The sequence below is a fragment of the Amycolatopsis thailandensis genome (assembly GCF_002234405.1).
Taxonomy (GTDB): Bacteria; Actinomycetota; Actinomycetes; order Mycobacteriales; family Pseudonocardiaceae; genus Amycolatopsis; species Amycolatopsis thailandensis.
On the sequence record NZ_NMQT01000124.1, the window covers coordinates 1 to 112608 of the forward strand.

The following is a 112608-nucleotide window of genomic DNA, read 5'->3' on the forward strand; positions in this document are numbered from 1 at the left end:
AAAAAAAAAAAAAATACAAGAAAAGTAGTATAAAAATAACAATCACAATAAAGAAAAAACATAATACAAGATAAAATCAATTGACAAAAATTAAAAAATGTACATAAATAATAAAAAGAATTAGAAGATGAATAAAAAAAAAGAGAAATGAATGAATGAATTTTTTTTTTTTCAAGAAGGAGGCCTTCACGGACCTGTGTGACGGGACCGCTTGGTCTCGCCGCCCGCACTCCTGTCGGCGCTTGGGGGTTGCGAAAGCCACTTTCGCAACCCCCAACGTTGCGAAAGTGGCTTTCGCAACACCTCCGGTACCCGCTGATCGACGGCGCTCGGGGCACCGTTCACTCACCGGCAAGACGTCCTTGAATCACCCCCGATCACACGTGCGCGGGAGTGTCCACAAGGGACGAAAGTAATTCCCGCACCCGCCGGTCCATGTCGTCACGCAACGGCCGGATGCCGATGACGCCCTCGGTTTCCGGATCGGGGACGATCCACTCGATGTACCGCGTCCCCTCGGCGATCGGATAGGTCTTGCAGCCCATGGTGATCACGATGTCGGCCGCCTCGACGTCCGCGTAAGTGACCTGGCTCGGCACCTCCGCCGAAATGTCGACGGCCCATTCCGCCAGCGCCCCGGCCACCAGCGGGTTGACCTGCTCCGCCGGGTCGCAGCCCGCGGACCGCACGGTCACCCTGCCGAATCCGTGATGCTTCAGCAGGGCGGCCGCCATCTGCGACCGGCTCGCGTTGTGCACGCACACGAACAGGATTTCCGTCATTGCGCCGCCCGTTCTCCTCGGTGATGTGTTCCGTTACCGAGGCTACCCGTGAAGACCTCATCCTTCGCGGGTGAAAAAGAGGCGCGCAATCGAGGAGAACTTCACCATTTCGTTCCACTCGCATCCACGGAGATGAGCATGGTTTATAGGCGCTGGCACACTTTTCCGGTGCCCGTGAAAACAGGTGGGGGTTATCGATGACCGAGATCCGGCTCAGCGGCGCCGTGATGGCGCATCCCAGACGCAGGGAAGCGGCGGAAGAACTCGCGCGCCTCGACCCCGCCGGCGCGTTGCGCGTGGTGCTGGACCCCGAGCCGGACGGGCCGCCGACGGCGTTGCGGACGGCGCGCCTGGCTTGGAGCAGTGTTCCTGCCGACGCCACGCACTTCCTCGTACTGCAGGACGACGTCGAGCTCGCGGACGGTTTCTTCGAGCACGCGCGGAAAGCGGCCGAGCGACTGCCCGACGATGCCGTCGCCTTCTACGCCAACTGGAACTCCCGTAACGGCGCGGCCGTTCGGATGGCCGCCGCGGCCGGTGCGTCGTGGGCGACCGCGGTCAACGAATACGCGCCTTGTGTCGCCATGATGCTGCCCGCCGCGGTCGCCCGCGGTTACACGCCCTATTCCGACGCGCATACCGACGGCTGGCCGTGCGACGTGATCATGTTCCGGTATCTGAAGTCCATCGGGGTGCCGATCCGCATCGCGGTACCGAACACCGTCCAGCATTCCGGACTGCCCAGTGTCGCCGGCAACGACGCGCACGGACTCCGGCGTTCTTCCTGTTTCTCAGCGGTCGCGCCGTCTTCGGTCGACGGTGTGATCGCCGAGCCCGAGGTCATTCCCTTCCACAAGCATGTCACGTCGGAATGCGCGGTGCGCGGCGACGGGTATTGGGACTACCTCGGCACAGAACGGCTCCTGCGGCGATCGGGGATTTCGCCGCAGGAGTGCAGAACCGGATTCGAGCGAGGCGAAGATCTTTCCGAGGGCGCCTGGCAGACCTGGCTGACGGCGTTCGCGATGGGACTGTCCTCTGTGGACGCGGTTGAGAGTGAGGCGCTGGCTCTCGCGCTCGCGAGCGTCGGACCCGGCGGGCTCTGCGACCAGTTGACCGCGTCCGAGATCGAGTCGATCACGGCTTCACACAACGAAGTCGCGGTCAAGGCCTTCGCGGCGGGACGGGCGCGAGCGTCCCGTCCCCGGCGCTCACGGGCGGGAAGCGGTCTCCAGGTCGCGATCATCGGTCCCGGTGGCACACTCGCCGAGTATCTCGCCGGATTGCTGGCCGAATTCGGCCACGAGATCGTCGGCGGCGAAAGTCCTTCCGCTTCGACGAGGATCGTCCATCTCGGCGACGAAACCGATCCGGGCGACGTCTTCTGCGCCATCGTCGACACCGGCGCGCGTGAGCACGTCCTGCGGTTCGCGACGCCGATCGGCCCGCACGCCCCGGCCGATTCCCTGGTGGCGCACTGGATCCGGCTCGCGTGGACGCGGAAGACCCTGCCGGTCGACCCGGATCGCGTCCACCAGTTCACCGACGTGCGGGACATGGCGAGCGCGATCGACGCGGTGCTCACCGGGGTGCCGGTCTCGCCGGTGTACGACATCGCGACGGCCACGCTCACCGGGAACGAACTGGCGAAGGTCGTGTGCGCCGCGGTTCGCGCCGTGCCGACGGAAGCGGTCACCGAACCGTCGGAGACGCCCGTGCTGAAACCCGGGCCCGCCGCGGCGGAACTGGGCTGGACCGCGACCATCCCGGCCGACGAAGCCGTCCGGACCTTCGGGAAATGGCTGGCCTACGACACGGAATGGGACCGATGAGGATCCTCGTGGCGGGTCCGGTCCCGGAGGCCAGCGACTACGGCAACGGCGTCACCGCGCGCCGCTGGGCACGGCTGTTCCGCGACCTCGGCCACGACGTCCGGGTGGTCCAGGACTACGACGGCGGCACCTATGACCTGCTCGTCGCGCTGCATGCCCGCAAGAGCGAGGCCGCGATCCGGGCCTTCGGCGCCGCCTGCCCGGACGCGCCGATCGTGATCGCGCTGACCGGCACCGACCTCTACCCGGACCTGGTCGCCGGCGGGGTCGACCTGACCCTGCTCGAAAGCGCGAAACGCGTCGTCGTCCTCCAGCCGGAAGGAGTCGCGCAGGTCCCGCCCGGACTACGCGGCCGTACCAGGGTGATCACCCAGTCCATGCCGGCCATCTCCGGCGAGGCACCGGCGGTGGACCGGTTCGAGATCGCCTTCCTGGCGCACGCCCGACCGGTCAAGGATCCGCTGCGGCTGAGCGAGGCGGTGCGGCTGCTGCCGCCGTCGTCCCGGATCACCGTGACGCACGTCGGCGGCGTTCGCGAGGACGACATCGGCGACCGGCTGCGTGCCGAGTCGGCGGAGAACCCGCGCTATTCGTGGCTCGGCCCGCTGCCGCGGCCCGAAGCGCTCGCCGTACTCGCCCGCAGCCGTCTGCTGGTGCTCACGTCCCTGCACGAGGGCGGGGCGAACGTCGTCACCGAGGCGCTCGCCGCCGGCGTCCCGATCATCTCCACCCGCATCCCCGGCTCGGTCGGGCTGCTCGGCGCGGATTACGCGGGCTATTTCCCGGTCGGTGACACGGAAGCACTGGCCGCCGTGCTCGACGCCGCCGAACACGACCGCGCGGGGCTTTACACGCAGTTGCGGCGGCAGTGCGCCGCCCGCCGCGCTTCGGTGGATCCGGAGCGTGAAACCGAGGCCTGGGAGCGACTGCTCGCCGAAGCGGTCCCCGCGAAGGCCGGATACGAAGGAGTGCGATGAAACTCAGGAAGAGCGTTCCGAAGGTCGGTGGCGGCGGGGTGCACCGGGAGTTCACCGCCGAGCAGACCTACGCGCGGATCGAACCGCATCTGCGGCGCGCCGGGGTCACCCGGGTCGCGGAGATCACTTGGCTCGACCGGGTCGGCATCCCGGTCTACAACGCCATCGCGCCGCGCTCCAACGACATCATCTCGGTGTACAACGGCAAGGGCCTGACGAACATGGACGCCAGGACGTCCGCGGCGATGGAGGCGATCGAGCGGTTCTCCGCCGCCCTTCCGGTACGGCCACAGGTCATCGCCTCCTACGAGGAGCTGGTCGCGGAAGGCCGCACGGTGCTGGATCCGCGCGAGAACAACGCCGAGCTTTCCGCGCACTACCGCGACGACCTCCCGATCTCGTGGGTCGAGGCGTACGACCTGATCAACGAAGAGTCGATCCTGATCCCGCAGGCGTCCGCCGTCTACGGGCTGAAGTTCCACGAACCTCCTTGCTACAAGGTGCTTTCCACCAACGGGCTGGCATCCGGCAACAGCGTCGAAGAGGCCATCTGCCACGCGCTGACCGAATTGATCGAACGCGATTCGATGACCAACGCCGAACTCGTGAGCAGTCAGCTGGCCCAGGTGCTGGAGAAGGGTATCTTCGTCGATCCGCAGCCCGAGCACGTCACGTCCTATCTGCGGGAACTGCATCCGCACGTGGACCTGGAAACGCTGCCGCCGCTGGCGAAGTCCCTCGTGGCCAAGTTCCACGACGCCGGGCTGAAGATGCGGATCGTGCACATCACCTCGGATCTGGAGATCCCGAGTTTCCTCGCCGCCACCTCCGAAGACCTCGGCCCGACGACGTCGCAGGGCCACGGCGGGTTCGGCACGCATCCCGACGCGAACGTCGCGCTCATCCGCGCCATCACCGAATGCGCGCAGGGCCGCGCCGTCGACATCCAGGCGATGCGCGAGGACATCCGGCTCCCGACCGAGAACGTGTCCAAGTACCAGAACCACGTCCAGCGGTCGGCGACGATCGACAAGGGCGCGTGGGCCTGGCAGCCGATGCGCAAACAGGTCGCGTTCGACGAGATCCCGTCGTGGACCACCGACGACGTGATGACCGACATCAAGCTGATCCTGGACCGGATCCGCGCCGCCGGGATCGAACGCGCGCTCGCCGTCGACCTCTCCCCGCCGGGGATCCCGGTCAGTGTCGTGCGGGTGATCGTGCCGAGGCTCGAATCGTGGGCCGTCGACCACTGCAAGATCGGTCCGCGCGGCGCGACGGTCTGGAACGACACGCTGCTGGAACTCTCCGCCCGCATCCGGGCCGCCGAACTTTCCAAGCCCGCCTAGGAGATCGTCATGCGCGCAGTGGTTTTCATCGGCCCGAGCATCGACCGGGAAGCGGCGTCGGCCGAACTCGACGTCGAGTTCCTGCCGCCGGTCAAACGAGGCGACCTCGCCGAACTGCTGGCCCGGCCGGAGCCGCCGGAGGCCATCGGCATCGTCGACGGCCGTTTCTTGCAGAGCCTGTGCATCTCGCCGAAGGAGGTGCTCGAAGCGATGGACCGCGGTGTCACGATGTTCGGTTCGTCGAGCATGGGCGCCTTGCGCGCGGCGGAATGCTCTCCGTTCGGCATGGTCGGCGTCGGCAAGATCTACGAGGAGTACTTCTCCGGGCGGATCGACGCCGACGACGAGGTCGCCGTCACCTACGACGAAGAGAACCTTTCGGCGCTGTCCGAACCGATGGTCAACATGCGGTTCGCCATCGCCGCCGGGATCGAGGAAGGCGCCTTCGCCCCGGAAACGGGGGAGCGGTTCCTCGCGATCGCCAAGGAACTGTACTTCCCGCAGCGCGTCACCCGGACCGTGCTGATGTTGCTGCGGCGAGAGATCCCGGAGGACGAGCACGCCAGGATCGCCGCCTTCTTCGACGGCGGCGCCCCGGACACGAAACGCGAGGACGCCATCCTGCTGCTCGCGGCGATGCGTGACTTTCTGGACCCCGCCGGGCAACCGCAGATCAAATCCGTCGAACACCGAGGTGCGCTGTGACCGACTCCATCGACCCGTCGCTCGCCCCGCTGGCCGGGTTCAGCCCCGAACAGCTCGAACGCTTCCTGGAGGCCGTGCGGACGTCGTCCGACGGTGTCCAGGGCACGCTGGAGTCCTTGACCATGACGATCATGACATCGATCGAATGACTTCCGCGCCGCTGACGGAGGAGGACGTCACCCAGGCGAAGGTGGGCATCTTCTCCAAGGAGTACCGGGCGAGCACGATCGGCTTCGCGTCCGTGATGTTCCTCGAAGGGTTCGCCGCGCTGGCGCTGGTCACCACCCTTCCGGTGGCGGTCGGCCAGCTCGACGGACTGGCCGTGTACGCGCTGGCGCTGGGCGGGTTCGTCACGATGAGCCTGTTCGGTAGCGTGCTGGCGGGCGAGGTCGCCGACAAACGGGGTCCCCGGCTGCTGCTGGTGCTCGGGCTGGGCCTGTTCCTGGCCGGGCTGCTGCTCGCCGGGACCGCGACGACGGTGTGGCAGCTGATCGCCGGGCGCTGCGTGCAGGGGTTCGCGAGCAGTGTCGTGGTGGTCGGCCTCAACGTCACCATCGCGCAGTCGTATCCGTCGAAGCTGCGGCCGAAGGCGCTCTCGCTGATGAGCACCTGCTGGATCGTGCCGTCGATGATCGGCCCGGCGATCGCCGGGACGGTCACCGAGCTGCTGTCGTGGCGGTGGGTGTTCTTCGGGCTCGCCATCCTGGTTTCGGTCGCCTCGCTGATCCCGCTCGGGTTCCTGCGGCGGCTCAGCCCGGTGGCCGAGCAAGAGCGGTCGACGCCGCCGGGGCTCGTCCGGGCCGCGGCCATCGTCGCGGTGGCCGCCGGGATCCTGCACTTCGGCGCGTCGGGGCTGGACCTCCTGCACGTCCTGTTCGCGCTCGCGGGCGTGATCGCGCTGGTGATCAGTGTGCCCCGGCTGCTGCCCGCGGGGACGTTGCGCGCGGCCAAAGGTATTCCCGCGGCGATCCTGCTGCGTGGCCTGGCGTCCGGTATCTATTTCGCGCTGGAGTCCTACATCCCGCTGATGCTGATCAACCAGCGGCAGATCTCGGTCACCGCCGCGGGGGTCTCGTTCACCGGTGCCACGCTGCTGTGGGCGGGCGCCGCCTGGCTGCAGGGCCATCCGTGGTCCGAGGTGCCCCGGCACAAACTGGTGCTGCTCGGCTCCGCGGTGATCGCCGGGTCCAGCCTGATCGCGATCTTCGGTGTACTCGGCATCGCGCCGCCGATGACCGCGAGCGTCGCGCTGATCGTCGCCGGCTTCGGGATGGGGCTGGTGCTGCCCAGTCTCACCGTCCTCGCGTTCGACCACTGCCCGCCGGAGGACCAGGGCCGCTACTCGGCCGCCATGCAGGTGTCCCAGGGGCTCGGCAGCGTCGTGATGATCGGCGCGGCGGGCGCGCTGTTCAACGTCGGTACCGCCGCCGGCTACTCCGGCGGCCTCGTCTACGGGGTGGTTTTCACCTTCGTGGCACTTATCGCGCTCCCAGCGTGTCTTTTGGCGCTGAGGACCCGCATCTAGGAGGCACTCGTGCAGAAGGATCTCGCGGTCATCGGCCTGGGGTATGTGGGGCTGCCGTTGGCCAGGGAAGCCATCCGTGCCGGGCTCACCGTCGCCGGGCTGGACCAGAACGAGCGCGTCGTCGCGGCGCTCAACACCGGACTGTCGCATGTGGACGACATCCCGGACGCCGACGTCGCGACGATGGTGGAGGCGGGTTTCGCCGCCACCACCGACGAAAGCGTACTGGCCTCGGCCGACGTCATCGTGATCTGCGTACCGACACCACTGGCGTCCGACGGCGGGCCGGACCTCGGCGCGGTGAAGGCCGCGGCCGAGGCGGTCAGCCGTCAGCTGAAGCCGGGAACGCTGGTGGTACTGGAATCGACCACCTATCCCGGGACCACCGAAGAGGTCGTCGCCCCGATCCTGGAGTGGTCGGGACTCCGCGCGGGGGAGGACTTCTGCCTGGCGTTCTCCCCGGAGCGGGTCGACCCCGGCAACGCGGTCTACGGCATCCGTAACACCCCGAAGGTCGTCGGCGGGCTGACCCCGTCGTGCGCGGACTCGGTGGCCCGGTTCTACGGCCGGTTCGTCGACGACGTCGTGCCCGCCAAGGGAACGCGCGAGGCCGAGATGGCGAAGCTGCTGGAGAACACCTACCGGCACGTGAACATCGCGCTGATGAACGAGATGGCGGTGTTCTGCCACGAACTCGGCATCGACCTGTGGGACGTCATCTCGTGCGCCGCCACGAAACCGTTCGGGTTCCAGTCGTTCCGGCCGGGGCCGGGCGTCGGCGGGCATTGCATCCCGATCGACCCGAACTACCTGTCGTACAAGGTGCGCACCCTCGGCTACCCGTTCCGGTTCGTCGAACTGGCGCAGGAGATCAACTCGCGGATGCCGCGGTACGTCGTCGAACGGGCGCAGGCCATGCTCAACGAATCCGGCCGGGCGTTGCGCGGTTCGCGGGTGCTCCTGCTCGGCGTGACCTACAAACCGGACATCGCCGATCAGCGCGAGTCGCCCGCGCAGCCGGTCGCGGCGCGGCTGCTGTCCTTGGGGGCCGACGTCGTCTACCACGATCCGCACGTCACGGACTGGCGCGTGCACGGGGACCGGATTCCGAGGGTGACCGAGCTGGCGGCGGGACTCGCGTCGGCGGATCTGACGATCCTGCTGCAGAAGCACGCCGCCTACGACGTCGACGCCCTCGCGGACTGTGCCCGGCTTCTGCTGGACACCAGGGGCGCCGTGCCGCACGACGCGCACGTCGTCGCGCTGTAGGGCCCGCCGCGTCCGGCTCAGAGCACGAGCCGGACGCGGTAGGCCTTCAGCCAGTCGTTGAGCTGCAACGTGGTCTCCAGCGCGGGCCGGGTCAGCCGTCCCTCGGGGAATTCGTCGGTCAGCAACGGCGAAAGCGGCTCGTTCTTCGCGCCGATCAGCTTCCGCAGGCGGTCGCGCAGGATCCGGTCGTAGGAATCGTCCTCGATGGAAGGATACGGCGTCTTGGCGCGGCTCAGCACCTCGGCGGGAAGCAGATCCTTGCCGACGGCGCGCAACAGGCTCTTCTCTCGGCGGTCGAAGTTCTTCATCGACCACGGGACGTTGAAGGTGTATTCCACCAGCCGGTGATCGGTGAACGGCACCCGCACCTCCAGCCCGGCCGCCATGCTCATCCGGTCCTTGCGGTCGAACAGCACCTGCGCGTGCCGGGTCAGCCCGAGGTAGGTCACCTCGCGCATCCTGGCTTCCAGCGCATCCTCACCGGCCACAGTGGACAGCTCGGCGACGGCGGAGTCATGGCTGTCGCGTTCGTACTCGCGCAGCCCGAGTTTCGTCATCAGATCCGGCGCGAAGAGCAGATCGAGCCCTTCGTGCCGGCTTCGTCCTGAATGGACCCACGGGAAGGTGCCCGACCAGACGGCGTCAGGCTTGCGGTACCAGCGATAACCGCCGAAGACCTCGTCGCCGCATTCGCCGGACAACGCGACCGTCGACCGCTCCCGGACCATCCGGAACAGCTCGTGCAGCGACGCGTGTTCGTCGCCTTTGGCGATCGGAAGGTCGTACGCGGTCAGGACGGCCGCTTTCACCGAGGGAGCGAGAAGATCGACGGTGCTGTGCAGGATCTCCTCGTACCGCGCGCCGACGTGGTCGGCGACCAGCCGCGCGTGCACGTGGTCGAGGTTGTCGCCCGGCTGGTCGGTGACCTTGACCGAATAGGACCGGACGTCGGAGGTCCCGGCCGCGAGCGCGGTCAGCGTGCTGGAATCGAGCCCGCCCGACAGCAGCGTGCACAGCGGCACGTCCGCGACCAGCTGGCGAGTGACGGTGTCCTCCAGCAGTTCCCGCACCCTGGCGACCGTGGTGGTGAGGTCGTCGGGATGTTCCCCGGCCTGCAGCGACCAGTATTTCCGCAGGTCAAGTCCATCGCGGCGGACTCGCAGCGTATGCCCCGGCGGCAGCTCGCGCATCCCGCGGAAGACCGCGTGCCCGGGGTTCTTCGCCACCGAGAGCAGATCCCGCAGGCCGTCCGTGTCGAGAACGCGTTCGGCGAGTGGGTTGGCGAGGATCGCCTTGGGCTCCGAACCGAAGAGGACGCCGTCCGGGGTGGGGTAGTAGAAGAGCGGCTTGACGCCCATGCGGTCGCGGACCAGCAGCAGCTCGTCGCCGTCCCAGATCGCGAACGCGTACATCCCGTTGAGCCGGTCGACGAACGCGTCACCCCATTCGAGGTAGGCGCGCAGGACGACCTCGGTGTCGCTGCGGGTGTCGAACCGGTGGCCGCGGGCGGTGAGTTCCGTGCGCAGTTCCCGGAAGTTGTAGACCTCGCCGCTGTAGGTGAGCGCGGTCGTGCCCGCCGTCATCGGCTGGCGGCCGCCGTCGAGGTCGATGATGGAAAGCCGCCGGTGACCCAGCGCCGCGTGCGCGGAGAGCCAGATCCCGCCGGCGTCGGGCCCCCGCTTCGCCATGGTGTCCGTCATCGCCTCGACCGTGTCGCGTTCCCGCGTCAGATCCCGCCCGAAATCCACCCAACCGGTGATGCCGCACATCTCTCCAGCCTCGCACCGGGACGGCGGCCCCGGAGACTCCCGTATTGCCGGACCGATCAGGAATCGAGAAGCGCCGGATGCCGGTCTCACCTAGCGTGATCGCCATGGATATCAGCATTCACGGGAGTTTTCTTCCTCAGAACGACCCTGAGGCCGCGCTGGCCTTCTACCGCGACCTCCTGGGTTTCGAGGTGCGTAACGACGTCGGTTACGACGGGATGCGCTGGCTCACGGTCGGCCCGCCCGGGCAGCCGGTGTCGATCGTGCTGCACCCGCCCGCCGTCGATCCGGGCATCACCGAGGACGAACGCCGGGTCATCGGCGAGATGATGGCCAAGGGCACCTACGCGGGCATCCTGTTTTCCTCGGACGACCTCGATGGCTTGTTCAAGCACCTCGCGGAGGCGGGCGCGGAGGTCATCCAGGAGCCGACCGACCAGCCGTACGGCCTGCGCGACGGCGCCGTCCGTGACCCGGCGGGGAACCTGATCCGTATCCAGCAGCGCGTCTGAGGGCCGCATCTTCCTTGCGAACATGTGCCGTATCGAGGCGGCCGTGTCGCGAAAGCCACGTTCGAGACACCACATGTCCCCGAAGTGGCTTTCGCGACACCACCGACTCGCGCGAGTCGTGCCTCTGCCTGCTGCTGTACTTCCCTGCTGTACAGGCAGCAAAAAAGCCCTTCCCGATTCCCTGGGAAGGGCTTTTGATCTGTTGTGGAGCTGAGGGGAATCGAACCCCTGACCTTCTCGATGCGAACGAGACGCGCTACCAACTGCGCTACAGCCCCTGGTGAATCCTGCCCCGTTGTTTGGAGCTCCATGAGCCTATCAGTGGCTCATGGAGCCCCGAAACGCGGGGGTCACTCTCCGGCGGCCCGGCGGAAAGGCCTGGTGCCGGGCTCGTCGAGCTCGTGGAAGGCCGGATCCTCGTCGTCGAGGTCGACGACGACGGCTTGGCGCCGAAGGCGGGACATCGGGGACGGCTTGCGCTCCACGACGGCCGGGCGTTCGGTGGCGACGACCTCGACGTCCTCGTGGGATTCGGAGTCTTCGTCATCGGCGACCGAGCGGCGCGGGGCGCGGGTGCTGTTGAAACGGGCCTGGCGGCGTTGCCGGATCTCGTTCTCGATGCGGACCTGGCGGCGCAGGTACACGAGGTAGCCGATGAGGACGGCGTCGACGACACCGTTGGCCCACCAGACCGTCGGGGTCAGGAAGCCGGCGACGACCGCGGTGGTGACCACCAGGACGAGGAGCGCGATGACGATCCGCTGGCGGAACGCGTACTTGGCGCGCGCGGCGATGTCCGCGGCTTCGGGATCGAAGCCACCACGGCCCGGCCGGTAGCCGGTGCCTTGGCGTTCCCTTTCGGTGTGGGACGCGCGCGAGGGCTGGGGTAGTGGTTCGGCTTCCGGTTGCTCGTCTTCTAGGTCGGCATCGAGTTCCGCCTCGAGCTCGGCCAGATCGTCTTCTACCGACGGTTCCGTGTTCTCCGCCATGGCGAACTCCTCCGGTCCCTCTTGGCGTGTGCTCCCGCTCCGCACGACCCGCGCCGCCATGGCCGAGTCCGTCGTCCGCGCGACCTGCTGGCGCTTGCGGGCGACCATGGGCACGAGAACGACGAGCCATGCCGCTGCGAGCGCGACGATGATCACCGAACTGGGCATCTCCCGTCACCTCCCCCGATCCACTGCTGTAGTCACGCTAGCCACAACAGTCACACACGCCGCGCAGACTCGCCGGTTTCGATCACGGAAAATGCATCACCAAATTAGGTGAATCTCACAGGTTGTGGTAACGCGGTCACCGGAACGGCCCGGTGACGGGGTCAAACGCGCTCCGCGAGGCCCTTCGCGACGAGCCTGGAGACCAGTCCGTCACCGGTCTCCTCCTTGGTGATCGCGTAGCAGAAATGGTCCCGCCAGCCGCCCGCGACGTCGAGGTAGCGCTCGAAAAGTCCCTCTTGCCGGTAGCCCGCTTTGCCGAGAACTCGCAGGCTGGGGTTGTTTTCGGGGCGGACGGTCGCCTCGAGGCGGTGCAGTCCGCCGAAGTCGAAGACGTGGTCGGTGACCAGCGCGACGGCGCCGGTCGCGACGCCGCCGCGGACGATGTCCGATGACACCCAGTAGCCGATCCAGGCGGACCGGAGCGATGCCCGGATGATGTTACCCACAGTGATCTGCCCGGCGAAGCGTCCGTCCACCGTGATGGTGAACGGGAGGCACTGGCCGCGCCGGGCGAGGCCGCGCAGAGCCAGCCACTGGGACGGCCACGACCAGTACGCGTTGCGATCCGGCCACGGTCCGATGCCGGTCGGTTCCCACATCTCCAGGTGCTCCCGGTCCCGCAGCCGGACGCGGCTCCACTCGCCGGCGTCCCGTAGCCGGACCGGCCGGACGGCGAGGATCCCGGCGGGCACCCTGAGCGGACCCAGCTTCGCGGGCCAGCCCGGATGCCGGGTCTCGATCGGATACGCGACGCCGGAAATCGGTGCGCCCATTACGCCCGCTGGGCAAGGAAGGTCACCTTGACCTGCTCGCCCGCGGCGACCTCGGTGAGGTCTTCGTCGATGTTGATCAGGCAGTTCGCCTCGGCGAGCGACGCGAGCAGATGCGCGCCGGAGGTGCCGAGCGGTTGCACCAGGTACTCGCCGTTGCCCTCGTCGCGCAGCAGCTGCCCGCGCAGGAAGCCTTTGCGTCCCTTGGTCGAGGTGATCGGGGAGAGCAGCCGCGCGCCGACGATCCGGCGGTGCGGGTTGCGGGTGCCGCGCGCGGCGCGGATCAGCGGGCGGACCAGGACCTCGAACACCACCAGCGCGCTCATCGGGTTGCCGGGGATCAGGAACGTCGGCACCGAATCTGGGCCGAGCCTGCCGAAGCCCTGCACCGAACCGGGGTGCATGGCGACGCGGGTCATGTCGATGTGGCCGAGGTCGGACAGCGCCGCGTGCACCTCGTCGCCCGCGCTTCCGCCGGCGCCGCCCGCGACGACGACGATCTCCGACATCAGCAGGCGGCCTTCGACGATCTCCCGCAACCGTTTCGGGTCGCCGGGGACGATGCCGACGCGGCTCACCTCGGCGCCCGCGTCCCGCGCGGCCGCGGACAACGCGTACGAGTTGACGTCGTAGACCTGCCCGACCGACGGGGTGCGGTCGATGTCGACCAGTTCGTCGCCGACGGACACGATCGAAACCCGCGGCCGCGGGTAGACCAGTACCTTCGCCCGGCCGACGGCGGCGAGCAGGCCGACCTGGGCCGAGCCGATGGTGTCGCCCTTGCGCACGGCGACGTCGCCGATCTGCACGTCCTCGCCGGTCCGGCGCACGTAGCCCGCCGACGGCACCGACTTGTGCACGGTGACCTTGGCCTGGTGACCGTCGGTGTAGGCGGTCGGAACGACGGCGTCGGCGAGCGTGGGCAGCGGCGCGCCGGTGTCGACCCGCACGGCCTGGCCCGGCTGGAGCCGCCGCGGCTGGCGTGAACCGGCGGCGATCTCGCCGACCACCGGCAGCTGCACCGGCTCCTGGCCCGCGGTGCGGACGTCGACGCTTCGCACCGCGTAGCCGTCGACGGCGGCCTGGTCGAAACCGGGCAGCGCGTGTTCGGCGACGACCTCTTCGGCGCACAGGAGGCCTTGGGCCTCGGAGATGGCGACCCGGACCGGGCGCGGGCGTACCGCGGCGTCCAGGGTCAGCGCGATCTGATCCTCGACGGAACGGAACTGTCCCGCGTCTTCGGTCTCAGCCGCTTCGGCGATGGGCTCCGTCATGACTGGGGGATCTCGATCCGTTCGTTCGACCAGGCGCGCGGTGAAGGCCCGTCGGTGAACTGAAGTTCACCACCGTTACCAGGAGTGATGCGGTCCGAAGCCGTGGAAATCGCCCGATCGGGCAAGTCCCCCGTGGTCCGTGCCGCCGGGGTGGTCGCTGCGCCTGTCATAGGCGTGAAGCCTAACCTGACCACGTGTGCGAGCCCGGCAATGAACACCTGAGCAAGGCGGAGTGGCGTTCTCGGATAACCGCCGAACGGCGTTCACAGGTGACGGAACAGCGGGCCAGGGAGGCCGTCGCGCTGGCCGCCTCGGCCGCTCGGCTGCCGGGCGAGGTCGTGTGCGCGTACGTACCGTTCGGGACGGAACCGGGTTCGACGTCACTCCTTGATCAACTTCTGGACCAGGGCAAACGGGTACTGCTGCCGATCGTCCCGGACGAGCCGGGACCGCTCGGGTGGGCGGTCTACGAAGGCTCGTCGAGCCTCGGCCCGGGCAGGCTGCGCGGGCTGCTCGAACCGACCGGCCGCCGGCTCGGTCCCGACACGCTGGGGACGGCCGATCTGGTGCTGATCCCCGCGCTCGCCGTCGACGACGAAGGTGTCCGGCTCGGCAGGGGCGCCGGGTACTACGACCGGTCGCTCTCCTTCGCCGCGCCGGGCGCCGCGCTGATCGCCGTCGTCCGGGACGCCGAACTCGTCCGTGAATTGCCTTCGGAACCGCATGACGTCCGCATGACCGGGGTACTGACCCCGGACCAGGGGGTCTCCCCGCGACCGGTAATACCTGGATAAGCAGGAGTGCTGACCCCGGACCAGGGTGCCGCCCCATGACCGGTAATACCTGGATAAGCAGGAGTGCTGACCCCAGACCAGGGTGCCGCCCCACGACCGGTAATACACTGACGCCCCGACGCAGTGGTTCAGAAAGGGCACAATGAGCTCTGACGCGCACCTGTCCGATCGATTCGCCGAAACGCTGTCGAAAATGCGTTCCGCGGGGGCCCACGCCATGGAGCTGGCGGCCCTGCGAAGGCGGCTCGAGCAGCTGTCCGAACCCGGCGCCGGTGAATTGCCGGGAAACGAACTCGAACCTCTCGATGACATCAGCAGGCTCGTGGATCTGCCCGAGCCGGACGACGCGGAAGCGCGCCGGGTCCTGGACCGCACGGCCGTGCTCAAGCTCAACGGCGGGCTCGGCACGAGCATGGGGCTCACCGGGCCGAAATCGCTGCTGGAAATCAAACCGGGGAAGACCTTCCTCGACGTCATCGCGATGCAGGTGCTCTCGACCCGCGCGAAGTACAAGGCGCGCCTTCCGCTGATCCTGATGAATTCGGCGGGTACCCGCGAACCTTCGCTGGAGTCGCTGAAGAAGTATCCCGATCTCGCCGACGACGTGATCCCCGCCGACTTCCTGCAGGGACGCGAACCGAAGATCACGGCCGACGGCAAGCCCGCCGAATGGCCCGCGAACCCGGAACTCGAATGGTGCCCGCCGGGACACGGCGACATCTACGTCGCGCTCGCGGTGAGCGGGATGCTCGAAACGCTGCTGGCGGAAGGCATCCGCTGGTGCTTCGTGTCCAACGCCGACAACCTCGGCGCGCTGCCGGACGCGCGGATCGCCGCGTGGCTCGCGAGCGAGGACATCCCGTTCGCGATGGAGACCGTGCTCGGCACCGCGGCCGACCGCAAGGGCGGGCACCTCGCGCGGCGCGCCGGCCGGATCGTCCTGCGTGAATCCGCGCAGGTGCCCGACGGCGACGATTCGTTCGGCGACGTCGCCAAGTGGCGTTTCTTCAACACCAACAACATCTGGTTCGACCTCGAACGGCTGAAATCCCTCCAGGACGCCGATCCGGCCGCGCCGCTGCTGCCGCTGATCGTGAACCGGAAGACCGTCGATCCGGCCGACGCGGCCAGCACGCCGGTGATCCAGCTCGAAACGGCGATGGGCGCGGCCATCGGATCCGTCGAGGGCGCGCGGGCCATCGAGATCCCGCGGACCCGGTTCGCGCCGGTCAAGACCACCGACGACCTGCTCGTCGTCAGGTCCGACGCGTACGTGCTCGACGACAGCGGGGAGATGATCCCGGAGTTCACCACCACCCCGCCGGTCGTCTCGCTGAGCAAGGAGTTCTACAAGCTCCTGCCGGACTTCGACGCGCGTATCCCTTCCGCGCCTTCGCTCAAGGAATGCACGAGCCTCGAAGTGGACGGCGACGTCACCTTCGGGAAGAACGTCGTCGCCCGCGGCGATGTGAAGATCACCGGGCCGAAGACCATCCCGGACGGCGAAGTTCTCTAGCCTCGCTGGGCGATGAACACGTACTCGCGTCCTGGACGGTCTGGAGCATCCCGGACGTCCAGGACGCGAAAACCGTGCTCCGCCAGCAAGGCCTCCAGGTCTTCGCGCTCGCGGAACCAGAGTTTCGAGTCCGAGGTGACGATCTCGCCGTCGGCGAACCGGTAGCTGTACCGGAACGAAACGAACGGAAGGTCCACCTCGGTGACCTCGCGCCACTGCTCGACCTCACCGACGCCGGGGACGTCGATGACGTCGTGCGCGGTGTCGGCGGACCAGTCCTCCCAGACGCGGCGGCCCGGACGCCGGATCTCGAACACCAGGTGACCACCCGGCTTCAGTGCCGTGCGGACGCCTTCGAGGGTCCGGCGCCATTCGTCATCGGTGAGGAAGACCTGGGCCACGTTCCCGGTCATCACGGCGAGATCGGCGCCCGCCTCGCCCACCGCCTTCGCGTCACCGTGGATCCAGGTGATCTTCCCTTCCGGGTCCTTGGCCTTCGCGATCTCCAGTGACGCCTCGGCCGGATCGACCCCCACCACCTCGATCCCGCGTTCGGCCAGGAGAACGGCCAGGCAGCCGGTGCCGCAGCCGACGTCGAGCACTCTCCCCGCCCCGAGTTCGCCGATGATCGCGAGGTAGTGGTCCAGATCGTCGCGAGCGCCGTCGAAGGCGTCGTAGATCGGTGCCAGCCGGGCGTGGGCGAAGAGCGCGTCAGGCATTCGGCGACGATAGCTCCGGGACCCGTTCGGGAGCCACGGATTTACGGTCGCGCCGCCAGGCCCGCTCGCCCAGCAGTGCCAGGAACGCGGGCAGCAGCACGCCGCGGACCAGCGTGGCGTCGATCAGGACGGCGACCGCCATCCCGACACCCATCATCTTGTACTCGATCGCGCTCAACGTGATGAAGACGCTGAACACGCCGACCATGATCACGGCCGCGCCACTGACCACCCCCGCGCTGGTGCCGGTGCCGCGGACGATCGCGGTGACGGCTCCGTCGGCCCGGCGTTCACGGATCCGGCTGAGGATGAAGATGTGGTAGTCCATGCTCAGCCCGAGCAACAGGACGAACATGAACATCGGCAGCCAGCCGACCACCCCGCCGTACGGGGTGAATCCCAGCAGGGAAGCGAAATGGCCGTCCTGGAAGATCCAGGTGAGCACGCCGTAGGCCGCGCCGATCGACAGCAGGTTCAGCAGGATCGACACGAGCGCCACCGCCACGGACCGGAAGGCCAGCAGCAGCAACACGAGCGCCGCCAGCAGGACGAAACCGACGACCAGCGGCATCCGGTCGATCACCCGGTCGGCGAAGTCGCGGGCGTTCGCCGTCCGGCCCGACACCGCGAACTCGACGCCGTCCACCTCGCCGATCGTCGCGGGCAGTACCTCGGTGCGCAGTTTCGCCAGCGCGGCATCGGCTTCCGCGTCCCGGCCCGCGCCCGACAGCGGGACCCGGACGACCACCGCCTCGTCGACGTTCGCGACCGCGACGGGTTTGTTCAGCACGCCGCCGGTTTCCCCGATCCTTCGTTCGAGATCGGTGATCGCCGAGCGCAGTGCCGGGCTGTCGACCGGGCCGCCGTCCTCGGCCGTCAGCACCACCGTCGCGGGGTAGACGACGCCTGGGAAGGCTTCCTGGGTGCGGACGGCGGAGTCGATGGTCGCCATCGATCGAGGCAGGCTCTCCGCCGGTGTCGGATCCTGTAGATGCATGCCGAGCGCGGGCAAGGTGAGCAGGATCAGCGACGCGGTCGCGAGCCCGCCCCACAACGACGGCCGCCGGGTGACGGCGCGGGCGATCGCGGACCAGAAGCGCGAGTTCTCCGCGGTGGTGCGCCGCTTGCCCAGCCAAGGAATCCGGCCGCGATCGACCTTGTCGCCCAGCAAGGACAGCAGCGCGGGCAGCACGGTGACCGCGCCGAGCACGGCCAGGCCCACCACGAACGCCGTACTGATCGCGAGCCCCGTGAAGTTGTCGAGCCCGGTCAACACCAGCCCGCTCACACACAGGACGACCGTCACGCCCGAGACGACCACGACGTGCCCGGACGTCCCCGACGCGATCAGGATCGCGTCGTCGATCGAATGCCCCCGCGCACGCTCTTCTCGTTGCCGCCTCAGGAAGAACAGCGAATAGTCGACGCCGACCGCCATCCCGATGAGCAGCGTGATCACCGTCGTCGCGCCGTTGATCGGGGTGAGGTCGTCGACGACGGAGAGGAAACCGAACGTCGCCGCGACACTCGTTCCGGCCAGCAGCAACGGGACCGACGCCGCGACCAGCGCCCCGAAGACGATCAGCAGGATCACCAGTGTCATCGGCAGCGAAAGGAGCTCCGACCGTTTGACGTCTTCCCGGATGCCTTTGTCGACCACGGTCGACAGGCTGAGGTCCCCGGACAGACCCAACCGGACGGACGGATGCCGGGCGGCGACCCCGTCGACCTGCGCGGAAGCGGTCTCGAAGTTCGGCCGGATGTCCTTGTCCCCGCCCGCGATCGAGAAGCCGACGAGACCGGACACGCCGTCGGCCGAGATCCGGTCCGCGCCGTCGGGGGCCAGCGGCGAGCGGACGTCGGCGACGGAACCGGAGCGGGTGAGCGTGGTGATCAGGTCGTCGGTCGCCCGCCGGAGTTCTTCGTTCGAGGTGAACGGTGCCGAGCCGGCGTTCTTCGGTTGGACGAGGACGTTCTCGCGTAAGGGGTCGAAGGTGTTCTGGGCGTTCAAAGCCGTCTGCGCGCGACCGGATTCGCCGGGATCGGTGCTCCGCCGGCTTTCGCCGTCCAGCAGGGCACCCGACAGCAGGGCGACGACCACGAGGGCGACCCAGCAGACGAGAGTGAGCGCGCGATGCCGGAGGGACCAGGCGGCGAGCTTTTCGGGCAGCATGAACTACAGTCCTTTACGTGAAGGAGTGAGATGCCTCGGGCGAGGTTTTTGCTTCTTCTTTCCTGGGCCGTCGAGTTGCCGCTCGGCGGCCCAGGGTCCTTTCACCGGGTGGTCAGTCGACCTCCTTGAGGATCCGCTCGACCGAGCCCACGCTCTTCTGGAGATCCGCGAGGCGGCCGTCGAGTTCGGTGAGTTTGCGTTCGGTCTCTTCCTGCGCCTGGACGGCTTTTTCGGCGAGCCTGCGGTATTCCTGTTCCCGCGCGAGCGCGCCCTTGGCCCGGATGGTCGCGCCGAACTGCCACACGACCACCGTGATCACCACGGTGAGGAACACGAAGATGCCGATCAGTCCGGCGACTTCCTGCCATTGATGCCACTTCACGGTCGTTCCCCCTCATCGCCCGCCGACGGCGTGGTCAGTGTCGGTGCCGCGGCGGCGATGGCGTCCGGGCTCAGTTCGATCAGGAACGGTTTCACCTCGTAGAACTTCATCGCTTTCCCGTCCTCCGACAGCTCCAGGGTGGCCGACACGAGCCCGGCCGCCTCCAGTTTGCGCAGGTGGAGCTGCAACAGCGCCCGGCTGATGCCGAGCTCTCGCGCCAGCTGACTCACGTACGCGCGCTCCTCGCGGAGCGCCGCGACGATCCGCAGCCGATGCGGATTCGCCAATGCCCCCAGCAGCCGCAGCAGCTCGTCGCCGGACGGTCCGGTGGCGCTCATGGCAGGCTCCCGCACATGCCAAAGAAATCTAGCAGGTGCTGGCTCGATCTACCAGGTGCTCCATCCAGGCGTTCGGTTCCGTGTAGACGCCGACGTCCAGCGCCGAGGAGGCGAGCACCGGCGCGATCCCGCCGGGAACGGCCGTGAGGCCGTCCTGGAGTTCGACGCCGGTCCACGCCTTCCACTGGGCGAACGTGCCCGTGACCGTCATCGCGAACGGCGCCACTTTCACGAACCGGGCACCGAGCCGCTCGTGCGTGCGCAGCCAGGGATCCTCGGGCAGCCCGTCCGGGCGACGGCGCGCGACGTAGTCCTCAAAGGACAGTCCAGGTTCGTTCTCCTTCCCGGCCGGGCGGACCGGCACGACGAGGTTGCGCATCCCTGTTTCCGAGGCGCGCTTTTTCAACGCTTCCAACGCTTTTGTGGCCAGGCCGCCACCGCGGCGGCCTGGCGCGACCATCACTTCGAGGGCGATCAGCGTATTCGTCTCACGGGCGCTCATCAGATCTTCGGCGGCCCAGATCAGGGCGGCGTCCCAGCCGTGGTCCGGCAGTTCCGGGCGTTCGGCCGTCGGGAATCCGACCGGGACGGCGGCCACTCTCGCCACCGGGACGCCGTCTTCCAGCAGCACGAGGAAGTATTCCGGCCAGCGGGCGGCCAGGTGGGACGACTTCGCCAGCAGGCCCGCCAGGCCGTGCTGGAGGAATTCGCCGCCGACACCGCCGAGGCCGAGCGCGGGCTCACGCAGCTCAGGCCGGGTGGCCAGGTCTTCGATCACGATCATGTCCTCAGTAGACCCGAGGACACGCGATTCTCACGAGGTGGTTTTCACGATGGTCTAGCGAACCGGCAGCGCGCGGCGCCTTCCGGTGAGACCGGTGGTGTTGAGGTTGGCTCGCTCACCGGCCGAATGTCCGTCGAGATAGCCGCTTCCGGACAGCCGCCTCGGCGGTGCCGAGCGCAAGTCGCCGTATTGCTCATCGTACGCCTGTTTGACCATCGCCGTCCGGTCCTGGATCACCAGTTCGGCGGAGCGATGACCCGCCGCCGTGGTGTGGGTGCGGGCAGCGGTGTCTTCGCTGTTGCGGAGCCTTTCGTAGACGGCGCCGGAGAATCCGTGCAGCCAGGTGCGCCGGTACGCGGCCAGCGATTCGCCCGCGAACACCCGGTTCTCCGGGCGGACCCTGGTCAGCTGGGTGGTCGCTTGCAGCAGCAGGCTGGTGTACAGCAGTTCCGTGCGCTCCAGATCGGACCGGAAGCCGAACACGGTCACCGCGGTGACCGACTGGCCGAGCCGGTGCAGCAGGGCCCGGCAGCGCAGCGGATGCGCGATGTTCGTGAGCAGTCCCGCCTTGTCCCGGCTGTACGGGTTTTCGAGCGGGATCATGACCTGGGTGATCTCGTCGGCGGTCGCCCCGGAGGCGGCCAGCAGCGCCTGGTCGATGCCGTACCTGGCGATCAGTTCGGCGGCCTTGGTGTTGTACGACTCGGCTTCGGCCTCGGTGACCGCCGGGTCCTCCGCCTTCGCGAGGAGTTTCCGGACGCGCGCGAGCAGCGTGTCATGGTCGGGCATGGCCCTCCTTCCTGATTGGGTTGGAGCGGGTCAATCTAGGAGAGAGGTCCGACAATATTCGGACGGGAAGTTCGGATCCGGCAAGGGGGCGGTATGGCGGTCGACGTTTCGGTGGTCGGTTCCGGGCCGAACGGCCTCGCGGCGGCGGTGCTGCTGGTCAGGGCGGGCCTGTCGGTCGAAGTGCACGAGGCGGCGGACGAGATCGGCGGTGGGACGCGCACGGCCCCGCTGTTCGACGACGACGTCCGGCACGACATCTGCGCGACCGGGCATCCACTGGCCGCGGCGTCTCCCTTCTTCCGCTGGTTCGATCTCGCCGGGCACGGAGTCGACCTCCTGCGGCCGGAGGTCGCGTACGCGCACCCGATCGACGGTAGCCGCGCCGGACTCGCCTATGAAGATCTCGACCGGACCTGTGATGCCCTTGGTACGGACGGTCCCCGGTGGCGCCGCCTGCTGGGGCCGCTGGCCGCGAACAGTCGCGAGCTGGCCGATCTCCTGCTCAGCGACTTCCGTCATCCGCCACGGGACCCGCGCGCCGCCGCGCTTCTCCCCGCCCGGACGGCGCTGCTCGCTTCCGGGCTGGAACGCCGTCTGTTCAACGGTCCGGAAGCGCCCGCGCTCCTTTCCGGTGTCTCCGCGCACGTGATGAGCCGTCAACCTTCGCTCGCCGCGGCCGGCGCGACCCTCCTGCTCGGCCACCTCGCGCATTCGACCGGCTGGCCGATCGCCCGCGGCGGCAGCCAGCGCATCACCGAGGCGCTCGCCGCCGATCTCCGCGCGCACGGCGGGCGGATCCACACCGGCAGCCGGATCACGGATCTGCGGTGCTTGGCGGGTTCGCGAACGGTGGTCCTCGATCTCGCGCCGCGCGGTTTCCTCGACATCGCGCGGGATCTGATGCCGCCGCGATATCGGAAGGCGCTGGAGTCCTATCGCTACGGGCCCGGCGTGGCGAAGGTGGACTTCCTGGTGTCCGAACCGGTTCCGTGGGCGGTCCCGGAGGTCGGCAAGGCGGGCACCGTCCATCTCGGAGGCACGCGGGACGAGGTGTACGCCGCGGAGAACGCCGTCGTGCGCGGGGAGACTCCGGAAGACCGATTCGTGCTCGTGTCCGATCCGATGGTGCTCGACCCCTCCCGCGGGCTGCCGGGCAAACGGCCGGTGTGGGCATACTGCCATGTGCGGCACGGGGATCCGCGAGACGTCACCGAGCTCGTCCGGCGGAGGATCGAACGGTTCGCGCCCGGGTTCTCCGACACGATCCTGGCGAGTCGCTGCCTCACCGCGCCGGAGCTGGAGGCCTACAACGCGAACTATCCCGGAGGGGACGTCGCCGCCGGCGCGGTCGATCTGCGCCAGGTGCTCGGAAGGCCTGTCACGCGCTGGAATCCGCATCGCACCCCGCTCGGCGGTGTCTTCCTGTGCTCGGCCGCGACGGCGCCGGGACCCGGTGTGCACGGAATGGGCGGCTGGTATGCCGCGAAATCCGTGCTTGGGAAAGACTTCGATCGCGTTATTCAAGAATTCCGGGGCCGTACGAGCCCTGTTTCGTAGGCGACCACCACGGCCTGGGCCCGGCTGGAAATACCGAGTTTCGTCATCAACCGGTTCAGATGCGTCTTCACGGTGGCCTCGCTGACCAGCAGGCTCCGCGCGATGTCGGAATTCGGCACGCCGGTGCCGACGTAGCGCAGCACCTCGAGTTCGCGTTCGGTCAGTCCGGTGAGGGCGGGCGGGGCCGCCGGTTTCTCCGGCGGGCCCTGGGTGAAGGCCTCGACCAGCCGCCGGGTGATGGTCGGCCCGAACAGCATGTCGCCGCGCGCGACGGCGTGGATCCCGGCGATCAGCGTCTCCGGCGGGCAGTCCTTGAGCAGGAAGCCCGCCGCTCCCGCGCGCAACGCGGTGTAGACGTATTCGTCGAGGTCGAACACCGTCAGCATGAGCACGTTCGGCTTCTCCGGACCGGCCTGCGCGAGGATCCGCTCGGTCGCCTTGACCCCGTCGAGCCCGGGCAGCCGGATGTCCATCAAGATCACGTCGGGACGCAGGTCGAGGGCTTTCTCGACGGCTTCGAGCCCGTTTCGCGCTTCGCCCGCGACGTGCACGTCGGGAACGGCGTCGAGCAGAGCGACGAAGCCCGCCCGTACGAGATCCTGGTCGTCGACCACCAGCACACTGGTCACCGGGCTCGCTCCTGCGGAAGATAGGGAAGGGTCAGTTCGATCGCGAAACCACCGGATTCTGCCGGTCCCATTTCGATCGAACCACCGTACATTCTCGCCCGTTCGCGCATTCCGATGAGGCCTTGTCCGGCCGGATCGGACGGTGGTGTGTCTTCGGGAGCGGAATTGCGGACGCTCAGCACGAGCGCCGCCTCGCCGTATTCGAGGACGAGCTCCACACTCGCCTTGTCCGCGTGTTTCAGTACGTTCGTAAGCGCTTCCTGCGCGATTCGGTAGGTGCACAGTTGCTGTCCCGGCGGAAGCCGTCGCGGTTCGCCGACGGTCCGCGCCTTCACGGTGAGGCCGGCTTCGCGCACGCGGGCGACCAGCGCGGGCAAATCGGCGAGACCGGGCTGAGGGCGGTACTCGTATGTTTCACGTTGCGGTGGGCGCAACACCCCGAGCAGCCGCCGCAGTTCGTCGAGCGCTTCGGTCGTGGTGCCGGTGATCGTGTCCAGCGCGGTGCGCGCGGTGCCGGGGGAGGACTCGAAGACGTATCGCGCGAGGTTCGCCTGCACCGCGATCACCGAGATGTGGTGGGAAACGACGTCGTGCAGCTCGTGCGCGATGCGGATGCGCTCCTCGACGACGGCCTGTTCCGCTTCGAGCCGGATCTCGCGCTCCGCGCGGACGGCGCGTTCCACCAGCCGGTCCGCGCGCAGGAAACCGAGCCGTCCGACGATGATCGTGCCCACGCACTGCGCGATCAGGCGTGTCGTGTCGGCCACGAACGACGGCACTTCCCCGAGGACGAGCCCTGCCTCGAACAGCACGACCCACGCGATGGTCGGTGCCACGGCCTTCGCGGGCGGATAGCGCGCCCACACCGTGTACGCCGCGATGAAGGCCGAGGGCTCGCCCAAGGTGGCCCGGTAACCCAAGGCGGTGTACACGGTCATGATCGAGACCGACGTGAGCAGGACCGCGATCGGATAGCGGCGGCGCACCAGCAGCGGGAGCGCGACGAGCACCGCGAGGGCGACGCCTTCGGCCTCGACCGGATCGCCGAACGCGCCGCCGCGGGGTGCCGCGCCCAGTGCCAGGAGAGTGGCCGAGGCCGCCGTGATCAGAAAATCGATGAGCGCCGGCCGTGCACGGAGGAGCTGAAAGGGCTGAGCGAGGGACGGCACTTCCGAAAGTTACCGCCGGAGCGTCGGACCGCCCAATTCCTGCAACTTTCGCGGTATTCGACCGGCGATATACCGCGAAGGTTTACCTCGCCTTCCGACTCGCGGTGATTCCGCTCGATGATCCGTCCGGATAACGTCGGGGCAGGATGGATATTCCATTCCCCAACTCGGCGAAGAGGTCGCCCTCCTCCGGGTAAGAGGGCCTTCGGGAGGGGATATCCGGAGCGGGTCGCCTCTTCGCCGAGCCTCAGCTCAGATAAGCGTCCAGCGTGACGGCCAGCGCGCTTTCCGGTGACGGCGCGAAGCTCGCACCAGCCAATCCGCCCCAGAGCCACAGCTGGGCGAGACCGTGCAGCGACGCCCACAGTGAGGACGCGAGCAGCCGCGGATCGGTCGCGGGATGCCAGTCTCCGTCCTGGAGCGCGCCTACGAGCGAGGCGAAGAAGTCGAAGACCGCGCTGCTCACCCGCGTGAGTTCGGTGTCGTCCGGATCGATGAGATCGCGGCGGAACATCAGCTCGAACATCGCCGGATTGGTCAGCGCGAAGTCGAGATAGCCGTGGCAGGCCGCGATGAGCCGCTCGCGCGGCGTCCCGTCCGGCAGGCCGGTGCCGCGATCGAGCAGTTCGGTGTAGCCGCGGGTGGCGACCGCCGAGAGCAGGGCCGCGCGCCCGGAGAAATGCCGCAGCGGCGCGCCGTGCGAGACGCCGGCCGCCTTGGCGATCCCGCGCAGCGTCACCGCGCCGACGCCCTCTTCGGCCAGCAGGTTCGCCGCGGTGTCGATCAGGCGGGTTCGGGCGCCCACGACCGGGTCTCCTCGAGGACGGGCAGCAGGTCGGGGCGCTTCGGCAGGAAGCCGTCGCCCGGCTGGCGGCCGCTGAGCCGGTTGCGGAACCGGCTGGCCGCGACCGGGAGGACTTCCCGGGTCAGCCAGCGCAGGTCCGCGCGCAGGCCGGGGCGTCCCGCCGAACCGGGGAGCGGGGCGAGCCAGGCCGGGTCGTGGGTGACGCCGAGCTTGCCGAGCACGTGCCCGGCCAGGCGCCGGTGCCCTTGTTCGGACAGGTGCAGCCGATCCGGGCCGAAGTAGCGGGAATCGTGCGCGGCGTCGTCCGGCCAGAGGTCGACGAGCGTCGCGCCGTAGCTGACGGACGCTTCGCGGACGGCGTCGTTCAGCGCGACGATGCGCGGGCGCATGCGGTGACCCATCGGCATGCGGTGGGAGATGTCGCTGAGGGTGAAGGTGACGACGTCCGGCGCGATCTCGGTGCAGGCGCGGATGGTGGCGTCGACGCGGCGGGCGACCGTGTGCGCGTCCCAGCCGCGGCTCATCACGTCGTTGCCGCCGCCGAACAGCGCGATCAGATCCGGCCGCAACCCGCTCGCCGCCGGGGTCTGCTCGGCGTGGATCTGGTCGAGCCTGCGCCCGCGGACCGCGAGATTGGCGTAACGGAAACCCGGCTCTTCCTCGGCGAGGCGTGCCGCGACGAAGTCGGCCCAGCCGCGGTAGAAGCCGCCCGACGGATGCGGATCGGCCAGCCCTTCGGCGCAGCTGTCGCCGAGCGCGACGAAACGTTGGTAGCCCATCCAGATCTCCGTAACCGCGAGTTCACCTTGTAGACACTGTCTATCAAACTCACGTAGACGCTGTCTACTTCGGGGGAGCGGGGGACCTTTGCTATCGCCCGAGCCGGGCGCGGTGGGTGAACGCGAGAGCACGCCGCGGGTCTCCGTCCGGGAGCACCCGGCACAGCGCGTCGATGATCTCCAGGTCGTCCGCGCCGCAAGGGGTCTCCCAGTACGACCACAGCGCCGCCGCGTCCCCGCTGCCGAGCGCGACCCGCCGGACCGACGCGGTGACCGACTCGCGCTCCTCGCGGATGGCAGGCGACTCCGATTCGGCCAGCAGCGGCCCGCGGAACGCGTTCGCGGCACCGGCGACGTCGCCCCGTTTGAGCGCCGCGCGGACCCGCAGGAAGTCGGCGTCCACCTCGGCGGAGAGCCGGTACGGCCGGGTCCGCACGATGTCCGATCCGAGCTGCGTCCGCAGCCGGTGGATCTCCGCGCGCACCGTCACCGGGTTGCCGCTCTCGCCGTAGAGCAGCAAAGCCAGCCGTTCCGCCGAGAGACCACCGGGATACAGGGCGAGCAGGGTGAGGATTTCCGCGTGCCGCAGCGTGAACGGCACCTCGCGACCGTCCACTGTGGTCGATGGTGGGCCGTCGGTGAGGAACTCCAGCGCGAGCCGCGGCCGCCTCGACGGACCCCGGCTCCGCAGGCGCAGCAGATAGCCCTCGTTCAACGGCTCCACCGTCCCGAGCCGGCCGTCGGGCAGGGTGACCGCGCCGCCACCGGGCCGGATGTCCACGGTGGCGGGAAGATCGCCGCAGGATTCGGCCGCCAGCACGCGCCCCTTCGCCGAAAGCAAGGCGCCGGGAGTGCCGCGCAACGCTTCCAGATGAGACATGTTGGCGATCCGCAACCGCTCGTCGAGCAGCGCGAGCCGGGCCCGCAGCTGGCCTTCGGCGAGCTGCGCTGCCGCCGTGACCAGCGCGAGCATCGCCGGATGGACCGTCCGCAGCGGGCCGCTGACGTCGATCGACCCGAGCAGCGCGCCGGTCTCCGGGTCTCGCACGGGCGCCGCGGCGCAGGTCCAGCCGTGGTAGGTCCGCACGAGATGCTCGGCGGAGTAGATCTGCACCGGTTCCCCGGTGGCGAGCGTGGTGCCCATCGCGTTCGTGCCGATGACGTCCTCGCTCCAGCGCGTCCCCTCGGCGAGCATCACGCCGTCCGCGCGCCGCAGCACCCCGGCCGCGCCTTCGCGCCACAGGATGTGCCCGGCCGCATCGGTCACGATCATCATGTGCTCGGCGTCGTCGGCGATGCTCACCAGCGTCTGCCGCAGGATCGGCAGCACCGGCGCCAGCGGATGCTCGTCCCGCAGCCCGCTCACTTCGCCCGGGTCGTAGACCAGCGGGGCGACGCCCGTGTCCGGGTCGACCCGCGCGGCGAGCGAGCGGTTCCACGACGCCGACACGATCGACCTGGGGGAACGCGGCGCGGGAACACCGGAGAGGACGGCTTCGCGGACGTCCTTCAGCAGCCGCGCGTACGCCTGAGGGTCACGCGGCGACGCTTCACCTCCGGGCAGCTCCGCCACGTTTTCGAGGATAGGTGACCGGGCTCACTACGTTGCAACGTGCGTGCAACCTCACCCGGCCTACCTTCGCCGCCATCCGCCACCCCTAGCGATGAGGCAGGAAAGATGGCCAAGTACGCGGCACCGAACACCGAAGGCAGCGTCGTCAGCTACGAGTCGCGCTACGACCACTACATCGGCGGCGAGTACGTACCGCCCGCGAGCGGTCAGTACTTCGAGAATCCGACCCCGGTGACCGGGCAGGCGTTCACCGAGATCGCCCGCGGTACCGCCGCCGACGTCGACCGCGCGCTCGACGCGGCCGAAGGCGCGGCCGCGGCCTGGGGCCGGACGTCGGTGGACGAACGGTCGAACGTGCTGCTCAGGATCGCCGACCGGATGGAACAGAACCTCGAAGCGATCGCCGTCGCCGAATCGTGGGAGAACGGCAAACCGGTCCGCGAGACCCTCGCCGCCGACATCCCACTGGCGATCGACCACTTCCGCTACTTCGCCGGCGCCCTGCGCGCCCAGGAGGGCGGCATCTCCCAGATCGACGACAACACCGTCGCCTACCACTTCCACGAGCCGCTCGGCGTCGTCGGTCAGATCATCCCGTGGAACTTCCCGCTGCTGATGGCGGTCTGGAAGCTCGCGCCCGCGCTCGCCGCGGGCAACGCGATCGTGCTCAAACCGGCCGAGCAGACCCCGGCGTCGATCCACCTGCTGATGTCGCTCATCGGCGACCTGATCCCGCCGGGCGTGCTGAACATCGTCAACGGGTTCGGGGTCGAGGCGGGCAAGCCGCTCGCGTCGAGCAACCGCGTGCGAAAGGTCGCGTTCACCGGCGAGACCACCACCGGGCGGCTGATCCTGCAGTACGCCAGCGAGAACATCATCCCGGTCACCGTCGAACTCGGCGGCAAGAGCCCGAACATCTTCTTCGACGACGTCGCCGCGGCCAACGACGCCTTCTACGACAAGGCACAGGAGGGCTTCGCGCTCTTCGCGCTGAACCAGGGCGAGGTCTGCACCTGCCCGTCCCGGGCGCTGATCCAGTCCGGTATCTACGACCGGTTCCTCGGCGACGCCGTCGAGCGCGTCAAGAAGATCAAGCAGGGGCACCCGCTCGACACCGAGACGCAGATCGGCGCGCAGGCCTCCAACGACCAGCTGGAGAAGATCCTCTCCTACATCGACATCGGTCAGAAGGAAGGCGCGAAGGTCCTCACCGGCGGCGAGCGCAGCGACCTCGGCGGCGAACTCTCCGGCGGGTACTACGTGCAGCCGACGGTCTTCGAGGGCGACAACAAGATGCGGATCTTCCAGGAGGAGATCTTCGGCCCGGTGGTCTCGGTGGCGAAGTTCGACGACTACGCCGATGCGCTGAAGATCGCCAACGACACGCTGTACGGCCTCGGCGCCGGTGTCTGGTCGCGCGACGGCAACACCGCCTACCGGGCGGGCCGCGACATCCAAGCGGGCCGGGTGTGGGTCAACAACTACCACGCGTACCCGGCGCACGCGGCCTTCGGCGGGTACAAGGCCTCCGGGATCGGGCGCGAGAACCACAAGATGATGCTGGATCACTACCAGCAGACCAAGAACATGCTGGTGTCCTATTCGGACAGTGCGCTCGGGTTCTTCTGATGACCGAGCGGGTCGGCCTGACACCGGCCGCCGCGGATCTCTTGCGGCGGTTGGTGTCGCTCCACGGGCCGGTGATGTTCCATCAGTCCGGCGGATGCTGTGACGGAAGCGCGCCGATGTGTTACCCGGCGGGCGAATTCCGCACCGGGGCGTCCGACGTCCGTCTCGGCGACCTGGTCGTCGAGGGGATCGAGGACGTCCCGGTGTGGATGTCCGGGCCGCAGTTCGAGTACTGGAAGCACACGCACCTGACCATCGACGTCGTCCCGGGGAGGGGAAGCGGATTCTCCTTGGAGGCACCCGAAGGAGTCCGCTTCCTGGTCCGCTCCCGGTTGTTCAGCGACGAGGAATCGGCGGAGCTGAACGGCCCAGCAACGCGATGAGCCGGTCGCCGGGCGCGGCGTCCGGAGGTGTCTCGACAGCGTGGTCGAAGGCGCCACCGGGCCCGCGCACCGGCATCGCGTCGGGGTAGCGGCTCGCCACGCGGAACGCGGCCGTCGCGAGTTCGTCGTCCCAGACGTGCTCGCGGCCGAGGGCGGCGTCGAGGTCCCAGCCGTGGGTGAGGTTGTCGACGAACAGCACGGCCAAGGCGTTCTTCCCGGGAAGCGGGCCGAAGGTCCCGAAGTCGAAGGTCTTCTCCAGGGCCTGGGCGTCGAAAGCCGCGAGGAACTCGGCGGAACTCTCGGCGTAGGACTGGGCGAGGTCGGCGTCCGTCGTCGGCCGGGTCCGCCTGGGCCGGTCGGACGCCTGTGCGGCGCGGTGTTCGTTGTTGTCGATCAGGTGTTTCACGATGTCCCGGACGGCCCACTCGGCGCAGGGGGTCGAGCGGTCCCAGTCGTCCGTGCCGATCCCGGCGATCGTCTCGCCCGTCGCCTGATGTGCCCTTGTCGTCAACGCGAGGAAGTCCATGCCCGGAACATATACGAACGGTCGTGCTATTTTCTAGAGTGTGAGCACACTCGAAGTGAACGAGGTCTTCGTCGGCCGTCCGACCGTGCTGGGGACGAAGCGCGACGTCGCGGTGTACAGCGCGATCTCGAAGTCGCGGGTCGGCGCGCCCTTCCTGGAACTCGGCGAAATCAACCTGGCCGGGGACGATCAGGCGGACCGCACCGTCCACGGCGGGGTCGACAAAGCGGTTTACGTCTATCCGGCCGCGCACTACGCGGCCTGGTCCGAGCAGGGGTTCGAAGCGGCCGCCGGCGATTTCGGGGAGAACCTGTCGGTCGGCGGCACGGACGAGTTCGAGGTACGGGTCGGCGACGTCTGGACCTGGGGAGACGCGCTGGTCCAGGTCTCGCAGCCGCGGACGCCGTGTTTCAAGCTCGCGATGAAGACCGGCCGCAAGGACGTCATCCCGGCGATGATCGATTCCGGCCGCAGCGGCTGGTACCTGCGGGTGCTCAGGGCCGGTCGGGTCCCGACGTCGGGGCGCATGACGCTGGAAGAACGCGATCCGGCGAATCCGACGATCGCCGAGGTGTACGTCGCGTCGTTCACCAACGTCGCTCGACTGGACGAAGACCGCCGGGCCGCGTACTGGGCGCTGCTGGACCGGGTGCTCGCGACGCCGACGCTTTCCCGGCAGTACCGTGACGGCCTGGAATCGGCGAAACGGCGGAAAGAGGAACGGAATGCCGGTTGACGGCCGGGTGGCCCGCGGCGACGCGACGAGGCGGATCGTGCTCCGGCGCGCCGTCGACATCGCGTCGGTCGAAGGGCTCGACGGGTTGTCGCTCGGCAGGCTCGCCACCGAATTGGAACTGAGCAAATCCGGGGTGTTCGCCCTGTTCGGTTCCAAGGAGGAACTGCAGCTCGCGACGGTCGAGACGGCGAGCGCGATCTTCGCGGAGAACGTCGTCGAGCCGACGCTGAAGGTCGAGCCGGGAATCGCCCGGCTGCGCGCGCTGTGCGCGAACTGGCTGGACTATTCGGAACGCCGGGTGTTCCCCGGTGGCTGTTTCTTCTTCAACACCGGTGCCGAATTCGACGCGCGGACCGGCCGGGTCCACGACGCGGTCGCGAAGGTGAGCCGGGCTTTCGCCCAGTTCATCCGCTCCACCGCCGTCGAAGCGCGGAAGCTGGGACACCTCCGCGCGTCCGTCGACGTGGAGCGGCTCGCCTTCGAACTGCACGCCCTCGGCCGGGCCGCGAACGCCGATTCGGTGATGTTCGGCGGCACGGAGCCCTACGCGCTGGCCCGTGCCGCCATCACCGAACGTCTCGACTACTGCCAGTCGACCTGAGTGGACCGGTAGAAGTCGATGCCCTGCTGAACCCAGCGCGGGCTCTGCTTCGCCAGCCGGAGCCGGTAGGCGTCCCAGGTCCGGGAATCCTTCGGCGACCAGCCGATCTCGGCGTAACCCGGCAGCCTCGGGAACGCCATGAACTCGATGTGCTCACTGGTCACGAGCGTTTCCGACCACAGCGGCGCCTCGACGCCGATGACGTTCTGTTCCGTCACGCCCTGCAAGTACGTGGCCGGATCCCAGTCGTAGCCGGTCTTGACCTCGATCAGCCCGGCCCAGCTCAGGCCGAGCGGGGTCTGCGGGTGGTACTTCATGTCCATGTAGGCCTTGTTGGCGGGCGACATGAGGATCTTGTTGCCCCGGGCGGCGGCCGCGGCGACGTTCGCGTCCGTACCGGTCGTGCCCCAGAACTGCGGGACGGCCGAAACCGGCGGATTGGTCTTGGCGATGTCGTGCCAGCCGGTGATCTGCTTGCCGTACTTCGCGACGATCGGCTGCACCTTCTTGGCGAAGGTCTGGTAATCCTCCGGAGTGGTCGCGTGTGCCTCGTCGCCGCCGATGTTGAGGTACTTGCCGGGGGTGAGCGCCGCCAGTTCGCGGAGGACGTCGTCGACGAAGGTGTAGGTGATGTCCTTGTTGATGCACAGCGAGCTATAGCCGACCTCGATGTCCGTGCGAGCCGGGATCGGCTTGCCGTCGCAGTTCAGTTCGGCGTACGAGTGCTGGGCCGCGTTGGTGTGTCCCGGCATGTCGATCTCGGGGACGACCGTGATGTGCCGCGAAGCCGCGTAGGCGACGAGATCCTTGTACTGCTCTTGCGTGTAGTACCCGCCGGGGCCGCCGCCGACGGCGGTCAGCCCGCCAACGGTCGCCAGCTTCGGCCAGCTCTTGATCTCGATCCGCCAGCCCTGGTCGTCGCTCAGGTGCAGGTGGAGGGTGTTGATCTTGTACTGCGCGATCTGGTCGATGTAGAGCTTGACCTGCGCCGGCGTGAAGAAGTGCCGGGCGACGTCGAGCATCGCGCTGCGGTAGCCGAAGCGCGGGTAGTCGAGCACGGTTCCGCCCGAGACCACCCACGAGCGCTTCTGGACGGTGGTCGCCTCGATCGCCGACGGGAGCAGCTGGCGCAGCGTCTGGACGCCGGAGAACAGGCCCTTGTCGGTTTTGGCCCGCAAGCTCACACCGGAGGACGACACCTTGAGCTGGTAGCCCTCGGTGCCGACGCGGTCGCTCGCGTGGCCGGTTTCGAGCGAGATGGCGGGGCCGCCGCCGCGGTGGCCGGTGACGACGGGCAGCCGGTAGCCGGTGGCGGGCCGGAGCAGCCCGGCCAGGTATTCGCCGACTTGTCTGCCGTCGCGGTCGGTGCGGATGACGGTCGCGGGGTTGAGCCGGAAGTTCGCGCGGGGGTCGGCTTTGGCTTCGACAGGCGCGGGGATGACGTCGGTGACGGTCCGTTCGGCCTTGGTGTGCTGAGCCGCGCTCGCCGTCGCGGGCAGGCCGAACGTCACGAGACTCAGGACGGCCACGCCGAGCACGGTTGTGGACAGGCGTTTACTCATGGAGCACCTCCGGTCGGGGAACTGGAGACTCTCTGCTCATAGAGGTATAGACCAATAGGGCAAAGGGGACAACACCCGATCGGACCAGTGACACGTACCGGTCATTGGTTCACCCGCCACGCAGAACCGCTTTCAGGGCATCGAGAACACTCGCGTCTTCGATCGTCGACGGCACCGGCTCGTCGCGGCCGTCGGCGATGCCGCGCATGGTCTTGCGCAGGATCTTCCCGGACCGCGTCTTCGGCAGCGCGTCCACAATGGACACGTCACGGAACGCGGCGACCGGCCCGATGTCGCGCCGCACCAGGGCGACCAATTCGGCCTTGAGCGTTTCCGCGTCGGCGTCGACGCCCGATTTCAGCACCACGAAACCACGTGGGAGCTGCCCCTTGAGCTGGTCCCGGACGCCGATCACCGCGCATTCGGCGACGGCGGCGTGGGAGGCCAGGACCGCTTCCATCGAACCGGTCGAAAGCCGGTGGCCCGCGACGTTGATGACGTCGTCGGTGCGGCCCATGACGAACAGGTAGCCGTCTTCGTCGACGTAACCGGAGTCACCCGTCAGGTAGTGGCCGTCGTACCGCGAAAGATACGCCTCGCGATACCGCTCGTCGTCCTGCCACAGCGTCGGCAACGATCCCGGCGGAAGCGGCAGCTTGATCGCGATGGCGCCCTCCCGGCCGGCGGGGAGCGGGTCGCCCGCCTGGTCCAGGATCCGCACGTTCCAGCCCGGGACCGGTTTCGTGGCGGACCCGGGTTTGACCGGCATCGGCTCCAGGCCGCGCGGATTCGCCGCGATCGGCCAGCCGGTCTCGGTCTGCCACCAGTGGTCGATCACCGGGACGCCGAGCTTCTCGTGCGCCCAGTGATAGGTCTCCGGATCGAGTCGCTCACCCGCCATGAACAACGTCTGAAACTCGCTGAGCTGGTATTTTTCGATTTCGGTCGCGTCCGGATCGACCTTCTTGATCGCGCGCAACGCCGTCGGGGCGGTGAACAGCGCCTTCACCCCGTGGTCGGCGATGACGCGCCAGAACGCGCCCGCGTCGGGCGTCCCGACAGGCTTGCCCTCGTACATGACACTCGTGGCTCCGATGAGGAGCGGCGCGTAGACGATGTAGGAATGGCCGACGACCCAGCCGACGTCGGAAGCCGTCCACCACACGTCACCGGGCCGGACGTCGTAGATCGCGCTCATCGACCAGGCCAGCGCGACCGCGTGCCCGCCGGTATCGCGTACGACGCCCTTCGGCTTCCCCGTGGTGCCGGAGGTGTACAGGATGTAGAGCGGATCGGTCGCCGCGACCGGCACCGGATCGGCGGGGGAGGCTTTCGCGACCAGCTCGGCCCAGTCCGCGTCGCGCTCACCCAATTCGGCGAGTGAGCGTTCACGCTGCAGCACCACCACCTTGTCCGGCTGATGGACGGTGCCCGCGAGCGCCTCGTCGATGATCGGCTTGTACTCGACGACCCGCGTCGGTTCGATCCCGCACGACGCGGCCACGATGACCTTGGGTTTCGCGTCCTCGATCCGCGCCGCGAGCTCTTTCGGGGCGAACCCGCCGAAGACCACCGAGTGCACCGCGCCGAGCCGGGCGCACGCGAGCATCGCGATCGCGGCCTCGGGGACCATCGGCATGTACACGATGACGCGGTCGCCCTTCCCGACACCGAGAGCGGCGAGCGCGCCCGCGAAGCGCGCGACGTCGTCCAGCAGTTCCGCGTAGGTGAACCGGCGTACCGAATCGGTGACGGGAGAATCCCAGATCAGCGCGGTCTGCTCGCCGCGACCGTCCCGCACGTGCCTGTCGAGCGCGTTGAAAGACGTGTTCAATTCCCCGTCCGGGAACCAGCGGAAGAAGGGCGCCTTCGCCGCGTCGAGGGCCTTCGTCGGCGGCCGGGTCCAGTCGATCGCCCGGGCCGCTTCGAGCCAGAAACCTTCGGGGTCTTCAAGGCTTCGCTGGTACGTCTCGGCGTACATCGAATGCTCCTTCGCGCTCGGGTACCGGACCATCATGGACTTCCGGCCGAGCTCATGCCCGGTGGTAACAGCCGTGACAACCCGGCAACCCCGCGCGGGCATGGAGCGTCCTAAGCTGAACTAGGAAAAAACCGCCGGAAACGGCCTCGACAAGCTAGGGGAGCAGGGTCCATGGGACTAGCGAGCGCGCTGCTGTCGTTCGCGCACAGCCTGTTCGGACCGGGGATCTGGCCCGGGGACTGGGTGTGGGCGACGAGCACCGCGGGAGCGCTGGTCGCGCTGCTGCCCGCGCTGGGAGCGATGGTCGTCGCGATCGTCCGCAAGGGCACCGGCAACCGCTACGACGTGGTGACCCTGTCCGTCTTCGGCGGGATCGGCGTCGTCGCGGTCTTCCTGCTGCCGTGGTTGCTGGCCACCGGTGTTTCGCAGACCTACCAGGAAGCCGCCTCGTCGAAGTCGGGCGGGCAATCCGGCTTCTCCGGCAGTGACCTGGCCGCCTTCAACACCGACTACAGCCCGCTGATCGGTAAGCAGAGCGAGTACCTCGGACGCGGCCAGAACGTGTACGAGGTCCTGTTCTATCCGAGCGGGATGCAGCTGAGTTACATCTTCTATCTGATCCTGCTGGTCGGCCTGCCCGCGCTGTCCCTGCTGTTCGTCATGCTCCAGGCGCGGACAGCGTTCCGCCGCGGCCCGAAGTGGCCTTCGCGGTTCTTCTGGATCCCGTTCGTGCTGATGGTGCTGGCGAGTGTCGGCATGGGCGCGAACACCGCCGTGCACTTCTGGCTCGGCTTCCTGCCGCTCAGCGTGCTGGGCTTGATCCCGGTCGCGCTGGTCGGCCCGCCGCCGTGGTCGGTGATCAACCGGCCGGACCCGCAGCCCCGGCAGAAGATCGAGCCGTACCGCCCGGAGCCGCCCGCCCCGAAGCCGCAGCAGCAGCTGCCGCCCCCGCCGCAGAAGCAGTACCCGGCGACCGCGCTGGCGCAGGCACCCGAACCTCCCGCGCTGGCCGCCGTGCCAGGCCCGGTCCCGGCGCCCCCGGGCTCCCGCAACTCGGGCGGCAGCCGCTACAAGCGTGTCCGGCGGCTCGGCCACGGCGGCTTCGGCACCGTCTGGGAAGCGATCGACACTCAGCTCAACCGCACGGTCGCGCTGAAGATCGCGCACGCGCCGGACCGCGACACCGAAGAGCGCATGCAGCGTGAGGCCAGGGCACTGGCCGTGGTGAACCACCCCAACTGCGTCAAGGTGTACGACCTCGTCGAGGAGCCCGACGGGCTCGCGCTGGTCATGGAGTACCTCGAAGGGCGCTCGCTGGCGGAGATCGTCGACTCGCAGGGCCCGCTCGACGACATCGCCGCCGGACGGCTCTGGTCGACCATGGCGGGCGCGCTCGCCGCGGCGCACGAGAAGGGTGTGCTGCACCGCGACCTGAAGCCGTCGAACATCATCCTCGACCGCAACGGGCTCGCCCACCTGATCGACTTCGGCATCGCCCGCAGCCAGGGCGACTCGAAGATGACCGCGACCGGGATGATGATCGGCACGCCGGACTTCGTCGCCCCCGAGCAGGCGATGGGCTCACAGGCGAGCCCGGCGTCGGACGCGTGGCAGCTCGCGGCGACGGTCAGCTACGCGCTGTCGGGTCAGCCTCCGCGCGGCACCAGGGAGACCCCGATGGCCGCGCTGATGGCCGCCGCCCGCGCCGAACCGGTCTCGAAGCTGCCGAACCGCAGCGCGCACGCCCGGATCCTCATCGCGTCGCTCGACCAGGAGCCGCGCCGTCGCCCGACGCTCACCGCCGTACGGCGCGACGTCGAGGGCTGGCTCGCGCGGGCGGGCAAGTCGCCGGACGGCCCGGTGACCCAGATCGTGCCACGCCGCGGTCCGCAGCAGCCGCAGCCCCACCAGCAGCCGCAGCCCCAGCGTCACCCGCGCTGACCTGCGAAAAGAGAGCAAGGGACCTTTGCTGTCGTTAGTTAGTGCGCTAACGAACGCCAGCAAAGGTCCCTTGCTCTCTCTCAGTCGATGACGACCCAGGTCCCGTCGCGCCACGCCATGGTGAACGTCTTGGGCTCGGCCGCCATCATCGCGATCTGCGGCGAGATCGCGGACGGCGGGACGACGACCTTGTCCGCCCCCTTGCTCTGCACCTTCGCCGGGTCGACGCGGGTGGCCTTCAGCTTCTTGAAGTCGTCCTCCGAGAGCATCCCGAACTGCATCGGGGTGAGGCTCCGGCACTCCTTCATCCCGCCGTCGAACGCGGGCGCGGTGATCCGGCAAACGGTGTCGAGATCCTTTTTGCCCAGCGCGTGGTGATACTCCTCCATCACGCTCGCCGCCCCGGCCGGGCTGTGCGCCGCCGCGCCGCCAGTGGACGGCTTGGTCACCTCGGAGACGGTCGCCGCGGTCGCCGAAGGACGCGAAGAAGCGCTGGGCTGCGTCGAGCTGCTGACCGGTGCTTCCGAGGTGCTCGGAACGGCCGAAGTCTGCGGCGACGCGGTGCCCGGCGTCTGCTCCTCGCAGCCCGCGATCAAGAACAACGCCGTGGCCGCGCAGGCCGCTCCGAGCGGTCGGATCGTCATGATGCCCCCTGTCGAGCTGCTGTTGACCAGGGAAGAGTAACAATCATCGCCCAAGTGTCACACTTGAATCGGGAAATTCAGTGTTCCCCGGTGATCAGCGCCAGCATCGACACCGACAGGATCAGCTGGGCGGACACGCAGGTACGTGGCATCGCTTCCTTCTTCTTGCCGATGAAGTCGACCTGCACGACCTGGCCGTTGCCCAGCTGGACACTCAGGGCACAGGTCTCCTCGGTTTGCTCGAACCTGGCTTTCAGCGTGCCGAACTGGCCGTTCCGCACCTCCGCGCCCGCTTTCGGCGGCACGGCTTCGAGACCGCCGGTGCCATTCGTGTACATTCCGACGGCCTTCGCGTAGGGAACTTCGTGAGTGCAGGTCGGCCCCAGTGGGCCTTCGCCCTTCTGCGCGCCTTCGCGGCCCGCGTTGACCCCGGCGTAGTTCGCGTGGGTGAACTTGACGACCTCGCAGACGTCCAGGTTCTTCAGCGCCTCGGCCGACGGCTCCTGAACAGTGCTCGGCGCCGGTTTGCCTCCGGCGAGCGGAACGAACTTCTTCAGCAGGACCTCGGCGACCTTCTTCGCCAGCTCACAATGCTCGGCGCGAGTGCCCGCTTCGTCGCTGGTGACGTCATAGGCGTCGACAGCGATCGAGGCGTAGGCGCGGACGTCCATGTTCACCGAGCAGAACGTCGCCGGTTCCGGATCGAAGGCATAGGTCCGGCCCTTGATCCCGGCGATCTCCACCGGCTCCATCACCGGCGAATCCTGCGTGATCCAGCCGTACGGGTGATAGGCGTGCACCTGCGCGCCCTTGTTGTTCGGGAACACGAACTGGCAGCCGCTGAGCGAGCTCTTGGTGCTCACGAGACCGAGCGGCTGGAGGTCCGGTTTGACCGACTCCATCCAGTCGCAGCCCTCTTCGCTCTGCTTCACGGGCAGGGCCAGCGGCTGGTCGAGCACCTGATCGCTGAACCCCGACCCATCGGCGGGTGGTTTGTATTGCGGGTACTTCGCATCGCTCGCACCCGGAGCGGAGCCTGCGCGGAAGGCCTTTCCGTCGACGGCGCTGGAGCACCCGGTGAGCAGAACGGCAATGGCCACGAAATACGGCCAACGAGACATGATGACCCCCAGTAGTCCTCAATTCGGACGGGAGTCTAAGTCGCTTTCCGCTGTTTCGCCGGGTCTTGGGTCACTTCCAGGACGGAAGCCACAGTTCGGCGTTCCAATGGTCGTTGGTGATCGCGTTGCCGTTGAGAATCGGCCACAACCACGCGAAGTTGGCCACGACGAGCCCCACGTAGAGGGCGACGACGACCAGGCCGGTGCCGCGCCGTTCGAATCCGCGTTTCGCGCTGCCGAGGATCTGCCCGAGGATCAGCGTCAACCCGAGAGCCAGGAACGGCGCCAGCGGCGTCGCGTAGAAGTAGTACATCTGGCGGTCGAGGTTGGTGAACCAGGGCAGGTAACCGGCGAGGTAGCCGACGAGCACGGCGGCGTAGCGCCAGTCCGCGCGGAAGAACGACCGCCACGCGCTCCAGCCGAGCATCGGCAGGGCGAGCCACCACATCGCCGGTGTGCCGATCAGCATGGTCGCCCGCACGCAGGTCGACTCGCCGCAGCCGGTCGCCTCGGTGCCGCCCGCGTACGCGTAGAGCATCGGCCGCAGCCCCATCGGCCACGTCCACGGCTTCGACTCCCACGGATGCGGTTTGTCTTTGGGCGTCACCAGGTTGGCGTGGAAGTCCAGCACGTTCATCGAGTAATTGCCCAGCGATCGCAACGCGGGCGGCATCCAGGACCAGAAACCGGGATCGATTTCCTTGATCGCGACCAGATTGCGGTCGGTCGCGGTCTCGCTCGCGAACCAGGCCCAGTAGCAGGCGAGGTACACCAGGATCGGGATGACGACGATCGCCCACAGCGCGGGCAGCACGTCGCGGCGCAGCGTGCCGACCCAAGGCCGTTGCACCCCGGCGGCGCGGCGCGCGGCCACGTCGAAGAAGACGGTGAGCAGGCCGAACGCGGCGATGTAGTACAGCGCCGACCACTTGACGCCGAAGGTCAGCCCGATCATCAGACCGCCGGCGAACCGCCACCACCGGAAACCCAGCTTCGGGCCGAACCGGGACTCCTCGATCCAGCCTTCGCGGACGGCCACGGCGAGCCGTTGCCGGACCTGGTCGCGGTCGGCCAGCACGCAGGCGAACGCGGCGAGCACGAACAACGCGATGAAGATGTCGAGCATGCCCATGCGTGACTGCAAGTGCAGGACGCCGTCGCTGATCACCAGGATCCCGGCGACCGCGCCGAGCAGTGTCGACCGGGTGAGCCGCCGGGCGATCCGGATGGTGAGGAACACGATCAGCGTGCCCGCCAGCGCCGGCATGATCCGCCAGCCCCAGGCGTTGTAGCCGAACAGCCACTCGCCGATCGCGATGAGATGCTTCGCCAGAGGCGGGTGCACGATCAGTTCGTAGCCGTAGTTGTCTTCGTAACCGCCGTTGCGCAGCATCTGCCACGCCTGCGGGACGTAGTGCTTCTCGTCGAAGACAGGGGTGCCCTTGTCCGTGGGCGTCCCCAGATTCTGGATCCGGACGATGCCGCCGACCAGCGTCAGCACCAGCGTGACGACCCAGCCGCGCAAGCGGTCGGTCGGCATGCCGCGGCCGAGGAGGGTGGCCTCCCGGTCGTTCGGTGGCCGGAGCGCGTCGACCGGATCCGGCCGCACGCTCTCGTTGTCCCGGGTCAGCAGTGCGGTCACGGGGCATGATCCTACGGGCGGAAGAGTGAACTCGGTGTCCGGATGTGCGAACCGGTTAACCTTCGGGAATGACCGAAGGACGCCTCGTGCTGGCAGCCACCCCGCTCGGAGACGTCCGCGACGCTTCGCCGCGCCTGTCCGAAGCCCTCGCGACAGCCGACGTGATCGCCGCCGAGGACACCCGGCGCCTGCGTTCCCTCACCGCCGCCCTCGACGTTTCGCCGGTCGGGCGCGTCGTCAGTTTCTACGAGGACGTCGAGACGGCCCGCCTGCCGAAACTCCTCGAATCGCTCCGATCCGGCGAAACGGTGGTCCTCGTGACCGACGCGGGGATGCCGAGCGTCTCGGACCCCGGATTCCGCCTGGTGGCGGCCTGTGTCGAGGCGGACGTGCCGGTGACCTGCCTCCCCGGCCCGTCCGCGGTGACCACGGCGCTGGCGCTGTCCGGGCTGCCTTGTGACCGTTTCTGTTTCGAAGGATTCGCCCCGCGCAAACCCGGTGAACGCGCGAAATGGCTCGGTTCGCTGAAGGACGAGCCCCGGACGGCCGTGTTCTTCGAATCTCCGCACCGCCTCGCGAGCACGCTCGCCGATGCCGCCGACGTCCTGGGTGCCGATCGTCGCGCCGCCGTCTGCCGCGAGCTGACCAAAACGTACGAAGAGGTCAAACGCGGGAATCTGCCGGATCTGGCGGCTTGGGCCGCGGAAGGGGTCAAGGGCGAGATCACGGTCGTCCTGGCCGGTGCGCCGCCGCGTTCGGTGAGTGTCGCGGACCTGGTTGCGGAAGTCTCGTCGCGCGTCGAGGCCGGCGAACGCCTCAAGTCGGCCGCCGCCGAAGTCGCCGAGGCCGCGGGGGTCTCGAAAAAGGAGCTTTACGACGCCGTTCTCGCGTCGCGTAAGAGCTAGGACAGCAAGGCCGCCGCGGCCGCGTGTGCCTTCGCGGCATCGGGCTCGGCGCCGGTGATGACGTCGGTGTAGATGAAGGACTCGCCGATCCGCACCAGCAGGTAGGCCAGATCCTCGACCGGCAGGGGTGGTGTGAGCCGTCCGGCCGCGACCTCTTCGTCCAGGAACTCGCGCATCTTCGCGATCGCGCGGCTCTGCACCACGCTGGCCTTCGTCGTCAGGATCCGCAACGCCCGCTCGGGCTCGTTGCGCAGGAACTCCCGGAACGGTTTCGAGTCGTTCACGGTCCGGACGAAGGTGCCGACGAGTTCCGCGATCCCCTCCGCGCCGCGTCCGAGCTTGCCGGATGCCCGCGCCTCGAAGACCTCCACGGTCATCGACCACAGGATCTCGCCGAGCAGCTGATCCCGGCCGCCGACCCAGCGGTGCAGCGTGGCCCTGCTGATCCCGAGCTCACCCGCGAGATCGCCCATGTCCACCCGGCGCCCGTCCAGGAACCAGGAGCGCGCGACCGTGAACGCGCGCAGGGCGTCCGGGCGCGGCGAAGTCAACTGGCGTTCGAGTGCTGTTTCGATGAGTGAAACATATCACGCGACGTCTCACAGATGAGACATATGCAAGAATGTCTTACCTCTCGACGAGGAGGATGCGGATGCGCGCAGTACAGGTGACCGAATTCGGCGGACCCGAGGTGCTCAACCTCGTCGACCTGCCCGATCCCGTTCCCGGACCGGGTCAGCTGCTGGTGGAGGTCGACCGGATCGGCATCAACTACGCCGACACGCACCAGGCCGAGAACTCCTATCTCGCGCCCAGCAAACTCCCGCTCGTGCCCGGCGGCGAGGTCGTCGGCCGCACCGCGGACGGCAAGCGTGTCGTTTCGCTGCTCAACGGCGGTGGCGGCTACGCCGAGCGCGCGGTGGCAGATGGGGTCACCAGCTTCGACGTGCCCGACGGCGTCGACGATCTGACCGCGCTCTCCTTCATCGTCCAGGGCACCACCGCCGCGCTCCTGCTGCGCAAGAGCGCCCACCTCGAACCGGGCGAATCCGTCGTCGTGCACGCGGCGGGGGGCGGGGTCGGCTCCATCGCCGTCCAGCTCGCCAAGGCTTGGGGTGCCGGCCGGGTCATCGCGACCGCCAGCAGCGACGAAAAGCGTGCCCTCGCCCTCGAACTCGGCGCCGACATCGCCATCGATTCGCGCGCCGAGAACATGACCGACGCGCTTCGCGAGGCGAACGGCGGCAAACGCGTCGACATCGTGCTCGACATGACCGGCGGCACCGTCACCGACCAGAGCGTCGTGGCGCTCGCGCCGTTCGGCCGCCTCGCGTTCTACGGCATGGCCAGCCGGAAGTCGCCGAAGCCGATCGAAGCCCGCAACCTTCTCGGGCACAGCACCACCGTGGCCGGGATGTGGCTGCCGCACGCCTTCAAACTCCCCGGAAACGTTTTCGGCCGCACGCTCGACGAGCTTTTCGAACTGGCACTCGCCGGTCAGGTCCGCGCCGTCGCCGGCGGCGAGTACGCGCTTTCCGACGCGCGCGCCGCCCACGAGGCCCTGCGCTCGCGCGGCACGATGGGCAAGCTCCTGCTGGATCCCAGCAAGTAGCTCAGCCGAGGAGGCGCTCCAGCGGAGCGGACTTGTGCAGGCATTCCTGCCATTCCGCTTCGCTGTCGGAGTCGGCGGTGATCCCGCCGCCGACGCCCAGCGCGATCTCGCCATCGTGGATTTCGAAAGTTCTGATCGCGACGTTCAGTTCCAGCCCGGCGATCGGCGACGCGAGGCCGATCGCCCCCGTGTAGACGCCACGTCCCGTGGACTCCAGCTCGGCGATCAGATCCAGCGCCCGGACCTTCGGCGCACCCGTCACCGAACCCGGCGGGAACGTGGCCGCGAGCAGGGCCGCGTCGTCGATCCCGTCGGCGAGTGATCCCTCCACAGTGGACTCCAGGTGCCAGACCCCGGGCGCGGGCCGGACCGCGAGCAGTTCGGGGACACTCACACTGCCGGTGGCGCACACCCGGCCGAGGTCGTTGCGGACGAGGTCGGTGATCATCACGTTCTCGGCGACGTCCTTGGTGGATTCCCGCAGCCGCCGCGCGAGATGATCGTCGGCCGCGTCCCGACGTGGCAGCGTGCCCTTGATCGGGGTCGACCGGACGTGGCGCCCGTGCCGGGAAAGGAAAAGCTCGGGGGAGAACGACACGACCGAGCCCCAGTCGCCGCTGAGGAACGCCGCTCGGCGGGCCCGTAGGCGACGAGCGCCTTCGGCGAAGAGCGCGATCGGATCGCCTTCGAATCCGCCCCTGAAACGAGCGCAGATGTTCGCTTGGAACAGCTCGCCGGCTTCGATCGCGTGCACGCACGCCTTGACCGCATCGTAGTGCTCCGACGGAAGCGGTCGCGACAGCGGGCCGGAACTCCACGTCGCCGCCGCGGGTAGCTCGGCGAGCGCGGATTCCACCGAGGACATTTCGTCGACCGGATCCGGGTCGCCGTCGGCGACCAGGGCTTCGAACCACCACGAACCTTCGGAGTCGAGTCGCAGCACCCGGTCGACCCAGCCCCAGACGGCCGGGGGAAGCGCGCCGGAACGGCCTGATGGATCGGTCAGGTCGTAACTCAGGTAACCGAACCATCCGCCCCCGACGGCGCCGGGCACGGCGTCACGAACGGCAGGCATCCGAGTCGGAATCGCGAAGGCCTCGGTGACGTCGCTGACAGGAGCCAGGGAAGCGCTCAGCGCGATGACCGCGCGCGAAGAAAACCAGTCTCCGCAAAGCGCCGCCGGTGGCGCGAGCCCGAGCGCCTCGGCGCGTACTCCAAGCGCCGTCAGCGCCCGCTCGGGCCCGACGTCCGTCCGCAGCCTCCGGCACATCAACCGCACGCGACATTGTCTCCGCCCGGGTGGGCGGAAAAGCAACCGCGCCCGGCGGAAAGTGAGATCCGCGACCACGCGGTGACATAGTGCACACCCGTCGTCACGGAGCGAGCGCTACAGAAGCACGTCCGAGAGCTTGAACGGATAGACGACGGCGTCTTGGGCGATCGGACCGTCCACACCGGGCAGGCCGGTACCGAAACCGTGCTGGTGCAAGCCCAGCCGCGAGTGGAACCACCCTGGCCGTCCCGGGATTTCGTTGTGCCGGACCAACCACAGCACCACTTCGCTGTCCGCCCACTTGTCCGGGTGCAGGCGGTCCGTCCAGCAGTCGAGCCCCGCATAGATCAGGACGCGTTCGACGCGGGCCGCGTTCCGGACGTGTTTGATCCACGCCTTGATGAACCGGTCGTCGACGCTGGGCGCCTCCACTTCGAGTGCGGGCGCGAGAGAGCCGGGTGCGAAGGCGCCGAGCGCGCTCGCCGTCCGCACGAAATGGTCCGCCTGGTCGTGGACGGCGCCGGGGCGCGCGTAATGCCGTGCGCCGGTGTGAATGCCGACATGCTGCGCACCGGCCAGATTGCGTTCCGCGGCGGCGTCCCGCCAGTTGGTGTTCTCGCTGACCGTGACCGAGGCGAACCGGATGGCGGCGCCACGTACCGCGGCCCAGTCCGTCACCGTCTCACGGTGGGACAGGGTGACGCCGTGCTCACCTTCCGGATCGATCAAACTCACCTGTCCTCGAATTCGCCCCAGTACGCCCGAAAGGTCACCTTACGTCCGCAGAGCGGCCGCGAGGTGACCTTTCGGTTCAGCGTGTCTCAGGCGTTTTCGCGCTGGAAGGTCCGTGAGCCCCACCAGATGGCCAGGACCGCCATGACCAGCACCACGACGCTCCCGGTGAACAGCGCGTCCATCGAGAAGTCACCGCGGAAACTGTTCCGCTCGACGTCCACCACGTGCCGGAACGGATTGATCCGGGAAATCGTGTACAGCCAATCCGGTGCCGAGCCCGCGGTGATCGGGATCAGGATTCCGGACAGCAGCAGCAACGGCATGAGAACCGCGTTGAGCAAAGCCGGGAAGGCGTCCTCGCTCTTGAGCGTCAGCGCCAGCGCGTACGAACACGACGCCAGCGTGATCGACAGAAGGAAGACGATCACGAGGCTGAGCACGACGCCGCCGAACGGCGCGTTCAGGTCGAAGACCAGATACGCCAGCGCGATGATGAGCAACGCCTGGACAACGGTCTGCAAAGCGTTGGCGAGCACCTTGCCCAGCAACAGCGCTACGCGGCTCACCGGCGTGACCCGCATCCGCTCGACCACGCCCGAGCGGAATTCCGCCAGAAGGCCGAAGCCGACGAACGAACTGCCGAACAACGCGAGCTGCGCGACGATCGCCGGGGTGAAGATCATCCAGCCGTCCACATCGGACATGCCTTGCGCGTTGAGTGACTTCACCAGAAGCGGGCCGAAGAAGAACAAGTACAGCAACGGCTGCATGATGCCGATCGCCAGCCACGTCGGATTGCGCAACGCCGCGAGCATGTCCCGGCGGAAGATCAACCAAGTGTCATGCAACATGCGTGGCCTCCTTTTCCGGAGCGCCGTCGACCGGCGCGCCCTCTTCGGCGTCGCGCAGGCTTCGGCCCGTCAGGGTCAGGAAGACGTCGTCGAGCGTCGGCCGGTGCACCTGCATGGACGCCATCGCGATGCCTCGCGCGTCCAGCGCCCGTAACAATTCGGGCATCGCGGTGTCCCCGCGCGGCACGCGGAAACGCACCGTGCCCTCGATGACGGTCATCTCGTGGGCGCCTTCGAGGCGGCCCGCGACTTCAGCGGTCTCCGCCGCCGAGTCCGATGAGACCCCGATGACCACACTGTCACCGGAAACCCTCGCCTTCAGCGAATCCGGTGTGCCTTCGGCGACGATCTTGCCGTCGTCGATGACGATCAGCCGGTCGGAGAGCGCGTCGGCCTCGTCGAGGTAGTGCGTGGTCAAGAAGACCGTGACCCCCTGCTCGTCACGCAGCCTGCGGATGTGGTCCCACAGGTTCGCCCGGCTCTGCGGGTCGAGCCCCGTCGACGGCTCGTCGAGGAAGACGAGTCCGGGCGAGTGGATCAGTCCGAGTGCGATGTCGAGCCGTCGGCGCTGCCCTCCTGACAGGGTCGCGGTCGTCCGCTGGTCGAGCCCGGCCAGGTCCAGCTGCTCGGCGAGGACGGCCCCGCGCGCGAGCGCGTCCGCCTTGCTCATCCGGTACAGCCGCCCCTGGAACTCGATCTCCTCGACGACCTTGCTGGCCGGCGCGGTGCCGCCGCCCTGGGCGACGTAGCCGATTCGCCGGCGCACCCCCAGTGGGTCGGCGAGCAGGTCGCAACCGCCGACCGTCGCTTCGCCCGCGGTGGGCTTGAGAAGCGTTGTCAGCATGCGCAGGGTCGTGGTCTTCCCCGCGCCGTTCGGCCCCAGGAAGCCGACCAGTTCCCCGGCCGACACGTCGAGGTCGACGCCCTTGACGGCGTGGACCTCGCCCCCATTGCGGCCCTTGCGGCGGAAGCGCCGCTCAAGGCCGCGTGCCTTGATCATGTCTACCCCTTTCCGATGTCCGACTATTCAAACTTGACTAGTCGGCTGGACGCACTGTGCCCTAGGAGTCGTGCCGTAGTCAAATTTGATTACTTGGGCGGTGCGCCGAACACGTTTTCGTCGTCGCCCTCGCCGGCCATCACGTACTCGCCTGCTTCCAGGCGGCCGATCAGATCCCTCATCCAGGACACGTTCGCGTCCGCGTGCACGCTCCACAAGCGGTACAGCTCGCTCACGTGCGGCGGCTTGCCCAGATCGACGGCGTGTTCACGGGCGTAATGGGTCGATTGGGCGTGCGCTTCCATATTCGCCAGCTGCTGTTTCAGCAGAGCCAGCACCTGCGGGCGGGGCAGGGTCGGCATGAACGTGATCGCCGCCGACAGTGAGTACCCGGTCGCGTCGTCGCTCGACAACGCCCTGCCGAGCTGCACGACGAATTCGGTTTCGCCGTCTTCGGTCAGCCTGTACGCGGTCCTGTCGGGTCCGCCGCCGGCTTCGACGTCCTCGACCTGCTCCAGGAGGCCGTCGGCCGTCATCTTCTTCAGCGCGTGATAGATCGAACCCGGCTGGACGTTGCCCCACTTGTCGGCCGCCCACGAGAGAAGCTCGCGCCGGACCTGGTAGCCGTGTGCCTTCCCGTACATGCGCACGACACCCAGCACCAGCAGACGCGTGGCGGACACCGAGGCCTCCGATCCTCTCCCGGACAACAATGCCTTGGACGACGTCCGTAGGCTAAACAAGCATGAGCACCCCAGTGTTGACTGCGGTGGCCTGGCCCTACGCCAACGGCCCCCGCCACATCGGCCACGTGTCCGGATTCGGCGTCCCGTCCGACGTCTTCTCCCGCTACCAGCGAATGGCCGGCAACCGGGTGCTCATGGTGTCCGGAACCGACGAACACGGCACCCCGATCACCGTCCAGGCCGACAACGAAGGGCTCACCTCCCAGCAGACGGCCGACAAGTACACCCGTCAGATCGGCCAGGACCTGCAGGGACTCGGCCTCACCTACGATCTGTTCACCCGCACCACCACGGGTAACCACGCCGAGGTGACGCAGCAGATCTTCCTCGCGCTGCACCGCAACGGCTATGTCGTTCCCAAGACGACCCGAGGCGCCATCAGCCCCTCGACCGGCCGCACCCTGCCCGACCGCTACATCGAGGGCACCTGCCCGATCTGCGGTTACGACGGCGCGCGCGGCGACCAGTGCGACAACTGCGGCAATCAGCTCGACGCCGCGGAGCTGATCAACCCGAAGTCCCGGATCAACGGCGAAACGCCGAAGTTCGTCGAGACCGAGCACTACTTCCTCGATCTGAGCGCGTTCGTCGAGACCTTGGGCAAGTGGCTGTCCAGCAAGACCGACTGGCGCCCGAACGTCCTCAACTTCACGAAGAACCTGATCGACGACATGCGGCCGCGGCCGATCACCCGTGACCTCGACTGGGGCGTGAAGATCCCGCTGGACGGCTGGCGCGACCAGCCGCTCAAGCGCTTCTACGTCTGGTTCGACGCCGTCATCGGCTACTTCTCGGCGAGCGTCGAATGGGCGCGCCGATCCGGTAACCCGGACGCCTGGCAGGAGTGGTGGAGCAACCCGGACGCCCGCTCCTACTACTTCATGGGCAAGGACAACATCACCTTCCACGCTCAGATCTGGCCCGCCCTGCTGTTCGGTCACAACGGCGAGGGCGACCGAGGCGGCGTGCCCGGCAAGTACGGCAAGCTGCACCTGCCCGACGAGATCGTTTCCAGCGAGTTCCTCACCATGAGCGGCTCGAAGTTCTCGACGTCGCGCGGAACGGTCATCTACGTCCACGACTTCCTGCGCGAGTTCGGCCCGGACACCCTGCGGTACTTCATCTCGGTCGCGGGTCCCGAAACCCAGGACACCGACTTCACCTGGGACGAGTTCGTCCGCCGGACCAACTTCGAGCTGGCCAACGAGTGGGGCAACCTCGTCAACCGGTCCGTCTCCATGGCGCACAAGAACGTCGGCGCCATTCCTCGTCCCGACGCCCCCACGGCCGCCGACGAGGAGCTCAAGGAGCTTTCCCGCAAGGCGTTCGACACCGCCGGCGCCCACCTGCAGCGGTCCCGCTTCAAGGCGGCCGCGAGCGAGGCCATGCGTGTCGTCACCGCCGCGAACCGGTACCTCTCGGACCAGGAGCCCTGGAAGCTCAAGGACGACCCCGCCCGCCGCGACAGTGTCCTGCACACCGCCCTGCAGGTCGTGTCGGACGCCAACACGCTGCTGACGCCCTTCCTGCCCCACTCGGCGCAGAAGGTGCACGAGGCGCTCGGCGGCACCGGCGTCTGGGCGGCCCAGCCCGAACTGCGGGAAGTCGAGGACCTCGACATCCCCGGCCGGATCAACCCCATCATCACCGGGGATTACCAAACCGAGCAGGCGCGCTGGAAGTCCGTGCCGATCGAGGTCGGCAAGCCGCTGGAGAAGCCGACCCCGCTGTTCGCCAAGCTGGACCCGGAACTCGGCGAGACCGGTCCCGAATGGGCCCCGATCTCGAAATGATCAGCTGATGGGTGCGGAGAAGAAGGAACTGCCGCCGATCCCGGACCGCCTTCCGGTTTCGGTGGTGGACGCGCACACCCACCTCGACGCGTGCGGCGCGGTCACCGCGGCTGACGTGACAGCCATGGTCGATCGCGCCGAACGCGCCGGTGTCTCGCGGGTGATCACGGTCGCGGACGATCTCGCGGCCGCTCGCTGGGCCGCGCAAGCGTCCACTTGGGACCGGCGGGTCTGGGCCGCTGTCGCGATCCATCCCACGCGTACAAAGGATTTCGGCGAGGACGAGAAATCCGAAGTGGAGAGTCTCGCGAAGGAGTCCAGAGTGGTCGCTGTCGGCGAGACCGGCCTCGACTACTACTGGGACTACTCGCCCCACGACGCCCAGCAGGACGCCTTCCGGTGGCACATCGATCTCGCGAAACGGATCGGGAAGCCACTGATGATCCATGATCGAGACGCTCACGAGGACGTTTTGCGGATCCTCGAAGAAGAAGGCGCGCCCGAACAGGTCGTCTTCCACTGTTTCTCGGGAGACGAGGTCGTCGCTCGCCGCTGTGTCGACGCGGGATACGTACTTTCTTTCGCCGGGACGGTCAGTTTCCGCAACGCCCGCGGGCTCCACGAGGCGGCGCGGATCGTTCCGGCGGACCAGTACCTCGTCGAAACGGACGCGCCGTTCCTGACCCCGCATCCGTTCCGTGGACGGCCGAACGAGCCCTACTGCGCCGCTTATACGGTTCGTCATCTCGCCTCGCTCAGGGGCGAGGCGGTGCACGAGGTGGCCGAAGCGGTGCGAGTGACCGCTGAGCGGGTCTTTCGTTTGCCGACAGTCACCGCCCGTTGAACGGATTGCGACATTAGTGATCAACAATGGTCCACCCTGATGAGTGACCAACGTCACGACACTCCGGGGGGTGTTTGCGCAACCCGGCGAGGTTCGTTACTGTCCCGTGATCGTGCCGGTCGGTACCCGCTCATGCGGTTTCCGGCTGTTACGCCCACAGTCACGTCAGTGCACGTCGGGGAAGCGGAACCGGGAGCGGTACGGCCTGGAACCGTGACGATGGCGCTGACTGCGGGTGTCGGACTTCTAGAGGTGTGCCGAAGTGCGCATCGAGACGAAGGACGTAGTGGAGCGGTAGTCGAGCTCCTCGACGTCTTGGGAAAGGGAACGACCCAGTGACTGGTAGCAGTAGGCAGGATGGCTCGCGCCTCGGCGCAGAGACGAACACCTTCGCTTCCGCCGGTTCGGTTGCCGTGCTCGACCGCGACACTCAGTACGGCGAGCTGGACTACTCCGACGATCCGCGCATCACGCACCAGGACGTCCTCGCCGCGCTCGGCCCCGACGCCGACGCCCTGATGGCCGAGATCGACGTCGACGTCGACGAACTGATCCGCCTCATCAGCGCTGAGACCACCATGCTCCCGCCGATCGTCATCCCGGACGAGGTGGCCGAAGAGCGCACCGCGGGCGCGCCGATGAAGGTCGCGACCAAGGACGAGGTCATCTCGAGCGCGACCCGCGTCTGGAAGAAGCGGTTCCTCAAGGGAACCGTCATGGCGGTGCTGCTCACCCTCGGTGGCGGCGGCGCGGCCGCGATGGCGATGAACAAGAGCGTCACGCTCGACATCGACGGCAAGCAGCAGACCGTCCACAGCTTCGGTGACACGGTCGGCGAGGTCCTCGAGGACGCCGGCCTTTCGGTCGGCGCGCACGACTCGCTCTCGCCCTCGCCGCAGGCCGAGGTGGGCGACGGCGGCGTCATCAAGCTGGAGCGCGGCCGCAAACTGAACCTGATCGTCGACGGCGCACCGCAGCAGGAGTCCTGGGTCCGCGCGACCAACCTCAGCGAGGCCCTGAACCAGCTCGGCCGTTCCGATCTCGCGAAGTCCGGCACCTGGACCTCGATGCCGCAGAACGGCGAGCTCCCGCTCGAGGGAACCACCGTCGAGGTCAAGACCCTCAAGAACGTCACCGTCTTCGACGGCGCGAACGAACCGCACAAGGTTCAGACCAACTCGGTCACCACCAAGGAATTCCTCGGTGAGCTCCGGATGACCCTCGGCCCGGACGACGAGGCCGTCGGTGGCCTCGACGTCAAGCTGGTCGACGGCGCCGAGGTCCACATCAGCCGGACCGGCGTCACCATGGTCAAGCAGAACGAGGAAATCGCTCCGCCCGAGCAGAAGGTCGACGACCCGGAGCTCGAAAAGGGCAAGACCAAGGTCGAGGACCCGGGCACCCCGGGCCAGAAGACCGTGACCTACAAGGTCACCAAGCGCAACGGCAAAGAGGTCGGCCGCGAGAAGGTCTCGGAAGAGGTCATCACCGAGGCCAAGCCCAAGATCGTCAAGGTCGGTACGAAGAAGCCCGCCGACCCGGTCATCGGTGACGCCGGTGCCTGGGACCGCATCGCGCAGTGCGAGTCGACCGGCAACTGGGCCGCCAACACCGGCAACGGCTACTACGGTGGCCTGCAGTTCAACAAGAGCACCTGGGATGCCTACGGTGGCGATCAGTACGCCGCGTACCCGCACCAGGCCAGCAAGGCCCAGCAGATCGCCGTCGCCGAGAAGGTTCGCGACAGCCGTGGCGGCTACGGCGCTTGGCCGCACTGCGGCAAGAAGGCCTGACGCCGGCTAAGTCCTCCTTTCCTGAAGGTCATCGTGTGGGTTCCGCCCGCAAGGTGGCCTTCAGGCCGTTAAGGGCTTCTGCGGCGGCACAGCGTTTTCGGCTCTCGGTTTCGACAGCCGTGTCCACCAGCGTGTGGGTCGTATACGGGCCACGTTCTGGGAGCGTTCGGTCGCAGCGCCCTCTCGTACGCCACTGTGGCCGCGGTGGGGGCTTGGATAGCTCTTCGGCCGTACCGGGGTGGGCTTGGGGTTGTGTTCGGGTCTCTTGACCGGCTCAGGGGGCTGAGACTGCCCGGTGCCTCGTTCAGGGGCCTGCCGAGGCAAGGGGACATCCGGTTCACTTTCCGCGAGATCGACGATCTCCGTGAAGGCGTCACCGCGTCTCTCGGCCGGTGTGCGGTCGTCGGCTTCCCCGTTCGGAGCTGGATACGCCCGCGGCACCATGAGCGCGTTCAGGCGGGCGCCTGTCTCCGGATCGAGGTTGCCGCGCATGTCCCAACGGCCGGTTCGTTTCTGCCGTAACCAGAATTCGCTTCGTTCGCGTTTCGGGGCGGGATCCTCCGTGGTGCTCCCGTCCGGGTCGAGAAGCGCGAGCAGGTCTGTTCCGGCCACTGTGATGTCGCGAGGTCTCGCGACGCTGGCGAGATCGACCAGATCCTTCTCGGCCTCGGATCGCGCGCTCGCGGTGACGTGGTCGGGCAGCTTCTTCAGGACAGTGACGATCCGGTCGATGCCGGCTTCGGCCAGTACGCCCGTAGCGGCTGTGACTCCGGTCAGAGGCGCGACGGGTTGAGTCGATGTGCCGTCGCGCGCACGTCTCGAGTTGAGCGCCAGAGCACGACCGGTCACCTTCTGAGCCTCCGCTCTGGGGACCCGGGCCACATGTTCGTAGAAGACGGCGATCGAGTTGAATCCGTAAAGCTCCCGGACACCACGTGACTCGATCTCGGCCAGGATCTGGCCGACTTCGGCGGCGAGGCGCCGCCCTTCGCATAGCCGTGACTGCAACTCGTCGAGGAGCAGATCGGCGTCACCTTCCGGCAGATTGAGCGGGAAGGCCTTGGGGGTGTTTGTGCTGGTCATCCCTCGATTGTCGGGCCATAGTCGAACGAATGCACGGTATCGATCGGGTGGATGATCATTACGCTCCGGCAGACCGAAATTGCGCCCATCACCCTGAAGTGGAACGCGGGCAGATAGAAACCGTCGGACGGGTGGTGGGGGCGAGTCGCGGCCGCCAGTCGCGGCTCGCGGGGGCTGGTTACGATCGTCGGGTGACTGAACTGCTCGGGCCTGCGGAGATCAGGGCGCTGGCGGCCGAGCTGGACGTGCGTCCGACCAAGAAGCTCGGCCAGAATTTCGTGCACGATCCCAACACGGTGCGCCGCATCGTCGACCTTTCCGGGGTCGGCGAAGGCGACGTCGTGCTGGAAGTCGGGCCGGGCCTCGGCTCGTTGACCCTCGGGCTGCTCGCGACCGGAGCCGAGGTCGTCGCGGTCGAAATCGACCCCGTGCTGGCCGGACGACTGCCGAACACCGCGGCCGAACGGGGAGGCGCCGAGAGGCTGACGGTCGTCGGGGCGGACGCTCTGCGGATCACGGCGGCCGACCTGCCTGCGCGGCCGACCGCGCTCGTCGCGAACCTGCCGTACAACGTCGCCGTTCCCGTCGTGCTTCACCTGCTCGCCGAGCTGCCATCGCTGACCAGTGGACTCGTAATGGTCCAGACCGAGGTCGCGGACCGAATGGCGGCCGGGCCGGGGAGCCGGACTTACGGCGTCCCCAGCGTCAAGCTCGCGTGGTACGGCAAGGCGCGCAAGGTCGCGGCGGTGCCCCGCGCGGTCTTCTGGCCCGTTCCGAACGTGGACTCCGCGCTGGTCGCTTTCGAGCGGGGCGACGTGGTGTCGTCCGTGGAGCGGAAACAGTTGTTCGCGGTGGTCGATGCCGCCTTCTCGCAGCGTCGGAAGACTTTGCGCGCGGCGTTGGCGTCATGGGCGGGTTCCGCCGAACGCGCGGGCGAGTTGCTCGAGAAGGCGGGTATCGACCCCAAGACCCGCGGGGAGCAGCTGGACGTCCACCAGTTCGCCCGGATCGCCGCCGCGGCCGGCTGACCACCTGTCGCAGGTGTGACCGGTACCGCGCCGAACGCGGTCCGGTCGATGTCAGCAAGACTGCGTAAATCCTCTCCTGGATCTACTTGATCCAGAGCTGTCTTCGCAGGCAGCGGCCTCGCCATAGCACGAATGCATCTGGTGCTGTCTCAAAATATGGATAGCCGATCCTGTATCGTGGACGCGACCAGACGTGTGATCTGCGACTACGTGCTTGCTTTCATCCAGTGGGATCGGTTTTACTCAGTGAGCCATCCCGAGCGACTGAGAGACCTGGCTCGCCGAAGTCGCAGCAACCACCCTCCACGGGGCAGGTGCTACCGCCAGGACCGATGGAGGCTGTGCCTAATGAACAGGGTCACCCACCCGCTCCTGCTGACCAGGCGACGTGTAGTCGACGAAGGTCGCCGCACGGTAAGTGCGTGTCGACGCTCCACCGTTACTGCCTGAGTCTTTCTCCCTTACCTCTGAATCCCGTCCGTTCCGGACGGTCACTCGGTGACGGTCGGCGCGCTCGAAAGAAGCGGCGCCCCATTTGCATGGAGCCTTTCGTGATCACTGTCGAAAACCTGTCCAAATCCTTTCCCCTCAACGGAAATCCCGTCGTCGCCCTGCGCGATGTGAGCGTGGACATCCAGGCGGGCTCGCTGTTCGGAGTCGTCGGTCCGGCCGGTTCCGGCAAGTCGACCCTCGCTCGTTGCATCGGACTCCAGGAGCGCCCCGACCGTGGTGTCGTCCGCCTCGACGGCCTCAACACCGGGACCCTCGACGGACGCCGTCTGCGCGAAATCCGCCGCCAGGTCGGTGTCGTGAGCACCAAACCGGAGTTGCTTGCCGAACGCACCATCGCCGGCAACATCGCGTCGCCGCTCGAGCAGCTCGGCCTCGACGGGCCGCAGCGTCGCAACCGGGTCGGAAACCTGCTCGACCTGGTCGGACTCACGCCGCGGGCCGGGCAGCGGCCGGGCGAACTGTCCGAGGGGCAGCTGCGTCGAGTGGCCATCGCCAAGGCGCTGGCCGCCGGGCCGTCCGTGCTCCTGGCCGACGACCCCACCTCGGGTGTGCAGCCCGAGGAGTCCGGCGCGGTCCTGACCGTGCTCGACCGGGCACGTGCCGAGCTCGGGGTCACCGTGCTGCTCACCACTCCCGACGCCGGGGTCGTCCGTCGTGTCTGCGACGACGTCGCGGTCCTCGAAGCCGGGGCGATCATCGAACGCGGATCCGTGCTCGACCTGGTCTCCGACCCGAACAGCCGGACCGCGCAGGCGCTGCTGCCCTCGATCGAGACCGGCCGGGCGCAAGCCTCGAAGTACGACCGCGCCGTGGACGTCGTGCTCGTCGGATTCGCTTCGGTCGGCGCGCTGCTTCCCGAGGCCGCCGGTCGCTTCGACGTCGAACTCGCCACCATCGGGGGCGGCCTGACCCGGATCGGCGACACGCCGGTGGGCCGGTTCCGTCTCGGTGTGCGCGGTGAGCGCGCGGACGCCGCCCTCGCGTGGATCGCCGAACGCGGCGGCCACGTGACCCACCCGGTCCGCGGACCGCAGGGCGTCGCTGCCTGATTTCTCCACGAACGGGCCGCTCAGGACGAAATCCGTCCGGGGCGGCCCGTCGGTGTCTGACTCGTCCTGTTCTCTTTTCTCCTGGTGACTGCACAAGTGGAGCGGCCACGTAGGCTTGAGTCGTGCTCGCCGTCGTACCGCCCCCAGTAACCGTCAGGGTTCCCGCCAAGGTCAACCTGCACCTGTCGGTCGGTGACGTACGCCCGGACGGCTACCACGAGCTGGTGACCGTGTTCCAGGCGCTTTCCCTGACCGACGAGGTGACCGTCGCGGTCACCGAGGACCCCGGCGTCGAGGTTTATGGCGAAGGTGAAGGTGTCGTACCGACCGGCGCCAACAATCTCGCCTGGAAGGCGGCGCAGGCTCTGGCGGCTCACGTCGGCAAAGCGGACGGTGAGTCCAAGGTCCGGGTGGTGCTTCGCAAAGGGATCCCGGTAGCGGGCGGGATGGCCGGAGGCAGTGCGGACGCGGCCGCGACCCTGGTGGGACTCGCCTCGCTTTGGAAGCTCGACATCTCCCGAGACGAACTGGCGGGTATCGCCGCGAAGCTCGGCAGCGACGTTCCTTTCGCGCTCTATGGCGGGACGGCATTGGGTACCGGCCGGGGCGAGCAGCTGGTGCCGGTCTTGTCTCGGCATACGTTCCATTGGGTCCTGGCCTTCGACCAGCGCGGTCTTTCGACGCCGCGGGTGTTCGGAGAACTGGACAGGTTGCGTGAAGAGGGCGACCCGCCGCGGATCGGTTCGCACACTCCGGTGGTCGAGGCGCTGGCGTCCGGTGACCCGCGTCAGCTGGCCCTGCTGCTCGGCAACGACTTGCAGGCGGCCGCTGTTTCGTTGCGTCCAGGACTGCGACGCACGTTGCGGGCGGGAGTCAACGCGGGTGCGCTCGCCGGCACCGTGTCCGGGTCGGGGCCGACCTGTGCCTTCCTCTGCGCGGACGCCCAGTCGGCCGTCGAGGTCGCCGCGGAGTTGTCCGGGGCCGGGGTCTGTCGCACGGTTCGCGTCGCGCACGGACCGGTTCCCGGGGCCCGGCTGGTAGGCGGGGACGACGCGCCGCGGCCGGCGCCGCCTCGGGTGCACGCGTGAGGGTGTCCGAAAAGGACATCGACAAATTCGTTGTGGTGCAAGCTTTTTGGGAAAGGATCGGCTGAGGCATGGCCAACCTGGTCAACCTGGAGTCGGTGAGCAAGTCCTTCGGGGTGCGCCCGCTGCTCGACGGTGTTTCGCTCGGTGTGGCGGAGGGGCAGCGCATCGGCGTCGTCGGTCTCAACGGGGGCGGGAAGACGACCCTTCTGGAGGTCCTCGCGGGGATCAGCGAGCCGGATACGGGCCGGGTGAGTCAAGTCCGCGGCCTGCGGATGGCCGTGGTCACTCAGCGGACCGAACTCCCGGTCGGCAGCACGGTCGGCGATGTCGTGCTGGAGCGCTACGGAGCAGAGCACGAGTGGGCCGCTGACGCGCGTGTCAGGTCCATTATGGATGGTCTGGGGATCACCGCCCTCGGCCTCGAAAAGGCGACGGCGAACTTGTCCGGTGGCGAACGCCGCCGGGTGGCGCTGGCGGCCGCCCTCACCGGTGAACTGGATCTCGTGGTCCTCGACGAACCGACCAACCACCTTGACGTCGAAGGTGTGCGGTGGCTCGCGGATCACCTGCTCAACCGCAAGATCGCCGTCGTGGTCGTCACCCACGACCGGTGGTTCCTCGACACGGTCGCGAGTGTGACCTGGGAGGTCACCAACGGTCGTGTCGAGCAGTACGAAGGTGGCTACGCGGACTGGATCTTCGCGCGGGCCGAGCGGGCCAGGCTGGCAGCGACAGCCGAAGAGAAACGGCAGAACCTGGCGCGTAAGGAGCTCGCGTGGCTGCGTCGCGGTCCTCAGGCCAGGACCTCGAAGCCGCGCTATCGCGTCGAGGCGGCGGAGGCCTTGATCTCCGACGTGCCGGAGCCGCGTGATTCGGTCGAACTGCAGGCGTTCGCCCGTCGGCGGCTGGGCAAGACCGTGCTGGAGATCGAAGACGCCACGTTGACCGTCGGCGACCGCACCCTGCTCGACCACGTCACGTGGCGGATCGGGCCCGGCGACCGGATCGGCCTGGTCGGCGTCAACGGATCGGGCAAGACGACGCTGCTCAAGCTGCTCGGCGGTGACAGGGAGCCCGAGACCGGGCGGCGCATCCAGGGCAAGACGGTCAGCCTCGCGCATCTGCGGCAGGAGCTCGACGATCTGCCGGGTGACCTGCGCGTGCTCCAGGCGATCGAAGAGGTCTCAGGGCGGGTCGTGTTCGGCAAGCAGGAGCTTTCCGCTTCGCAGCTGGCCGAAAAGCTCGGGTTCCCGCAGGCGAGGCAGTGGACGCCTGTCGAAGATCTTTCCGGTGGTGAACGGCGCCGTCTGCAGCTGTGCCGGCTTTTGATGGCCGAGCCCAACGTGCTGCTGCTCGACGAACCGACGAACGATCTCGACATCGACACCTTGCAGCAGTTGGAAGATCTGCTCGATTCGTGGCCGGGCAGCCTCGTCGTCGTTTCGCACGACCGGTACCTGGTGGAACGGGTCTGCGACACCATCGTCGCCTTGTTCGGGGAGGGGCAGGTGACCCACCTGCCGGGCGGCATCGAGGAGTACCTGGATCGGCGCGCCAAGAGCCTCGAGAAGGCCGGTGGCGAGCGGAAGCCGGGTAACGGACAGGGCTCCGCGCCCAAGAAAAGCGCCGCGGAACAGCGGGCTGCGCAGAAGGAACTGTCCCGTCTCGAACGCAAGCTCGACCAGTTGCACGTGAAAGAAGAAAAGTTGCACGCGGCGCTGCTCGCCGCGGCGACCGACCCGACGAAGCTCATCGAGCTCAACACCGAGCTGAAGGCCGTGGAAACGGAGAAGGAGGAGGTCGAGGCCCAATGGCTCGAGACCTCCGAAGCGATCGAATGAGTTCACTCGACGGCGAGCGGATCTTTCAGCGCGGACAGTAATGTGACGCGCATGAGTCGGTTCGTGGACACGCTCGTCGCCACCGCGGCGGGGCGAGGTCAGCAGCGGGGAATGGTCACCGGGGAGCCCAAGGAGCCGGTTCGGCGTACCTGGGCCGAGATTCACGAGCAGGCCAAGCGGGTCGCCGGAGGCCTGGTGACGGCCGGGCTCGAGCCCGGCAAGGCGGTGGCGGTCCTGGCGGCGGCGCCGTCGCTGATCGCGCCGACGGTGCAGGCGGTGTGGCTCGCCGGCGGCAGCGTGACGATGCTGCATCAGCCGACACCGCGCACCGACCTCGCCGAATGGGCCGAAGACACCGTTCGCGTGCTGCGGATGATCGGATCCGGTCTGGTACTGCTCGGTGAGCCGTTCGACCAGCTGGGGCCGGTGCTCACCGAGCACGGCATCGCCTTCCAGGTGATCACCGAGCTGCTCGAGGCCGAGCCGCTGGCGGAGCCCGTGCCGACGAACGAGTCCGAGACCGCGCTCCTCCAGCTGACCAGTGGGTCGACGGCCGATCCGAAGGCCGTGCGGATCACCTACGGAAACCTGTATTCGAACGTCAAGGCGATGGTCGAACGCGCCGAGTTCGATTTCGACGTCGACGTGATGGTTTCGTGGCTGCCCACCTTCCACGACATGGGGATGGTCGGCTTCCTGACGGTCCCGATGACCTTCGGTGTCGAACTCGTCAAGATCACGCCGATCGAGTTCCTGTCGGGACCGTTGATCTGGCCGCAGCTGATCAGCAAGTACAACGGCACGACCACGGCCGCGCCGAACTTCGCGTACGCGATCGTGGGCAGGCGGATGGCCCGCGTCGAGGACGACGACGCGTACGACCTCTCGAAGCTGCGGATCGCGCTGAACGGCGCCGAGCCGATCGACGAAACGGCCGTGCAGACGTTCGTCGAGGCCGGGTCACGGTTCAAGATGCCCGCCGAATGCGTCTTCCCGGCCTACGGCATGGCGGAGGCGACTCTCGCGGTTTCGTTCGCGCCGTTGTTCACCGGGCTGACACTGGACGTCGTCGAAGCCGACGCGCTCGAGGCCGACGACCGCGCGGTGCCGGTCCCCGAGGACGACCCGCGGCGCGGAACGGACGAAGTCCGGTCCTTCGCGGTGCTCGGACCGCCGCTCGACGGGCTCGAGGCCGAGATCGTCGACGATAAGGGCGCGGTGCTCGGAGAACGCCAGGTCGGGGAGATCCGGCTGCGCGGTGAGGCCGTGACGCCGGGCTACCTGACCATGGAAGGTCCGCTCGCGACGCAGGACGAGGACGGCTGGCTGCTCACCGGAGACCTCGGTTACCTGGTCGACGGCATGATCGTGATCTGCGGCCGCCGCAAGGACGTCATCATCATGGGCGGCCGGAACCTGTACCCGACCGACATCGAACGGGCGGCCACCTCGGTCGAGGGTGTCCGTGCCGGAAACGCCGTGGCTGTGCGGATCGACGCCGGCAGCCGCCGGGAGCGGTTCGCCGTCGTCCTCGAATCGAAACTCGCCGGGGACCCGGAAACGGAGAAGGCGCTGGCGAAGGAGGTCGCGGCCAAGGTGCGCGGCGCCGTCGACATGCGGCCCTTCGCGGTGGTGGTGCTCCCGGCGGGAAGCCTGCCCAAGACGCCTTCGGGCAAGGTGAAGCGGGCCGCGACCGCCACCCAGTTCGCGGACAAGATCGCCAAGAACGCGGCGACCAGCTGACACGAAAGAGCCGGGCCCGTGGATATCGCGGGCCCGGCTCTTTCGCGGCACCTCCCGTGGGTCAGCGGCGTCGCCAGAGCGGCTTACGGGTATGGGTGTGTTCCAAGGCGGGCGCGATGTAGTAATCGGCGGACCGGGAGAGCCCGGCCAACGTCCCCTCCACGTCCCGGAGGAACGCGTCCACGGCCGCCGGGTCATAGCCTCTCTTCGAGAGCGGCGCCTTGGCGAACGCCACGTCGTGGACGTCCGAAACAGACAGATCGTCGTCGCCGTCGAGTGTCGCGGCGACCCGTTCGAGGAAGGCGTCGACCGCGGGTTCGTGATAGCCCCGGGCGCCGATCGGCGCCCGGTCGAACTGCCGGGTTCTCGCCTCGAACGCGGTGACGGGCACTAGCGCTCCCGCAGGAACTCGACGGGCCCGCGGTCCGGAACGGAGCGTTCGGCGGTCGCCTGACCCTCTTCACGCGCGCCGGGCACGCTGAGTACCTGCTGTCCGGTCCGGTGGGCGAGCTGCTCTTCGATCTTGTCGAGGAACTCGTCGACTTCGCGTTCGTCGTAGCCGCGCTTCCCGATCAGCGGACGCGAGAACATGACGTGGTGGACCTCGGCGGCCGTCAGGTCGTCCCGGTCCGAGATCGTGTCCGCGATCCGTTCCAGGAACGCGTCGACCTCGTGCTTGGCGTATCCGCGCCGCCCGATCGGGGCGTTCGGGAAAGTGGCGCCGGTGATGTCTTCGGCCGTAAACGACATGAAACTCTCTCCGGTTTCGGTGGGGAATGCGATCTCCGCATTCCGTCCTAACGGGTTTGAGAGTTCCCCGGAAGAGCTCGCGCTATTCCACGACTCGATCAGGGGCGTGGTGAAACGCCTTCGAGTGACGAGGTGTAACGCACCGCCATGTGAGCGGGTTCACCCAGCGTGGAAGGTGTTCTGAGCTGCGGCGAGGCCGGTGCTGATAAGCGCTTCAACGGCGTCGGCGCAACGATCGATCTCGAAAGCGAGTTCTTTGCGTTCGACCGTCGAGAAGTCTTTCAGCACGAAATCCGCCGGGTCCTGCCGTCCCGGGGGTCGGCCGACGCCGAAACGGACACGGTAGTAGTCCTTCGTGCCCAGGGATTTGGTGATCGAGCGGAGTCCGTTGTGACCGTTGTCGCCGCCGCCCAGTTTCATCTTGAGCGCGCCGAAGTCGACGTCCAGCTCGTCGTGGACGACCACGACACCGGCCGGGGGGATCTTGTAGAACCGGGCGGTGCCCACGACAGGGCCGCCCGAGAGGTTCATGTACGAGCGCGGTTTGGCCAATACCACCCGCTGCCCCGCGAGCCTGCCTTCGAGGACTTCGGCGCCGCTCTTGTGGGCCTTGAACTTGCCGCCGACGCGCCCGGCGAGTTCGTCGAGCACCATGAAGCCGACGTTGTGCCGGTTGCCTGCGTACTGGGGGCCGGGATTGCCGAGGCCGGCGAGCAGGATTTGCTCGCCGGCCCCGGGAAGTACTGCTTCAGTCACATGAGTGACTTTATTCGGCGTCCTCGGCGGGGGCCTCCGCAGCCTCGGCCTCGTCGCCCTCGAGCGCGGACTCGGACGGCGCCTCGTTGACGGCGACGACCAGCGCCTCGGCGTCCGTGACCAGGGTGGCGCCCTGCGGCAGGGTGACCTGCGAGGCGAGGATCTGGGTGCCGGCGGCGACGCCCTCGACCGAGACCTCGACCTGCTCGGGGATGTGCAGCGCCTCGACCTCGACCTGGAGGGTGTCCAGGTCGGTGGTGACCAGGGTGCCCGGGCCCGCGGTGCCGGTGACGACGACCGGGACGTCGACGGTGACCTTCTCGCCGCGGCGGACGACCAGCAGGTCGACGTGCTCGATGTAGTTCTTCAGCGGGTGGATGACGATGGTCTTCGTCAGCGCCAGCTCGCTCTTGCCGTCGAGGTCGAGGCTGATGACGGCGTTGCTGCCGTTCTCACGCACGACGCGGGCGAACTCGAGGGCGGGCAGGGCGTAGTGGCGCGGGTCCGAGCCGTGCCCGTACAGCACCGCGGGGATCTTGCCCGCGCGACGCGTACGGCGCGCGGCACCCTTGCCGAATTCGGTGCGGGGCTCGACGGACAGGCTTACCTCGGACACGGTGTAGCACTCCTTCAATTCACCAACATGTTCAGCGAAATCATGCTGAGGTGGGGATGGTTCGGGGCTGTTCTGGTGTGTCGGCGGCGAATTCCACAGGCGTGCTCGACAGCGTGTGGCCACTCAAGCCGCCGCGTCGATCACGTCGGGCACCAGGTGCTCACGGAACCCGCCTCGCCGAGACCGGGAAAGTGTAGACCAACCGGTCGTGCGAGGGTCCCGCCGGGTGGCTCGTTCAGGTGACAAGTCGGTGACAGCTGCTTCGGGAACCCGCGGATGCGGTGGTGCGCGACCCCTTTCCTAGGGTGTGATCTCCTCGCACGCGACACGAAGGGGGCGGCATGCCGGCACGACGGTTGAGGATCGGCGCGTTCGCCACCCTGTGCTTCCTCGTGGCCGGTTGCGATGTCGCGATCGACGGGTCGGCGGGGATCTCGCCCGCCGAGCAGCAGCGGGTGGATCGGCGCGATGAGCAGCGAGGCGCTGTCGAGAGCGCGCTGAAGGAGCTCGAGCAGGCACCGGCCGTTGTCTACAAGTCGACAATCAAGGATGCCTCGGGCAAGCCCGCCGATCTGGAGTTCCGGATCACCCGTAACGGCAGCGCCCACGGCGCGCTGCCGGTCGACGGCCAGACGATCCAGGTCGTCTCGGCCGACAAGCAGCTGTACCTCTCGGCCACGCCGGAGTACTGGAAGGCGCACGGGCTCGGCAACAGCGAGCAGTACGGCACCGGCTGGGTGCGCACCGACAGCTCGGACCTGCCGGTGAACGCCGTCGAGGTGCTCAACCCGCGCAAGGCGGCGTCGACCCTCCGGACCGCGGTCTCCGCGATGAACCGGCTGACCGATCCGGTCCGGTCGAAGTTGCCCGACGGGACCGAGGTCTACGACGTCGGGAGCGGACTCGGGACACTGCGGGTGACCACCGCGGCGCCACATCGTGTCGTCAGCTTCGCGCCTTCCCTCGTCGACGCGGCGGGAGGCAAGACGCTCGGTGCCGAGATGCGGGTCGAGCCGCTCACCGGGGACGCGCTCAAGAAACTCCAGACCGATCTCGACGGCGCGGTCGGCGGGGTCGGGCAGCCGTTCGACGCGCTCACCCAAGTCAGTGTGAGCGTGGTCGACGACAAACTGGACTGCACGGACTTCGTCGGGACCTGCCGGGCGACCATCGGCGTGGCCAACACCGTCATCGGCGGCGCGAGCGGGACACCCGTGCATCTGACGCTGACCGTCGAGTTCTCCGCGCAGTCGCTCGGCGCGCAGACCTGCACGGCGGACGCCAACGCGGCGCCGGACACCACGACGAGCATGTCCTGCGAGGTCAAGTTCAAACTGCCGAATCGGAACGCCAGCTATCAGGTGCAGGCGAAGCCGGCGGCCCGCGGCGAGGTCCGGGTTCCGGTCGACGTGAACGGCGTTCGTGAGAAGCTCAAATCCGAGTTCGCCGCGCTGGGTGGCTGACCTGCACACTCACCCACGGGTGCGTTACATACGTTGAAGTAGTCGATCTTGCGTTCTTAGCATCGGTGTCGTCGCCGATGAAAAGGGAGAACGTGATGGCGAAGTTGGTTGTGTTCGGAGGAACCGGGTACGCGGGCGGGAAGATCACCGCGGAAGCGCGCGGTCGCGGTCACGAGGTCCTCGCGGTGTCCAGGAACGCCGAAGGTGAGGGGACCAAGGCGGGGTCGCTCTACGACGAGTCCTTCCTCGCCGAGGTCGCCAAGGGCGCCGATGTCCTGGTCATCGCCGTGCACGGGCAGAGCGGCCTGCTCGACGCGGTGCCCTCGATCGCCCGGGTCGCGAAGGACAACGGCGCGCGGATCGGCGTGGTCGGCGGCGCCGGCAGCCTGCGTGTGGCCGAGGACGGGCCGCGACTGATCGACACCCCCGAGTTCCCGGACGAGTACAAGGGCGAAGCGGGGGCGCACGCCGAGGTGCTGGAAGCGTTCCGGAAGCTTCCCGCGGACGTCGACTGGTTCTACCTCAGCCCGGCCGCCGAGTTCGGCGCGTGGGCCGAGGGTGAGCGGACCGGTGATTTCCGGCTCGGCGGTGACGTGCTCCTGACCGACGAGAACGGCGGGTCGAAGATCAGCGGCGCCGACTACGCGATCGCGTTCGTGGACGAGATCGACAAGCCGGAGCGCCGCCGTCAGCGTTTCTGCGTCGCCTACTGACCGGACAGTTCCTTCACGATCGGGGCGAACGTTTCCAGCATCGGCTGGAACACCGTGACGTAGGAGAAGCCGTACCGTTCGCGGCGCTCGTGGAGTTGCCGGACGATCTCGTCGACGGTTCCGAAAAGCAACTGTGGTGTTTCGAGCAGCTGGTCCACGTCGAGGCCGTCCGGGGCTTCCGCGAGCCAGGACTCGGCGGCCGCGCGCCGGTCGTCCGTGACGACGACCCGCTGGACGAGCAGGTTCAGTTCGGGGTTCCGGCCGTTCGCGTGGGAGCGGAAGAAAGCGACGCGTTCGTCCATGCGCTCGGCGTCGTCGAGCTGGAAGGTGCCCGGTGGCTTCCCCGGTGCTTGGCGCAGACCCGAGAAGCCGGTGATGTCGGCCTTCCGGGCGGCGAGGGAGAGCACGCCGTCGCTGTTGCCCGCGAGGAGCAACGGCGGAGGCGTGATCCCTTCGTCCGAGAAGTGTTCGCGCAGGTGGTCAAGGCTCTTGGCGAGGTATTCGATGCGTTCCCCCGCCGGGATCCACGGCAGGCCGGCGTCGTCGAATTCCGATTTCATGTGGCCGGAGCCGAGGCCGAGGTCCAGCCGGTCGCCCGTCATCTTCACCGTCGTGGCGACTTCGCGTGCGAAGAGTGCGAAGTTGTAAAAGGGCACATTGGACACGAGAGTGCCGACGCGTGGCCGCCGGGTCACGGCGGCGGCCATGGTCAGTGCCGGAAAGGGCGCGTTCCGTCCCGGTCCGAGATGGTCCGGCACGGAGATGACGTCGTAACCGAGGGCCTCGACGCGGAGGCACTTCGCGACCCAATCTTCGCGGTTCTCGGCGCCCCACAGGTTCACGCCGAACTTGAATTTCCCCATGGCCGGAAACCTAGCCACGCCGGGTGGCCCGGCGCGCGCTGTTTCGCGAGGAGCCGAAAACGAAGCAAGGGACCTTTGCTGTCACTCTCCGAAAGAGAGCGACAGCAAAGGTCCCTTGCTTCGTTTTGGATCAGGCGTTGCCGTCGAAGAGGGACGTGACCGACCCGTCCTCGAAGACCTGCTGGATGGCCTGCGCCAGCAGCGGCGCGATGGACAGCACGGTCAGCCCGGGGAACCGCTTCTCCTCCGGGATCGGCAGCGTGTTGGTGACGATCACCTCGCGCGCCTTGCAGTTCGACAGCCGCTCGGTGGCGGGGTCGGACAGGATGCCGTGGGTCGAGGCGATGACGACGTCGGACGCGCCTTCGTCGAGCAGGGCCTCCGTGGCCTTCACGATCGTGCCGCCGGTGTCGATCATGTCGTCGATCAGCACGCACAGCTGACCGCGGACCTTGCCGACGACGCGGTTCGCGACGGCCTGGTTCGGCTTGTCCGGGTCGCGCGTCTTGTGGATGAAGGCGATCGGCCGGTCACCCAGCTGAGCCGCCCACTTCTCGGCCAGCCGCACGCGGCCCGAGTCCGGCGAGACGACGGTGATGTTCTCGTCCTGGTAGGTCTTGTTGATGTGCGCGGCCAGCACGTTCTGCGCGAGCAGGTGGTCGACGGGGCCGTCGAAGAAGCCCTGGATCTGCGCGGTGTGCAGGTCGACCGTCATGATCCGGTCGGCGCCGGCGGTCTTGAACAGGTCGGCGATCAGGCGCGCGGAGATCGGCTCGCGGCCCTTGTGCTTCTTGTCCTGCCGCGCGTACGGGTAGAACGGCATGATCACGGTGATCCGCTTGGCGCTCGCGCGCTTGAGCGCGTCCACCATGATCAGCTGCTCCATCACCCACTCGTTGATGGGCGCCGGGTGGCTCTGGATCACGAACGCGTCGGTCCCGCGCACCGATTCGTTGAACCGGACGAAGATCTCCCCGTTGGCGAAGTTGTGCGCGGTCTGCGGGACGACCGACACATTGAGGTGCTTGGCCACCTCCTCCGCGAGTTCCGGGTGGGCGCGCCCGGAGAAGAGCATCAGGTTCTTCTTCGGTGTTCCGGACTTCGAGCTCATGCTGGCGACTCCCCGTCGTTTCCCTTTGCTGAATCGGACACGGCGGTGGTGTCCTGCTTCGCGGCGGAAGCTGCTTCCGCCGCGGGTGTGCCCGGCCTGCGCCGGGTCACCCAGTCTTCGATGTTGCGCTGCGGCCCGGTGGACACGGCGAGCGCGCCCGGGGGCACGTCTTGCCTGATCACGGTGCCTGCCCCACTGTAGGCGCCGTCGCCGATGGTCACCGGGGCGACGAACGTGTTGTCCGCGCCGAGCCGCACATGGGAGCCGATCGTGGTGTGGTGCTTGTTCACGCCGTCGTAGTTGACGAAGACGCTGGAGCAGCCGATGTTGCTGTTCTCGCCGATGGTCGCGTCGCCGACGTAGGTCAGATGCGGAACCTTCGTCCCGGCGCCGATGTCCGCGTTCTTCGTCTCGACGAAAGCGCCGAGCTTGCCCTTGGTCCCCAGTTTGGAACCGGGACGCAGGTAGGTGAACGGGCCGACCTTCACGCCGTCGCCCAGTTCCGAATCGGAACCGTGCGTCCGCACCACCGACGCGCCCGCGCCGACGGAGACGTTCTCCAGGGTGCTGTCCGGGCCGATCTGCGAGCCCTCGCCGACCGACGTCGAACCCTTCAGCTGCACGCCGGGCTCGATGACGACGTCGCGCGACAAGGTCACGCCCGCGTCGATCCAGGTGCTCGCCGGGTCGACGACGGTGACGCCCGCCCGCTGCCAGCCGCGGACGATCCGGCGGTTCAGTTCGGCGCCGAGGACGGAGAGCTGAACACGGTCGTTGACGCCTTCGGTCACCCACGGGTCGTCGATGACCAGCGCGCCGACACCCTTGCCGTCGCCGCGGGCGATGCCGAGGACGTCGGTGAGGTAGAGCTCGCCCTGCGCGTTGTCGGTCGAAAGCTTCGAAAGCCCGTCGACCAGGACGGAAGCGTCGAAGGCGTAGACGCCGGAGTTGATTTCGGCGATTTCGTGCTGTTCGGGGGTGGCGTCCTTCTGCTCGACGATCGAGGTGACGACGCCGCTGTCGTCGCGGATGATCCGGCCGTAGCCCGCCGGGTTCTCGACGACCGCGGTCAGCACGGTGACCGCGTTGCCGGTGGAGTTGTGCTCGGCGACCAGGGAAGCGAGCGTTTCGGTGTCGAGCAGCGGGACGTCGCCGTAGCTGACGACGACAGTGCCGGTCAGCCCGGCGGGCAGCGCCGAGAGCGCGCACGAGACGGCGTGCCCGGTGCCCTTCTGCTCTTCCTGGACGGCCGTGACGACCTCGCGGCCGAGTGCCTCGCCGACCTTCGCCAGCCGCGCGCCGACCGAGTCGCGGCCGTGGCCGATCACCACGACCAGGTGTTCCGGGCTCAGTCCCGCGGCGGCCCGGACCGCGTGTTCGACCAGGGGACGGCCGGCGATCGGGTGCAGCACCTTCGGGGTGGACGAGCGCATACGGGTGCCCTCACCCGCGGCGAGGATCAACGTGCTCAGCGGGCCGGTCACGGCACTCCCAACATTTCACCAACGGTGGTTGTCGGGCATTGATCCTACGTGGGCTGCTCGGAGTCCCACGCGGGGTCGGTCGGAGCATCCTCACCGGGCCATCCGGTCACCGGATCGATGGCCATCGAGTTGACCGACGAAACCTGGTTCCCGCCGCCACGTTTCGCCTGGTACATGGCCGCGTCGGCGCGTGCCAGGACCTGTTCGGCGCGCTCCTGCGGGCGGAGCGAGACGAGGCCGACGGAGAGGGTGACGCCGTGCGAAAGATGGTGCGGCAGAGATGCGACGGCATTCACAGAACGACCCAGCGCCTGTTTCGCCGCCGAGGCCGGAGCCCCAGGTAGAAGCACGATGAACTCGTCTCCGCCGTATCGGGCGACGACGTCGTCGCCGCGCAGGGCGTCGCGCAGCGTGCTCGCGATGACACGGAGCACGTTGTCGCCCTCGGCGTGCGACTGCTTGTCGTTGACGTCCTTGAAACCGTCGAGGTCGACGAGCGCGACCGCGAGCGGCTGGGCGTCCGCGGACGACGCCAGCGAACGGAGCTTTTCGTCGAGCGCGCGCCGGTTCGGCAGACCGGTGAGCGGGTCCTGCAGGGCCTGCTGGGTGATCGCGCCGTGTTCGGCGGACAGGCGTTCGTGCTCCCGGCGCGCGTTGAGCGTGGCGATCTGCGATTCCCGCAGCGACCACATCTCCGTTTCGAGGATGGTCGCGTAGTCGATCAGCGATTGGCTCGCTCCGGACGCGTAGTCCGGGGTGGTGTCCAGCCTGGCCAGCTCGCGGGCGAGATTCAGCCGCATCGACGGCAGAGAGCCCTCCTCGTTGTCCTCGCGGACCTCTTTGAGCACCTGCAGCGCGTCTTCGCGGCGGCCGTCGTTGTCCAGGCAGCGGGCCAGCGCGATGGCGATGATCTCGCGCTCGTGCGGGAACACCAGTTCCGGATTCAGCAGCGAGTTCAGCCGCTCGACATGGGACGAATCGGGCGACGCCAGCGCGGCGGCCGCGGCGAGCACGCCGACCTGGTCGATCGCGGGCAGGTTGGCCTTGCGCGGGAACAGCGACTCGGTGAACGGGCCTTCGGCGGCCTGCGCCATCGACGCCGCGGTGCGGAACTTGTCCGCTCCTTCGTCGTACCGCTCGATGCGTTCCAGCCGCAGGCCCCAGCCCAGCAGCATCTTGACCCGGTTGATCAGCTGGAGCGCGATCTCGTGCGGGCTCGCGCTGTCGCGGATCGCCTGCGCGGCGCGGGCGATGGCCTCCTCAGCCGCTTCGTAGACGCCCAGCTGGTTCAGCACCAGCCAGCAGTCGACCAGGGTCGTGGACAGCATCCGGTCCCAGTTGCGCCTGCCGACCTGCCGGTCCGGGACGGCGGAGTCGTCGAGGATGGCCAGCGCCCTGGCGATCTCGGTGAGGGCGGCGTCCTCCTGTTTGGCGATCACCAGCCGACGGCCGCGCATGGCGTGCGCGTCGGCCCGCATCAGCGCGAGACCGTGCCGCCTGGTGTGCGCGAGCATCTCGTCGAGCCTGGGTTCGGCTTCGGCGGCGAGACCGCGGGTGACCAGCCTGGCCATCGCCGAGTAGCGCAGCAGCTGGGCGACCAGCAGCGGTTCGCCGCGGCGCTGCGTCTCGTCGAGGAGTTCGTCGAGACTGGTGACGATGTCGAGCTGTTCGGCGAAGCTGACGCGCTGTATGGCCGCCCCGAGTTCACGCGCGCGACCGTAAAGCCAGGCGTCGGACATCTCCGCAAGCGCCGGCCGCCTGCCACTGGTCGTCGCGTCCTCGGTCAGCCGCACACACCCCCACCGTTGAAAACGCCGCTGGTCATCTGTTCGTCTGCTCCGCCGCCAGGATTCGAACCTGAACTGTCAGAACCAAAATCTGAAGTGCTGCCGATTACACTACGGCGGATCGATCCTGGTCAGGATAGCCATGCCGGGGACCTCCATGTGCGCCCGGGGGTTGCCTCACGGTCGCGGGCACTCCACAGGGGACGAAACCTCCTGTACCGTAACTTACGGCATCGTAGGTAAGGTCACCCTTAGGGAAACCCTCAAGGGTCGCGCGAAGAAAAGAAGTGACTGCATGACGGCTACCCTGGACCAGTCCCAGAAGCCCGCGAAGGGCCCCAAGCCGGTCACCGACGGGCAGCGATCGAGCGCCGTGCAACTGTCGGTCTACCTCGGGGTCATCTTCCCGCTCGCCGCACTGCTCGCGGCCGTCCCGTTCGCCTGGGGCTGGGGATTGACCTGGGTCGACGTCGGCATCTTCGTGGTCTTCTACGCGATCAGCGGACTCGGGATCACCGTCTCGTACCACCGTTACTTCACGCACGGCTCGTTCAAGGCCAAGCCGTGGCTGCGCGTCGTGATGGCGATCGCCGGCAGCATGGCCGTCCAGGGCCCCGTGATCACCTGGGTCGCCGACCACCGGCGCCACCACGCCTTCTCCGACCGCGACGGCGACCCGCATTCGCCGTGGCTGTTCGGGACCACGCCGCTCGCCATCGCCAAGGGTTTCTGGCACGCGCACATGGGCTGGCTGTTCGACCGCGACCAGAGCAACGCCGAACGGTTCGCGCCGGACCTGCTCAAGGATCGCGCGATCAAGAAGGTCGACGACCTGTTCTGGCTGTGGAGCCTGCTCACCCTGGTGCTGCCCGCGATCCTGGGCGGACTGATCACCTGGTCGTTCTGGGGCGCGGTGACCGCGTTCTTCTGGGCCGGGCTGGTGCGCGTCTGCGTGCTGCACCACGTGACCTGGTCGGTCAACTCGGTCTGCCACATGATCGGCGAGCGCCCGTTCGCCGCCCGTGACAAGTCGGCCAACTTCTGGCCGCTGGCGATCTTCTCCTTCGGCGAGTCGTGGCACAACCTGCACCACGCCGACCCGACCTCGGCTCGGCACGGTGTGCAGCGCGGCCAGATCGACATTTCCGCGCGGCTCATCTGGATCTTCGAAAAGTTCGGCTGGGCCTATGACGTGCGATGGCCGACCCCGCAGCGCCTCGCGCGCATCGCCACCGAAAGCAAATAGCGAGGTCACGTTAGTCTTCTGCAATGGCGGGCAGACGGCGAACCAAACGTGAAGCGGTCACCGGGGCGCGTCCGGTCGCTCCGGTGGCCCGGGTGCGGATGACGGGGAGCGAGCGCAGGCAGCAGCTGCTCAACGTCGCCAGAGCCCTTTTCGCGGAGAAGGGTTTCGAAGGCACCTCCATCGAGGAGATCGCGCACCGCGCGAACGTCTCCAAACCGGTGGTGTACGAGCACTTCGGCGGCAAGGAAGGCATCTACGCCGTCGTGGTCGACCGCGAGACCCAGCTCCTGCTCGACAGGATGGTCTCCACCCTCCACGGTGGACACCCGAGGGTGATGCTGGAGCAGGCGGCGATCGCGCTGCTCTCCTACGTCGAGGATTCGCACGACGGCTTCCGCATCCTGGTGCGGGATTCGCCGGTCGCGAGTTCGACGGGCACGTTCTCGACGGTGCTGAACGACATCGCCAGCCAGGTCGAGCACATCCTCGCCCAGCAGTTCGCCGCGCGGGGCTACGACGAGAAACTGGCCGCGCTGTACGCGCAGGCGCTCGTCGGGATGGTCGCGCTCACCGGGCAGTGGTGGCTCGACGCCCGCAAACCGAAGCGGGACGAGGTCGCCGCGCATCTGGTCAACCTGGCCTGGAACGGTCTGTCCAATTTGGAGCACAAGCCCAAGCTGCGGCTGCGCTGATCTACGTCGCGCGGCCGTAACGTTTCCCCTGCGGTGAGCGCTAGGCCCCCCGAAGAGATCATCGAACTGGGGGAAGCACCGTGGAGAACCATCCCGCGCCCGCCGTCGAACAGACGGTGCCGCAGAAGAAGACGTGGCTGAAACCGGTCATCGTCCTGGGAGTCATCGGCGCCATCGTCCTGCTCTGGATTTTCGACGAGACTCCGGTGGCGGCGTCGCGTACCGAGGTAGGCGCCTGTCTCAAGGGCGACGTCGACGACGCGGAAAGTGTCAGGAACGTCGAGTGCGGGACGCCGGAAGCGAACTTCAAGGTCGTCGGGAAACAGGGCGGGAAGTCGGAAGGCGGGTTGATGATTTCGGGCGGGTCCGAATGCGGCGAGTACCCCAACGCCGACCTGTACTACTACCAGGGTAGGCGGACGACTGCCGACGGCGGCGTCCTGCTCTGCCTGGAGAACCTCAAGAATCCGGGCGCGCGATTGCCGGCTGTCGGGGACTGCCTCCCCGGGGATGCCTTCGCGGCGAAGAAGCTCGAGACAGTGGACTGCGCGGGAGCGCACTTCAAGGTGCTCGCCATCGAAAAGGAATCCGAGGTCTCCACTGGGACCACGTGCGCCTCCGTGCCGGCGACGGACATGAAGCTCACGTGGACGTCGGGCGTGGGTGGGCTGATCCCGCGCGAACACGTGCTGTGCCTCGACGAACTGAAGTAAGTCGTCAGCGCAGGAGGCCGGTCTCCCGCAGGTGGTCGAAGATGAGCTTGCCCGCCGCGGAGAGACGGTCCCTGTCTTCATAGCCCAGCCACGCGAGTTCCTCGATCTCGCTGCTGGCCACGGGTGTGCCGCTGAATTCGGCGGTGTAGCAGGTCGTCCGCACCACGAGCCCCTGCGCGTGCCCGTCGGCCTGCGCCTCGAACGTTCCGGCGGGCTCGGCGCTCGCCGGATCGATCTCGACGGTCAGTTCCTCACGGATTTCGCGCACCAGAGTTTCCGTGTCGGTTTCGCCGGGTTCGCGTTTCCCTCCAGGCAGGTAGAACACGGACTTGCCGCGCGAGCGGGCGCCGAGGACGCGGCCGTCCTGGAAGTGGAGCCAAGCGATTTTGTCGATCATGGTTCAGCCCAGCGCCGCGGCGGTTTCGGCGGTCGTGAGCACTTCGCCCAGCCGCGGAAAGACCTGCGTGATCGCCGATTCGTGGGAGATCGCGGCGATTCCGGCCATCGCGTCCGAAACCGCGACGGTCTCGTAGGCGTGGTCGATCGCGGCCCGCAGCGTCGATTCGACGCCGTACTCCGTGGCGATCCCGCCGAGCACGAGCGTCTTCACGCCGAGTCCGCGCAGGAGTTCGTCCAGCCCGGTGCCGTAGAACGCGCCGATCGTGTGCTTGGTGATCAGGTGCTCGCCTTCGCGGGGCGTCAGTTCGGCGACCAGTTCGCTGCCGGGCGGCTGCTCGTCGACGTCCGGCCGGTGCGCCCGCACGTGGACGATCGGGGAGCCGGCCGCGCTGAAGGCGTCGCGCAGAAGGACGGCGTTCGCGACGACTTCCGTGCCTTCGATCGGCGTGGTCTCCAAAGCGACGATCCGCGTCTGGAGGTCGATCAGGACGAGCGCCGTCGTCGCCGGGTCGATCTTCGTCATGACGCGAGCCTAGTGTCCCTATGCTGGACGCATGGGGCAGCACAGGGAAATAGTGGTCACCGGCGGAGGAACGGGAATCGGGTACGCGGTCGCGGCGGTGTTCGCCGGGTGAGGCGATCGGGTGACGATCACCGGCCGCCGCGAGCAGGTCCTCACCGAGGCGGCGACGTTGCTCGGCGCGAACCCGGTCCCGTTCGACGCGGCCGATCCGGACGCGGTGGAGCGGGCGCTGGCCGAACTGCCGGAGCGGGTCGACGTCCTGGTCAACAACGCGGGCGGGAACACCGATTTCCGGAACGGATCCGCTGAAGACCTGAGGTCGTTCGCCGCGAACTGGCAGGCCAATCTGGACGCGAACGTGTTCAGCGCCGTGCTGGTCACCCGTGCGCTGCGGGAAAGGTTCACCGACCACGCGCGGATCGTCACGATCGGATCCATCGCCGCGCACACCGGAGCCGGGTCCTACGGCGCCGCGAAGGCCGCGCTGGAGGCGTGGAACGTCGACGTGGCAAGGGAATTCGGGCCGCGCGGGATCACCGCGAACATCGTCGCGCCCGGATTGGTCGGGGACACCGAGTTCTTCGGCGGCAAGCTGTCCGACGAGCGCCGGGAGTGGCTCATCGGCAACACGATGACCAAACGCGCCGGAGAACCCGAGGACGTCGCCGAAGTGGTGGCCTTCCTGGCGAGCCCGGCCGCGCGGCACGTCACGGGCCAGGTCGTCCACGTCAACGGCGGCGCGTACCTGGGGAGCTAAGCCCCTGGGGTGACTCGCAGCAGCTTGTCGTCCTTGCCCTCCGAAGTCGTGATGTAGAGGGCGCCGTCCGGTCCGCTCCGGACGGCGCGCAGCCTGCCGAACTTGTCGTCGAACTCCGGTGGCAGCGTCACTTCGGTGACCTTGCCGGTGTCGTCGAGGCGGAACAGCAAGAGCTTCTGCCCCTTCAGCGCCGTCACGGCGAGCGACCCTTCGAGCGCGCCCCACCGCGATCCGGTGAGGAACTCGGCGCCGCAGATCGCCTCGGTGATCTCGCCCGTCGTCCACAAAGGACCAACAGCGTCCGGGAACCGCTGCTTGTCGGTCATCGGGACGCCTTCGTCGTAACTCGTTTCGGTGCCGCCCTTCGACGGGTCCCAGCCGTAGTTCGCGCCGGCGCGTTCCAGGTTGACCTCGTCGTCGATGGTCGGCCCGTGTTCGGCGGTGAACACCTGCCCGGTGCCGGGGCGGACCGTGACGCCCTGGACGTTGCGGTGCCCGTAGGTGAACACGCGTTGTTCGTTCGGGTTCGCGGCCGCGATGAACGGGTTGTCCGGCAACGGGTTCCCGGTCTTCGCGTCGACACGCAGGACCTTGCCGCCGAGGCTGGTGCGGTCCTGCGGGTGCTGCGGGCGGGCGGTGTCGCCGGTGCCGACGAGCAGCGCGCCGTCCGCGCCGAAAGTGGGACGGCAGCCCGAATGTCTGCCGCTGGGATTCACCGGCAGCCCGGTCAGCAGGTCCTTGACCTTCGTGGCGCTCGCGTTGTCTTCCGACAGCCGCCAGGTGACCAGCCGGATGTCGACGGCGTTGTCGCCCTCCTTGTGGGTCTGGCAGGTGATGAACTCGCGCGACGTCGCGAAGTCCTTGCTGATCACCATCCCCATCAAGCCACCCTCGCCGCGTACGAGGACGTCGGAGAAGTCGGCGGTGACGTCGCGTTTCGTGCCGCCGTCGACCAGGGCCAGCTTTCCGGGCCGCTGGGTGACGAGGATCTTGCCGTCCGGCAGGAAACCGACGTCCCAGCCGTGTTCGAGCCCGGCCGTCACCTGCTCGACCTTCAGCTTCGACACGGCGGGCTTCGAGGTGACCGGTGGCGCGCTCTGCACCGGTTCGCTCGACGCCCCGGAACAGGCTGTGACCAGCAAGGACAGCGAAGCGAACACGACGACGGCGGTAGTGCGCATGGCATCAGCATGCCAGCCGCGCCAATCGCCCGCGAGGGACGAACCGGTCATCCGGTGAGGATCGCGGCGGTTTCGGCGTCGGCGGGCAGGAACGTCTCCAGCTTCAATTCCGACACCGTGACGTCGGCGGCGGTCGCGAACGTCGTGATGGCCGTGATCAGCCGCAGCTCACCCGCCGAAGTGGACAGGCGCATCGGCACGGCGAACCCAAGATGATCCGGGCCGGGCGGTCCCGGCGCCGGAACGTAACTTTCGAGTTCGGCCAGCAGCGCGGTGAGCCGCTCGTCCGGGGCGTGCGCGATCTCCTGCGTCAGCCGTTCCAAGATGTGCCGCGCCCAATCCGCGAGGTTCCGCACCCTCGGCGCCATTCCGTCCGGATGCAGGGCGAGCCGCAGGGTGTTGACCGGTTCCTCCAACAGCTCCGGCGCCACGTCCTCGAAGAGCAGGTCGAGCGCGTCGTTGTGGGCGACGAGCACGCCGTAGCGGTCGACCACGATGGCCGGGTACGGCCGGTGCCCGTCGAGCAGCCGGCGCATGCCGTCGAGGACCGGCTTCAGCTTGGGATCGCCGAGTTCCGTTTCGGGGAAACCGGGCGCGAACCCGGCCGCGAGCAGCAGGCCGTTGCGCTCCCGGAGCGGGAGTTCGAGCGACTCGGCGACTCGCAGCACCAGGCCGCGGCCGGGGATCGACCGGCCGCCTTCCAGGAAACTCACGTGCCGTTGGGTGGTTCCGGCCCGGATCGCCAGTTCCAGCTGGGACAGCCGCCGCCGTTCGCGCCAGCCCCGCAGCGCGGGACCGAATCCGGAAACCATGGTCGTCATCTTGGCCGAGCCGCGTTCGGTACCGCCATTCCCTCGAAGGAATTGAATCGATTCCCCGGCGTGGAGAAGCTCGTGGCATGAAATTCGGTCTGGTCGTCCCCACCTATCGGTCCATCCTCGACGCCGGGCGCACCGCGCCGGAAATGGTCGCCATCGCGGTCGAAGCCGAACGCCTCGGCCTCGATTCGGTCTGGGTCGGCGACACCCTCGCGAAGGCGCCCATCGATCCGTTGACGTTGCTCGGCGCGTTCGCCGCCAGAACCGAGCGGGTCACGCTCGGCACCGCCGCGCTGCTCCCGGCCCTGCGGGATCCGCTCCTTTCCGCGAACGCGATCCTCACGCTCGACCTGCTCAGCCAGGGCCGGACCACGCTCGGCGTCGGCGCGGGTTTCGCGGGCCGCAGCGAACCCGAATTCGCCTTCACCCGTGTTCCGTGGGAGCGGCGGCGGGCCCGGCTCGACGACATCGTCGCGTTGTGGCGGCACGTCTGGAGCGGGAAGAGCGGCCCGTTCCACGGCGAAGTGCTGCACTACGACACCCTTCCGGAGTACCCGGAGCCGCACCGGCCCGGCGGTCCGCCGGTGTGGCTGGCCGCGTTCACGCCCGGCGCGTTGAAGCGAGTGGGACGGTCATACGACGGCTGGCTGCCGTATCCGCCCGACGTCGCGGACTATGTCGAGGGCCTCGCGAAAATCCGCGAAGCGGCCGTACGCCCTATGACACCCGCGTTGTTCGCGACGGTGCTCATCGAAGATGACCCGATCCGGGCACGGGAGCGCCTGGAGGACTATGCGCAGCGGAATTACGGCGTCCCGCTGGACTTCGTCGAGAAGATCCAGGTGCAGATCGCGGGTAGCCGGGACGAGGTCGCCGAAAGGCTTCGCGAATACGGGGAAGCGGGCGCCGAACACGTGCTGATCCGCATCGCGACGCAGGAACCGGCGGAGTTCGACGAGCAGCTCCCGAAGGTGAACGGCGCCCTGCCCAGGTAATCGCGCGGCGGACTGTCGGTGCCCCCACGTAGGCTGGGACGGTGACAAACGCTCCATTGTCCGGACTCCTTCATTCCATCCTTCCCGATCCGGCCCTTCGCGGGGTCGTCGAGCGGGCCGGTGCCCCGGTGCTCGAGCTCCAGGGCGCGATCGCCACCCGCCAGCTGGTCGCGGGCGCCCTCGCCGCGGACGAGGGCGCCGGCCGCCCCGTGCTCGCGGTGACGGCCACCGGCCGCGAGACCGACGAGCTGACAGCTTCGCTGAAGTCGTTCCTCGGTGAAGACGCCGTCGTCGACTTCCCGTCCTGGGAGACGTTGCCGCACGAGCGGCTGTCGCCGCGGGCGGACACCGTCGGGCGGCGGCTGGAGGTGCTGCACCGGCTCAAGACGGGCACCGACGGCCTGCGCGTCGTCGTCGCGACCGTCCGCAGCCTCATCCAGCCGATGGCGCCCGGGCTCGGTTCGCTCGCGCCGATCGACCTGGTCGTCGGCGAGGAGCAGAGCTTCGAAGGGCTGCTGGACAGGCTGGTCGAGCTCGCGTACACGCGGGTGGACATGGTCGAGAAGCGCGGCGAGTTCGCCGTGCGCGGCGGCATCCTCGACCTGTTCGGGCCGACGGCGCAGCATCCGGTCCGGGTCGAGTTCTGGGGCGACGAGGTCAGCGAGATCCGCGCGTTCGCGGTGTCCGACCAGCGGTCGCTGCCCGGCGAGATCCAGCACGTCAGCGCGCCGCCGTGCCGTGAGCTGCTGCTCACCGAGCCGGTGCGCGCGAAGGCCGCCGAGCTGGCGACGACGTACGAGGCGGACGCGCAGCTCACCGAGATGCTCATCAAGCTGTCGGGCGGGATCCCCGTCGAGGGCATGGAGGCGCTCATCCCCGTGCTGTGCGAGGGCGAGCTCGAACTGCTGACCGACGCGATGCCCCAGGGCACGCACGTCCTGCTGGCCGATCCGGAGAAGATCCGCGCCCGCGCGGCCGACCTGGTCCGCACCGGGCAGGAGTTCCTCGAAGCCTCCTGGACCACGGCCGCCGCGGGCGGCCAGGCGCCGATCGACCTCGGCGCGTCCGCGTACCGGGACCTCGCGGAGATCGCGAAGCACGCTCAGGAGACGAAGCGTCCCTGGTGGACGCTGACGCAGCTGGCCAGCGACGATCCCGACGTCTACCGCGTCTCGGTCGAAGCCGCGCCGAACTACCGCGGCGAGGTCGAGCGCGCGACGACCGACCTGCGCGCGCACACGGCCGCGGGCGGGACGGCCGTGCTCGTCGTGGCCGGGCACGGCACCGCGACCCGCGCCGTCGAGCAGCTGTCGGCGGGGGAGGTGCCCGCGTCGCTCGCGGAAGGCATCACCGGACCGCTGACGCCCGGCGTCGTGACGGTGACGTGCGGTGGTCTTTCGGACGGTTTCGTCTCGCCGGAACGCGCGCTCGTGGTGCTGTCCGAGTCGGATCTGACCGGCCGGGGCTCCGGCGCCGGAACGTCCACAAAGGACTTCAGTACCAAGATGCCGTCGCGGCGCCGCAACGCCGTGGACCCGCTCGCCCTCAAAGCGGGCGACTACGTCGTGCACGACCAGCACGGCATCGGACGGTTCGTCGAGATGGTGCAGCGCACCGTCGCCGGCGCGACCCGCGAGTACCTGCTGCTGGAGTACGCGTCTTCCAAGCGCGGGCACCCGGGGGACAGGCTGTTCGTCCCGACCGACCAGCTCGACGAGGTCTCCCGCTACGTCGGCGGCGAGCTGCCGACGCTGAACAAGCTCGGCGGGTCCGACTGGAAGAACACCAAGGCCAAGGCGAAGAAGGCGGTCAAAGAGATCGCCGCGGAGCTGGTGCAGCTCTACGCCGCGCGGCAGGCCGCGCCCGGGCATCCGTTCGGGCCGGACACCCCGTGGCAGGGCGAACTCGAAGACGCCTTCCCGTTCACCGAGACCAACGACCAGCTCGCCGCGATCGACGAGGTCAAGGCGGACATGGAACGCGGCGTCCCGATGGACCGCGTCATCTGCGGCGACGTCGGCTACGGCAAGACCGAGATCGCGGTGCGCGCGGCGTTCAAGGCGGTGCAGGACGGTAAGCAGGTCGCGGTGCTGGTGCCCACGACGCTGCTCGCGCAGCAGCACCTCAACACCTTCACCGAACGGATGAGTTCGTTCCCGGTGAAGATCAAGGGGCTCTCGCGGTTCACGAACAAGACCGAGTCCGACGCGATCCTCGAACAGCTGTCCTCGGGCGACGTCGACATCGTGATCGGCACGCACCGCCTGCTTCAGACCGGGATCCGGTACAAGGACCTCGGCCTGGTGATCGTCGACGAGGAACAGCGGTTCGGCGTCGAGCACAAGGAGCACATCAAGGCGCTGCGGACGCACGTCGACGTCCTGACTATGTCGGCGACCCCGATCCCGCGCACGCTGGAGATGTCGCTCGCCGGGATCCGCGAAATGTCCACGATCCTGACCCCGCCCGAGGACAGGCACCCGATCCTGACCTACGTCGGCGCGTACGACGACAAGCAGGTCGGCGCCGCGATCCGGCGCGAACTGCTGCGTGACGGCCAGGTCTTTTACGTGCACAACAGGGTTTCCTCGATCGAGAAGGCCGCGAAGCGCATTCGAGAGCTGGTGCCGGAGGCGCGCGTCGTCACGGCGCACGGGCAGATGAACGAGGAGAAACTCGAAAAGATCATCCAGGGTTTCTGGGAGAACGAGTACGACGTGCTCGTCTGCACCACGATCGTCGAGACCGGGCTGGACATCTCGAACGCCAACACGCTCCTGGTGGAACGCGGTGACCTGCTGGGTCTGGCGCAGCTGCACCAGCTGCGCGGACGCGTCGGGCGCGGACGCGAGCGCGGGTACGCGTACTTCCTGTACCCGCCGGAGGCCCCGCTCACCGAGACGGCGCACGACCGGCTCGCGACCATCGCGCAGAACACCGAACTGGGCGCGGGCATGGCCGTCGCGATGAAGGATCTGGAGATCCGCGGCGCGGGCAACATCCTCGGCGCGGAGCAGTCCGGGCACATCGCGGGTGTCGGTTTCGATCTGTACGTGCGGCTGGTCGGCGAAGCGGTCGACGCGTTCCGGCGGCACGCGGGGGCGGAGACCTCGGAAGAGGAGGAGCTCGCCGAGGTCCGCGTGGATCTTCCGGTGGACGCGCACATCCCGCACGACTACGTCCCGGGCGAGCGGCTGAGGCTGGAGGCGTACCGCAAGATCGCGGCCGCGCCGGATCAGACCGGGCTCGACGCCGTGCGCGAGGAACTCATCGACCGCTACGGCCAGCCGCCCGCCCCGGTGCGGCGGCTGCTCGCCGTCGCCGCGTTCCGGCACACGTGCCGCGCGGCGGGGGTCACCGAGGTCGCCGTCCAGGGCACGTCGATCCGGTTCGCGCCGTTGCCGCTGGCGGATTCGCAGATGGTGCGGCTGAAGCGCTTGTACCCCAAGGCTCTCTACAAGGCGGTGACGAACACGGTTTCCGTGCCGAAGCCGACCGAGGGCCCGGCGGGTGGCCGCATGGGCGCCCCGGCGCTGCGGGACGAGGAACTTCTCGACTGGTGCGCGAAGCTGCTGACGAACCTGATGAAGTCGCCGGCTCCCGTCGCGTAGCTCCTAGGGCTGCCTATCCTGGGTGGGAGATCGGCGAACACGCGTGATCCGGCTCCAAGCACGCGAGTTCGGGCTCCAAGCACGCGTGATCCGGTTTCACGGACGGGCATCCGGCACGATGTCCCGGCTTCGGCTCGCGAGAAGCCGAATCGCGACTGACGACCTGGTTCTCTCGCAGGGGCCGGTATGAGAGGGTAGGCGCTGTGATGCGGATCATGGGGCGCCGTCGCGCGCTGGTCGGGGTTCTTGCCGGTTCTCTCCTGCTCGCCGGCTGCAACGCCGGACCCGGGCAGGTCGGTGCCGCGGTGATCGTCGGCGGCAAGACCGTTTCGGTGGATCGCGTGCAGGAACTGATCGACAAGGCCGTCCGCGAACATCCGTACGGGCAGCAGCTCGCCAGTGAGCACAAGCTCGATCTCGTCGGCCGCGAGATCGTGCGCCAGGAGATCCTCCACGACCTCACCGAGCGCGCCGCTCAGCGGGAAGGCATCCGGGTCGACGAGGCCCTCGTCGTGAACGCGTTGCAGAACGATCCGCTGGCGAAGCCGATGGAAGCGAATCCGCAGAACGATCCCGCGATCAGCGTGCAGCAGCTCGTGGCGCGCGTGCGGGACCACCGCGATTCCCTGGTCGACGCGGCGCTGCAGACCCAGCTCGCGATGAAGTACCTGGACAAGCTCACCGTCACCTTCGATTTCAGCTCGGTCTCCTCGACCGACGCCACCGGCTCCGACGCGGACAAGCTGCGCGAGCAGGCGATCGAGAAGGCCCGGAAGTTCGCCGCCTCGCCGAACGCGGCCGCCGAACTGATCGCGCAGGACCAGCAGGCGTCCGACACGCAGGCCGGGACCGGCCAGAAGCTGCCGGCGATGCAGTCGCCCGCGACCGCGGCCACCGTCCTCTTCGGTCTCGAACCCAACACCGTCGCCGCGTTCCAGCCGACACCGCAGCAGCCGCTGTGGGTCGTCGTCGTGGTGCGTGAACGGGCTGCCGACAAGCCCGTCGCGTCGGATCAGGCCGCGCAGCCCAACGCTCTGCAGCTCGCGGCGGTCGGTGTCCGGCTCCTCCAGCCGTACCTCGACCAGGTCGACCTCAAGGTCAATCCGCGCTACGGCGTGTGGGATGTTGTCGGTATGGACCTCGCGCCCAACGAAGCTTCGAAGAAGGGCATCGTGCTGCCTGTGCACGGTGCCGCCCCGCGAAACCCGTGACCGCTGCCGTCGTCGTGATCGCCCGCGGGGCGACACTGCCCGCCGAGGCGCTTGCGATCTTGCGAAGCAGTCACGCCGTGTACGCGGCCACCGACGTCGATCCTGACGTTTTCGGGGTTCCCTCACTCGGCGACGCGCAGGTGCGCGACGCCGTGCTCATCGCCGGTTCGCGACGGGAACCGAAGGCCGCGGCGCTGATCAGGTCGGGCGCGCGGGTGATCGAAGCGCCCGTTCCTCCGCTGGTCGAGGCCGCCGAGGTGATGGACCGCCTGCGCTCGCCGGGCGGATGCCCGTGGGACGCCGTCCAGACACACGAGTCGCTGCGCCAGTACCTGGTCGAGGAGACCTACGAGCTGCTCGACGCGATCGAGGAGGGCGACAGGGCCGCCTTGCGCGAGGAGCTCGGCGACGTCCTGCTCCAGGTGCTGTTCCACGCGCGCGTCGCCGCCGAGGACGACGGCGACCCGTTCGGGATCGACGAGGTCGCGGCCGAACTGGTCGCGAAACTCGTCGGGCGTCATCCGCATGTGTTCGCCGACGCCCCGCGGGTCGAGACCGTCGGCGACCAGAACCTCAAGTGGGAAGAACTGAAGCAGGCCGAGAAGAGCCGGAAGTCCATTGTGGATGGCGTCGCGCTCGGCCAGCCCGCGGTGGCGCTGGCAGGCAAGCTCGGCCAGCGCAGCGGCCGCGCCGGGATCCCGCTCGACCTCTTCCCCGACGGTTCCGAAGCGGCGGCCCAGCTCTTCCGGGTGGCCGCGACCGCTCGCCGGGCCGGCATCGATCCCGAAGGCGAGCTCCGCGCCGTGGCGAAGCGGTTCGCGCGGGACATCCGCGCCGCCGAGCAGGCCGCCCGCGACGCCGGTCTCGAACCGACGACGCTGGAGGCCGACGGCTGGCGCAAGTTCTGGCCGAGCTAGACGGTCAGCACGAGCTTGCCCTGAACGCGTCCGGACTCGCTCAGTTCGTGCGCCTTCGCCGCCTGTTCGAGCGGGAAGACCTCGGCGATCGAGACCCGCAGTGAACCGGCGTCGGCCAAAACGGCGATTTCCTCCAGATCCGTTCCGGACGGATTGACGTAGAACTCTTCGAAACGGAATCCGCGTTCCTGGGCTTTCCGCCGGACCTCCGCCCGGTCGGGACCGTGCCCGACGATGTCGATCAGCGAACCTCCCGGTTTGAGCGTTTCCAGGGAGCGAGGGCCGTAGTCGCCGGAGATCGGGTCCAGTACGACGTCGATGACCTGCGATTTCGAAAAATCGCCAGTCGTGTGGTCGATCAGTTCGTCCGCGCCGAGGTCCCGCAGGAACGTGTGCTTCGCCGCTCTGGCCGTCCCGATGACGTACGCGCCCCGGGCCTTCGCGATCTGGACGGCGAGATGACCGACCCCGCCCGCCGCGGCGTGGACGAGCACCCGGTGCCCTGGCCCGACCGGGAAGACCTTGGTGAACGGCTGCCACGCGGTCAGCGCCGCGATCGGGAGCGCGGCCGCCTCGACGTGATCGAGACTTTTCGGTTTCAGCGCGAGAGCGTCTTCGCTGACCGTGACGTACTCGGCGTACGAGCCGTTCGGCGGGAACGTGACGCCGTAGACCTCGTCGCCGGGACGGAACCGCGTCCCGGCCGAGTCGACCACACCCGAGAAGTCGAGTCCCACGGTCAGCGGCAGGTCTCCGACGACCAGCCCGTTCCGGATCTTCCAATCGGCCGGATTCACCCCGGCGGCGTGGACGCGCACCAGGACCTGGCCCTCGCCCGGAACTGGCTTTTCCGATTCGGTGAGCTGAAGAACGTCGGGCCCGCCGAACGTGTTCTGCTGGATCTTCCGCATGGGAAAAGCATGTCGGTGCCTGGTACCCGTTGTGAAGTAGGCACTCTCCTGATATCTAGGTACCTCATGGGTACCAACGACGAGCGGCGGTTGTTCGAGGAATGGGTGGCCGTGCACGGCCGTGACTGCCCGTCCAGGACGGTCATCGAAGTGCTCGCGAACAAGTGGGCGCTCTACGTCCTCGGCGCGATCCGGCGCTATGAGCGGCCGATGCGGTTCAGCGAACTTCGCCGCCTGCTCGACGGCATCACGCAGAAGATGCTGACCCAGACCCTCCGCGCCCTGGAACGGGACGGACTGATCCGCCGGGACGTCTATCCCACCGTCCCGCCCCGGGTCGAGTACGGGCTGACCCCGCTCGGCGTCGACGTCGGCAGGCTGACGAACGCCGTCGCCGAATGGGCCGTCGAAAACGTCGACCAGATCTTCGCCGCCCGTTCCGCTTTCGACGGGAAAGCGGCCGAGACCGCGCAGCCGCTGTGATGTGGAACACAATCGAGTGAGAACCGATCCCGTGATCTCGACGTCTTGCCGGGTGTGAAGGGAACGGAACCGGACGAAGAGCAGCTCGTCCGCCGCACGGCCAAGGGTGACCGCGCGGCTTTCGAGGAGCTCTACCGCCGCACGTCGCCGTGGCTGGCTGTACGCCTGCGCCGTCGCTGCGCCGACGAGCAGATCGTCGCCGAGGTGATGCAGGAGACCTACCTCGCGGTCTGGCGCGCGGCGGGCGCGTTCGCCGGTTCGGCCGTCGGCGGGAGCGCCGTCGGCTGGTTGTGGACGATCGCCGCGCGGCGGCTGGTGGACGCCTTCCGCCGCCGGGCACGGCACGCTCAGCCGCTGCCGGTCGCGGAAACGACCGTCTCGCCCGCCGCCGAGGACGAGGCGCTGGCCGGCGCGGTCGGCGACCACGTCGGTGACGCGCTGCGCCGGCTCGCTCCCGAACTACGGCAGGTTTTGCAGGCCATGGTGCTCGACGGGCTGACCGTCCGGGAGACCTCGGTCCTGCTCGGCCTGCCGGAAGGAACCGTCAAGACCCGCGCGAGGCGGGCTCGGATCGCGATGCGGGAGGCGCTGTCGTGAACAAGGAACACGTGACCGGACAGCTTCTCGCCGCCTATGTCCGCGGCGACGACGGTTTGGCGGGCGACGAGGTCTGGGCGGTCGAAGCCCACCTCGAATCGTGCGCGGAATGCCGGGGGAGGCTGTCCGAGGTCAGCTCGCCGATGGTGTCGGCGCTGGTGGACGACGTCTGGGCGGGGCTGGGCCCGAAACTGGCCGAAACGGGGCCGGGGCGGTCGCGAAGCCGGTGGGCCGGGCGGCTGCACACCTGGGTGACACCGGTGATGCTGCCGTGGCTGGTGATGATCATCCTGATCCCGGCGATCGGCTTCCTGCTGGACGGGGCCGGCTTCGTCTGGAGCGGGGGCTACTCGTTCGTCCAGCTCTTCTCACCGGTCCTGCCGGTGCTCGGGGTCGCGGTGTCCTGGTCCAAGGGCCTCGATCCCGCCTACGAACTCGTCACTTCCGCACCGAGGGGCGGGTTCTACCTGGTGCTGCGCCGGACGACGGCGGTCCTCGCCGTCGTCCTGCCGATACAGGCCCTCGCGGGCTGGATCGCGGGCGGCGGATTCGGGCTGAGCCTCCTGCCGAGCCTGGCCTTCACCACCGGGACGCTCGCGCTCGGCGGGCTGATCGGGGTGACCCGGGCGGCGTACGTCCTGTCAGGGGTCTGGGTGGTGGTGGTCCTGGCGCCCACGGTGGCTTCGCAAGGGCGCGCCACCGCGCTCGATCCCAGGCTACTTCCGGTCTGGGGCGTGATCTTCGCGCTGACCGCGGTCGTGGTGGTGCTCCGGCGGAGTTCCTTCGGCCTGCTCAGCGGAACCGAACGATAGAACGAAGGGGAGAACATGATGCGAGCTGTCGGGGCCGCGGAGGTCGCGCCGACGACCTACGCGTGGCAGATCAAAGCGGAGGGACTGAAAGTCCGGGTCGGCAAACGCAAGTTCGCCGTGAACGGGCTGGATCTGGAACTCGGCACGGGGGTGCACGGTCTGCTCGGCCCGAACGGGGCAGGGAAGACCACGCTGATCCGGGCACTGGCGACGGTGCTCCGGCCGGCGGAGGGAGGGCTGGCGCTGCTCGGTGAGTCCGTCGGGGGGTTCACCGATCAGCGCCGCCTGCGCCGCCGGATCGGCTATCTGCCGCAGAATTTCGGCTACTACAAGCGGTTCACCGTCCGCGAGTTCGTCGAATACATCGCGTGGCTCAAGGAAATGTCCAAAGAGGATATTCCAGGGGCGGTGCAGCGTTCGATCGAACGGGTCGGCCTCGCCGATCGCGCCGACGACAAGATGAAGACGCTCTCCGGCGGCATGGTGCGGCGGGTCGGGATCGCGCAGGCGATCGTGAACGATCCGGACGTCCTCCTGCTGGACGAGCCGACCGCCGGACTCGATCCGGCGCAGCGTGTGCGTTTCCGGGATCTCATGCAGGAACTGGGGCGTGACGCCTGCGTAGTCGTCTCGACGCACCTCGTCGAGGACGTCGCGACGGCGTGCACCGACGTCGTCCTGTTCGAAAACGGGAAGCTCGTCTTCCAGGGGACTCCCGACGAACTGGCCGCGGCCGGGAGCGCGGAGCACGTCGGCGACAGCCCGATCGAGCGCGGGTACTCGGCCCTTCTGGGGCACGAGCCGGGGAAGGGGAACTGGTGAACACGCGGACTTTGCGGATCGAACTTCGCCGCACCATCGCCCCGTGGGCCGCTCTCGCGATCCTCGTCGTCGCGTTCGGTTTCCTGTATTCGTTCAGCGGTCCGTGGACACGGCCGCCGCTCGCCTGGGACGAGCACTGGGGGCTCGCCGCGCAGTGGAGCCGGTTCCTGCTGGTGTTCCTCTGGCCGATCGCTATCGGCGCCGGCGCCATCCAGGGCATGCGGGACAGCCGGTCCGGCACGGTCGAACTCATGGCCACCATGCCGCGTCCCGGATGGCAGCGGGCCGCGAAACTCGCCGGCGCGCTGGGTGGCCTGCTGGTGCTGGGCTATCTGCTGGTCTTCGCCGCCGGCGCCGTTCAGGCCGTTTTCAACGACGGGTTCTTCAGCTTCGGCTGGCTGCCGATCGTCGTGGTCGGCGTGCTGGCGATGCTCGCGGGTGCCTGGCTCGGACTCGGCCTCGGCCGGTTGCTGCCGCATCCGCTGACGGCGCCCGCGGTGGCCGTCGCCGCTCTCGTGACGATGCTCGTGTTCCAGATCGGCGGGTCGGAAGGCAGCGTGATCTTCGGAGCCGTCCCGCTCCGGGTCGCTTTACTCGCTCCCGCGATGGACGTCGTCAACGATCCGTTCACGACCACATCGGGCCGAATGGATCTCGGTCAAGGGATCTGGCTCGCCGGGCTGGCGGCGACCGGATTCCTCCTGCTGGCGGTTCGCTCCACGCGGGCGAAGGTTCTCGCGGTCGTCCCCGCGCTGGTGGCGGTCGCGATCGCATTGCCCGTGCTGCCCGGCAGCACGGCCGAGGCCAAGGCCGTCGATCCGCGCGCGACGGCGATGATCTGTGACGGCCCGGTCTGTGTACCCGGCGCGATGGAATACGAACTTCCCCGGTTCGCCGGGCCCGGCAAGACAGCGTTGCGGCTGCTGGGAACGCTGCCGGACGCGCCGGTCAAGGTCGCGGTGCAGGACCGGCGGCTGGGCTACGACGAGGTGCCGCCGCGTGCCGCCGACACCGTCTACGTGGACCTGATGGATTGGTCCGTCCGTTCGCTCCTGCAACCGGACGACCTGACGCGGGCGCTGGTCGCCGGCGCCGGGACGCCGACCTGCTACTCCCTCCACGGTGTCGACCAGTTCTTCATGGACGAACTCGCCGCGCGAGCGATCACCTCGAGCTGGTTCCTCGGTGAGTGGAAGTTGCCCGAGCGTTCCTGGATGGGCGACGAGACGAAGAACGAGGTCGTCCGAAAACAGGAGATCTTCCGTGCCCTTCCGGCCGAAGTGCAGCGAGAGCGGATCATCGCGGTGCGGCAGGCGGGCCTGACCTGCCGGGGTAACCAGCTCGACATCCTGCTCGGCGGTGCGCGATGAGATGGGCGGTGCTGTACGCCCGCTCGCGTGCCTTGCCCGCGTCGTTCGCGGCGCTGGCGGTGAGCATGACGGTGATCTGGTTCCTGGCACGGGACCGCTGGTCGATGATCCCGGTTTCCCTGGCGCTTCTGGTGGCGATCGCGGTGACCGCCATCGGCCTCAGCGGGCAGGACGTCGATCTCGACCGGACCGCCGCGATCCGCTGGGTGCCTCGTCGCGGCCTGCATCTCCTGCTGATCGGCGGCCTCGCCGTCGGTGCCGTGCTGCTGCCGCGGCTGTGGGAGGCGGACCGGGTCCCGGTGGAGATCATCGTGCGGAACGCGGGCGGCCTGCTCGGCCTCGTCGGGATTGCCGCGGTGCTGTTCGGCGGGGCCTTCGGGTGGACGTTGCCGCTGCTCGTGTTCGTCGTCTCGTTCGTGGCCTGGGCCACCACGTCGGGCACGGACACCACACACCTGGTGATCACCTGGCTGTTCCAACCCGCCGACGTGGCCGCGGCCACGTGGACCGCCGCGGTGCTCGGTGTGGCGGGCCTCGGGACTTACGCGGTCTTCGGTAACCGCCGCTGAACCCACGCCGGATGTCATGAAAGGGGCGTTCCTGACGAATTTCGTCAGGAACGCCCCTTTCATGACATCCAGGAGTCAGACGTTCCGGTTGTGCGGGACGAGATCGAGCGGGTCGTGGTCCGGGTCGTCGACGCCGAGGCTGATGATCCGCGTGGGATGGATCCGGATCACCGCGCCGTCGAGATGGCCGTCGGGGGTGAGGGCGCCGGTCAGCGCCTCGGCCCGGCCCCGGATCTCCAGGCAGCGGACCCTCGGCGGGTCTTGCGAGGGCATGTCGTCCACCACGAACGCGGCCTGCCCGTTGGCGGCCACGTTCCGGAACTTCTTGCTCTTCGCCAGTTCGTAGCCCCTGATGTCGATCGTCCGGGTCTCGGTGTTGTAGGCGTAGCCGACCGGGCTGACCTGCAGCGTCCCGTCCGGCTGCGCCGTCGCGAGCCGCCCGAGTCCTTGGGTCGCGAGGTAGTCGAGTTCCGCTTCACTGAACATGGAAGCCAGTGTGCGATCTCCACTTAACTGGAGGTCAAGAGAACAGGCCCTCGCCCCAGAAGCCGCCTTCGCGCACACCCGGCGGCACCGCGAAATGGGCGGATCCGGTGTGCTGCAGGTACTCCATCATCGCGTCCTTCGACGACAGCGCCTGCTGCATCGGCACGAACTGCTTGCGCGTGTCCCGGTTGAAGGCGAGGAAGAACAGCCCCGCTTCCAGGTGCCCGACACCGTCGGAACCGTCGACGAAGTTGTAGCCGCGACGCAGGATCCGCGCCCCGTTCAGATTCTCGTGCGACGCGAGCCGGACGTGCGAGTCCTCCGGGATCAGCTTTTCACCGCCCGCGCCCCCGACCTCGAAATCGGGGGTGTCGAACTCGGCGGACTGACCCAGCGGCGCGCCCGCGCCCTTCGACCGGCCGACGATCCCTTCCTGGCCCTTCAACGATTCCCGGTCCCAGGTCTCGATGTGCATCCGGATCCGCCTGGCCACCAGGTAAGACCCGCCCGCCATCCACGGCTGGCCGTCTTCGGCCGTCGCCCACACCTGGTCGCGCAGGACGTCGGTCTCCTCGGCCTTGACGTTGCGCGTCCCGTCCTTGAACCCGAACAGGTTCCGCGGCGTGGACTGCGCCCGCGACGTCGACGAGCTGCGGCCGAACCCGAGCTGTGACCAGCGCACCGCGGTGACGCCGAAGCCCAGCCGCACCAGGTTCCGGATCGCGTGCACGGCGACCTGTGGATCGTCCGCGCACGCCTGGATGCAGATGTCGCCGCCACCCCGCGCGGGATCGAGTTTGTCCTGCGGGAACAGGGGGAGATCGATCAGCACGGCGGGCCGTTTCGGGGCGAGCCCGAACCGGTCGTCGAACAGCGAAGGGCCGAAACCGATGGTCAGCGTGAGCGACGACGCCGCCAGGTCGAGTGCCTCGCCGGTGTCGCTCGGCGGGGCGGCGGGGGCGCCACCGACGGCGCCGCCCGTCCCGACCTCCTGGCCCGCGGTCATCCGCCGGGCGGCGTCCGTCCACGTGCGAAGCAGCTTGACCAGCTTCTCGCGGTCCTTCGTCGTCACGTCCAGCGAGACGAAATGCAGGTTCTCCTGCACCGGCGTGACGATCCCGGCCTGATGCTCGCCGTGGAACTCGACGACGCTCTGCGCGGCCTGCGCCGGGCTGTCCCCGCCGAGGAGCCGGTTCGCGCCGATGCCAGCCGCGGCGCCGGTTCCGACGAGAGCGGCACCCGCTCCCGCCATGCCGAACAGTTTCCGGCGGGAGACCGGGGTTCGCTCCGGCCCGGTCATTGCGCCGCGACCTCGGCGACCTTGCTCAAGGGTTCGCTCAGCGCGTCCACCGCCGACGCGAATTCCTTGATCTGGTCCTGGCTCAGCGCGGTGTAGGGCTTGAAGCCATCGCCTTCGCGCTGCTTGTTCAGCAGTGCCTGCACATTGCCGAACTCTTTGTCCAAAGTGGACACCAGGGCCGCGTCCTTGGTCTGCAAGAGCGGGCGCAGCGAGGCGATCGCGGCCTTCGAACCGTCGAGGTTGCCCTGGAAGTCCGACAGGTCGGTGTGGGAGAACGCTTCTTCCTCGCCGGTGATCTTGCCGGTGGCGATCTCGTCGAGCAGTTCCTTGGCACCGTTGGCCAGATCGAGCGCGTTCAGTTCGATCGACGCGGATTTGGTGACCAGTTCCTTGACGTCGGCGAGCAGCTGGTCGGCGATCTGACCGGCGTCGGACTGGAGTCCGGTCACCCAAAGGTCCTTCTCCAGCCGGTGGAACCCGGTGAACTTCTGGCCCGGTTCGAGATCGGCCTCGCGCGCGTCGATCTTCGGGTCGAGATCGCCGAACTTTTCGGCCACCGGCTCGACGCGCTCGAAGTAGACGCGAGTGCGAGCGTACGCGGCCTTCGCCTCGTCGACCTTGCCCGCTTTCACCAGCGCGACGAACTTGGTGGTCTCCTCGTCGAGCGCCTTGGTGTTGTTGGCGACGTACTCCGCGTAGCTCTTGACCGCCTGCGCCTTCTGCGAGTTCGGGTCGTTCTGCTTGGCGCCGCCGCCGGTGACGGTGAAGTCGCCCCGGATGCCGGTGCCGGTCATCCCCGGTTTGCACGCGGTCTGGTACTTGCCCGCCTCGGCGACCTCGACGATGAGCCGCCGGTTCAGTCCCGGCGCGATGTTCTCGACCTCGCCCATGATCCGGTCGCCCTCGGCGTAGAGGTAGAACTCGGTGACCTTGCTGCCCTTGTTGGTGATCTCGAAGGTCACGTTGCCCGCGTTCGCGGTGTTCACCGAGACGGCGCAGGCGCTGTCGGACGCTTCGACCTTGATCGGGCCACCGGCCGCGGCGGGTTTTTCCTCGCCACCACCGCAGGCGGTGAGCACCAGGGCGCCGACGCCGGCGAGCGCGGCGAGCGGGAATCGACGAGACACTGGGGTCACTCCTTGATCGCGGCCGCGGCGGGGGTCGCCGCGACCTTCTTCTTGGGCCTGAGGAACAGGGGCAGCACGATCGCCACGTACGCGACCCACGCGACGGCCTGCAAGACCGTCGTCTGCTGCGAATAGTTGAAGATCCCCTTGAGCAGCGCGCCGTACCAGCTGGTCTCCGGCAGGACGGCGGACGCGTCGAACGCGAGCGTGTTCAGACCGGGCAGGAAGGCGGCCTCTTGCAGGTCGTGCAGGCCGTAGCCGAGCACGCCCGCCGCCACGAACACCAGCAGCACACCGGTGATCGTGAAGAACTTGCCGAGGTCGAACCGGACGGCGCCGCGGTAGATCAGGTACGCCAGCACGATCGCGACGAGGATGCCCGCGCTGAAGCCGATCAGCGGTTCGGTCGTCCCGCCCTCCCCCTGCGCGGTCTGCACGGTCGAGTAGAAGAACACCGCCGTCTCCAGGCCTTCGCGGCCGACGGCGAAGAACGACAGGACGAGGACCGCGACAGGGCCGACGTCGAGCGCTTCGTCGAGCTTCCCGCGCAGTTCCGCGGCGATCGTCCTCGACGCCTTGCGCATCCAGAAGATCATCGCCGTCACGAACCCGACCGCGACGATCGACAGACTGCCGCCGAGCAGCTCCTGCTGCTCGAAGGACAGCTGGGCGGTGGAGTAGGTGAGGATCGCGCCGACCCCGACCGACAGCAGGACCGCGACGCCCACCCCGAGCCACACCCAGCGCAGCGCGTGCCGTCGTTCGGTCTTGACCAGGAACGCGACGAGGATGCTGACGACGAGAGCGGCTTCCAGGCCTTCCCGCAGGCCGATGAGCGCACTCGCGAACCACACGTCGTTCTCCCTGGTCGTGCCGACTGAACCTCCTGGTTTTAGGTAAGGCTTCCCTGAAAGTCCAGGAGGAGTGACGCGGCCCGGAAGCGGACGAAACGTTTGAAGAGGTCTTGATCGGACGGAGTGCTCGTAAGCATTCCCAGGTCAGGGCGGCCTGGATGGTTCACATAACGAATCGGTCGCCGAGGACCGGTCACCGATTCGCTTTACCGTCAGTTGGCTTCGTAAGCCGAATGGGTCATCGCCCGGAAGTGTGGCGAAGTAACCTGACCGGGTGGCCGAAACCGCCCAGAGCACCGAAGCCCCGGAGCACCCTGCCCGCCCTCTGCCGCCGTACGTCCCCAGGCTCGCTTTCGCGGGCGGGCTCGTGCTCACGGGTGTGGTGCTGATCATGACCGTCGGGGTGAACCGGCCGGGCGGGGAACCGCCGCCCCCGCCGCCTCAACCCCAGCCCGCGCTCGCCGTTCCGGACCAGAGGCCGCAGCCCGGGGTCGCGACGCCGCGAGCCGGGCTCGCCGCGCCCCCGGACCGGCCGACCGTTTCCGACGCGGCCGAACTGGAGACCTGGGCGAACCGGGTGGCCGCCAAGACCAGGCTCTCCGCCACCGATCTGTCCGCTTACGGCCGGGCCGAGATGTGGCTTCGGCGGCAAAAGCCGGGCTGTCATCTTTCGTGGGCGACCCTCGCCGGCATTTCCCATGTCGAAGCGGCGCAGGGCAGGCCCGGGCCGATCACGCTCGATCCCGGCGTCTGGGCGAAACACTCCGCCCGCGCCAGAAGCGACGGCAAGCAGCCGGATCCGAAGGACCTCGACGACGCCGCCTTCACCACCGCCCGCTACCTGTGCGCCGCCGGGGACGACGTCGCCACCCCGGAGGGCTGGTGGAAGTCGATGCGGACGTTCGACCCGGCCGTTCCCTACGCCCAGGAAGTCTTCAGCGCGGCCGACGCCTACGCGGACGCCAGCGTCGCGCCCTGATCCTCGAGCACCAGATCGAAATTGAGCACCGTCGCCATCCGGTAGGCGTCACCCGCCGCGACGACCAGTTGCGCCATCGGATCGACGACGTTCCCCGCCGCCCAGACGCCGTCCACGTTCGTCCGGCCCTGCGCGTCCACCGCGATCGAGCCGGTTTCGGTGCGCGCGCAGCCGATCTGGGCGAGCAGCTCGTCGTGCGGGACGAACTTCGGGCCGACGAACACGACGTCGCGTTCGACGACTTCGCCGTCGACCAGCCGGACGCCGGTCAGCCGGTCGTTTTCGACGGCGAGTTCGGAAACCTTCCCGTCGACGATCCGGATGCCCAGCCCGGTCAGCTTCGCCCTGTCGTCGGCGGAGATCTGCTGCGTGTGCGTGAAGAACGTCAGGTCCTTGCTCCACTGCCAGACGATCAGCGCCTGGTGGACCGCCTTGTCGGAGGTCGCGAGCACGCCGAACCGCTGATCGCGCACTTCCCAGCCGTGGCAGTACGGGCAGTGCAGCACGTCGGTGCCGAAGCGCTCCGCGACGCCGGGGACGTCCGGCAGCTCGTCGGCCAGTCCGGTGGTCACGACGATCCGGCGCCCGCTGATGACCCGGCCGCTCGCCAGCTCCACCGCCTTGTCGTGCCGCAGCCGGTGCACGACGTCGTCGACGATCTCCACGCCGTAAGCGCGGACTTCGTCACGACCTATAGTCAGTAACTCTTTGGGTGGAATTCCGTCCCTGGTCAGGAAACCGTGCGCGTGCGCGGCCGGGGCGTTGCGCGGGCTTCCACCGTCGATCACGACGACCTTGCGCCGCGCCCTGCCCAGTACCAGCGCCGCGCTGAGGCCCGCGACACCACCGCCGATGATCACCACGTCGTATTCGTCGTTCATGCTCCCGAGCATCCGGAGTTCTTCGAAATCTGGCAAAGTTCATTGCCGATTTGGCAAACTGGGGGCATGGAGGACATCGAACGGCGGCTCGCCGAGGTCGGCCCGAAGCTCAAACGGCTTCGCAAGGAACGCGGCACCACCCTCTCCGCGCTCTCGGAAACGACGGGGATCTCCGCCAGCACGCTCTCGCGGCTCGAATCGGGTACCCGGAAGGCCACCCTGGAATTGCTGCTCACCTTGTCGGCGGCGCATCAGGTCCCGCTCGACGAACTGGTCGGCGAACCCGAGCCGTCCGATCCGCGGGTCCGGATGAAAGCCCAGAAGTTCGGCAGGTTCACCGCGTGGGCGCTGACCGCGCAGCCGGGGCAGCCGCAGGCGTTCAAACTGCTGATCCCGGTGGAGGACATCGAGCCGGTGCAACGGACGCACGAGGGCTACGAGTGGATGTACGTCCTCAGCGGACGGTTGCGGGCACTGCTCGGCGACCGTGACTTCACGATGGGACCCGGCGAGGCCGCCGAGTTCGACACGCGGGTGCCGCACTGGTTCGGGAGCGCGGGGCCGGGGCCGGTGGAGCTGCTGGTGCTGTTCGGCAAGCAGGGCGAGCGCGCCCACCTCAAGGCCAGGTCCAAATGAGAGCAAAGGTCCCTTGCTCCCGCGGCCGTGGTGGCGGTGGGCAGGTCAGTCGCGCAACGCGATCCTCGCGCTGACCTCGCTGATCGCTTCCAGATACTCCGGGATCGGATGCATCGCCGACGCGATCCGCATCTGCGCGAGCGCCTCGGTCAACCGCCCGAGGCGCTGGAGGGTCCGCCCGAGCACGAACCGCGCGTAATGATCGGTGGGATCCATTTCCAGCACCCGGGTGAAGGCGCGCTCGGCCCGCCGCAACTGAGCGGAGTGGAAGTACGCGCGGCCCGCCAGCAGCTGAACGCTCGGCTTGTCGGTTTCTTCCTCCAGCAAGGGCTCGAGGGCTTTGAGGGCGTCGAGCGGCCTGCGGCTTTCGACCAGCGCCTCCGCCTGTCGGAAGGCACGGAACCGAGACTCGCCGGACGAGTCCTGACCGGGTTCTGGGGCGGGTTCGGCATCCATCATGGTCCGCTCCACGATACGCCGGGGCAGGGCCGATCTCGACTGCTGAAACGGTCATGGTGGACTGTCCTGCCATGAGCAGTGCCGAAGCGGATAGGCCCGAGAACGAGCCCGGTTACCTCGGGCTCGCGCCGTACCTCTACTACTCCGACGCGACCGAGGCGGTCGCGTGGCTGGTCAGAGTGTTCGGGTTCACCGAGGAGGTGCGCTTCGCCGACGCCTCCGGAGAGGTGTTCCAGGCCACCCTGTGCGCCGGCCCGGCCAAGATCCAGCTGGCCGGGGTCGGCCCCGAGTACTGGCAGGCCAAGGGTGTCGACGGCCCGGTCGGGCAGCTGAACATCGTCTACGTCGCCGACGCCGACGCGCAGTACGAGCGCGTCCGCGCCGCGCTGGGCGACGACGCCGACCTCGACGCGCCCCAGGACCAGCCCTACGGCGCCCGTGTGTTCACCGTCTCCGACATCGGCGGCAACAGCTGGACTTTCTGGCAGCAGTTCTCCGACACGGTGGAGCTCCCGTCGGGCTGGCGGGAAGTCCGCGCAGGTGAACCGGTCACCGACTAGGTCCGTTCGAAGCTCGATGTGGCGCGTGCCTCCAACGGGTGAACGACGCCGACGGCTAGGCTGGGCCCCGTCACCGCAGGCACGACCCACATGAGGAGCATGGCGTGGCGCTCATCGAGCAGGTAGGCGCTCGCGAGATTCTGGACTCGCGAGGCAACCCGACGGTCGAAGTGGAGGTGGCTCTCGACGACGGCACGCTGGCGCGGGCCGCGGTCCCCTCGGGTGCGTCCACCGGCGAACACGAAGCCGTCGAGCTGCGTGACGGCGACACCGGCCGGTACAACGGCAAGGGTGTCGAGCGCGCGGTCGCGGCCGTCCTGGACGAGATCGGCCCGGATCTGGTCGGCACCGACGCCGTCGACCAGCGCATCGTCGACCAGAAGCTGGTCGACCTCGACGGCACCCCGGCGAAGTCCCGCCTCGGCGCGAACGCCATCCTCGGCGTTTCGCTCGCCGTCGCGAAGGCCGCCGCGGAGTCGGCCGAACTGGAGCTGTTCCGCTACCTCGGCGGGCCGAACGCGCACGTGCTGCCGGTGCCGATGCTGAACATCCTCAACGGTGGCGCGCACGCCGACACCGATGTGGACATCCAGGAATTCATGATCGCGCCGATCGGCGCCGAGTCGTTCCGCGAGGCCCTGCGCTGGGGCACCGAGGTCTACCACTCGCTGAAGTCGGTCCTGAAGGGCCGCGGCCTGTCCACCGGCCTCGGCGACGAAGGCGGCTTCGCGCCCAGCCTGAAGAACAACCGCGAAGCGCTCGACCTGATCCTTCAGGCGATCGAGAAGGCCGGGTACGCCCCGGGCCGTGACGTCGCGCTCGCGCTCGACGTCGCCGCGACCGAGTTCTTCTCCGACGGCGCGTACACCTTCGAAGGCGCGAAGAAGAGCGCCGAGCAGATGTCGGCCTACTACGCCGAACTGCTGCGCGACTACCCGCTCGTGTCCATCGAGGACCCGCTGAGCGAGGACGACTGGGACGGCTGGGTCCAGCTGACCGCCGAGATCGGCGAGAAGGTCCAGATCGTCGGCGACGACCTGTTCGTCACCAACCCGGACCGCCTCGAAGAGGGCATCACCCGCCGCGCCGCCAACGCGCTGCTGGTGAAGGTCAACCAGATCGGCACGCTGTCGGAGACCCTCGACGCGATCTCGCTGGCCACCTCGTACGGCTACAAGTCGATGATGAGCCACCGGTCCGGTGAGACCGAGGACACCTTCATCGCGGACCTGGCCGTCGCGACCGGTGTCGGCCAGATCAAGACCGGCGCCCCGGCGCGCGGCGAGCGGATCGCCAAGTACAACCAGCTGCTCCGCATCGAGGAGACCCTCGCCGACGCGGCTCGCTACGCCGGCGACCTCGCGTTCCCGCGGTTCAGCCCGGAGGGGTAATCAGCGATGGCAGACCGGGGGAGGGCGCGGACCCGTCGTAGCGGGCGTGCGGACGGCGGTGGCTCCGGCAGGGGCCGCCGGCCGGAGAGCGCCCGTCGTACGACGACGAACGAGGTCCGCGCCCGAACCCGGCTGCGCCGCAGCCTGGCGGCGAAGAGGGCATCGGGTGCCGCGAAGGTGCTCGGCATGTCCACCACCCGCCGGGCCGCGGTGGTGGCGATCGTGGTGTGCGCGCTCGCGTTCACCATCGCCGTCCCGCTGCGCACGTACCTCAGCCAGAAGTCCGAGGTGAACGAGCAGCAGCAGTTACAGTCCGAACTGCAGCGGAGCGTCGCCCAGCTGGAAGGCCGCAAGGCCGAGCTGAGCGACCCCGCGCAGATCGAGGCCGAGGCTCGTAAGCGCTTCGGTTTCGTGAAGCCCGGCGAGACGCCGTACATCGTGCAGCTCCCCGAGGACAAGGTGCCCGAGCAGGGCGAGCCGCAAGGCCAGCAGCCGGTGCCCGCGGGCTCCTGGTACGAGAAGCTGTGGGATCAGGTCGCGGGCGGCTGAACCTCCCCCTTTAGCCTTAGGGGTGTGAACAGCACGGAAAAGTCTTCATACGAGCCTGTGACCGACGCCGACCGCGAGATCATCGCGGAACAGCTCGGCCGGGCACCCCGTGCGCTGCGCGCCGTCGCCGCGCGCTGCCCGAGCGGCCACCCGTCGGTCGTGCAGACCAGCCCCCGCCTCGACGACGGCACCCCGTTCCCGACGCTCTACTACTTGACCTGCCCGAAGCTGACGTCGATGGTCGGCACGCTCGAGGCGTCCGGGCTGATGAAGGAGATGACCGACCGGCTCGCGGAGGACCCCGAGCTGGCGGCCGCCTACCAGCGGACCCACGAGAGCTACCTCGCCGAACGCGACGCCATCGACTCGCTCGGCCACGAGGTCAGCGCGGGCGGGATGCCCGGCCGCGTCAAATGCCTGCACGTCCACCTGGCGCACACGCTCGCCGTCGGCCCCGGCGTGAACCCGTTCGGCGACGAGACCCTCGCGCTGCTCAAAGCCAGTGGATGGCCGTCGGGCGACTGCCAGGGGTAACACCGGCGCCCGGTGCACAGATAGTTCCTCCAGGTGGGTTAATTCACCTCTTGTCGACCAACTCGTCCTCCCCTATGGGGTGAAACCGGTCACCGTATGCGGCAGGCTGTGCACGGTCGAGGGTTGTCGGGGTGGGAAGTACCGGATCGCCGGATCGCGATCCGCCGGGAGGGTTCTGAGGTATGCGCGTGAGGCACGTGCCAGGCGCGGTGACAGGTCATGTCAGGAGACTCTGTCTCCGGCACCGCACGATCGCCGCGGTGACCGGAGGTGTCCTCGCCATCGTCCCGGCCGGTGCCGCGGTCGTCGGTGCTGGCAGCTGGGCCGCGACGGCGGGCACGATCCACACCGACAACGTCGCCCTCGTCGGCGGCTATGACCCGAAGAACCCGCTCGTCCAGCAGATCGGCGTCGACGGCAGTCTGCCGGACGCGCCGACCCCGCTCCCGCTCCCCGCGGACGAACTCCCCAACGGTCCGCTCGGCATCCCGGTCACCGCGCTCGCCGCGTACCGCAACGCCGCCGACATCCTCATCGCCGAACAGCCCGGTTGTCACATCGACTGGGCGCTGATCGCCAGCATCGGCCGGATCGAGTCGAACCACGCGCGCGGCGGTTACGTCGACGCGAAGGGCAACACCCTCGAACCGATCCTCGGCCCGCAGCTCAACGGCGCCGGACCGTTCGCGGCCATCCCGGACACCGACGGCGGCAAATACGACGGCGACACGGTCTGGGATCGCGCCGTCGGCCCGACGCAGTTCATCCCGTCGACCTGGGCCCGCTACGCCTCCGACGGCAACGGCGACGGCGAGTCGAACCCCAACAACATCTTCGACGCGGCACTCGGCACCGGCCGGTACCTGTGCTCGGGCGGACTCGATCTGTCCAAACCGGACCAGTTGCGCGCGGCCGTGTTCCGCTACAACAACTCCGACACCTACGTGAACACCGTGCTCATCTGGGCCGAGGCCTACCGCACGGGAGTGCTGCCGACGCCGGACAGCAAGGTGCCCGTCGGCGCCCCGAACGCCGCGGCCGCTCCGCCGCCCACTTCGGTGCCGCCGCCTCCGCTGCCGTCGACGCCGCCCGGTTCGGTGACGACTTCGCCGTCGAGCACTTTGCCGGGGACGAGTACGAGTTCGTCTTCCTCGTCGAAGCCGCCGACGAGGAGCTCGAAACCGCCTTGCCAGCCTGTCACCGAGACGGCGACGGTGCCGACTTCGACCACGAGCCCGACGACCACGACACCCCCGCCGCCGACGACCTGTACCTCGCCGACGACGACCACCACGACGACGACGGTGCCCTCGACGAGCAGCAAAGGCGTCGACCCCACCTGATCGGCATTGACTATCCATCCATGCCCCCGCCACCACCCTCGGCGGAGAAGCTCCGCTCCGCTGTAATCTCCGGGCATGCCTCGTGTTGCCGCGATCGACTGTGGGACCAACTCCATCCGCCTGCTCGTCGCCGAGCTGACCCCCCGTCACGACGGGACGGTCGACCTGCGCGACCTGCACCGCGAGATGCGGATCGTCCGCCTCGGGCAGGGCGTGGACGCCACCGGCAGGCTGGCCCCCGAGGCACTCGAGCGCACCCGCAAGGCGCTGGCCGACTACACGATCGCCGCGCGCCGCAAGGGTGTCGAGAAGGTCCGTATGGTCGCGACGTCGGCGACGCGCGACGCGAGCAACCGCGACGAGTTCTTCGCGATGACCCGTGAGGTGCTCGGTACCGAGGCCGAAGTCATCAGTGGCGACGAAGAGGCGCGGCTGTCCTTCACCGGCGCCGTCGGCGAGCAGGATCCCGACGACGGCCCCTTCGTGGTGGTCGACGTCGGCGGCGGCTCGACCGAACTCGTCGTCGGGACCTGGGACGGCCGCCGGGCCGAGGTGATCGCGGCCAAGTCGGTCGACATCGGCTGCGTGCGGATCACCGAACGCGCGCTGAAGTCCGACCCGCCGACAGCGGGCGAGATCGCCGAAGCCCGCGAGCTGGCCGCCAAGGTGCTCACCGAGGCCTTCGACGTCGTGGACGTGTCCACCGCCAAGACGTGGATCGGTGTCGCCGGGACGGTCACGACCCTGACGGCCGTGTCACAGGGACTGTCGGAGTACGACTCCGAGCGCACCCACCTTTCGAAGCTCTCCCACGCCGAGATCGACCGGGTCGCGCAGTCGCTCCTCACCGCCGACCACGCGACCCGCGCCGCGAACCCGGTGATCCACCCCGGCCGGGTCGACGTGATCGGCGGCGGCTCGGTGATCGTGCAGGTGCTGGCCGAACAGTTCGCCACGCGCGGTGGTCCCGACGAGCTGGTGATCTCCGAGCACGACATCCTCGACGGGATCGCGCTGTCACTGGCTTGACAGCCGGGTTTCTCTTGCGTGAAGCCATTTCTTTCGGTGATCAAGTGGTGACCTCAAGTCCGGATTAGACCATTCGGCGCAGCCTTGTTCCTACCAAGGTTGTGCTCTGACCGGGTGGTCCCGGATACCGTCACCCATTTGCAACACCAACGCACTGTGATCGCCTTCACCTGTCCCATAGCGTCGTCTCACCTTCTGGGCGGTGGGGCGCGACCAGCGCCCGCCGGACTATCCGACGACGAGAGTTGGAGGGGACATGCGGGCTTCACGCGGGTTCTGGGGAGCGACGGCGGTGGTGGCCACGGCGGCCCTGCTGCTGACGGCCTGTGGGGGTGGTGGATCCAAGGACGAAAAGGGATCCGGCGCCGCTGACGCCAACGCGGCGGTCTCGGTCTACGGCACCGAGCCGGAGAACTCGCTGATTCCCGCCAACACCAACGAACTCGGTGGGTCCAAGGCGCTCAAGCCGGTCTTCTCGGCGCTGGTCGGCTACAAATCCGACACCGCCGAGCCGTACAACCTGATGGCCGAATCGATCACCACGACCGATTCCAAGGTCTTCGACATCAAGATCAAAAAGGGCTGGAAGTTCCACGACGGGACCGAGGTCAAGGCGAAGAACTTCGTCGACGCGTGGAACTACAGCGCGAACGGCAAGAACGGCATGCAGAACGCGTCGTTCTTCGAGCAGATCCAGGGCTACGACGAGATCAGCGCCAAAGAGCCGGCCGTCAAGGAGATGTCCGGGCTCAAGGTCGTGAACGACTACGAGTTCCAGGCCACCCTCAAGGGCCCGTTCTCGGTGTTCGCCACCAAGATCGGCTACCTCGCCTTCGCGCCGCTGCCGGACAAGTTCTTCGCCGACCCGGAGGCGTTCGCCAAGGCCCCGATCGGGAACGGGCCGCTGAAGTTCGTTTCGCGCGCGCCCAACCAGAACATGAAGCTCACGCGCTTCGACGAGTACCAGGGCGAGGACAAGGTCAAGTTCAAGGACCTGGAAGTCCGCATCTACACCAGCCAGGAGACCGCGTACCAGGATCTGCTGAGCAACCGTCTCGACTTCATGGAGGCGCTCCCGCCGTCGGCGAAGGCCGGCGGTAAGTACAAGGCCGACCTCGGTCAGCGCCTGGTCGAAGGAAACCTGCTCGGCATCAGCGCGCTCGCGCTCCCGTACTACGTCCCGGGCTACGACAACCTGGACCTGCGCAAGGCGATCTCGCTGGCCATCGACCGCGAGCAGATCGTCAAGACCGTCATGAACGACACCTACGCGCCGGCCGACGGCTACGTTTCGCGCGGTATCGAGGGATACCGGCCGGGCGTCTGCGGCGAGTTCTGCAAGTTCGATCCGGCCAAGGCCAAGGAGTTCTTCGCGAAGTCCGGCTTCACCGGCAAGCTGACCATCGCTTCGAACGCCGACGGTGGCCGCAAGGAGCCGCTGGTCGCGGCGTGCAACAGCATCAAGAACGCGCTCGGCGTCGAATGCGACTTCGTGCCGGCGACCGACTTCGGCCAGTGGCGCAGCATCGTCAACAACCGCCAGCTGACCGGCATGGGCCGCTCCGACTGGTCGGCCGACTACCCGTCGATCGAGAACTACCTGAACCCGCGCTACAAGAGCACCGGTTCGTCGAACGACTCCACGTACAACAACCCGGCCGTCGACGCGCTGCTGACCCAGGCGGACCAGACCGCCGACAAGGCGGCCGCGATCAAGCTGTACCAGCAGGCCGAGGACCTGATCGCGAAGGACCTGCCGCAGATCCCCGTGTGGGAGGAGAAGGGCGTCGGTGGCAAGTCGAACCGGCTGAAGGTCGCGAAGCTCGACTTCGGCCGTCTCGCTGACTACTCGTCCATCGAGGTCGCGGCGAAGTAAACGCGTGGTCGCGCCGGCCGGGAGCACATCGCTCCCGGCCGGCCGGACCCCGGCTCCCACCACGCGATCCCCAGGACGGCACGCCCATGCCCCAGTACATCCTCCGACGCCTACTCCAACTCATCCCGGTCTTCTTCGGCACCACGTTCCTCATCTACGCCCTCGTGTGGGCGGTGCCCGGTGACCCGTTCGCCGGCAAATGCGGTCAGGTCGCCTGTCCGCCCGCCTACATCGAGATGATGACCGACAAGTTCAACCTCGACGATTCGATCTTCGTCCAGTACTTCAAGTACCTCGGCAACCTGTTCACCGGCGACTGGGGCGAGACCTTCAACGGTGTCTCGGTCGGCGAGCTGATCGGGAACGCCTATCCGGTGACCGTCCGGCTCGCCCTCATCGCGGTGGCCATCGAAGCGATCATCGGCCTGTCCGCGGGCATCCTGACCGGCCTGCGCGGCAAGGGTTTCCTCGACAACCTCGTGCTGATGTCCACCACGTTCCTGATCTCGATCCCGGTGTTCGTCACCGCGATCGTGCTCCAGATCGTCCTCGGTTCGGAACTGGGACTCATCGACGCGAGCGTCTCCGAGGACGCCACGATCGGCGAACTGATCGTGCCCGGCATCGCGCTCGGCAGTCTGTCCATGGCCTACATCGCCCGGTTGACCAGAACGAGCATCGCCGAGAACCGGCACGCCGACTACGTCCGCACGGCCGTCGCGAAAGGACAGCCGCGCAGCCGGGTCGTCGGGGTGCACCTGCTCCGGAACTCGGTGATCCCGGTGCTGACCTTCATCGGCACCGACATCGGCGCGCTCATGGGCGGGGCCATCGTCACCGAAGGCGTGTTCAACATCAACGGCATCGGCGGGCTCATCTTCCGCGGTATCCAGAACCGGGAGGGCGCCACCGTCACCGGCGTCGTCGTCCTGCTGGTGATGGTCTACCTGCTGGTGAGTCTCATCGTCGACCTGCTCTATGCCGTTCTCGACCCGAGGATCCGTTATGACTGACCCCAACGTGGCAGGCGGCGTGTCCTCCGTGGACGTCGCGAGCGCCGGAGTCGCCGACGATTCCGCGGTGGCGCACAAACCGCGCAGTCTCGGCGGCGACGCCTGGCGGATGCTGCGCAAGCGGCCGTCGTTCATCATCTCCGCCGTCATCATCGCGCTCGTCGTGCTCATCGCGATCGCGCCCGACCTGTTCAGTTCCCGGCCCGCCGGGTTCAGCGATCTGCTCCACGCCAACGAAGGACCGTCCGCGGACGCCTGGTTCGGTTACGACAACCAGGGTTACGACGTCTACGCGCGGACCATCCACGGCGCGCGGGCGTCGTTGCTGGTCGGTGTCTTCGCGACGGTGCTGACGATCCTGATCGGCTCGGTGGTCGGGATCGTCGCCGGGTACTACGGCCGTCTCGTCGACAGCCTGTTCTCGCGGGTGGGCGACATCTTCGCGGCGCTGCCGTTCGTGCTCGGCGCGATCGTCATCCTGACCACGTTCAACGCCCCCGGCTCGAACCCCGGCGCGGTCACGATCATCGTGCAGGTGGTCGTCTCGATCGCGGCGCTGAGCTGGCCGGTGGCGATGCGCATCATGCGGTCGGCGACGCTGGTGGCCAAGCAACTCGACTACGTCAAGGCCGCGCGCGGACTCGGCGCGAGCACGCCGCGCATCGTGTTCCGGCACCTGTTGCCCAACACGGTCGCGCCGGTGCTGGTCTACGGCACCATCGCGCTCGGCGCGTTCATCGGCGCGGAGGCGACACTGGCGTACCTCGGTGTCGGCGTGCGTCCGCCGGTCGTCTCGTGGGGAGTGATGATCAGCGACGCGCGGGACTACTTCCGGGTGAACCCGCACATGCTGTTGTTCCCGGCCGGTTTCGTCACCATCACCGTGCTCGCGTTCGTCATGCTCGGTGACGGGATCCGCGACGCGCTCGACCCGAAGGCCCGGTGAGCGGCTGTGTCCGACGAATTGCTGCTAGAGGTGGAAGACCTCCACGTCGAATTCCGGACCCCGGACGGTGTCGCGACCGTGCTGAACGGGGTCGACTACTCCGTGCACGCCGGGGAAACCCTCGCCGTGCTGGGAGAATCGGGTTCGGGCAAGAGCGTGACCGCGCAGACGGTGATGGGCATCCTCGACAGCCCGCCCGCCGTCGTCACCGGCGGCGCCGTCCGCTACCGCGGCGAGGATCTGCTCACCGCCTCCGAAGAACGGCGTCGTGAGGTGCGGGGCGGGGAGATCGCGATGATCTTCCAGGACGCGCTGTCCGCGCTGAACCCCGTTTTCACCGTGGGCTTCCAGATCGAAGAGCAGTTGCGGGTCCGGCTCGGGATGTCCAAAAAGGACGCTCGTAAACGGGCGATCGAACTGCTCGACATCGTGCGCATCCCCGCCGCCGCCCGCCGGGTCCGCGAGTACCCGCACCAGTTCTCCGGCGGGATGCGGCAGCGTGCGATGATCGCCATGTCGCTCGCGCTCGACCCCGATCTGCTGATCGCGGACGAGCCGACGACGGCGCTCGACGTCACGGTGCAGGCCCAGATCATGGACCTGCTGGCGGAGATCCAGGCCGAACGGCGGATGGGCCTGATCCTGATCACCCACGACCTGGCGGTGGTCGCCGAGGTCGCCGACCGGATCGCCGTGATGTACGCGGGCCGGATCGTCGAACAGGCCGACGTCGCCGAGTTGTTCCGCTCGCCGGGGCATCCCTACACCGAGGCGCTGATGGCCTCGCTGCCGCGGCTCGACCTCAAAGGACAGACGCTGGAGACCATCAAGGGCCTGCCGCCGAGCCTGCTGAACGTTCCGCCCGGTTGCCCGTTCCATCCGCGGTGCCCGCGGGCGGAAAGCCGGTGCGAGACCGAACGGCCCGCTCTGCACACCCTCGGTTTCGGCCGGGTCAGCGCCTGCCACTTCGCCGACGAGGTGGTGAGCGGCCGTGTCTGAGCCCATCCTGCGGGTCGAGAACCTGGTGAAGTACTTCCCGGTGCGGGCCGGGGTCCTGTTCAAGCGCACGATCGGCCAGGTGAAGGCCGTCGACGGCGTTTCCTTCGATCTCATGCCGGGGGAAACCCTCGGCGTGGTGGGGGAATCCGGCTGCGGCAAGTCCACGCTGGCCCAGGTGCTGATGCGCCTGGAGGAGCCCACGGGCGGGCTCGCGACCTTCGAAGGCCGTGACATCTTCGCCTTGCGGGGAGCCGAACTCAGGAAGCTGCGGCGCGAGATCCAGATCGTGCTGCAGGATCCGTACACCTCGCTGAACCCGAGGATGACGGTCGGCGACATCATCGGCGAACCGTTCGAGATCCACACCGAGGTGGCGCCGAAGGGATCGCGGGCGGCGAAGGTGCGGGAGCTGCTCGACGTCGTCGGGCTGAATCCCGAGCACATCAACCGCTATCCGCACCAGTTCTCCGGCGGGCAGCGTCAGCGCATCGGGATCGCGCGGGCGCTGGCGTTGCGGCCGAAGGTCATCATCTGCGACGAGCCGGTTTCCGCGCTGGACGTTTCGATCCAGGCGCAGGTGATGAACCTGCTCGGCGAACTGCAAAAGGAATTCGGTCTTTCCTACGTTTTCATCGCACACGACCTGTCCGTTGTCCGTCACCTTTCCACGCGGGTCGCGGTGATGTATCTCGGCAAGATCGTGGAAATGGGGACGGAAGAGGAGATCTACGAACACCCGTCGCATCCGTACACGCAGGCGCTGCTGTCCGCGGTTCCGGTCGCGGATCCGGCGCTGCGCGGGCAGCGGCAGGTGATCCGCCTGGAAGGCGACGTGCCCAGTCCGCTGGATCCGCCGTCCGGCTGCCGGTTCCGCACCCGGTGCTGGAAGGCGCAGGACATCTGCGCTGATCAGGAACCCGAATTGATCACCCGATCCGGCGGGCATTTGTCCGCCTGTCATTTCGCGGAGGAGAAAACGGTCGTCCCCTGACTTTCGTAGGGACTTCGTTGATAAGCGGAGAACGCTGACGTAGTTTTCATGAATCGTTTCTTCAGGAGGCAGGAAGTGAAAAGACCCAGATCTCTCGTGATCGCGCTCGCGGTACCGCTGTTCGGTGCGATCGTCGCTACTCCGGTCGCGTCCGCGCAGCCGGCGCTTTCCGGCGCGGCGACCGAATTCTCGGTTCTGGCCCGTGAAGGGCAAAGCGTCGCGTCGGTGGAACGGGCGATCCGCGCCGCCGGTGGCACCGTCGTGACCAGCAACGCCGCGGTCGGCCTGATCACCGCGACCGCGCCGGCCAACGGTTTCGCCGAGCGGGTCTCCGCGGACCGCTCGGTCTTCGGTGCGGCCAAGGCGAAGCCGATCGGCACCGCGCCGAAGGAAGGCAAGGCGAAGGTCAAGCCGAACGTCGTCGAGAAGGAGAGCCGCGGCGCCGCGTCGGCCAAGAAGCCGGCGCAGCCGAAGGCCGTCGGCATGGACCCGCTCGACGATCAGCTCTGGGGCCTCCAGTCCGTCCGTTCGGACCTTTCGCGCACCAAGCAGCCGGGCGACAAGCGGGTGAAGGTCGGCATCATCGACACGGGTGTCGACGCGAGCCATCCGGACATCGCGCCGAACTTCGATCTCGCCGCGTCGCGGAACTTCACGAAGGACATCGTCTCCGACGTGAACGGCGCCGTCGTCGACGGCCCGTGTGAATTCCGCGGCTGCAAGGACCCGGTGGACCACGACGACAACGGGCACGGCACGCACGTCGCCGGAACCATCGGCGCCGCCGCGAACGGCTTCGGCGTCTCGGGCGTCGCGCCGAACGTGACACTGGTGAACATCCGCGCCGGGCAGGACTCGGGCTTCTTCTTCCTGCAGCCGACGGTGGACGCGATCACCTACGCGGGTGACGCCGGTGTCGACGTCGTCAACATGTCCTTCTTCACGGACCCGTGGCTGTACAACTGCGCCGCGAACCCCGCGGACACCCCGGCGCAGCAGGCGGAACAGCGCACCATCATCGAGGCGACCACCCGCGCGCTGAACTACGCGCACCGCAAGGGCGTCACGCAGGTCGTCTCGCTGGGCAACCAGCACAGCGACCTCGCCGCCCCGCAGCCGGACGCGTCGAGCCCGGGCTACCCGTCGAACAGCACCCACCCGCGGCAGATCGACAACAGCTGCCTCTCGCTGCCCATCGAAGGCCCGCACACGATCGGCGTCTCGTCCTTCGGTCCTTCGCAGGCGAAGGCGGACTACTCGAACTACGGCGTCGAGCAGATCTCGGTCTCCGCACCCGGCGGATACTTCCGTGACTACTTCGGCACCCCGTGGTACCGCACGGTCGAGAACCAGATCCTCTCGACCTACCCGCGCAACGTCGGTGTCGCGGAAGGCAACATCGACGCGGCCGGGAACATCACGCCGGCCGGTGTCACCGCCGGGGTCCAGAAGGCGACCGCCGCCGATGGCCGCGTCGGCTACTACCAGTGGCTGCAGGGGACGTCGATGGCGTCGCCGCACGCGACCGGTGTCGCCGCGCTCATCGTTTCGCAGTACGGCAAGGGTTCGCGCGACTTCGGGATGAACCCGGACGCCGTGCAGCGGGTGCTCGAGGGCACGGCTTCGGACATCGCCTGCCCGACGCCGCGGACCGTCGACTACCTGAAGGAAGGCCGGGACGCGTCGTTCACCGCGACCTGCACCGGTGACGCTTCGTTCAACGGCTTCTACGGTCACGGGGCCGTCGACGCCTGGTCGGCCGTCACTCGCGGCTCGGAGTTCCTGCGAGGCTGATCACTCGGTCCCTTTGGTGTCGCTTACGCTCGCTTCGCTTTGCGGCTGCGGCGCCAGGGGAGTGTCATGAGGGGTCCCTTAGGACAAAAAATGTCCTAAGGGGACCCCTCATGACGTTCGGTGCCCGACTATGAGGCTCGGCGGATCGGTCCTGGCTCGACGCGGATTTCGGGTCGGGGCCGATGCTTCGCGGCTCGATATCCGGCTCGCAGCTCGGCGATCACCGACTTGGGGTCACTGCGCAGCCTGCTCGGCAGCGTTTGTACGACGACGATCCCATTCGCGGCGTATCGATTGTTGCGGTCCAGCGTCTTGGCGTAGTGCCTGCCCCGTTGATGGAACTCCCAGGAGTCGATCTCCCAAGCCATGGCGACGTCGTCGCACCAGCGATCGGGCATCCCGATGAACCGGCCGTTCTGATCGAACAGCTTCACGTTGGACACCGTCGCTGGCAGGCCGGCCCGCTTCCACAAGGACGCCGCATCCAGTTCGGGCACCGATCGGATGTCTGCCTGTAGTACCTCTAGTGTGGCCCGTGGAAGCGCGGTGCCTCGCTGACTGCCTTCGGCGAGTTCGTGCGCGAGGTCGGCATAGGTACACAAGCCGCTTTCCAGTGCCTCCAACAGTACCGCGCTCACCACGTCCGAAATTCTCGTTCTGCGCAGGCCGTCGATGACGGCTCGTGCCGGCGGGCTCAGCGGCACGGCCCTCAGGTGGACCGGTTCGGGTAGGTACCTCGTCCGTTCCACGATCACGAACCTCTTGTCGCAAAAGCGGTGCGTGTGCGGAACAAGCAGGTGTACGAGACCGTCGTTCGGTACTGACCGGAGACCATACCTACGAGCAGCCTCGAAGCCGGTCACGATGCCGAACAGGTCTGTGTGCATCCTGGCTGCCTCGACCCGCTGTCTCGCGGTGGGTTGGGCTCGGTCGAGAAGGACGATTCCCGGTAGGAGATGCGTCCAGGGCCCGTTCGGCTGGCATCTTCGGTAGGTCGTCCGCTGCGGAATACCGAGCCTCTCCAATTGCTCGGCAGTGATCACTCCGCTCTTGCTGTGACGGAGAAGGTGGGCTTCTGACTGGGTGAGTTTTGTGAGTTTCACGCTGTGATGGTCGGGCCTCGCACCGACAGAATCGACCATCGAGTGTCATGAGGGGTCCCCTTAGGACAAATTTTGTCTTAAGGGGACCCCTCATGACACGCTGCGTGGACGTGAAAGGGACAGTGCTACTTCCCCGAGGCGGCCTTGACGAACTTCGCCAGGTCCTTCGCCTGCCGCACCCGCGACTCTTCGTGCACGTACATCATGTGCCCCGCCGGGTAGTAAGCCGTGTCGATGTTGTCCCGCAGCTCCTCAGGAATCTGCAGCCGCGCCAACACGTGCTCCGAAGCGAAGTACGGCGTAGCGCCATCGTAGTGGCCGAAGGCGACATGCACCCGAAGGTGCGGATTCGCCCGCATAGCGGAAGCGAGCGAGTCCACAGAGGACACCGAGCGGCCCTCGAAGTCGGAGTACGACCAAGCCTTGAAGACGTCCGTCGAAAGGATCTCGTACGGCAGATCGTTCTCGTAGCCCAGTTCGGCGCGCACGTAGTGGTTGAGCCCGCCCGTGTAGGCGCCGATGATCCGCGAGATCGACGGGTCGTCGCTCATGTGCTCGCGGCCGCCGTCGGGTTCCCAGGTGGTGAATCGGCCATCCATCCGGCCGACGGTGAGACCCCTGTCCCGCAAAAGTTCGGTGAAGTAGCGGACGTGCTCGATCCGCAGGTTGACACGGTCCACATAGGACTCGCTCAGACCGGTCAGGGAAGCGAGGGTCGCCACCGCCTCCGCCCGGTCCTGTGTGGACAGACGGGCGCCACGCGCGAGGGCCCAGGGGAGTTCCTTGGCCGCGAAGTCCTCGGCGTCCGCGAGGACGTCGTCGAGCGGACGGTCGCCGTGCAGGCCGTGGTAGTGCGCGATCGCCGCGTAAGTCGGCACGTAGAGCGAGTACGGCAGGTCGTTGCCCTCGGTGAACCGCAGGGTGCCCAGGTCCAGCACCGACGAGATCAGCAGTAGCCCGTTCAGGTACATCCCATGGCGTTCCTGCAGGTGCGACGCCAGCCCGGCCGCGCGGAGCGTGCCGTAAGACTCGCCGGCGAGGAACTTCGGTGAGAGCCAGCGCTTCTCCCGCGACACCCACAGCCGGATGACCTCGCCGATGGACTCGATGTCGGCGGTGAACCCGTGGTACTCCTTGGCCTTTTCACCGTCCACGGCGCGCGAGTAGCCGGTCGACACCGGGTCGATGAACACCAGGTCACTGTGCGCGAGCAGGGTTTCCTGGTTGTCGGTCAGCCCGTAGGGCGGCGCGACCGGGTCGTCGACGTCACCGGACAGCACGCGGCGCGGGCCGAGCAGGCCCATGTGCAGCCAGACGCTCGCCGAGCCGGGGCCGCCGTTGAACGCGAAGGTGACCGGGCGCGTGCCGGGTTCCGCGTCGTCGAGCGTGTAGGCGGTCACGAACACCTCGGCCTTGGCCTGATGGCCCTCGGACTTCCCGTCGGTGACGACCTCCTTCCGCAGCACGATCCGCCCGGTCCGGGCGGTGTAGGCGAGCTTGCGCCGCTTGAGTGTCAGCGTGTGCTTCGTGGCGACCAGGTCGTCGGTCGGTTCGGCCTTGGTTTCCACCGACGGGGTGTCCTTGTCGTCGGTGGCCGTCACGGTGTTCGATTCGGGATTGGTGTCCGGCATACCCCCAACTTACTGGCAGTCTGTACCGGTGGACATCGTCACGGCGCATGATCGCCCGAACACGCCCCGCCAGGCGATCGAGATCCAGGAAACCCTGCGTGGCCCGGTCGATCTCGAAGATCGCTGTCCACAAGAGATCACCACGGTCACCGGCCTCGATGTCGCCTACGACGAGGACAGCGGCCTCATCGCCGCCGCCGCGGTCACGCTTGAAACTTCCGGTTTCCGTGTCGTGGAAAAACGAACCGTCGTTTCCGAGGTCTCGTTCCCGTACGAACCGGGTCTTTTCGCCTTCCGCGAGCTGCCCCCGCTGCTCGACGCCCTCCGCGCGCTCGATCACGTCCCGGATCTCCTGGTTTGCGACGGGCACGGGCTGGCTCACCCACGCAGATTCGGGCTGGCGTGCCACGTCGGGGTCGTGACCGGTCTTCCGTCCGTCGGAGTGGGCAAGACCCGGTTCATCGGCGAGCACGACGAGCCCGGCGCGGAACGCGGTTCACGGGCGCCTCTGCTGGACGACGGCGAGGTCGTCGGCGCCGTCCTGCGCACCCAGGACGGTGTGAAGCCCGTCTACGTCTCCGTCGGTCACAAGATCTCCCTGGACAACGCCTGCCGCCAGGTGCTGCGGCTGTGCCCGGACTTCCGGCAGCCGGAGACGACCCGGCACGCCGATCGCCTCTGCCGCGACGCGTTGAAGGAGGCGCTATGAAGTTCCGTTCTCTCGCCGAACTCGACGCCGAGGTCGTCGGCTGCCGCGCCTGCCCGCGGCTGGTCGCGTGGCGCGAGGAGATCGCCGTGGTCAAACGCGCGGCTTTCGCCGGCGAGACCTATTGGGCCCGGCCGGTGCCCGGATTCGGCCCGCCGGACGCGTCGCTGGCCATCGTCGGCCTGGCTCCGTCGGCACACGGCGCGAACCGGACCGGCCGGATGTTCACCGGCGACCCCTCCGGCGACGTCCTGTTCAAGGCGCTTCACCGGGTCGGTGTCGCCTCACAGCCGACGGCGACCCGGATAGGTGACGGGCTCGAGCTGCGGGGGACCAGGATGGTCTCCCCGGTGAGATGCGCGCCACCCGCCAACAAGCCCACACCTGAGGAGCGGGACACCTGCCGATCCTGGCTGGTCGAAGAGCTCACGTTGCTCAAACCGACACTCAAGGCCGTCTTCGTGCTCGGCGCGTTCGGCTGGCAAGCGCTCTTGCCGGTGCTCGCGGAGGCGGGCTGGCCGGTGCCCACGCCACGCCCGAAATTCGGCCACGGAGCCGAGGTTGAACTCGGCGACCTGCGTCTTTTCGGCTGCTACCACG

108 protein-coding genes, 2 tRNA genes, 1 pseudogene and 1 riboswitch (1 of these 112 only partly in view) are annotated in these 112608 nt (G+C 68.1%); of the genes and pseudogenes, 59 read left to right on the forward strand and 52 right to left on the reverse strand.

The window, feature by feature from the left end:
• Positions 1-377: 377 nt before the first annotated feature.
• Entirely contained in the window at positions 378-782 is a 405-nt protein-coding gene (locus CFP71_RS32500; protein ID WP_093937771.1) for an arsenate-mycothiol transferase ArsC, read from the reverse strand.
• 197 nt (positions 783-979) lie between these two features.
• On the opposite strand from CFP71_RS32500, the gene CFP71_RS32505 reads away from it, so the two are divergent.
• The 7 genes from CFP71_RS32505 to CFP71_RS32530 are packed head-to-tail and all read left to right on the forward strand — an operon-like array spanning position 980 to position 8439.
• Positions 980-2614, forward strand: a complete 1635-nt coding sequence (locus tag CFP71_RS32505; RefSeq protein ID WP_093937772.1) for an NAD-dependent epimerase/dehydratase family protein — start codon at positions 980-982, stop codon at positions 2612-2614.
• A complete protein-coding gene (gene senB / locus CFP71_RS32510; protein ID WP_093937899.1) occupies positions 2611-3591 on the forward strand; it encodes a selenoneine biosynthesis selenosugar synthase SenB in 981 nt (326 codons plus the stop codon). The genes CFP71_RS32505 and senB overlap by 4 nt, the downstream gene beginning before the upstream one ends.
• Positions 3588-4940: a YcaO-like family protein gene (locus tag CFP71_RS32515; protein WP_093937773.1), complete on the forward strand. Its 1353-nt coding sequence runs from the start codon at positions 3588-3590 to the stop codon at positions 4938-4940. Before senB ends, CFP71_RS32515 begins: the two co-directional genes overlap by 4 nt.
• A gap of 9 nt (positions 4941-4949) precedes the next feature.
• Positions 4950-5645, forward strand: coding sequence for a TfuA-like protein (locus tag CFP71_RS32520; protein ID WP_093937774.1), 696 nt, complete (start codon positions 4950-4952; stop codon positions 5643-5645).
• Entirely contained in the window at positions 5642-5794 is a 153-nt protein-coding gene (locus CFP71_RS44390; RefSeq protein ID WP_167406353.1) for a hypothetical protein, read from the forward strand. Before CFP71_RS32520 ends, CFP71_RS44390 begins: the two co-directional genes overlap by 4 nt.
• Entirely contained in the window at positions 5791-7170 is a 1380-nt protein-coding gene (locus CFP71_RS32525) for an MFS transporter (RefSeq protein WP_093937775.1), read from the forward strand. The genes CFP71_RS44390 and CFP71_RS32525 overlap by 4 nt, the downstream gene beginning before the upstream one ends.
• A 9-nt stretch (positions 7171-7179) precedes the next feature.
• Positions 7180-8439: a nucleotide sugar dehydrogenase gene (locus tag CFP71_RS32530; RefSeq protein ID WP_093937776.1), complete on the forward strand. Its 1260-nt coding sequence runs from the start codon at positions 7180-7182 to the stop codon at positions 8437-8439.
• A 17-nt stretch (positions 8440-8456) separates the two neighbouring features.
• Here the strand turns inward: CFP71_RS32530 and asnB are convergent, their stop codons facing one another.
• Positions 8457-10208, reverse strand: coding sequence for an asparagine synthase (glutamine-hydrolyzing) (asnB, locus tag CFP71_RS32535; RefSeq protein ID WP_093937777.1), 1752 nt, complete (start codon positions 10206-10208; stop codon positions 8457-8459).
• 104 nt (positions 10209-10312) lie between these two features.
• Between asnB and CFP71_RS32540 the strand changes: the two genes are divergently transcribed.
• The gene (locus tag CFP71_RS32540; RefSeq protein WP_093937778.1) at positions 10313-10720 is read left to right on the forward strand and encodes a VOC family protein; all 408 of its coding nucleotides are present in this window, start codon (positions 10313-10315) and stop codon (positions 10718-10720) included.
• 205 nt (positions 10721-10925) lie between these two features.
• Here CFP71_RS32540 and CFP71_RS32545 read toward each other — a convergent pair.
• From CFP71_RS32545 to glp, 4 genes are all read right to left on the reverse strand, one after another.
• Positions 10926-10998: transfer RNA gene (locus tag CFP71_RS32545), tRNA-Ala, on the reverse strand.
• A 72-nt stretch (positions 10999-11070) separates the two neighbouring features.
• Complete coding sequence (gene sepX, locus CFP71_RS32550; RefSeq protein WP_093937779.1) at positions 11071-11877, reverse strand: divisome protein SepX/GlpR; 807 nt, start codon at positions 11875-11877, stop codon at positions 11071-11073.
• A gap of 161 nt (positions 11878-12038) precedes the next feature.
• Entirely contained in the window at positions 12039-12710 is a 672-nt protein-coding gene (locus CFP71_RS32555; RefSeq protein WP_093937780.1) for a GNAT family N-acetyltransferase, read from the reverse strand.
• A complete protein-coding gene (gene glp / locus CFP71_RS32560) occupies positions 12710-13981 on the reverse strand; it encodes a molybdotransferase-like divisome protein Glp (protein ID WP_005155621.1) in 1272 nt (423 codons plus the stop codon). The genes CFP71_RS32555 and glp overlap by 1 nt, the downstream gene beginning before the upstream one ends.
• A gap of 218 nt (positions 13982-14199) precedes the next feature.
• Here glp and CFP71_RS32565 point away from each other — a divergent pair, with 218 nt between their 5' ends.
• Both CFP71_RS32565 and CFP71_RS32570 read left to right on the forward strand, forming a co-directional pair.
• Complete coding sequence (locus tag CFP71_RS32565; protein ID WP_093937900.1) at positions 14200-14775, forward strand: 5-formyltetrahydrofolate cyclo-ligase; 576 nt, start codon at positions 14200-14202, stop codon at positions 14773-14775.
• A 193-nt stretch (positions 14776-14968) separates the two neighbouring features.
• The gene (locus CFP71_RS32570) at positions 14969-16291 is read left to right on the forward strand and encodes a UTP--glucose-1-phosphate uridylyltransferase (protein ID WP_244199931.1); all 1323 of its coding nucleotides are present in this window, start codon (positions 14969-14971) and stop codon (positions 16289-16291) included.
• Here CFP71_RS32570 and CFP71_RS32575 read toward each other — a convergent pair.
• The 6 genes from CFP71_RS32575 to CFP71_RS32600 form a co-directional block, all read right to left on the reverse strand.
• Positions 16288-17010, reverse strand: coding sequence for a class I SAM-dependent methyltransferase (locus tag CFP71_RS32575; protein ID WP_093937782.1), 723 nt, complete (start codon positions 17008-17010; stop codon positions 16288-16290). The genes CFP71_RS32570 and CFP71_RS32575 overlap by 4 nt on opposite strands.
• Positions 17003-19183, reverse strand: a complete 2181-nt coding sequence (locus CFP71_RS32580; RefSeq protein ID WP_093937783.1) for an MMPL family transporter — start codon at positions 19181-19183, stop codon at positions 17003-17005. Before CFP71_RS32580 ends, CFP71_RS32575 begins: the two co-directional genes overlap by 8 nt.
• A 112-nt stretch (positions 19184-19295) precedes the next feature.
• Entirely contained in the window at positions 19296-19565 is a 270-nt protein-coding gene (locus tag CFP71_RS32585) for a hypothetical protein (RefSeq protein ID WP_005155628.1), read from the reverse strand.
• Positions 19562-19903 (reverse strand): ArsR/SmtB family transcription factor, encoded by a 342-nt coding sequence (locus CFP71_RS32590; protein ID WP_093937784.1) that lies wholly within the window; start codon positions 19901-19903, stop codon positions 19562-19564. Before CFP71_RS32590 ends, CFP71_RS32585 begins: the two co-directional genes overlap by 4 nt.
• Positions 19904-19931: 28 nt before the next feature.
• Positions 19932-20687 carry a GNAT family N-acetyltransferase gene (locus tag CFP71_RS32595; RefSeq protein WP_093937785.1) on the reverse strand — a complete coding sequence of 252 codons (756 nt, stop codon included), beginning with the start codon at positions 20685-20687 and terminating at the stop codon, positions 19932-19934.
• A gap of 54 nt (positions 20688-20741) precedes the next feature.
• Complete coding sequence (locus CFP71_RS32600) at positions 20742-21476, reverse strand: DUF2786 domain-containing protein (RefSeq protein WP_005155631.1); 735 nt, start codon at positions 21474-21476, stop codon at positions 20742-20744.
• Between the two features lie 93 nt (positions 21477-21569).
• On the opposite strand from CFP71_RS32600, the gene CFP71_RS32605 reads away from it, so the two are divergent.
• Positions 21570-23033 (forward strand): phytoene desaturase family protein, encoded by a 1464-nt coding sequence (locus CFP71_RS32605; RefSeq protein ID WP_093937786.1) that lies wholly within the window; start codon positions 21570-21572, stop codon positions 23031-23033.
• Here CFP71_RS32605 and CFP71_RS32610 read toward each other — a convergent pair.
• The 5 genes from CFP71_RS32610 to CFP71_RS32630 form a co-directional block, all read right to left on the reverse strand.
• On the reverse strand, positions 22997-23662 hold the full coding sequence (locus CFP71_RS32610; protein ID WP_093937787.1) for a response regulator: 666 nt from the start codon (positions 23660-23662) through the stop codon (positions 22997-22999). The two genes, CFP71_RS32605 and CFP71_RS32610, sit on opposite strands and share 37 nt — an antisense overlap.
• Entirely contained in the window at positions 23659-24831 is a 1173-nt protein-coding gene (locus CFP71_RS32615; protein ID WP_093937788.1) for a sensor histidine kinase, read from the reverse strand. Before CFP71_RS32615 ends, CFP71_RS32610 begins: the two co-directional genes overlap by 4 nt.
• A 247-nt stretch (positions 24832-25078) precedes the next feature.
• Complete coding sequence (locus CFP71_RS32620; RefSeq protein ID WP_093937789.1) at positions 25079-25636, reverse strand: TetR/AcrR family transcriptional regulator; 558 nt, start codon at positions 25634-25636, stop codon at positions 25079-25081.
• Positions 25615-26415 (reverse strand): SGNH/GDSL hydrolase family protein, encoded by an 801-nt coding sequence (locus CFP71_RS32625; protein WP_093937790.1) that lies wholly within the window; start codon positions 26413-26415, stop codon positions 25615-25617. Before CFP71_RS32625 ends, CFP71_RS32620 begins: the two co-directional genes overlap by 22 nt.
• Before the next feature lie 91 nt (positions 26416-26506).
• Positions 26507-27988, reverse strand: a complete 1482-nt coding sequence (locus tag CFP71_RS32630) for a helix-turn-helix domain-containing protein (RefSeq protein WP_093937791.1) — start codon at positions 27986-27988, stop codon at positions 26507-26509.
• 105 nt (positions 27989-28093) lie between these two features.
• Here CFP71_RS32630 and exaC point away from each other — a divergent pair, with 105 nt between their 5' ends.
• Both exaC and CFP71_RS32640 read left to right on the forward strand, forming a co-directional pair.
• A complete protein-coding gene (gene exaC / locus CFP71_RS32635; RefSeq protein ID WP_093937792.1) occupies positions 28094-29617 on the forward strand; it encodes an acetaldehyde dehydrogenase ExaC in 1524 nt (507 codons plus the stop codon).
• Positions 29617-30000 (forward strand): DUF779 domain-containing protein, encoded by a 384-nt coding sequence (locus tag CFP71_RS32640; RefSeq protein WP_093937793.1) that lies wholly within the window; start codon positions 29617-29619, stop codon positions 29998-30000. Before exaC ends, CFP71_RS32640 begins: the two co-directional genes overlap by 1 nt.
• Here CFP71_RS32640 and CFP71_RS32645 read toward each other — a convergent pair.
• Positions 29954-30526, reverse strand: coding sequence for a TIGR03086 family metal-binding protein (locus tag CFP71_RS32645; protein ID WP_093937794.1), 573 nt, complete (start codon positions 30524-30526; stop codon positions 29954-29956). The genes CFP71_RS32640 and CFP71_RS32645 overlap by 47 nt on opposite strands.
• A gap of 40 nt (positions 30527-30566) precedes the next feature.
• Between CFP71_RS32645 and CFP71_RS32650 the strand changes: the two genes are divergently transcribed.
• Together CFP71_RS32650 and CFP71_RS32655 are read left to right on the forward strand one after the other, a co-directional pair.
• Positions 30567-31262, forward strand: coding sequence for an MOSC domain-containing protein (locus tag CFP71_RS32650; protein WP_093937795.1), 696 nt, complete (start codon positions 30567-30569; stop codon positions 31260-31262).
• Positions 31252-31863: a TetR/AcrR family transcriptional regulator gene (locus CFP71_RS32655; protein WP_093937796.1), complete on the forward strand. Its 612-nt coding sequence runs from the start codon at positions 31252-31254 to the stop codon at positions 31861-31863. Before CFP71_RS32650 ends, CFP71_RS32655 begins: the two co-directional genes overlap by 11 nt.
• Here CFP71_RS32655 and CFP71_RS32660 read toward each other — a convergent pair.
• Positions 31845-33425, reverse strand: a complete 1581-nt coding sequence (locus CFP71_RS32660) for a beta-N-acetylhexosaminidase (RefSeq protein ID WP_093937797.1) — start codon at positions 33423-33425, stop codon at positions 31845-31847. The genes CFP71_RS32655 and CFP71_RS32660 overlap by 19 nt on opposite strands.
• Positions 33426-33534: 109 nt before the next feature.
• Positions 33535-35442 carry a propionyl-CoA synthetase gene (locus CFP71_RS32665; RefSeq protein WP_093937798.1) on the reverse strand — a complete coding sequence of 636 codons (1908 nt, stop codon included), beginning with the start codon at positions 35440-35442 and terminating at the stop codon, positions 33535-33537.
• A 135-nt stretch (positions 35443-35577) separates the two neighbouring features.
• On the opposite strand from CFP71_RS32665, the gene CFP71_RS32670 reads away from it, so the two are divergent.
• The gene (locus tag CFP71_RS32670; RefSeq protein WP_093937799.1) at positions 35578-37347 is read left to right on the forward strand and encodes a serine/threonine-protein kinase; all 1770 of its coding nucleotides are present in this window, start codon (positions 35578-35580) and stop codon (positions 37345-37347) included.
• An 80-nt stretch (positions 37348-37427) separates the two neighbouring features.
• Here the strand turns inward: CFP71_RS32670 and CFP71_RS32675 are convergent, their stop codons facing one another.
• Positions 37428-37796, reverse strand: a complete 369-nt coding sequence (locus CFP71_RS32675) for a hypothetical protein (protein WP_244199933.1) — start codon at positions 37794-37796, stop codon at positions 37428-37430.
• On the opposite strand from CFP71_RS32675, the gene CFP71_RS32680 reads away from it, so the two are divergent.
• Complete coding sequence (locus CFP71_RS32680) at positions 37780-38031, forward strand: hypothetical protein (protein WP_093937800.1); 252 nt, start codon at positions 37780-37782, stop codon at positions 38029-38031. The two genes, CFP71_RS32675 and CFP71_RS32680, sit on opposite strands and share 17 nt — an antisense overlap.
• Before the next feature lie 37 nt (positions 38032-38068).
• Here the strand turns inward: CFP71_RS32680 and CFP71_RS32685 are convergent, their stop codons facing one another.
• Positions 38069-39112 carry a DUF3558 domain-containing protein gene (locus CFP71_RS32685; protein ID WP_143267222.1) on the reverse strand — a complete coding sequence of 348 codons (1044 nt, stop codon included), beginning with the start codon at positions 39110-39112 and terminating at the stop codon, positions 38069-38071.
• Between the two features lie 70 nt (positions 39113-39182).
• Positions 39183-40754 carry a dolichyl-phosphate-mannose--protein mannosyltransferase gene (locus tag CFP71_RS32690; protein ID WP_093937802.1) on the reverse strand — a complete coding sequence of 524 codons (1572 nt, stop codon included), beginning with the start codon at positions 40752-40754 and terminating at the stop codon, positions 39183-39185.
• Positions 40755-40822: 68 nt separating this feature from the next.
• Between CFP71_RS32690 and rsmI the strand changes: the two genes are divergently transcribed.
• Entirely contained in the window at positions 40823-41659 is an 837-nt protein-coding gene (gene rsmI / locus CFP71_RS32695) for a 16S rRNA (cytidine(1402)-2'-O)-methyltransferase (RefSeq protein ID WP_093937803.1), read from the forward strand.
• On the opposite strand, the gene CFP71_RS32700 is transcribed toward rsmI, so the two are convergent.
• Entirely contained in the window at positions 41656-42210 is a 555-nt protein-coding gene (locus CFP71_RS32700; protein ID WP_093937804.1) for a QsdR family transcriptional regulator, read from the reverse strand. The genes rsmI and CFP71_RS32700 overlap by 4 nt on opposite strands.
• A gap of 101 nt (positions 42211-42311) precedes the next feature.
• Here CFP71_RS32700 and CFP71_RS32705 point away from each other — a divergent pair, with 101 nt between their 5' ends.
• Entirely contained in the window at positions 42312-43271 is a 960-nt protein-coding gene (locus tag CFP71_RS32705) for a quinone oxidoreductase family protein (protein WP_093937805.1), read from the forward strand.
• A 1-nt stretch (position 43272) separates the two neighbouring features.
• Here the strand turns inward: CFP71_RS32705 and CFP71_RS32710 are convergent, their stop codons facing one another.
• From CFP71_RS32710 to CFP71_RS32730, 5 genes are all read right to left on the reverse strand, one after another.
• The gene (locus CFP71_RS32710; protein WP_093937806.1) at positions 43273-44550 is read right to left on the reverse strand and encodes an aminodeoxychorismate synthase component I; all 1278 of its coding nucleotides are present in this window, start codon (positions 44548-44550) and stop codon (positions 43273-43275) included.
• A 108-nt stretch (positions 44551-44658) separates the two neighbouring features.
• Entirely contained in the window at positions 44659-45273 is a 615-nt protein-coding gene (locus tag CFP71_RS32715) for a glycoside hydrolase family 25 protein (protein WP_093937902.1), read from the reverse strand.
• A 92-nt stretch (positions 45274-45365) separates the two neighbouring features.
• Entirely contained in the window at positions 45366-46130 is a 765-nt protein-coding gene (locus tag CFP71_RS32720) for an ABC transporter permease (RefSeq protein WP_093937807.1), read from the reverse strand.
• Entirely contained in the window at positions 46120-47130 is a 1011-nt protein-coding gene (locus CFP71_RS32725; RefSeq protein WP_093937808.1) for an ATP-binding cassette domain-containing protein, read from the reverse strand. Before CFP71_RS32725 ends, CFP71_RS32720 begins: the two co-directional genes overlap by 11 nt.
• Before the next feature lie 89 nt (positions 47131-47219).
• The gene (locus CFP71_RS32730; RefSeq protein ID WP_093937809.1) at positions 47220-47813 is read right to left on the reverse strand and encodes a PadR family transcriptional regulator; all 594 of its coding nucleotides are present in this window, start codon (positions 47811-47813) and stop codon (positions 47220-47222) included.
• A 62-nt stretch (positions 47814-47875) separates the two neighbouring features.
• Here CFP71_RS32730 and metG point away from each other — a divergent pair, with 62 nt between their 5' ends.
• The 3 genes from metG (at position 47876) to CFP71_RS32745 (ending at position 52306) form a co-directional block, all read left to right on the forward strand.
• A complete protein-coding gene (metG, locus tag CFP71_RS32735) occupies positions 47876-49669 on the forward strand; it encodes a methionine--tRNA ligase (RefSeq protein ID WP_167406355.1) in 1794 nt (597 codons plus the stop codon).
• A gap of 7 nt (positions 49670-49676) precedes the next feature.
• Positions 49677-50513, forward strand: a complete 837-nt coding sequence (locus tag CFP71_RS32740; RefSeq protein ID WP_093937811.1) for a TatD family hydrolase — start codon at positions 49677-49679, stop codon at positions 50511-50513.
• 413 nt (positions 50514-50926) lie between these two features.
• The gene (locus tag CFP71_RS32745; RefSeq protein WP_093937812.1) at positions 50927-52306 is read left to right on the forward strand and encodes a resuscitation-promoting factor; all 1380 of its coding nucleotides are present in this window, start codon (positions 50927-50929) and stop codon (positions 52304-52306) included.
• 60 nt (positions 52307-52366) lie between these two features.
• On the opposite strand, the gene CFP71_RS32750 is transcribed toward CFP71_RS32745, so the two are convergent.
• Positions 52367-53389 (reverse strand): DUF222 domain-containing protein, encoded by a 1023-nt coding sequence (locus tag CFP71_RS32750; RefSeq protein ID WP_093937813.1) that lies wholly within the window; start codon positions 53387-53389, stop codon positions 52367-52369.
• A gap of 191 nt (positions 53390-53580) precedes the next feature.
• On the opposite strand from CFP71_RS32750, the gene rsmA reads away from it, so the two are divergent.
• From rsmA to CFP71_RS32775, 5 genes are all read left to right on the forward strand, one after another.
• Positions 53581-54417, forward strand: coding sequence for a 16S rRNA (adenine(1518)-N(6)/adenine(1519)-N(6))-dimethyltransferase RsmA (rsmA, locus tag CFP71_RS32755; protein ID WP_093937814.1), 837 nt, complete (start codon positions 53581-53583; stop codon positions 54415-54417).
• A gap of 248 nt (positions 54418-54665) precedes the next feature.
• Positions 54666-54756: riboswitch (SAM riboswitch) on the forward strand.
• Between the two features lie 212 nt (positions 54757-54968).
• Entirely contained in the window at positions 54969-55979 is a 1011-nt protein-coding gene (locus tag CFP71_RS32760) for a methionine ABC transporter ATP-binding protein (RefSeq protein WP_093937903.1), read from the forward strand.
• Between the two features lie 122 nt (positions 55980-56101).
• Complete coding sequence (locus tag CFP71_RS32765) at positions 56102-57067, forward strand: 4-(cytidine 5'-diphospho)-2-C-methyl-D-erythritol kinase (protein ID WP_093937815.1); 966 nt, start codon at positions 56102-56104, stop codon at positions 57065-57067.
• Positions 57068-57135: 68 nt separating this feature from the next.
• A complete protein-coding gene (locus tag CFP71_RS32770) occupies positions 57136-58908 on the forward strand; it encodes an ABC-F family ATP-binding cassette domain-containing protein (protein WP_093937816.1) in 1773 nt (590 codons plus the stop codon).
• A 51-nt stretch (positions 58909-58959) separates the two neighbouring features.
• Positions 58960-60651, forward strand: coding sequence for a fatty acyl-AMP ligase (locus CFP71_RS32775; protein WP_093937817.1), 1692 nt, complete (start codon positions 58960-58962; stop codon positions 60649-60651).
• 61 nt (positions 60652-60712) lie between these two features.
• On the opposite strand, the gene CFP71_RS32780 is transcribed toward CFP71_RS32775, so the two are convergent.
• The 4 genes from CFP71_RS32780 to CFP71_RS32795 all read right to left on the reverse strand — a co-directional run bounded on the left by CFP71_RS32780 (position 60713) and on the right by CFP71_RS32795 (position 62773).
• Positions 60713-61042, reverse strand: a complete 330-nt coding sequence (locus CFP71_RS32780) for a DivIVA domain-containing protein (RefSeq protein ID WP_093937818.1) — start codon at positions 61040-61042, stop codon at positions 60713-60715.
• Positions 61042-61401: a DivIVA domain-containing protein gene (locus tag CFP71_RS32785; RefSeq protein ID WP_093937819.1), complete on the reverse strand. Its 360-nt coding sequence runs from the start codon at positions 61399-61401 to the stop codon at positions 61042-61044. The genes CFP71_RS32780 and CFP71_RS32785 overlap by 1 nt, the downstream gene beginning before the upstream one ends.
• Positions 61402-61560: 159 nt before the next feature.
• Entirely contained in the window at positions 61561-62157 is a 597-nt protein-coding gene (gene pth / locus CFP71_RS32790) for an aminoacyl-tRNA hydrolase (protein ID WP_093937820.1), read from the reverse strand.
• Between the two features lie 10 nt (positions 62158-62167).
• Positions 62168-62773 (reverse strand): 50S ribosomal protein L25/general stress protein Ctc, encoded by a 606-nt coding sequence (locus CFP71_RS32795; RefSeq protein WP_093937904.1) that lies wholly within the window; start codon positions 62771-62773, stop codon positions 62168-62170.
• 341 nt (positions 62774-63114) lie between these two features.
• On the opposite strand from CFP71_RS32795, the gene CFP71_RS32800 reads away from it, so the two are divergent.
• A complete protein-coding gene (locus CFP71_RS32800; protein ID WP_093937821.1) occupies positions 63115-64236 on the forward strand; it encodes a hypothetical protein in 1122 nt (373 codons plus the stop codon).
• 95 nt (positions 64237-64331) lie between these two features.
• Positions 64332-64949: an NAD(P)-dependent oxidoreductase gene (locus tag CFP71_RS32805; RefSeq protein WP_093937822.1), complete on the forward strand. Its 618-nt coding sequence runs from the start codon at positions 64332-64334 to the stop codon at positions 64947-64949.
• On the opposite strand, the gene CFP71_RS32810 is transcribed toward CFP71_RS32805, so the two are convergent.
• The 5 genes from CFP71_RS32810 to CFP71_RS32830 form a co-directional block, all read right to left on the reverse strand.
• The gene (locus tag CFP71_RS32810; RefSeq protein WP_093937823.1) at positions 64943-65812 is read right to left on the reverse strand and encodes a TIGR03621 family F420-dependent LLM class oxidoreductase; all 870 of its coding nucleotides are present in this window, start codon (positions 65810-65812) and stop codon (positions 64943-64945) included. The two genes, CFP71_RS32805 and CFP71_RS32810, sit on opposite strands and share 7 nt — an antisense overlap.
• 130 nt (positions 65813-65942) lie before the next feature.
• Positions 65943-66923, reverse strand: coding sequence for a ribose-phosphate diphosphokinase (locus CFP71_RS32815; protein ID WP_005155717.1), 981 nt, complete (start codon positions 66921-66923; stop codon positions 65943-65945).
• Positions 66920-68407, reverse strand: a complete 1488-nt coding sequence (gene glmU, locus CFP71_RS32820) for a bifunctional UDP-N-acetylglucosamine diphosphorylase/glucosamine-1-phosphate N-acetyltransferase GlmU (RefSeq protein WP_093937824.1) — start codon at positions 68405-68407, stop codon at positions 66920-66922. Before glmU ends, CFP71_RS32815 begins: the two co-directional genes overlap by 4 nt.
• 44 nt (positions 68408-68451) lie before the next feature.
• Positions 68452-70200, reverse strand: coding sequence for a GGDEF domain-containing protein (locus CFP71_RS32825; protein WP_093937825.1), 1749 nt, complete (start codon positions 70198-70200; stop codon positions 68452-68454).
• Between the two features lie 43 nt (positions 70201-70243).
• Positions 70244-70315: transfer RNA gene (locus CFP71_RS32830), tRNA-Gln, on the reverse strand.
• Positions 70316-70489: 174 nt separating this feature from the next.
• Here CFP71_RS32830 and CFP71_RS32835 point away from each other — a divergent pair.
• From CFP71_RS32835 to CFP71_RS32845, 3 genes are all read left to right on the forward strand, one after another.
• Complete coding sequence (locus CFP71_RS32835) at positions 70490-71440, forward strand: acyl-CoA desaturase (protein ID WP_039917316.1); 951 nt, start codon at positions 70490-70492, stop codon at positions 71438-71440.
• A 98-nt stretch (positions 71441-71538) separates the two neighbouring features.
• Positions 71539-72132, forward strand: a complete 594-nt coding sequence (locus CFP71_RS32840; protein ID WP_143267223.1) for a TetR/AcrR family transcriptional regulator — start codon at positions 71539-71541, stop codon at positions 72130-72132.
• Positions 72133-72212: 80 nt separating this feature from the next.
• Positions 72213-72845 carry an LppU/SCO3897 family protein gene (locus CFP71_RS32845; protein ID WP_093937826.1) on the forward strand — a complete coding sequence of 211 codons (633 nt, stop codon included), beginning with the start codon at positions 72213-72215 and terminating at the stop codon, positions 72843-72845.
• Between the two features lie 4 nt (positions 72846-72849).
• Here the strand turns inward: CFP71_RS32845 and CFP71_RS32850 are convergent, their stop codons facing one another.
• Together CFP71_RS32850 and CFP71_RS32855 are read right to left on the reverse strand one after the other, a co-directional pair.
• Positions 72850-73242 (reverse strand): NUDIX hydrolase, encoded by a 393-nt coding sequence (locus tag CFP71_RS32850; RefSeq protein ID WP_093937827.1) that lies wholly within the window; start codon positions 73240-73242, stop codon positions 72850-72852.
• Between the two features lie 3 nt (positions 73243-73245).
• Positions 73246-73767 carry an isochorismatase family protein gene (locus CFP71_RS32855; protein WP_093937828.1) on the reverse strand — a complete coding sequence of 174 codons (522 nt, stop codon included), beginning with the start codon at positions 73765-73767 and terminating at the stop codon, positions 73246-73248.
• 31 nt (positions 73768-73798) lie between these two features.
• Between CFP71_RS32855 and CFP71_RS32860 the strand changes: the two are divergent.
• Positions 73799-74524 (forward strand): annotated as a pseudogene (locus tag CFP71_RS32860) (SDR family NAD(P)-dependent oxidoreductase).
• Here the strand turns inward: CFP71_RS32860 and CFP71_RS32865 are convergent.
• Together CFP71_RS32865 and CFP71_RS32870 are read right to left on the reverse strand one after the other, a co-directional pair.
• Positions 74521-75705 (reverse strand): PQQ-dependent sugar dehydrogenase, encoded by a 1185-nt coding sequence (locus CFP71_RS32865; protein ID WP_093937829.1) that lies wholly within the window; start codon positions 75703-75705, stop codon positions 74521-74523. The pseudogene CFP71_RS32860 and the gene CFP71_RS32865 sit on opposite strands and share 4 nt — an antisense overlap.
• Positions 75706-75752: 47 nt before the next feature.
• The gene (locus CFP71_RS32870) at positions 75753-76517 is read right to left on the reverse strand and encodes a helix-turn-helix transcriptional regulator (protein WP_093937906.1); all 765 of its coding nucleotides are present in this window, start codon (positions 76515-76517) and stop codon (positions 75753-75755) included.
• An 86-nt stretch (positions 76518-76603) separates the two neighbouring features.
• Here CFP71_RS32870 and CFP71_RS32875 point away from each other — a divergent pair, with 86 nt between their 5' ends.
• From CFP71_RS32875 to CFP71_RS32890, 4 genes are all read left to right on the forward strand, one after another.
• Positions 76604-77518 carry an LLM class flavin-dependent oxidoreductase gene (locus CFP71_RS32875; RefSeq protein WP_093937830.1) on the forward strand — a complete coding sequence of 305 codons (915 nt, stop codon included), beginning with the start codon at positions 76604-76606 and terminating at the stop codon, positions 77516-77518.
• 56 nt (positions 77519-77574) lie between these two features.
• Positions 77575-81129, forward strand: a complete 3555-nt coding sequence (gene mfd / locus CFP71_RS32880; RefSeq protein WP_093937831.1) for a transcription-repair coupling factor — start codon at positions 77575-77577, stop codon at positions 81127-81129.
• Positions 81130-81335: 206 nt separating this feature from the next.
• Positions 81336-82340 (forward strand): hypothetical protein, encoded by a 1005-nt coding sequence (locus CFP71_RS32885; RefSeq protein ID WP_093937832.1) that lies wholly within the window; start codon positions 81336-81338, stop codon positions 82338-82340.
• Entirely contained in the window at positions 82337-83257 is a 921-nt protein-coding gene (locus CFP71_RS32890; RefSeq protein WP_093937833.1) for a nucleoside triphosphate pyrophosphohydrolase, read from the forward strand. Before CFP71_RS32885 ends, CFP71_RS32890 begins: the two co-directional genes overlap by 4 nt.
• Here the strand turns inward: CFP71_RS32890 and CFP71_RS32895 are convergent.
• The gene (locus CFP71_RS32895) at positions 83254-84168 is read right to left on the reverse strand and encodes an NADP-dependent oxidoreductase (protein WP_093937834.1); all 915 of its coding nucleotides are present in this window, start codon (positions 84166-84168) and stop codon (positions 83254-83256) included. The two genes, CFP71_RS32890 and CFP71_RS32895, sit on opposite strands and share 4 nt — an antisense overlap.
• Positions 84169-84234: 66 nt before the next feature.
• On the opposite strand from CFP71_RS32895, the gene CFP71_RS32900 reads away from it, so the two are divergent.
• The 6 genes from CFP71_RS32900 to CFP71_RS32925 are packed head-to-tail and all read left to right on the forward strand — an operon-like array spanning position 84235 to position 88821.
• Complete coding sequence (locus tag CFP71_RS32900; protein ID WP_093937835.1) at positions 84235-84651, forward strand: winged helix-turn-helix transcriptional regulator; 417 nt, start codon at positions 84235-84237, stop codon at positions 84649-84651.
• A 54-nt stretch (positions 84652-84705) separates the two neighbouring features.
• The gene (locus CFP71_RS32905; RefSeq protein ID WP_093937836.1) at positions 84706-85248 is read left to right on the forward strand and encodes an RNA polymerase sigma factor; all 543 of its coding nucleotides are present in this window, start codon (positions 84706-84708) and stop codon (positions 85246-85248) included.
• Positions 85245-86060, forward strand: a complete 816-nt coding sequence (locus CFP71_RS32910; RefSeq protein ID WP_093937837.1) for a zf-HC2 domain-containing protein — start codon at positions 85245-85247, stop codon at positions 86058-86060. Before CFP71_RS32905 ends, CFP71_RS32910 begins: the two co-directional genes overlap by 4 nt.
• 18 nt (positions 86061-86078) lie before the next feature.
• Positions 86079-86882, forward strand: a complete 804-nt coding sequence (locus CFP71_RS32915) for an ABC transporter ATP-binding protein (protein WP_020631527.1) — start codon at positions 86079-86081, stop codon at positions 86880-86882.
• On the forward strand, positions 86879-88252 hold the full coding sequence (locus tag CFP71_RS32920; protein ID WP_093937838.1) for a hypothetical protein: 1374 nt from the start codon (positions 86879-86881) through the stop codon (positions 88250-88252). Before CFP71_RS32915 ends, CFP71_RS32920 begins: the two co-directional genes overlap by 4 nt.
• An 8-nt stretch (positions 88253-88260) precedes the next feature.
• The gene (locus CFP71_RS32925) at positions 88261-88821 is read left to right on the forward strand and encodes a hypothetical protein (RefSeq protein ID WP_093937839.1); all 561 of its coding nucleotides are present in this window, start codon (positions 88261-88263) and stop codon (positions 88819-88821) included.
• 75 nt (positions 88822-88896) lie between these two features.
• Here CFP71_RS32925 and CFP71_RS32930 read toward each other — a convergent pair whose 3' ends face one another.
• Genes CFP71_RS32930 through efeU form a run of 4 tightly spaced genes read right to left on the reverse strand, consistent with a single transcriptional unit; the run spans position 88897 to position 92588 of the window.
• On the reverse strand, positions 88897-89307 hold the full coding sequence (locus CFP71_RS32930; protein ID WP_093937840.1) for a PPOX class F420-dependent oxidoreductase: 411 nt from the start codon (positions 89305-89307) through the stop codon (positions 88897-88899).
• 34 nt (positions 89308-89341) lie between these two features.
• Positions 89342-90607 (reverse strand): iron uptake transporter deferrochelatase/peroxidase subunit, encoded by a 1266-nt coding sequence (gene efeB, locus CFP71_RS32935; protein WP_093937841.1) that lies wholly within the window; start codon positions 90605-90607, stop codon positions 89342-89344.
• Positions 90604-91734: an iron uptake system protein EfeO gene (efeO, locus tag CFP71_RS32940; protein ID WP_093937842.1), complete on the reverse strand. Its 1131-nt coding sequence runs from the start codon at positions 91732-91734 to the stop codon at positions 90604-90606. Before efeO ends, efeB begins: the two co-directional genes overlap by 4 nt.
• A 5-nt stretch (positions 91735-91739) precedes the next feature.
• Entirely contained in the window at positions 91740-92588 is an 849-nt protein-coding gene (gene efeU / locus CFP71_RS32945) for an iron uptake transporter permease EfeU (RefSeq protein WP_093937843.1), read from the reverse strand.
• Positions 92589-92862: 274 nt separating this feature from the next.
• Here efeU and CFP71_RS32950 point away from each other — a divergent pair, with 274 nt between their 5' ends.
• The gene (locus CFP71_RS32950) at positions 92863-93567 is read left to right on the forward strand and encodes a lysozyme family protein (protein WP_093937844.1); all 705 of its coding nucleotides are present in this window, start codon (positions 92863-92865) and stop codon (positions 93565-93567) included.
• On the opposite strand, the gene CFP71_RS32955 is transcribed toward CFP71_RS32950, so the two are convergent.
• Positions 93540-94460, reverse strand: a complete 921-nt coding sequence (locus tag CFP71_RS32955) for an NAD(P)/FAD-dependent oxidoreductase (protein ID WP_093937845.1) — start codon at positions 94458-94460, stop codon at positions 93540-93542. The genes CFP71_RS32950 and CFP71_RS32955 overlap by 28 nt on opposite strands.
• A gap of 54 nt (positions 94461-94514) precedes the next feature.
• Here CFP71_RS32955 and CFP71_RS32960 point away from each other — a divergent pair, with 54 nt between their 5' ends.
• Complete coding sequence (locus CFP71_RS32960) at positions 94515-95084, forward strand: helix-turn-helix domain-containing protein (RefSeq protein WP_093937846.1); 570 nt, start codon at positions 94515-94517, stop codon at positions 95082-95084.
• Positions 95085-95129: 45 nt separating this feature from the next.
• On the opposite strand, the gene CFP71_RS32965 is transcribed toward CFP71_RS32960, so the two are convergent.
• Positions 95130-95543 carry a tetratricopeptide repeat protein gene (locus CFP71_RS32965; protein WP_093937907.1) on the reverse strand — a complete coding sequence of 138 codons (414 nt, stop codon included), beginning with the start codon at positions 95541-95543 and terminating at the stop codon, positions 95130-95132.
• Between the two features lie 71 nt (positions 95544-95614).
• On the opposite strand from CFP71_RS32965, the gene CFP71_RS32970 reads away from it, so the two are divergent.
• The 12 genes from CFP71_RS32970 to CFP71_RS33025 all read left to right on the forward strand — a co-directional run bounded on the left by CFP71_RS32970 (position 95615) and on the right by CFP71_RS33025 (position 108568).
• On the forward strand, positions 95615-96103 hold the full coding sequence (locus CFP71_RS32970; RefSeq protein WP_093937847.1) for a VOC family protein: 489 nt from the start codon (positions 95615-95617) through the stop codon (positions 96101-96103).
• Positions 96104-96207: 104 nt separating this feature from the next.
• A complete protein-coding gene (gene eno, locus CFP71_RS32975) occupies positions 96208-97494 on the forward strand; it encodes a phosphopyruvate hydratase (RefSeq protein ID WP_093937848.1) in 1287 nt (428 codons plus the stop codon).
• A 186-nt stretch (positions 97495-97680) separates the two neighbouring features.
• Positions 97681-98043: an FtsB family cell division protein gene (locus CFP71_RS32980; RefSeq protein WP_093937849.1), complete on the forward strand. Its 363-nt coding sequence runs from the start codon at positions 97681-97683 to the stop codon at positions 98041-98043.
• 57 nt (positions 98044-98100) lie between these two features.
• Complete coding sequence (locus CFP71_RS32985; protein WP_378274320.1) at positions 98101-98577, forward strand: DUF501 domain-containing protein; 477 nt, start codon at positions 98101-98103, stop codon at positions 98575-98577.
• 182 nt (positions 98578-98759) lie between these two features.
• Positions 98760-99920, forward strand: a complete 1161-nt coding sequence (locus CFP71_RS32990; protein ID WP_093937851.1) for a lytic transglycosylase domain-containing protein — start codon at positions 98760-98762, stop codon at positions 99918-99920.
• Positions 99921-99995: 75 nt separating this feature from the next.
• Positions 99996-100949: a Ppx/GppA phosphatase family protein gene (locus CFP71_RS32995; protein WP_093937852.1), complete on the forward strand. Its 954-nt coding sequence runs from the start codon at positions 99996-99998 to the stop codon at positions 100947-100949.
• 256 nt (positions 100950-101205) lie between these two features.
• Positions 101206-102825, forward strand: a complete 1620-nt coding sequence (locus CFP71_RS33000) for a peptide ABC transporter substrate-binding protein (protein WP_093937853.1) — start codon at positions 101206-101208, stop codon at positions 102823-102825.
• Positions 102826-102911: 86 nt separating this feature from the next.
• A complete protein-coding gene (locus CFP71_RS33005; protein ID WP_093937854.1) occupies positions 102912-103838 on the forward strand; it encodes an ABC transporter permease in 927 nt (308 codons plus the stop codon).
• Complete coding sequence (locus CFP71_RS33010) at positions 103831-104784, forward strand: ABC transporter permease (RefSeq protein WP_005155786.1); 954 nt, start codon at positions 103831-103833, stop codon at positions 104782-104784. Before CFP71_RS33005 ends, CFP71_RS33010 begins: the two co-directional genes overlap by 8 nt.
• A 6-nt stretch (positions 104785-104790) precedes the next feature.
• Complete coding sequence (locus tag CFP71_RS33015) at positions 104791-105783, forward strand: ABC transporter ATP-binding protein (RefSeq protein ID WP_093937855.1); 993 nt, start codon at positions 104791-104793, stop codon at positions 105781-105783.
• Positions 105776-106774, forward strand: coding sequence for an ABC transporter ATP-binding protein (locus tag CFP71_RS33020; RefSeq protein ID WP_093937856.1), 999 nt, complete (start codon positions 105776-105778; stop codon positions 106772-106774). The genes CFP71_RS33015 and CFP71_RS33020 overlap by 8 nt, the downstream gene beginning before the upstream one ends.
• Before the next feature lie 48 nt (positions 106775-106822).
• Positions 106823-108568, forward strand: coding sequence for a S8 family peptidase (locus tag CFP71_RS33025; RefSeq protein WP_167406356.1), 1746 nt, complete (start codon positions 106823-106825; stop codon positions 108566-108568).
• A 128-nt stretch (positions 108569-108696) separates the two neighbouring features.
• Here CFP71_RS33025 and CFP71_RS33030 read toward each other — a convergent pair whose 3' ends face one another.
• On the reverse strand, positions 108697-109455 hold the full coding sequence (locus CFP71_RS33030) for a hypothetical protein (RefSeq protein WP_244199937.1): 759 nt from the start codon (positions 109453-109455) through the stop codon (positions 108697-108699).
• Between the two features lie 341 nt (positions 109456-109796).
• Positions 109797-111302, reverse strand: a complete 1506-nt coding sequence (locus CFP71_RS33035) for a S10 family peptidase (RefSeq protein ID WP_093937857.1) — start codon at positions 111300-111302, stop codon at positions 109797-109799.
• A 28-nt stretch (positions 111303-111330) separates the two neighbouring features.
• On the opposite strand from CFP71_RS33035, the gene nfi reads away from it, so the two are divergent.
• Both nfi and CFP71_RS33045 read left to right on the forward strand, forming a co-directional pair.
• Positions 111331-112011: a deoxyribonuclease V gene (gene nfi, locus CFP71_RS33040; protein ID WP_093937858.1), complete on the forward strand. Its 681-nt coding sequence runs from the start codon at positions 111331-111333 to the stop codon at positions 112009-112011.
• Positions 112008-112608, forward strand: the 5' portion of a protein-coding gene (locus CFP71_RS33045) for a uracil-DNA glycosylase (protein ID WP_093937859.1). Its footprint extends 92 nt past the window's final position; the window shows 601 of its 693 coding nt (coding positions 1-601); its start codon is at positions 112008-112010; the stop codon falls past the right edge of the window. Before nfi ends, CFP71_RS33045 begins: the two co-directional genes overlap by 4 nt.

Bases quoted from the DNA above. Each gene is read 5' to 3' on its own strand.
- CFP71_RS32500 (WP_093937771.1), bottom strand. From the start codon at position 782: ATGACGGAAATCCTGTTCGTGTGCGTGCACAACGCGAGCCGGTCGCAG.
- CFP71_RS32505 (WP_093937772.1), top strand. From the start codon at position 980: ATGACCGAGATCCGGCTCAGCGGCGCCGTGATGGCGCATCCCAGACGC.
- senB (WP_093937899.1), top strand. From the start codon at position 2,611: ATGAGGATCCTCGTGGCGGGTCCGGTCCCGGAGGCCAGCGACTACGGC.
- CFP71_RS32515 (WP_093937773.1), top strand. From the start codon at position 3,588: ATGAAACTCAGGAAGAGCGTTCCGAAGGTCGGTGGCGGCGGGGTGCAC.
- CFP71_RS32520 (WP_093937774.1), top strand. From the start codon at position 4,950: ATGCGCGCAGTGGTTTTCATCGGCCCGAGCATCGACCGGGAAGCGGCG.
- CFP71_RS32525 (WP_093937775.1), top strand. From the start codon at position 5,791: ATGACTTCCGCGCCGCTGACGGAGGAGGACGTCACCCAGGCGAAGGTG.
- asnB (WP_093937777.1), bottom strand. From the start codon at position 10,208: ATGTGCGGCATCACCGGTTGGGTGGATTTCGGGCGGGATCTGACGCGG.
- CFP71_RS32540 (WP_093937778.1), top strand. From the start codon at position 10,313: ATGGATATCAGCATTCACGGGAGTTTTCTTCCTCAGAACGACCCTGAG.
- sepX (WP_093937779.1), bottom strand. From the start codon at position 11,877: ATGCCCAGTTCGGTGATCATCGTCGCGCTCGCAGCGGCATGGCTCGTC.
- CFP71_RS32555 (WP_093937780.1), bottom strand. From the start codon at position 12,710: ATGGGCGCACCGATTTCCGGCGTCGCGTATCCGATCGAGACCCGGCAT.
- glp (WP_005155621.1), bottom strand. From the start codon at position 13,981: ATGACGGAGCCCATCGCCGAAGCGGCTGAGACCGAAGACGCGGGACAG.
- CFP71_RS32570 (WP_244199931.1), top strand. From the start codon at position 14,969: ATGCGTTCCGCGGGGGCCCACGCCATGGAGCTGGCGGCCCTGCGAAGG.
- CFP71_RS32575 (WP_093937782.1), bottom strand. From the start codon at position 17,010: ATGCCTGACGCGCTCTTCGCCCACGCCCGGCTGGCACCGATCTACGAC.
- CFP71_RS32580 (WP_093937783.1), bottom strand. From the start codon at position 19,183: ATGCTGCCCGAAAAGCTCGCCGCCTGGTCCCTCCGGCATCGCGCGCTC.
- CFP71_RS32590 (WP_093937784.1), bottom strand. From the start codon at position 19,903: ATGAGCGCCACCGGACCGTCCGGCGACGAGCTGCTGCGGCTGCTGGGG.
- CFP71_RS32595 (WP_093937785.1), bottom strand. From the start codon at position 20,687: ATGATCGTGATCGAAGACCTGGCCACCCGGCCTGAGCTGCGTGAGCCC.
- CFP71_RS32600 (WP_005155631.1), bottom strand. From the start codon at position 21,476: ATGCCCGACCATGACACGCTGCTCGCGCGCGTCCGGAAACTCCTCGCG.
- CFP71_RS32605 (WP_093937786.1), top strand. From the start codon at position 21,570: ATGGCGGTCGACGTTTCGGTGGTCGGTTCCGGGCCGAACGGCCTCGCG.
- CFP71_RS32625 (WP_093937790.1), bottom strand. From the start codon at position 26,415: ATGGGCTACCAACGTTTCGTCGCGCTCGGCGACAGCTGCGCCGAAGGG.
- exaC (WP_093937792.1), top strand. From the start codon at position 28,094: ATGGCCAAGTACGCGGCACCGAACACCGAAGGCAGCGTCGTCAGCTAC.
- CFP71_RS32640 (WP_093937793.1), top strand. From the start codon at position 29,617: ATGACCGAGCGGGTCGGCCTGACACCGGCCGCCGCGGATCTCTTGCGG.
- CFP71_RS32645 (WP_093937794.1), bottom strand. From the start codon at position 30,526: ATGGACTTCCTCGCGTTGACGACAAGGGCACATCAGGCGACGGGCGAG.
- CFP71_RS32655 (WP_093937796.1), top strand. From the start codon at position 31,252: ATGCCGGTTGACGGCCGGGTGGCCCGCGGCGACGCGACGAGGCGGATC.
- CFP71_RS32660 (WP_093937797.1), bottom strand. From the start codon at position 33,425: ATGAGTAAACGCCTGTCCACAACCGTGCTCGGCGTGGCCGTCCTGAGT.
- CFP71_RS32665 (WP_093937798.1), bottom strand. From the start codon at position 35,442: ATGATGGTCCGGTACCCGAGCGCGAAGGAGCATTCGATGTACGCCGAG.
- CFP71_RS32670 (WP_093937799.1), top strand. From the start codon at position 35,578: ATGGGACTAGCGAGCGCGCTGCTGTCGTTCGCGCACAGCCTGTTCGGA.
- CFP71_RS32685 (WP_143267222.1), bottom strand. From the start codon at position 39,112: ATGTCTCGTTGGCCGTATTTCGTGGCCATTGCCGTTCTGCTCACCGGG.
- rsmI (WP_093937803.1), top strand. From the start codon at position 40,823: ATGACCGAAGGACGCCTCGTGCTGGCAGCCACCCCGCTCGGAGACGTC.
- CFP71_RS32705 (WP_093937805.1), top strand. From the start codon at position 42,312: ATGCGCGCAGTACAGGTGACCGAATTCGGCGGACCCGAGGTGCTCAAC.
- CFP71_RS32720 (WP_093937807.1), bottom strand. From the start codon at position 46,130: ATGTTGCATGACACTTGGTTGATCTTCCGCCGGGACATGCTCGCGGCG.
- CFP71_RS32725 (WP_093937808.1), bottom strand. From the start codon at position 47,130: ATGATCAAGGCACGCGGCCTTGAGCGGCGCTTCCGCCGCAAGGGCCGC.
- metG (WP_167406355.1), top strand. From the start codon at position 47,876: ATGAGCACCCCAGTGTTGACTGCGGTGGCCTGGCCCTACGCCAACGGC.
- CFP71_RS32740 (WP_093937811.1), top strand. From the start codon at position 49,677: ATGGGTGCGGAGAAGAAGGAACTGCCGCCGATCCCGGACCGCCTTCCG.
- CFP71_RS32750 (WP_093937813.1), bottom strand. From the start codon at position 53,389: ATGACCAGCACAAACACCCCCAAGGCCTTCCCGCTCAATCTGCCGGAA.
- CFP71_RS32770 (WP_093937816.1), top strand. From the start codon at position 57,136: ATGGCCAACCTGGTCAACCTGGAGTCGGTGAGCAAGTCCTTCGGGGTG.
- CFP71_RS32775 (WP_093937817.1), top strand. From the start codon at position 58,960: ATGAGTCGGTTCGTGGACACGCTCGTCGCCACCGCGGCGGGGCGAGGT.
- CFP71_RS32785 (WP_093937819.1), bottom strand. From the start codon at position 61,401: ATGTCGTTTACGGCCGAAGACATCACCGGCGCCACTTTCCCGAACGCC.
- CFP71_RS32800 (WP_093937821.1), top strand. From the start codon at position 63,115: ATGCCGGCACGACGGTTGAGGATCGGCGCGTTCGCCACCCTGTGCTTC.
- CFP71_RS32805 (WP_093937822.1), top strand. From the start codon at position 64,332: ATGGCGAAGTTGGTTGTGTTCGGAGGAACCGGGTACGCGGGCGGGAAG.
- CFP71_RS32810 (WP_093937823.1), bottom strand. From the start codon at position 65,812: ATGGGGAAATTCAAGTTCGGCGTGAACCTGTGGGGCGCCGAGAACCGC.
- CFP71_RS32815 (WP_005155717.1), bottom strand. From the start codon at position 66,923: ATGAGCTCGAAGTCCGGAACACCGAAGAAGAACCTGATGCTCTTCTCC.
- CFP71_RS32835 (WP_039917316.1), top strand. From the start codon at position 70,490: ATGACGGCTACCCTGGACCAGTCCCAGAAGCCCGCGAAGGGCCCCAAG.
- CFP71_RS32840 (WP_143267223.1), top strand. From the start codon at position 71,539: ATGACGGGGAGCGAGCGCAGGCAGCAGCTGCTCAACGTCGCCAGAGCC.
- CFP71_RS32850 (WP_093937827.1), bottom strand. From the start codon at position 73,242: ATGATCGACAAAATCGCTTGGCTCCACTTCCAGGACGGCCGCGTCCTC.
- CFP71_RS32855 (WP_093937828.1), bottom strand. From the start codon at position 73,767: ATGACGAAGATCGACCCGGCGACGACGGCGCTCGTCCTGATCGACCTC.
- CFP71_RS32865 (WP_093937829.1), bottom strand. From the start codon at position 75,705: ATGCGCACTACCGCCGTCGTCGTGTTCGCTTCGCTGTCCTTGCTGGTC.
- CFP71_RS32870 (WP_093937906.1), bottom strand. From the start codon at position 76,517: ATGGTTTCCGGATTCGGTCCCGCGCTGCGGGGCTGGCGCGAACGGCGG.
- CFP71_RS32875 (WP_093937830.1), top strand. From the start codon at position 76,604: ATGAAATTCGGTCTGGTCGTCCCCACCTATCGGTCCATCCTCGACGCC.
- CFP71_RS32885 (WP_093937832.1), top strand. From the start codon at position 81,336: ATGCGGATCATGGGGCGCCGTCGCGCGCTGGTCGGGGTTCTTGCCGGT.
- CFP71_RS32895 (WP_093937834.1), bottom strand. From the start codon at position 84,168: ATGCGGAAGATCCAGCAGAACACGTTCGGCGGGCCCGACGTTCTTCAG.
- CFP71_RS32900 (WP_093937835.1), top strand. From the start codon at position 84,235: ATGGGTACCAACGACGAGCGGCGGTTGTTCGAGGAATGGGTGGCCGTG.
- CFP71_RS32915 (WP_020631527.1), top strand. From the start codon at position 86,079: ATGCGAGCTGTCGGGGCCGCGGAGGTCGCGCCGACGACCTACGCGTGG.
- CFP71_RS32930 (WP_093937840.1), bottom strand. From the start codon at position 89,307: ATGTTCAGTGAAGCGGAACTCGACTACCTCGCGACCCAAGGACTCGGG.
- efeB (WP_093937841.1), bottom strand. From the start codon at position 90,607: ATGACCGGGCCGGAGCGAACCCCGGTCTCCCGCCGGAAACTGTTCGGC.
- CFP71_RS32955 (WP_093937845.1), bottom strand. From the start codon at position 94,460: ATGCTCGGGAGCATGAACGACGAATACGACGTGGTGATCATCGGCGGT.
- CFP71_RS32960 (WP_093937846.1), top strand. From the start codon at position 94,515: ATGGAGGACATCGAACGGCGGCTCGCCGAGGTCGGCCCGAAGCTCAAA.
- CFP71_RS32965 (WP_093937907.1), bottom strand. From the start codon at position 95,543: ATGATGGATGCCGAACCCGCCCCAGAACCCGGTCAGGACTCGTCCGGC.
- CFP71_RS32970 (WP_093937847.1), top strand. From the start codon at position 95,615: ATGAGCAGTGCCGAAGCGGATAGGCCCGAGAACGAGCCCGGTTACCTC.
- CFP71_RS32980 (WP_093937849.1), top strand. From the start codon at position 97,681: ATGTCCACCACCCGCCGGGCCGCGGTGGTGGCGATCGTGGTGTGCGCG.
- CFP71_RS32990 (WP_093937851.1), top strand. From the start codon at position 98,760: ATGCGCGTGAGGCACGTGCCAGGCGCGGTGACAGGTCATGTCAGGAGA.
- CFP71_RS32995 (WP_093937852.1), top strand. From the start codon at position 99,996: ATGCCTCGTGTTGCCGCGATCGACTGTGGGACCAACTCCATCCGCCTG.
- CFP71_RS33000 (WP_093937853.1), top strand. From the start codon at position 101,206: ATGCGGGCTTCACGCGGGTTCTGGGGAGCGACGGCGGTGGTGGCCACG.
- CFP71_RS33005 (WP_093937854.1), top strand. From the start codon at position 102,912: ATGCCCCAGTACATCCTCCGACGCCTACTCCAACTCATCCCGGTCTTC.
- CFP71_RS33010 (WP_005155786.1), top strand. From the start codon at position 103,831: ATGACTGACCCCAACGTGGCAGGCGGCGTGTCCTCCGTGGACGTCGCG.
- CFP71_RS33025 (WP_167406356.1), top strand. From the start codon at position 106,823: ATGAATCGTTTCTTCAGGAGGCAGGAAGTGAAAAGACCCAGATCTCTC.
- CFP71_RS33030 (WP_244199937.1), bottom strand. From the start codon at position 109,455: ATGCACACAGACCTGTTCGGCATCGTGACCGGCTTCGAGGCTGCTCGT.
- CFP71_RS33035 (WP_093937857.1), bottom strand. From the start codon at position 111,302: ATGCCGGACACCAATCCCGAATCGAACACCGTGACGGCCACCGACGAC.